Origin of the sequence: Pleurocapsa sp. PCC 7319 (genome assembly GCF_000332195.1) — a bacterium.
Lineage (GTDB): Bacteria > Cyanobacteriota > Cyanobacteriia > Cyanobacteriales > Xenococcaceae > Waterburya.
The window spans coordinates 5,698,161-5,813,503 of record NZ_KB235922.1 but is presented as its reverse complement, the minus strand read 5'-3'; the positions used below and the strand labels follow the sequence as shown (position 1 = coordinate 5,813,503).

The window sequence follows — 115,343 nt, the reverse complement described above, 5'->3', positions numbered from 1 at the left end:
ACTCAATTATATGCAGCAGTACATCAACATCGAGCTTTAAAGGCGATCGCTCCGGCAATGGTAGCTTACGATCTCTATACAGATTGGGCTTATGAAAATAATGCTTTTTGTTTATATGCTAATTTAGCTTGGGCTATTCAACTGGCAGGGGAAACTGCTCGTCTCCAAGGCAATGAAGAGGCTTATCTAGAGTTTTATGCTGCTGCTCGTAATTTACCGCTTCACGATCCGATTCCTGCCAATCCTAAGATTATGCAGCAGTTAGCCCCTGATTCTTTTTACCATCAATGGTTAAATAATCCTGAGCCGACGGCAGAATATTGGCAAAAGCGATCGCCAAAGTATTTGCTTCAAGATATAGATATTCCTATGTTGCACGTCGGTGGCTGGTTCGATCCTTATTTAAGGGGTACATTAAATTTGTATCGAGCAATGGCAGCCCGAAGTAAACAAGCACAACATCTTGTAGTGGGTCCTTGGGCGCATCTCCCTTGGGGAAGAAAACTAGGTGCAATTGATTATGGTCTAGAAGCGCAAAACCCAATTGATGAAATTCAGCTACGCTGGTTCGATCATTTTCTTAAGGGTAAAGATACTGGAGTGCTTAGTGAATCGCCGATATGTTTATTTGAAATGGGAAGTAATCAATGGCGAGAATTTGAGCGTTTTCCCGATTGCAGTACCACTTACTACCTAGCTAGCGATGGTTTAGCCAGTATTCGAGAAGATAGCGGAATGCTTTTGGAATACGAAGCAGAGAAGGAAAAAGAAGAAACAGAATCTATATCTACTAAAAACTTATTAGAAACTGATTTAAGCCAACAAGTAGCTGAATTCGCTAATAATTGCGATATTTTAGTTCATGACCCCTGGCGACCAGTTCCTGCTTTGGGGGGACACGCCAACTATCCTGGTGGTTCATTTGATCGTTCTACTTTAGATTATCGTTCCGATATTCTGACCTATACTTCTGCATCTCTAGACTCAGCCTTACAAATCACTGGCGCAATAACTGTAGAAGTTTACTGTACAGCAGATCGACCCAGTTTTGATTTATGTGCAGTCTTGTCTGAAGTTCATCCTGATGGCAAAGTTTTCAATTTCACTCAAGGATATAGCCGATTTTTTGTTCCTGAACGGAGCGGAATAGAAAATAGTCCTACACTAGTCAAAATTCCTCTGCAAGCAACTTGTATGTGTATCTCCAAAGGAAATAGCTTACGTCTCAGTCTCAGTGCTGCCTGTTTTCCTGCCTATCCTGTTAATTCTGGTAATGGCAAGTTACCTTCCGAATCTAGATTAATAGAAATGCAGATCATTACCTTATCAATTTATTCTGGTGCAGATTATCCATCAAATATTCAGCTAGCAGTAACTTAAAACTCTAGAAGACCAATGGAAATAGTTAGAGCAATTGAATTTGATATTGAACAAGATACTCACAATCAAATTTGGAATGTCGATACAGGAGAATGTATTCGAGTTTTGTCAGGTCACGACTATAAAACTAGAGCGATCGCCTTAACACCAGATAAACAAACCCTAACTAACGGTAGTATGGATGGCACTATTCGACAGTGGGATCTAGCGACGAGATAGACTAAGGAATATGGATTAAATAAGATCCAGAAATTGACAGAGAAATGATAGGCTGAACTAAACCAGTGAGCAACTTCTGATGGTATGAATCCCTATCCGTTCCAAGTAGAGAAACAAATGCAACAGTTTTACCACTCGTTGTCAGAAAAGGATCGTCCTCGGTATGCCGGGATTGAAGCGGTGAAGCTCGGATGGGGAGGGATAACTGAGGATTGTAAAATACGCTAAGTTCTACTAGCTACAATTATTCAACAGCTTGCAATCAATATAATGGCAGAAAGTATGAGTAACGATATTATTGAATTGCTCGAGCGGCTTCCAACCGACAACATTACAGTTAAAATGCTTTATGCTTTGAAACGCATTGTTCCAGTCGACTGGGAAAACTTAACTGGAGCGGAGCAGAGTATTATGACAATTACTGGAGAGACGAATCCTAGTCGAGTTGCAGCTATTGGAGATCGTTGTCGAGAAATATATAATGATAATAGTAATGGATACCAAGATGCAGTTTGGCTCTATCAAACAATTGACAAGATTGATGTCGCAATTGGAACAGCAGCTTTAGCCAACAAAGTAGGTGAAAAAATAGGGATATTGAGCTTCCTTAATAACCTAATACCAAAAGCAGATCAGCTTCAGGCTGTCGATCTTTGCTTAAAGCTTGTGGTTGAGTTGATTGCCTACTCCAAGATGAAAAGATTGTCCCTTCTAAGTCCTCAAGAGTTCGTTACAGAGCTGCGCGCTCATTACACTGGAGCAGCCATGATGAGGATGGCTGCTTTAATATGCTTAGATGGTCTACTGCCATTAGGACTAGATTTTGTCCAAAAAGTAACATCATTTCTCAACAGGGAAGGAAGGCAGGCAATTGAAGCAAGCCCTGCCTTTGAGACTGTAGCTGGGATGATTCCAAGCAGTGATAAGTTTGGTTTGATCAAAAATACGTTTGACACTGTTTCTGATTGGATGAGTAATTTTGTTAGTTCAACAGGTGTTACACCTCAATCTATTTCATCGCAGATCGGTAACATCGTAGAGTTGGCAGATGACAGCTTTGATTTGGTTGCTGCATTTGTCGATCAAAGTACGAACTTTTTTGCCCATACAGGCATTCAAAGTGTAGCTCGACAGGTTATTTTACAAGCGAATGAAGATGTTCCCCATTCTGGATTTGAGCAAAAGGTTAGTTCTCAAAATGATGATTATCTTAATTCTTCCAACACAAAAAAAGAGTCAGGATATGAATCTAACAAAGAGTATCTAAAACGAGAGAAAGAACTTGAGCGAGAGGAACGGAAGCGAGAAAAAAAGCAGGCAAAAGAGGAACGGAAGCGAGAAAAAAAGCAGGCAAAAAAGGAACGGAAGCAAGAAAAAAAGCAGGCAAAAAAGGAACGGAAGCGAACAAGGTAATTGAAACGAGGTGACTGTAAAGTAATTCGTCCTAAAGAACATTGTGCCCTTGCCCTAAAGGATACACCTTCGGATATGGTATTCTGCTTGGCATATGTCAAAAATTATAAAAGATCGGATGAACTAATTAACAGGATCCAAATATAATGTGTCAGGCAGCCAGGCTAAAAGCTAAAAGCTTTTTTGATAAACTGCTATAAGCTGATAAATATAGCCGTACAAAGTTACGTTAGGACAAGTTTATTTGATTGCTCGTAAGTAATGAGTAACGAGTAACGAGTAACGAGTAACGAGTGTCCTAATATAAGTTCGTATTGCTATATTACCTCTCACCCTCCAGCTTTTTAGAGAAAAATTAAAGATATGGAAACGCGATCGCTCGGAACATCGGATATCCAAATTACTCCCATACTCATGGGTACTTGGCAAGCGGGTAAAAAAATGTGGGTCGGCATTGAAGACGAGGAAAGCATCAAAGCAATTCGGGCTGCTTACGAAACTGGCATAACTACCATCGATACCGCAGAAGTTTATGGTGAAGGACATTCAGAACAAATTGTTGCCAAAGCTTTATCTGATGTGCGCGATCGAGTTGTTTATGCTTCTAAAGTATTTGCCAATCACCTCCAATATGACCAAGTAATCGAGGCTTGCGATCGCTCTTTAACCAATCTCAAAACTGACTATATTGACCTATATCAAATTCACTGGCCCTCTGGTTCATTTAATAGTGAAATAGTTCCAGTTGCCGAGACAATGAAAGCTTTAAATAAACTAAAAGAAGAAGGCAAAATTAGAGCGATCGGAGTTTCCAATTTTTCTCGCGCTCAATTAGAAGAAGCAGCAGGCTACGGCAGAATTGATAGTCTGCAACCACCTTACTCACTTTTTTGGCGACAAGTAGAAAATGATGCGGCTCCCTACTGCATTGCCAATAATATTTCTATTTTGGCTTATTCTTCCCTGGCTCAGGGATTACTCACCGGTAAATTTGGTTTAGATCATCAGTTTGCCGAAGGCGATCATCGAGCCAAAAATAAACTGTTTCAAGGGGAAAACTACCAACGTGCCCAAAATGCTCTAGAACAACTACGCCCCATCGCTAAGAGCCATAATTGTAACTTAGCTCAACTTTCTTTAGCTTGGTTAATCGCCCAACCTCAGACTAATGCGATCGCTGGAGCTAGGAATGCCGCTCAAGCACAAGATAATGCGATCGCTGCCTCAGTTAATCTATCTCCTGATGAGTTACAGGCGATCGATCAAATTGGAAAACAGGTAACGGATCATCTCGATCACAATCCTGTAATGTGGAATTGGTAACAGTAGGGTTTTTCAAGGAATATACTTTGACATATAGCCGTACAAAGTTACGTTAGGACAAGTTTATTTGATTGCTCGTAAGTAATGAGTAACGAGTAAAAAGTAACGAGTAACGGCAATTAAGCTGCTACTCGTTGATGATAAAATTGAGTTACTACGATCAATTTTTCATCATGAATAATAATAACATTTCAATACAAGATAGAAGTAAGTTATTTGCTATTAGAGCTATTAAAGCCTACACAGAATTAAACAAGAGACACTTTGATGATGCAGGTAAAGTGTTGGCAAAACAATTTCTAAGAGCGAGTACAAGCATTGGAGCGAATCTTGCAGAAGGGGAGTTTGCACAGTCAAGAGCTGACTTTGTCTCGAAGTATTCTATAGCTTTAAAAGAAGCCAGTGAAACCCGATATTGGATTGATATAATGATTCAATCGGGAATTATATCATCAAAGAAGTTCAGCTCGATGATTGATGAAATCAATAGCATAATTCGGATACTAATTAGTACTATTAAAAAGCTTAAAAATAAATAATCGTTACTCGTTACTTTTTACTCGTTACTTTTTACTCGTTACTTTTTACTCAAACAACGCGAAAATTGATTTTTGCCACCGCAAATTCCGCTCACCCTGCTTTTCAGTGATATATTCATTGGCATCCAACTAAATTGTGACAAAGCTATGGAAACCAATGGGAAACAAGCTGGGATAGATTATGATTCTCTATTTAACAAAATCCAGGAATTAGTTCTTTATCATTCTCCCAGTGGAGTAGAAACCGAGATTGATCGGGCTTTACTAGAGCAGTTTACAGCTTTAAAAGTTGAAAATTGGCAGGATCGAGCAGGAAATGTGATTGCCAAAATTCCCGGTCAAAACTCTGATCGAGCGATTGACAAAGCCACCGCCCAAGGTGCAATCGCAATTACTGCCCATAAAGATGAGATTGGCATGATTGTTAAATCTGTTGATGCTGATGGTTGTTTGCAAGTACGTCGTTTAGGTGGATCTTTTCCCTGGGTATATGGGGAAGGGGTAGTTGATATCTTGGGCGATCAAGAAGTTATTAGCGGTATCTTGTCTTTTGGTTCGCGCCATGTTTCTCATGAATCTCCACAGAAAGCACAACAACTAGATACTCCTTTAATGTGGGAGGATGCATGGGTAGAAACTAAATGTAGTATAGAAGAATTAACTGCTTCAGGAGTGCGCCCAGGTACTAGAGTTGTAGTCGGAAAACATCGTAAAAAACCTTTTCGCCTTAACGATTATATTGCTAGTTATACTTTAGATAATAAAGCTTCGGTAGCTATTTTATTGGCACTAGCTTCTAAAATAACTAATCCACCTGTAGATATCTATCTAGTGGCTTCGGCGAAAGAAGAAGTAGGAGCAATTGGCGCCCTATATTTTACACAGAACCAGGCTTTAGATGCCTTAATTGCTTTAGAAATTTGCCCCTTAGCCGATGAATATCCCATCGAATCGGGAATAGCCCCCGTGTTGCTCTCTCAAGATAACTACGGTATGTATGATGAATTTTTAAATGCTGAGATTCGTTCAGCAGCTAGCAAAGCAGATATTCCCCTTCAGTTAGCTGTTCTCGATGGTTTTGGTAGTGATGCTTCGATCGCTATGAAATTCGGTCATGTCTCTAGAGGAGCTTGTTTAAGTTTTCCGACTCAAAATACTCACGGTTATGAAATTGCCCACCTGGGTGCGATCGCCAATTGCATCGGAATTTTAACTACCTACAGTATGACTCTAACTCCGTAAGCACTACTTTTTTAATCGAGCTTTAAGTCCAAATAAGTTCATCTACTTTGCTATTGCTTTGGCTTGCGCGATCGCAGGATAAATTTTTGCCAATCCTTGAGGTTCATTGAAATATCTACCGCTACGGAGAGGTCGATAAGTCTCATTAAACACGGCGATCGCTTTTTGATCTGTGGCAATAATCTCCATCATGTTTTTCATCATCCGGCGATGTAGAGGACTATGAAAAAACTCTATTAAACTCACTTGATCTTGCCAATAGCTGATAATCACTACTTCTTTAGGACTACAAATGCTCAGTTTTGTCTCTACACATCCCCGCACTGATTTGACACTAGTCATTTTGGCGGTCAATATTTGTTGCCATAGCCAAAAAAAGCCTTTAAGATTCAACGCTTTTATACCATTGAGAAATACTACAACATTGGTATCTTGAGGTAAATCGATCTGATAAGAAGCGTGATTCATGATAATCTCCAGAACTGTATGTTGTCAATGTCCACATTTTAAAAAAGTATGTTGTCAGTGTCAACAAGCTTGAGATTTAAAAAAGCTAATGATCTGTAAAATAAAACCATGACAGCAAAAGAGAATTATCATCACGGCGATTTACGTCAAACAATAATTGAAGAGGCTTTAGCTTGGATCGACAAAGAAAATATTTTTAGTTTGTCGTTACGGGGAATTGCGCGACGTATTGGCGTTTCTCATAATGCTCCCTATCGTCACTTTCCAGATAAGGAAAGTTTGTTAGTTGCGATCGCTGAAATCGGATTTACCCAATTACATCAAGCTCTACAAAAAGCACTCGTTGATAGCCCAGATGATGTCCAAAAGAGATTAGAAATACTTGGTGTTGCGTATGTAAAGTATGCAATAAATAATCAGGCATACTATCGCGTAATGTTTAGTGATTGTCAAAGAAACTACGAACAATATCCTCAGCTTGATCAAGTATCAAATGATTCTTTTAACGTTCTACTCAATGCAATTAAAGCAGGTCAAGAGGCGAAAGTATTTAATACAGAAGATTCTCTACAATTAGCTCGTGTTTGTTGGTCACTAGTACATGGTGTATCGATGTTAGCAATAGATAGTCAGCTGATGATATCCGATTCTGCTTCAATAGTAGAATTGGCTCAAAAAGCCACTAGAATTATGTCTAAAGGAATAAAAAAATCCTAACTTACGTTCAACAGCACTCTATTTCGAGCTCTGCTGCAATTTTCTCGCTTTGTCGGATGAGAAGATATTCTCTAAATATTGGTTGTTGAGTAAAACCTGTTGCCGTATTTTCAATCAACGATCGCCTAATCAAAGATTTAACGGCTTCGATTAGTTTCTTTGGGGGGAAAGATGATAATAAATCCTGTTGTAATTTTTGCAGAGATATTGGTTCTCTGACAATCGCCAGCCAATACATGATTTCTTGTTCTAACCGAGATAGCCGAACAAATTGCTCCTCCAGCAAATCTGCCAGATCATCAAAAAAGATGATCTCCTGTTGCAGAAATTGATTAACATCACCATCAAATAAATCTTTAATTGTGGCAGCTACAATCTTCAATGCCAAAGGATTGCCACTATAGTTATCCGTTAGAGTTTGCCAATCTTGTTCCAAACCGCGAAACTCCCCCTTAAGTTGACAGATGTTACGACTTACTTCGGCTCCCAGTCCTTTTATTTGTAGCGAACGAACTGATGTTGCGTTTCCTTCGAGGGAACTAAATTCTTGGAGTTTTTCTCGACTGGTTAAAATTACACAACTCTCAACGGAAATTGCTCCCAAAAGTTGGAAAAGTTTTCGGTAGTCTTGATACTCTTCGCGATAATTACCGCAGATAATACCACTTTGTAAAATTGTCTCTCCGTTATCTAATATTATTAGGCAGCGATAAGATCGTAAGTATTCAATCAGTAAAGAAATCCTACTGCCAATATCTGGAGGCCAACTTATTTCTATCCCCACCTGTTGAGCGATAAAATCCACAATACTAGTAAGCAGTTTTTCAAGAGATGTTTCATTACGTAGCGATCGCCAGATAATAAAATCAAATTCTGAGGCAATCTGTTGGGCTAATTTTGCCGCTAGTGAAGTTTTGCCCATCCCCCCCATACCAAAAATACCTATCATCCTACAGCGATGCCTTCGGCTTGTGCCGCATAGTTTGGTGCTAGCTTCGCGATCGCCAATTATCCATTTTTGAAGTAGTTCTAACTCTTGCTCTCGTCCGTAGAAAAAAGAGACATCAATTGCTTCTTCCCAATCTTGATTATTATTACTAGTGACAATCTTTTGTTGTCGTAGATGTCTTTCAATAACAGATTTAAAGTTAGTTTTATTAATTTTTTCGTTAAATATTCTTGATAGTAATTGCCAAAGTTGAGCACCATTATCTCTGATATAGTCATCGCTATAGGCATATTTGGCAGCAATTTCTTGATAAGTCATATGCTGCCAAGATTGAAGAAAAATAAGTTCTTGCAGATTATTTAGTTTTTCTGAGCCTAGAAGGCGATCGACTATTGCCAGAGCTTCATCAGCATTCATGTGGCTTATTATGAATGTTTACTAAAAGAGTTCAATATGATCCTATAAGTTACTTAGTTACCACAGTTATTTTTTATGCAGAAATTTTAATTATTTGATGAAACTTATTGGAAATTTACAGCTAAACTCCGTTCCTAGAACACCGATTCAGTAATCGAAAACTAGGCAGTGCCTGATTCAGAAGCAAATAGCTCTGGGTCATCTTTCAAAAGTCTTACCAGTACATGAAGATTATGAACAACCCCTGTGCGACGTAGGTCAAATAAGTTTTTTCGCAGAGGACAATTGAGACAGGTAGCTTCAGGAAATTGCACTTTGCCTCCTTCACGTGCATGGTAAACTGACCTGATTGGGACAGGTAATTGTCCCCGATTCCCAATTTAAGACGAAAGCAGATTTATCAAATTTACTGCCGTTAGATACCCGCCAAGCTTTACAATAATTCGCAAGCAACAATCGCGAATTGTCTTCAGTCTTTTTACAAGTTATTTAAGTTGCTCAACAGTAAACCAGCCTTAGTTTTTGATTACTGAATCGGTGTTCTAGGGCAAAGCCCTTTATTTCAGAACTTGCTCTCTTAGTCAATTTTACTTTCAATCATCATTTTAAAAGAGGCTGGAGGGGCAATAGTTAAACCACGGCGCACTGGTAACATAGGGCGATGCCTTCGGCTAGCTCCGCGATCGCTTATTAACCTTAATTGGAAGCGCGATAAAATTGTAGCCGTTACTAATTTCATTTCTAGTAATGCTAAAGCCGAACCAATACAACGGCGATTGCCTCCCCCAAAAGGAATATACTCATAACTAGAATAAGTTTTCTGCAAAAATCTTTGCGGCTCAAATTGTTTAGAATTAGGATATAAATCTTCTCGATGGTGCAGAGAATAAATAGAAATCATCAACCAAGTATCAGGTTCAAAATCGTATCCCATAATTGACATTGGTTGGGTAAGTAGGCGAGCAAAAGTTCCCGCAGCAATGGGATAAATTCGTAGAGTTTCAGAAATTACTGCATTTAAATAAGTTAAGTTATTGATTGATTGATAGTTTGAGCTTTGATCCCAAGAATTCAATTCAAAGCGCAACTTGTCTTGTACCTCTGGAAGATAATGAACCCAATAAAAAAGCCAAGCTAAAGCTGAGGCAGTAGTTTCATGTCCAGCAAACAATAAAGTTATCAACTCATCATGTAATTCTTCATCTGTCATTCCTGCGCCATTTTCATCTTTGGCTAATAGCAACAAACTAAAAATATCTTTATTTTCTAATTGATTGGCAGCTAATAATTCACGTCTTTCTGCTATTTCGGCGTAAATTAAAGTTTTAATTTCTTGTTTTAACAGTAGAAACCGACCCCAAGGACTAAATTTTCCCCAATCTTGTTGTAAAAAAGGAAAAAATATCAAACTTGAGTTTAATGGAGTATTAAAAGTTTCCAAAAGTGTAGTTAATAATTCTCGCAAGCGTTCAGATCTTGCTCCAGAATCAATCCCAAATACCACACTCAAAATTACTCGTAGCGTAATTTCTTGCGTTAGGGAACGAACTTTAAACGGCTTCCCTGTCTCTAGGCGATTACTAACTTTATTAGTTATCTCAACGATTTGCTCACTACACTTTTGCAGAGACTCACCGTGAAAAGGGGGCATCAACAAACGTCGGCGATTTTTATGTTCTTTACCATCTAATAAAAGTAGAGAATTGTCTCCCACCAAGAAATTTAAACCTTTATTGCCCCTACCAACTTCAAATTTATCTGGGGAAGCGGTAAAAATATCCTCGATCGCTTGAGGATTACTAGTTATAACAGTTGGTGGTGATTTTTTAAATGTTACCTGATAAAAATCTCCATGTTTTCGGCTACGTTGTTCCATAAACTCTAGAGGACGCAAGATAGCATTTATCTGGCGGATGGTTCTCAGCCAACCAGAAGTACTTTTAACTGTTGGTATTTGCTTCATCGTGGCGCTCAATTAAATAGTGTCAATATTGCTCTTCAATTGATTCTAACGAAAATGAAAAAAGACAATTGTTCCCAGAACTGGTTATATACACGACTTCGAAGTTTAAGGTGATTGCGCGAAGCGCACTGGCAGAGCCAATCGCTAGAAAAAAAGTATTTGATAAGACTTGGAAATTGAAAGGGAAAGTATGAAACTGAGAAGAGATATCTGCTCCGCGCACAGTAAATTTATTTGATTGAGAGATCTCTTACTGCAATATAGCTATTTAAAGACTGTTCGTAAATTATTGTAAAACTAATTCTGCTCCTTTTTACTAGCAAAATTTTTCTCCAACAATATTTGTTGTTGAGGAGCAGATATGGGAATTCCTGCTTGGTCAAAAGCAATTTTAACCCGACGGCGGAATTCTCTGGCTACTTCCCACTGTTTCAGAGGTTCAGTTTTAATCCAGACGCGAATTAAAATACCGCGATCGCTAAAATTATCTACGCCCAAAATATTGGGAAACTCCCAGATGCGCTCTTGCCAATCGGGATCTTCGCTTATAGCTTCGGCTACCTGATGAATCAGATTTAAGGCGCGATCAATATCTGTTTGATAGGCAACGGGAATATTCAAATCAGCTCTAGACCATTGACTGGAACGATTAGCCACAATATCTACGGCACTGTTCGGCACTGTAATCAACCTTCCTTCAGCATCTCTCAATTGAGTAATCCGGAGGTTAATATTTTCTACTAAACCACTCACTGTCCCAATATCAACAATATCTCCTACAGCATAGCGATCATCCCAAATAATTATAAAACCGTTGATCGCATCTTTAATCAGATTTTGTGAAGCTAAAGATAAACCGAGACCAAAAATACCTGCCCCAGCCAAAATCGGCGCAATATTAACTCCATTAACCCAAAAACCAAATAAAACGCCAATTCCAGTCCAAATAATCGTCACACTACTGCGTAAAATTCTGGTTGTCGTATTTATCCGCAATTTTCCCCTTTGATTGACTCTCAAGTCGTCGGGCTGACTTTCAATCGCCACGGCACTCAATTTAGCAATCAGAAAGAATGTCAAACGAATCAATATGTAGGTCATTAATGCTACTATACCGACGCGAAAAGGAATTCTTAAAGCTGCAATCAGCAAAAAAGGGATAATTCGCGTTTGAGGCCATAAATTCAGCAAAAATAAAAATCCACCACCCCAAAGCAATACCTGAACTAACTGTAATAGGCGATATTTGACTTCAGTTAAATTCCATTTTTGACGGCGGGCTAACTGATCGGCGATCGGCAAAGTTTTTGAAGCGATTGAAGGAGCAAGCCCTTTGGTAGATCTTCGTAGTTGTCTGATCCACCAGGTAAGAGGAAAATTTACCAACAAAATTAGGATCAAACTACATAGTCCGAAAATAAGTTGTTTTCTTAAGTATTGGGGCGAGCGCTCTTGTTTAGCTACTTGTAAACCTTGCTCAATTTGCAATTTTAGCTGTTCCGCTCTAATTAAAACGCTGACATCGTTAGCTCTAGCATCAGGAGTGGTAACGGTAAACAAACGCTCTTCTTGCCCATCAAGAACAAGATATATATCCTGCAGATTACCGATTTTTCTAATAGTTATTTTTACTGGAGAATCCTCATTAGATAAATACTCTGTTGTTACTTCACCAAAACGTTTTTGTACCTCATTAATTCTGTCGGATAGTAACTCAGAATCTGTAGCTGCCAGCTTGAATAAACAACGTCCATCTAGACGAATACAAGCAGAATTAAGAGAATCTGCTTGTACTTGCCTTATGAATCGAGAATAAATCGCTAAATCTTGAATGAAAGGTAATTGTGCTGAAGCAGTAGGCGAAATCCCGATGATTATAGTTGCAACTATGATAAATAAAGTAACCAAAAACTTTTTTCTGAGCATAGGATTCGTGGCAGTCTTCTCGAATTCATAAACTAGATAGCAGATTTTATCACCTAAAAGTTTAGATTCAAGAAGTAGCTCATCAAGTTGCAACCCTATTAAATTTCTTCTAATTTAGAAACCTTCCAAGTCGTGTTTTTAAACGATTTTTCAAGCTGATTAGCGCAGAAACATGAAGGAAATCCCCCCTAGTGATAGCAAAACACCTAATACCGCCCGTAGGCTAATTTTTTCTCCTTGCAACGCGACTATGGGTAATATAAATAATGGGCTTGTAGCCAGCAAGGTTTGAGCAATTCCTGTAGGGGAAAATTTGAGAGCTGTTTGTTGTAACCAGATGCCAAGATAAGTACTACCAAAAGCAGCGATCGCAATTATCCCTAAACTACGTGCTGTTAGTTGCCATTTAATTTGCATCTGTCTGTTATTAGTGGGCAAAAATAATAAGCCAAAGACAATTAAAGTTCCACCCAGTAAACGAATTAAGGTACTTTCTAGTGGGCTAATATTCGATTGTATAAGAGCAAAACGAGAGACAACCGAACCAATTGCTTGAGCGATCGCAGCTAATATTCCCCAAATAATTCCGTTTCTGGAAACAGTAAAATTATTCACAGGGCTTCGCTCGTTAATTACCCAGGCGATACCTAGAATAGTCAATAATATACCGCACCAAGCACCATAGCTGAGTTGTTCGCCGATGAATGCTAGAGCTAGTAACGCTCCCATCGCTGGAGAAGAAGTTTCTAACAATAAGGTTCTTCTCGCACCTATACTATTTAACGCTGCAAAATAGGCTGTATCTCCTAAGCCAATGCCGATAATACCACTCAGAAATAATAATGCGATGGTATTGAGGGATAGATTGGTCAACGCTGCATTTTGAATAGTTAAGGTAATTAAAATGAAAGCGATCGCAATTATGCCTTTATAGAAATTAAGCTTTAGTGGGGGAATTTTTAACCCCAAACGACTATAGATAATTGAAGAAATAGCCCAAAGAAGAGCCGCACTGAGGGCAGCTATTTCACCGATAAAATCATCAACTTGAAAAATCATCTATTTGCTTGAGATTAGATATCGCATCTTTAATTAAATACTTGATACGTATTCCACTAATGTAGCGATATCTTAGCTTCTTCGATCTTTCATCCCATGTCTGAATCCCTCATTTTTTTGTTTGAAAAATTATCCACTCGTCTACTTTTTCTTATTCTAGACTATTGACGATCTTGGCAATTGTCCAAAGGGCAGTGGCTAAGTACTTCGGACTTGCTCCGCGAACGCCTAATTTTGTAGCCGTAGCAAGTTCGTCTAAAATTTAATCTCAAATTCCGAGTTCTGAACTCATTAATGTTAGGTAAAAGACTGAGGGATCAAAGTAAAGCGCTGATTAACTCCTAAGCAAATTAAAGATTTAGTTAGTTTATTGTTTTACGATTTTATTCAAAAGTTTTATAGTTAATCTACAAGAAAAAGTTAACTTATGTATCATTTTGAATTTCTTGAAAAAGAAAGTGATACATTAGTAATTGAAGTTTAAAAGACTTCCCTGACAGAGATTACAGGTTTATCCATATATAATTAAGGAGGCTAAAAATCTGTTTTATATAATATCTGTCTCGTTAAATAACAACAGTAACACTCAACTAAAAAGCTGATATTTTCTCAATTGGAAATAAGGGAGATGCTCTACTGGGAAACTTTGTTCAGTAGAACTCCAAATTGAATTCACTATAAGAGAAAATCTCTCGGTTGGTTTAGCTTGGGTGTTGTTGTTTTGAGAGAACTATTTGATCGCTTCAATTTAAACTCGCACTCGAATCATCATCCATAGTGCAACTACCCACAACAGCAAATCCCCCACATCATCTCAGTCTTGAGTTTGGAGTCATTACTTTTACTCGGCTTGCTAGTCATATTTACGATCTATCACTGCCGACTCGCGATGGTAAATGTCGCTTTCTAGGTCGTATTGAACAAAAAAGCGATCGCCTTTGGGCGGTGACTTATATTGATTGCCAATCCTGTATGCCGGAATATTTCGATAACTGGCAGCAAGCTACTTTATTTTTGGTTAAGCTCGGCTCTTATAGCTGAGCCAACAGCAGATACACAAAAATAGCTGAACTCTTGACTCAGTAATGAATTGAGTTTTTTGAAATCAAAAATTGTGATTGATGCTGAAAAATTGGGAGATGCATTATGTTTACGACTGAACACCAGAGAATTATAAAAATCATACTTTATATAGCCTTTGCAATAGCACTTGTTTCGACCATCATCTACATTATTCAATTTGATTGGTCGGTTTGTTCTTGGGGTGACTGGTACATTCCTTCGGGTGGTGGGCTCGGTAGATTTATTAACTGCCCAGGGTATTAACTCATCTGGTTTTCTGGTAAAGCGGCAGAGCCGCAGCTATAAGCTGTAAGCTGTAAGCTGTAAGCCAATTAGAAGAGGCTTTAACCTCTCCTAATTGTAGACCACCAAACTTCGTTTGCTGGGGGCATTAAACCCGATAGCTATAAGCCCTTCGGGTACTCTTCGAGAAGGCTCCGCCAACGACAGTTTCTTCTTGATGAAGTTGTTCATGGGGGAAACCCCCGCCCTTATGCGAAGCGGTATCCTTTAGGGCGACAGTTCCTTCAAGCGGGACAAAGGCCAGGCGTATGGCCGCATCGTACCCCGCCAACGGACTGTCTCGCAAGACCACACTTCATCGCTTTAAGCGGGACAAAGGCCAGGCGTATGGCCGCATCGTACCCCCTAAAGGGTTCAGCAGTGGCTTCAAGCGGGGGAACCCCGCCAACGCCCTGCTTCACCGCCAACGAACTGTCTCACTGTAAGCCGTTTACCAAGCGTAAACTTTAGAGCTTAAAGCTTAAGGCTTAGAGCTTAAAGCTTTTTAAGGTAAATAATACTCGGAATTCATTTCTCGGTCTACTTCAAAATCATCAAATTTGGCTTTTATATATCCCATTCCGGTTCCGGCAATTTCTCTTTGTCGGTCTTTATTTTCCAGTTCCACAATGATGTCTTTGATCTTGTTGGCACGTTTAACATCTTCTTCCAGAAGATAAAATCTCAGTTTTTCCAAATTTATTAAAGTTGACCATGCTTGATCCGATTCAAAGACTTTTGATGAGTCAGCATATTGCTCCAGTTCATCTAGTAGCTGTTCAATCCAAACACGAGGTATTCGTCTTTTGGAAGTAGGATACAAATCAACATAGCCATCTTCTGACACAATGAGAGCCAGGCAATTAATATTACGACTCAATTCTCCATCGATATAACGAATAGCAGAATTATATCTTGCCCCTCTGGTTGAGTCACCATTTTTAGAAGCCTTACCGTCCAGTATTACCCCAAATGAATGTAAGATACCATCGGGTGAAATTAAAATTGCGCCATCAACGCTTGATAGATGAGAAATAATACCTTTAGAAACGATAATTGGCTCAATGGGAGTGCTTTGAGCAGCTAACCTTACCGTCTCTCGTTCCGCTTTGGGTGTAATCACCAAAATTGTACCGTGGCGTTGCTTGATAGCTGCTTCCACTGCTTCTAGTAAAATGTTAGCCGTTGTTTCATTGACTTGGAACAGTCTATGGACGTGATCGTAAAATAATTCTTTGTCAAAACGCGCTCTTGGTAATCTAGGTTGTTTGTATTTAACCCGGAGCATAATATTTTCAGCATGAACTAATTCCCATGTATAGTGTTCAGTAAATCTAATTTCAAACAAATTTTCCAAGCTGGGTTTATAAGTATCTAAGGGAACTCCAAAGCCCCAAACACTCTCTCCGTCACAGAGCAAAGCCATCTTAGTACTGGAAACTTCTAGCAATTTTCGGATTCCTCGATAATCATAAATCTTGATTGGAACTTTTAATTTAACTTTGGCTAGGATATCTGGATGATTAGTTTGAGAGATTATTAATCTACCTTTGCTTCCTGAACCTTCATAGCGTTCTGCTGCTATGGCATTGGCGAAGGATAGTAAATCTACTTTATTCCACTTGTTGACATGAACCTCGATGGATTTGAGTAAACTTGATGCAGCATCTTCAACAACTCTTACCGGATTAGCTAAAGACGAAATATTCCCCTCTGATGGTCTTTGAAGTTCCAGTTCGCTTTCTTCCAATACTCGATAAATTACGGCTTCCAAAAAACAACGATCAATTCGGTACTTACGCATAGAATGTATTTCATGTATTTTTCTGGTTAATCGATATTGACTATCAAAATCTTGCCGATTAAGCTGAACAACTGTCATAATCCAATGTTTATTTTTTTGAACGGGAAAACTGCAAAAAGAGACTTGTTCTCGTTCAAGATCCCGCTCTTTCAAAATAGATTGAACAGCTTTTTTGAGTGCTTTGGGATATAGAGATGCTCGATGAGCTTTATTTAGATGTGCATCACCCATAAAAAAGAATTGTTCGGGGTCGTTGTGAAAGTTATCTTTAGCTAGTTCAAAAACTTGCTTAAATTCATAGGGAGTAAATCCACAATCTTCTTTCTGAAAAAAAATCTTTTCCACATTTTGAGTAGAAATAGGAACTCCGATCACGAATGTATTTGATGTTATTGGTAGTTCAAGAATTCTGAATACACTCTCAAACAGATCTGCAACTGCATTCTGAAAAATATGTTGCCACTTCCATATGAACATTCGTATCTGCATTTTGTTATTTCTTTAATCAAAAAATTGCTCACTTTACTAATCGTGGCGTATTAGTCGGATAAATTTGAGTAATTCTTGGTGGTACAGCCAATTTTTTTGCTTTCATTTGTAATTAACAATGCTTCTCTTTAAATAACAATCTTCAGATATTCGATATAGTAGAAATCTAAGATAATTGCCTAGCGCGATAGGAGAAATTGAGTTTTGACTCTTGCTTTTGACAATCCCATTGATTCCGATCTACTTAAACCAGCGAGATATCTGGGTAACGAGCTGGGGGCAATTCATAAACCCTGGACAGAAGCCCAGGTTCGTTGGGTATTGACCTATCCAGAGGTCTATGAGGTAGGAGCATCTAATTTAGGTCATATTATTCTCTACAATATAATTAACGCTCAACCACAACAGTTGTGCGATCGCACCTATCTACCCGCGCCAGACTTAGCAGCAAAATTGCGCTCAACAAATACCCCTCTATTTGCACTTGAGTCTAAGCGATCGCTACAAGAATTTGATATTTTGGGTTTTAGTCTCAGCTACGAGTTAGGGGCAACCAATATTTTGGAAATGTTAAGTTTGGCAAATATCCCACTCACTTGGAAGGAGAGGAATACAAAAGATTATCCCTTGATTTTTGCGGGGGGGCAAACAGCCACTTCTAATCCTGAACCCTATGCCGATTTCTTTGACTTTATTGCCTTGGGAGACGGAGAAGAATTATTGCCAGAGATTGGTTTAGTAATTCGGGAAGGTAAGGCAGCAGGATTGAATAAAGAAGATCTGTTATTGGACTTAGCCCAAGTTCCTGGGGTCTATGTTCCTAGGTTCTATGAGATGGCAGAAGATGGCTCGGTTCATCCGATTAACTCTGATGTTCCGAAACAAATCTTACGCCGAGTTGCTACTCCCATTCCTGCCTATTCCATTGGTTTAGTCCCCTACGTGGAAACTGTTCACGATCGCCTCACAGTAGAAATTAGACGCGGTTGTACTCGTGGTTGTCGCTTCTGTCAGCCAGGAATGTTAACTCGTCCCGCAACAGATGTAGAACCAGAGAAGGTGGTTGACGCAATTGAAAAGGGAATGCGAGCGACTGGCTACAATGAGTTTTCTTTGTTGTCCTTGAGTTGTTCAGATTATCTTGCTCTGCCAGCAGTGGGGATGGAAATCAAAAACCGTCTGCAAAATGAAAATATATCTTTATCCCTTCCCAGTCAAAGGGTAGATCGCTTTGATGACAACATCGCCAATATCATTGGTGGTTTAAGAAAGTCAGGGTTAACTTTTGCTCCTGAAGCAGGTACACAGAGAATGCGGGATGTGGTAAATAAAGGATTGACCAACGACGAGTTACTGCGAGGTATTCAAACCGCAGTTAAACAGGGCTGGAACAAGGTTAAACTCTATTTTATGATTGGTTTGCCTGGGGAAACAGATGTCGATGTAATTGGGATTGCTGATACGGTGCGTTGGTTACGTCGAGAATGTAGTCAGTTAAGTAATAAACGCCTTAACTTCAATATCACAGTTTCCAATTTTACGCCTAAACCTCATACCCCCTTTCAATGGCACTCTGTCTCAACTAGTGAGTTTAGACGAAAGCAAGACCTCTTACGGGAAGAGTTTCGCCGGATCAAAGGAGTCAAGATCAACTACACCGATGTTCGCATCTCTGCGATGGAAGATTTTGTGGGACGGGGCGATCGCCGTCTGGCGACCGTAGTTAAACGAGCCTGGGAATTAGGAGCAGGCATGGATTCCTGGTGGGAGAACTTAGACAAGGCTTATGGGGCTTGGGAACAAGCGATCGCCGAGGCTGATTTAACCTGGAAATATCGTCAGATAGAAAATGGAGAATGGAATCTTTTCGGACATTCTGAAGGGAAAACTTCAATCTCAGATGCCACTGATATTCCTTTACCCTGGGATCATCTTAATACAGGTATTGATAAAGCTTGGCTCAAAGAAGACCTACAAAAAGCTTTAGACGCGGCTACTGTTCCTGACTGTGCCTTTGATGGATGTTCCCATTGTGGTGTGTGTGGTACTGATTTTGGACATAACATTGTCGTTAAACCACCTGAGATTCCCAAGTTTGAGGGACATTTCCAACCTAATCAACATAAAGAACAAAAAATCAGAATGTGGTTTGGGAAAGTGGGCGAAATGAGTCTCATTAGTCATCTCGATTTAGTCCGTCTATTTGATCGGGCGATCCGTCGTGCTGCTTTGCCGATCTCTTTTACAGGAGGATATCACCCAGGACCAAAGATTTCCATTGCCAATGCCCTATCTTTGGGGATTACTAGTAACGGTGAAATTGTTGATTTTGAATTAACGAAAGACATTGACTTAGAAGAATTTCGCACCAGATTAGCAGCTCAGTTACCAGAGAACATCCCGATTTACAAAGTGGAAGATGTTGAGCTTAAATCCCTAAATGCTAGCCGTCTTATGGATCGTGCAGAATATCTTATTACAGTAAAAGTAACAGGAGAACACAATCCTGATAATTTTACTTGGCATAACTGGGTAGAGACTATCAACAATAGTCAAGAAATTCTCTGGGAAAAATTTACTAAGTCGGGTAATAAGAAAGTAATTAATTTACGCGATCGCTTGTTTGCTCTAACTTTAGAATCTATTTCAGATATGACAACTAATTCAGCGATTCTACGCTTTACTGGTAGCTGTCGCAATGACGGTACCAATTTATCACCAGATAATCTGATTTATATGTTAGAGAAAGTGACAAATTTGGAATTTCAATTACTCCAAGTCCATCGTCAACAACTAATTTTAAACAGCCAAACTTAATGACTTTATCTTGAAAAAGCTCAATTTGGCTTTGGTGATTTGAGAATGCTATTCAGAAAATCGTGGTATTTAATTATTTATTTTTTCGTTGATACTCGCTATCGAAAACATTACCAAAGCCCTGTTTAAATCAGACATAAAATCATGTGGCGATAATGGCACTTTGAGTGAACTTAAAAAAAAAATCAATTAAGGATTGCCTACCATGCCAAAAAACTTAGCTGCACCACCCAAAATCACCACAATCAGTCCTACTAACACGCCACGATTAGTAAACTCTTGATTACCTACTCTTTTGTCTAGTTGATCTACTTTAGTATCCAACGCCTTAATTTGACCTGATAGTCTTTCGTCAATGGCTTTGAGATCTCCTTCAATTCTTGCCTGTCCTACCTTTAACTCGGTTACATCTTCACTTAATTTGTCTAGTTTAGTGTCGATGCGGGTCAGAATTTCTTTGAGGTCTGATTCTACTTGTATGTTGCTCATTGCTATACTTTTATCAGATCTAATTTGTATTGAGAAGCTTCTAGATTTGCTGTCGGCAAGCTTCCTTTTAAGTCTATCTCTATTTTTTCCTCTTATCTCTCTAGGTCTAAAGATAACAAGGTTGAATATGCTGCTTTAGATAAGTTTAATTTAACCGACGTTGATTTAAGTGGGTCTAATCTAACAAGAGCTTGTTTGTCTGGTGCTAAATTTCAAAAAACCAACATGAGAAGAGTTGATTTTTTATATGCTGATATCAGTCAAACTCCTTTCTTTTCGGCATTTAATTATTGAGCTTTCAGACTCTCAACTTGGGAGATTAACTCCTCTAGTGTCTGAATTTGGTTTAATTCTGACTTGGAGATCATGGGACTCAAATTTTGATCCTGTTTGAGAATTACTGGATACTCAAATTGGCGACCGTATTTTTGCTCAAATTCGTCTCTATGCAAAAATTCCATCTCTGTATTTGATTCTTCTCTAAATTTCCGCCATTGTTGATTCTCACTAAATAACCCATACGTTAGATCGCAGAGATTGCATTGATAAGTTTGAGGACTAATTGCTTTGTGACCTATATCCATTAGGGTATTCATTAATCCGCTATCGGCATTGTAGACAAATATTAGTTTCATAGTAATTAAAATTTCCCATCCTGATTTAAGCTAAAGGGCTGGATCAAATCCTCTAAATTTCAATAGGGATAGATAATTTCTCTTTCTCCCTGACAAGATAGCTCTGGTTGATATCAGTCCAGGGCTATCATAATATTTATTAGAACCCATTGGGGAGCTTTTCCTTGAAAAATAGACTTGTGTAGCAGCTAGTTTATCTAACAAGTTAATAGCAAAATAGCTATTTAAGAAATTAGGGACTCCATAGTTTGGCTTTAAATCTCAGATTCTGATAAGCACAAAATTTCGTCATCGAATTTACTATCCGCTTACATTAGCTGTATCGGGCAAAGGAGCATAGCCAAAAGTAACATTAAACTGTTGGCACCAAATAGCTACTGAGGAATATGTGTCTAAATCTGAATTATTGGGGATTAGATAGCGTTGCATACCATTAATACTTTGTAATGGAGCTAGAGTAATGTAGCTGCCTTCCTCAATACCAGCACCTACAGAACTATCACGGTGTAACACTACTTTTAAATCTGGACCATTGTCTGTTGCAAAAGTAGAATCAAATTCTAAATATTTTTGTCCATTTGCACTAATAATTTTGACTTGACCGGTGGTTTTGTGTCCTCCTACAGAAACAAAACTATTGGTACTAGTCTTTTTAACTGCAACAGATTGAGTGGACTCTCCTAAAGAGTTAGCTTTGACTTCTGGTACAATCAAAGCGCTGCCAACAGTAGTTAGTATTAGAGCAGAGGTCAAACCAATAGTCTGTAAATTCATCAATTTCATAACTGTAACTTTCATCCTTTAGTTGTTTATTTGACTGTTAACTAAGATAGAAGTCATATCTAAAGACAACATGACGAGCTTATGAGATTTTTCTGGGAAAATGTTGAATCTAGCTCAGAGAATTTTCATCTTTTCTTTGGCGCTGAAACCCACAATCAAAAAAATTGAAAGCTTACTCCATAAAAATTGATTTTTCCAAAGCAGACTGTAAATCTTGAGTTAAATCAGCAACCGCTTGGCGACGATTAGTTTGATACTGTTCCCAATAATCAGTAATAAAAAATGCAGGCATAGCTGTAAGCTGTACAGTTTTCTGACCCAAGTATGGCATTTTAGGGTTGGATTCTCCTTTGAGTCGAGCGATCATCTTCCAGATTAGTAAGATTGTATCGGCAAATCTCTCCACAGAAGGTTTTTCTGCCACGTAATTCCCTGTGACACTGACAAAATTCTCTACTAGGCGCATATGCCATAGACGCAACTCAGCTTCTGATGCAACTAAATCAGCTAATCCTCTAGCTGCGGGGGCGAGAGTTTCTGGTTCTGATAAATCATCACGATAAATACGATTCCATCCTGCTTGTTCTACTCGACGACAGCGATCGCTGATATTACCATTAGGTTTAACCCCAAAGGACTGCTCGGCAACTTTTAAAGCAGCATCCAATAAAGCCTCAAGGCGATTGGCAAATTCTTGATTCTGTGAATCTAATTTTTGCTGATAATATTTACTATAAAATTGCTCCATCGACGATAAAAGATATTCTGCCAGAGCATAAAGCCGTTTATAGAGATTAGCTTCCTGGCTTTCGGTTAGGGAGACTCCATTAACTAATCCGATCGCCTTTCTTTCAGTCTTTTTAAACCCACTATCAATTTCTAGTTGAGAGAGTAACTTCTCTAAATATTTCCATGGTGCTTTTTGATAGTAATATCTAATCCCTAAAGGTGCGATCGCCACTTTTTCTCCACGTTTGGCTTTAAGGAGATCTTCCTGACACCAAAAACCAAACTGAGCAATACCAGGCTCTAAGGGGCTGACTATTTCATTGTGACCATTAGTAGCTCCTTCTGGAGCAGCAGCCATGGGAAACTGACCATTGATAAATAAATCTCGAACTGAACGTAAGCCAATCCGGTCTAATGTACCCCGACGAATGGGAGTTCCTCCCAACTGAGAAATTCCCCAGCCAGCATACTTCCCTGCCCAGAGAGGAATACCACGATCGTAAATAAAATGGGCATGAACAGGCGATCGCAAAGAAACTCCTAACTGACCTGCTATTTTAGGTAGCTGATTCCAAAGTAATTGAGCAATACAGGGAGGATCGGTAACAGCAGGATGGCGAAATGCCAACATAAACCTGATTTTTTCGGCTTGAAACTGACGATATAAATTAACTAACTCCGAAGCATTATTAATCTCGACATGGCTAATATTCTGTCCATAGCGTAACCAAATTGGTAATATTCCTTTTGCTAAGCTCCAAACTAGGGGATTATAAGCTGGGGGAATGAATTCCAGTGAAGGCTGGGCTTGAGTCATTATTGTTAATTTAATATTTTAATCAAAAGACTATATGCTTTTTTGCTAGCCTAATCATCCTTATTCATAGCACCAATACCTTGAAACAGCATCAATAACCCACTAATTACAATTAATAGAGCAATTACGCCAAATATTACATCAAGCCAATTAGCATTTTCCATTTGCTTTTTTAAATTCTCTATAGAATACTAAAAATATTATCTATTAGTTTTACACTTAACTTAATCAGAATGTTTAGAGTTATAACTCCTGGTTTTGAAGCAGAGTTCACACGCTGGACAGATGCCCTGAATAGAGCTAATTCTCTAATTCCTAACTGCAAAAGTCTTTTTAAAGATATTCGGATCTATTATGGAGATAATTTGATTTGGATTTATAGTCGTTCTCATAAATATCCCCAATATATCGGTGCAGGAGTTTATGATCGGCTAGCCAAACTATTCATTCAAGAAGCTATGGAAGAAGCAGCATCAAAACAAGACCAATCAACAGAAGAAGATTGATCAGTTATGGATATAGTGTAAGTATTATTTTGCTTTTAATATATTGCTTTTAATAAAATAATAGAAAATCTAAAATAAGAAATCACAAGTGCTGTTACATAACAAAATAATAAAATACTTATACGTTTTCTAGTTGTTTTTATGTAATATTTTTTTTTAGTTTGACGATATATTTTTTTAACGGATTTACCTACCACATCTTTTTTGAGAATAATATTGTAGTAAAGATAGAGAAGATTATAAATTAGAAATAGTAAGTTAATGAGATTGAGAGGATGATGTATTAAATAAATATTATTGTGAAAAAATAAGCATGACTCATCTAGAGAATTAGTAACACATTCAGTCGGACTTGATTTAAGCAATTGGTTGCTAAAAAGCAAAGCAAAAATAAAAATAGGACTATAACAAACAAAAGGATTGCAGAGTATTTTTTTTATTCTTGAGACCATTGCCAAATTCTAATTATAAATACTTTTATCGATATTAAAATCTTGACATGATTTTCAAGAGTTTTTCTTATAGTTTGCATTAAGAAATCTAAGCTTTATATGTCTAATGTTTGTCGGAAATAAGTAGCTCCACCTAATAAAACGTCTAATAGAACAGTAAAAAAATTGAAGATGATTCTCCCTAATCCCTAACCCCTATCACCTAACCCCGATCTTAACCATTCCATGTTTAATAAAGTGGATCTACTGAATAGGTTGAAACCTTACTGGTTTCGAGGAAGCAGCTATCTTAAAATTGGTTGGACATGGGTTAAAAATGCTCTAACTCAGGGGTGTGAGTTGTTTCAGACTCTCTTCTTAAATGGTAAACGTGACCCAGAACCAGCGATCAGCTTTGCTGGTGCGCTCCGCGCAATCGCTTCTCGTCAACACGATGAGCAAAAAAAGTATCGTTTGGAGTTTACAGTCAGTCAACCAGTCACTCTATCTCTAACTTCGCGATCAAGTTAATAGTCTCAGCTTTTATCTCTTCTGATTGAAATAGTATGTAGCTACAGATAGTAATTTTCTGTTCAAAGTTAAGCTAGAATGCCAGCAATAAAATAATTAGGCGTAGCTAGAATCAAAAAGTTGAATGATGGAATTTGCTAATGTCGAACCCCTTGTCGGTGTAATTATTCCTACTTACAATTGCGATCGCTATATTGAACAGGCTATTGAAAGTGTCTTACAGCAAGAGGGTTGTACTTATGAGATCATTGTTATTGACGATGGTTCAACAGATTCCACAGAGAAAATTCTCGCACCATATACAGAACGATACAGCGATCGCTTTCGCTATATTCGACAAAAAAATCAGGGAGTAGCTGCGGCTCGTAATCATGGAATAGCAGTGGCTAGAGCTGACTTAATTGCTTTCCTAGATGCCGATGATTACTTTTTACCAGGCAAACTGGCGCGTCAAGCGGAAATTCTCACCAAGAGACCCGATCTGGGAATTGTCCATAGTGGCTGGCAACGGGTAGATATGCAGGGAAATAAATTGCTAGATGTATGTCCCTGGGAACAAATCCCCGAACTGGATTTAGAAAATTGGCTGAGGTGGAAACCTGTCTTGCCCAGTGCAATGATGTTTCGTCGTGAATGGCTTCAGTATGTAGGGGGGTTCGATAAACGTTTTCCTCCTGCCGAAGACACCGATCTGGTTCTAAAACTAGCTTTGCACGGTTGTAAAACCACTTGGCTACGTCAAATTACAGTTGGCTATCGTCAGCATGGGGAAAGTGCGATGCATAAAGGTCTCCCTCAGGCTCGCTCTTTATGTGCTGTGACTGATAATTTTTTTGCTCAACCAAATTTACCGGGTAATGTAAGGCTGATGGAGCAATCTGTGCGCTACGGTACATTGGTATGGATTGCTTGGTATCTGCACCATACAGGACATCACCAAGAAACAACAGAATATCTCCAACAGGCTTGGGAATATCGTCCTCATTCTGGGATGGAAACTGTAATCAATTGGATTGAAAGTTTTGCTGAATTTGCCCGTAATTGGGGAGTTGAATTTGATGTCAATAATTTAACTAGCTCTGAAGAATGGCAGGAGCTAATTCAATGGATTATTCAAACGACCAGTATCGGTGGACAGAACACAGAACTTATTATATAGAACTAAGAAGCTAAAAGCCTTTAAAATAAAGCTTGATAACATTTGGAATCGATGTTTTTTACGTTCACATTTATTAGTAAAGATTGACCAAATGATGATCAATAATCGATGATCAATAATTATTTTCTTTATGACTATTGCTCGGACAATTTGTATAGGGTTTCTGACACTAATTGTGATTGGAACACTACTATTAATGATGCCCTTTGCCACTGTTTCCGGAACCTGGAACAGTTTTATAGTGGCTTTGTTTACCTCGACTTCCGCTGTCTGTGTAACAGGTTTAGCGGTAGTAGATACAGGGAGTGATTTTTCTTTCTGGGGACAGCTAACTATTCTCTTGTTGATTCAGATTGGTGGTTTAGGATACATGATGACCACCACTTTTTTGATGTTACTTTTGGGCAGAAAATTTGACCTGAGACAAAAGTTTGCGATTCAAGAGTCATTTGATCGTCCTTTTTTGCAGGGTAGTAATAACCTCGTGCGTTCAATTATTGCCACCACGATGATTTTTGAAATTACTGGCATCTTTTTATTACTACGTACCTTTGTTCCCCAATACGGTTGGTCAAAAGGTCTATGGTATTCAATTTTTCACAGTATCAGTGCTTGGAACAATGCTGGCTTTAGCCTTTACTCCGATAGTTTGGTTGGTTATCGTTCTTCTTGGATAATTAATCTAATTATTCCTGGCTTAGTTATTTTCGGTGGTATTGGCTATCAAGTAATTATTGAAATGTATTTATGGTTAAAAAATGTAATTCAACGTAAGTCAGAAAGATTTTGCTTTTCCCTTAACTTCAAGGTAGTTGTTAGTACCACTATCCTATTACTAATCCTCGGAACGATCGCTTTTTTCCTAACCGAGTTAAATAATCCGGCAACGTTAGAATCTTTGAGTTTCAAAGATAAATTCTTGGCTGCTTGGTTTCAATCAATGACTACCAGAACAGCGGGATTTAATAGTATTGATCTGGGTAAGATGACCACTGCGGGTTTATTTATTACGATGGGATTTATGTTTATTGGTGCTAGTCCTAGTGGTACAGGGGGTGGGATCAAAACAACAACTTTTAGAATTTTATATAACAGTACCAAGTCAGTACTACAGGGAAAAAACGATGTGGTTTTGTATCAAAGAGAAGTCCCTAGTACTTTAATTTTAAAAGCAGTAGCGGTAGTATTTGGAACTGCTGCATCAATTGTCTTAGTAACAATTCTGATAACTTCGATTGAACATCATTTTGATTTATTACCCGTCTTATTTGAAGTTATCTCTGCTTTCGCTACTGTAGGATTGTCTACAGGCATTACCAGTAGTTTTGCCGTCGCTTCCAAGGTGCTTTTAGTATTAGCAATGTATTTTGGTAGAGTAAGCATTTTAATTGTAATTGCTGCCATCATTGGCGATCCCAGCCCTAGTAGTCTGCATTATCCAGAGGAAAATCTGCTGGTTGGTTAATAGATTGTTAGTCTGCCATAGGTAATCTTCCTTCATCTTGACCAAAAGTTAGAAAATGAGTCAAAGGGTCAATTCCTGCTGATGCTACATCTAAGTTTTGGCTGAGATAGTAATTAGGATCGAAGTTGGGGCTAGGGTTAATTCCTGCTGATGAACCGAATAAAACATAATGTTCTAAAGGATTTAATCCTGCTTCTGTTATCCCAGAATTTTGCTCTAAATAGTAATCAGAATCAAAATAAGGATTAGGATCGCGTCCTTCAAAAGCACCTGTTTGTACGTAGTGCAGCAGAGGATCTCCACTAAAATTACCGCCTGCCAAGGCTGATGCTACATCTGGGTTTTGCTCTAGATAGTATTGAGTATCAAACAGAGGACTAGGATCGCGTCCTTCTGAAGCACCATTAGCAACGTAATGCTCTATGGAACCGCCATAGTCAATCAAAGATTCGGTATTATTATTGACATTTAACAGATTTACTTCAGTAAGATCGATAGAAACATTCGCATCTTCATATCTGTCGTCAATATCTTCAGCTACATCGGGATTATTATTTAGATAGTATTGCGAATCAAAAATGTTGAGTACGGCTTGAGGTCGTTCAAAACTGAATGTTTCGGTTCCATCCTCGTCTTCATAAGTAAAAGTTATATTATTGAGAGCCTCTGCATCGGAAATGATTATCTCAGGACTTGAGTTATTATTACCATCGTTTCCGATATCGTCTAGGTCTTCATCTAGGTCTTCTAGAGCTTCGTCTAGGTCTTCTAGGTCTTCATTAAGATTTTCTCCGATATCGTCTAAGTTGTCTAGATCTTCTAGGTCTTCATTAAGATTTTCTCCGATGTCGTCTAAGTTGTCTAGATCTTCTAGGTCTTCATTAAGATTGCTTAGGTCGAAAATTATGCTCATGACACTTTTTATTTATAAATTTCGTGAATAGTTAGATATTGGCTATAAAGCGATTACGCTCCGCGTAGCCTATGGATCGCTATTTGAATTTTGGTATTAAAAGAAAATAGATAGCCTTCCCAAAACAAAAGAGAAATATTCAGTAGTAATTGCTTGGTATCATGCTAAATTTAGTTCAGACCGCAGCTTGGCGATCGGTTTCGTCCAATGATCTTCAAAACGATAATTGAGTAAAAACTTAGATCTCTTTGCCATTTGTTTACCTTGGCGAAGATTGGCGAACATGGCTTTTAATTGGGTTGGCGCAACAACAGAGTAAATTAAAATAGCGGGAAACAAACTTAATTTAAGCGTACGACTATAGTTTTGTTCCGCAGCGAAAGCCAACACTCCAATTTCTCCAGCGTAACTGGTATCAAATCCTAGTAAAATATGAAAGATATCGTGCGTTACGGCATATCTGAGAGCAAAGACATTACGCTCGGCAAGTTCGCTCATTTCTGGACTAACTTTTAACGGGGTTAATTGATTTTCTTCCATATATCGAGCATATTCATAACCCAAAGTTCCTGATGATAGTTGTTTGAGTTCTTCGAGATCGATTTCTGGATAGTATCCTTGCACCTGCATCATTTTTGCTTCTATTTCAGGATTAGCTTGTGCGCCAAAAGCATCCGCTTTTAACAAGACAAAATCTCCTACTCGTTCGTGATTTTTGGATATTTGATAAGCAAGATATAGTTTTTTAAAATTGATTTTCATAATTTATTTGATGACTTCGATTGAACAGTTCGATGTTAATATTTATCTTTATGAGGAGATATGAGGCAGAAGGCAAGGAAATTGCCGATCGCGATCGCCGAAGAGGAGTCTGCCCTAATCGCGCTTCAGTCAAAAATAAAAACAACTTATCATCAGTATTTAATCTCAATTAAGTTGGGAAAATTGTTTAAGTCCGATTAAGAATTCACAGACAGTTAGATTTGTACCATCGGTAATTTGGGACATAACTTCTGGTAGCCATTGCTCTAAAGTGTCATCTAAACTAAGTATTCCTTCTTTCTGTAGCTTGAGAATAATAGCGGAAGTATCGGATTTACTGATGCTACTAATGTTAAATAAATCGTCTGGTTGAATTGCTTTCTGAGTCATAATGTGATTCCTCGATAATCTGAAAGCTAGAGAAAACATTTAGCTATCTGAGGCTGATTATCACTCAACTTAAAAGCGAAAAAATACCTGCTTTCAGGTTCATCCAGTTGGACTCACCCGATCAGGTGATAATAAAAACAAAGTACTGGCTGAAAAATTTACTTCCTGATTGCAATGCGATTATTCTCATTCCTCAAGGTCAGTCAAAAATTTCTGCACAAACAAGTTAGACAGCCTATTCAATGTTGGTGGAAACAGATTAAAGCTGACTCAGTTTCTCCTGAGTACGAAAGATGGAGACATCGCTTCATCTTAAAGCGACTGCATCTAATGATTTGGGTTGCTATTGTTACTTGCTTGATGAGTCACTGGGTCAGTTGGACTATTATTTTTCCCTCTTACGACCCCAGTAGTCGTGAATATGAGTTTGTGCAACAGAATCATACCCTGATAAACGCGACAACCATAATTTCTCTCTTGGGATTGTTGTTGACCTTTGTCTTGCTCAAAGTTGCCCTCGTACGCCGATATCCAACTTTAATTTTATTGTGGCTGACCTTTATTTTGCTCTTAGTACCCCAAGTCATGAATGTAATTTTTTTCGGTCAAATTGGATTATATGGCTATAGCTGGATTACTGTTTTTTCTGCTGGACCAATTCTCATGCCTGTCAAATGGCGGTCGCATTGTCTCTGTCAAGGGATTGTTTTAGGGCACTTTGGAATTAGTTACTTTGTGTTTGGCTTGAGAAATTCCTTTGTCGAGAATGAGATAGACTATTTTGAAGCTGTTTACGTTACAGTAGTTGTTTGTGCGATCGTCAATCTGGGCGTTTTTGTTTATGAGAGATTCCTAAAGCAAGAATTTGAACTAAACCGACAGTTACGATTATTTGTGCATACTGTTTCACATGACTTGCGAAATCCAGTTTTAAGCACAGCCTTTTTACTCAAATCTCTACGCATTTCTTCTACTGAGGAAACGATAGTTAAAAACGAAACTTTAGATCGAATAATTGAAAGTAGCGATCGCCAATTGAAATTAATTGATTCTTTATTAGAAGCTTATACAGTTGAAAACAAAGGGATTGTGCTTCACCTTAGTTCAGTTTGTCTAGATACTCTCATTGAGTCGGTAATTACACAAATGCAACCTTTTCTAGAGCGACAAAAAGCCACAGTAACTCAAGAAATACCAGTCAAACTTCCTCTTGTTAAGATCGATCCATTACAAGTTAGACGAGTTTACGAAAATCTGATTGCTAATGCCATAGAACATAATCCACCAGGATTGCATTTAACTCTTAAAGTCGAATTGGGGGATTATATTTTGTCAAATAGCCCACAAAAAACCGTCTCAGACTATTGGCTTTACTGCACTGTCAGCGATAATGGGGAAGGGATTGCACCACAACAAAGCTCTAAATTATTTGACCTATATACTTGCAAATCTGGTATTAAACAGTCTCTCAATGTTGGTTTAGGACTCTATATCTGTCGGCAGATCGTTACCGCTCACCGAGGACAAATTGGCGTGAATAATACCTCAACAGGAGCTTGTTTCTGGTTTACTCTACCAATCGCTGCGAAAAACAGTAAATCAATCGATGAGATAACTAGAAGTTAGATAATTTACTGCACTCATCATCACTTTTCAGCGATGCTTGATTTTAGTAGGCTAATTTGCTCTTTGCTAAGCCACTCTACGGGCTTATAAGTTTTGAAAACACGATCCCACCAATCTACAGCTAAGCCAAAGTTACTATCCCATTGATTGTTCTGATGATGAACATAGTGAACGGGCATTTCCATCCAGAAGCATTTAGTTGGATTATGGTGCTGTATTTGATGGGCATAAGAAGCAAATGCAGCAAATGCTACTGTACCCAAAACCATAATAATTCCGAACGATATGGAAACAATAAAAGCTGGTAATACTAATAAAGATACCAAACTAAAATCGAGGAAATCGCCGAAAAATCCTTTGGTGGTATTGCTGCGATGATGACCAAAGTGAGCTGTAATTTCGTTGCCAAATATGGGGTAGATGTGCATTAAACGATGAACCCAATATTCGAGGAAGCTACCAAAAATAAAAGCAAATATAAAATAGGCGATGAATTGCATAATTTTTAAATCTATTTTTTGCGGGAAAATTTAAGCAGAAAGCTGGCGAAAACTATTAAATCTGTGACTAATTGCATAATTTTTGCTTAGATGGTCGGAGAAAAAATACCTGCTTTTGGTTACGTTCATTTGGACTCATCCAGCCGGGTGATAAATGCAAACCCTAACTTAACTTACTGGACTAATCCATTGCGTAAGGCGATGACTGCTGCTTGCACGCGATCGCTAACCATTAATTTGTTCATGATACTTCGCACGTAGCTTTTAATTGTGTTCGGACTTAAGTTAAGTCGCTTGCCAATTTCAGGGTTACTACAGCCCTCGACAATCAACTCTAGTACCTCCAACTCTCGTTTTGAAAGTTGCTCTCCTAGATGATGGTTTCGTTTTTTTGCTGGATTGGTTTGGAGATGATTGACAATTTTTTGCGCAATTTGTGCATCAAGATAGGTTGCCCCCTCTTCTACCGTAGCGATCGCCGTAAGTAATTTTTCTAGACTTACTCCTTTTACACAATAGGCATCAGCACCACTAGACAGAGAAGCGATAATTTCGGTCTCTGCGGTATGGGAAGTTAACATGACTACCTTTATATCTGGCAAAGCTGCCTTAATCTGTTGAGTTGCTGCAATCCCATCAAGATGAGGCATTCCCACGTCGATAATTGCCAAGTTAGGTTTTAAAGATAATGCTGCTTCTACTCCACGATAGCCATCTTCTGCCATTCCCACAATTGATTTTTGAGGTTGGGATGAAAGTAGTTGTTTTAATCCTGCCCGCATTATGGGGTCATCTTCAACGATTAAAATTCGCAGAGGTAAAGATTTTACTTTGGCAGTCACGACTTTAACTGGATATAGTTAGCAATACCGACTAAAATCAATCTAGCAGAGCAATAGAAAAATTGCTGATAGTGATTATTCAATTCAATTTGCCAACCGACTATTTTTTATGACCTACGGTTAGGCTTGGCGATCGCCATAAGTCTAGTAAAGGTTGATGTTTTTTGAACCATTGGTAAATATCAATCGCAGAATAGGGTAAATATTGAGTAGTGAGGGCTTTGGCAAAAATAAACCTAAAAATATTGTGGAATAAAATATTATCGTAATCAATTGCCATCGATTAAAATGCCAATAGCGAGGATTATTTGAGTAAGGGGTAAATTTGAAAACTATCAATTTCTTGACTAACTCACGTCCCAAAAATCTCCAGTTTGCAGTGATTGGTTTAGGACGTTTTGGTAGAGCAGTTTGCACTTCTCTACATAAGATGGGTTATGAAGTTTTGGGGACAGATATCGATGAGAAATTAGTCACCCAAGCTTTGACACAAAAAATTGCTTCTCATGCCATTCAATTAGATTCGACTGAGCCTGAATCCCTCAAAGAAGCTGGTATCTTTGAAATGGATACGGTCATAGTCGCGATCGGTAATTATCTTCAAGAAAGTATTATTACTACCCTTAATGTGAAGGAGGCTGGTGTTGAACTCGTGGTAGCCAAAGCTTCCTCCGAAATTCATGGTAAAGTGTTGCGACGTGTTGGTGCAGATCGAGTAGTCTTTCCCGAAAACGAAGCTGGTTGCGCCTTGGCTAGTACCTTGACCCAACCAGCTTTTTTAGAACGTTTTGAATTAGATACCGAAAACAGTATTGTTGAAGTTTTAGTTCCTAAAGCTTTCCATAATCAAACACTCGCTCAATTAGATCTACGTAAACGCTATGGTGTTAATGTCCTGGCACTTAGCAATGGCGATAAATTTATCACTAATCTCAATCCTGGACAAGTACTAACAGAAGGATTAGTAATGGTAGTAATCGGTAGCAACAAAAACCTTCAGCGTTTGCCGATTTGAAATTTAATTTTCCATATAGCACTACAAGAAAATATTAAGACATTTTCTGTTCCCTGTTCCCTTCTTACGAAGTTTGCTTATGCTTGCGGTATCCCTTTGGGACAACGGGGGGACCCCCCGCAACCCTAAACAAAGGCGTATAGTTTGCCGCATGTACTCGCTTCGCATCGCGCAACTTCGCGCTGTTCCCTGTTCCCTGTTCCCTGTTCCCTGTTCCCTTTGAAATAATATTTTATGTTTTAAGCTTAAAGCGAAATGCTATAGCTAAATTTTTCTCAATAAATTATAGTTTAAAAGCAATTTTGGAAAACATTATGACTCTACCAGAAGCCAATACCCCTTTATACAATCACACATTACCAACTATTGAAAACTGGCTACAAAGTAAAGGCTGTAATCAAGATCGGGAAAACCTTCACTGTTGGTATCTCAAAAATTCTGCCTGGAAAGCCGAAATTTGTTTAGATATCGAAGAATTGACGGTACGCTACTATGATACTCAACAAGAAAGCCAGAATAATCTTTGCCGTTCTTTTAAGTATTCTCTAAGTCGTCAGGATATCGAAGCAGCAGTTTTTTCTGGACCTTAAATATTGCTCAAATTAGCATCAGTGCTAATTATTAATTATCAGGGTATTTATTGTCCAAACTCAATTCGTGCTTGTTCGACGATCTCAGCAGTAACTTCTTCTAACTCCGCGGCACGAGCTAATTGTTCAACTTTTTGTCGTGCTTGGGGACGAGCAAAGAAAGGAATCATTCTTAGTTTGGCTTGAGCCTGAGGTGTCCAATATAGGTCATCGGTTAAATTAAAGTTCCTCATCCTTAACCCCTTGTTTGGTTATTTAGTCTATAAGTTTACTTTAATTGTAGGCTCAGATATTTAGTAAATTTCACCTGCCTTAGATAAAATTAATCATTTCTTTAAACTAAGGAATTTAAGCATCAGTCTGAGCTTCAGAAGCTGAATTTTGCGCCTTTTCCCATCTTTCCTCGGCGTTGGACATTACTTGTTCTAGTTTTTCGATATTTTCTCCAGGATATTCTTCTAAAGCTTTAATCGAAAGAGACATCCGATTTTGATATTCATCAATTTGTTTAATTACCACTTTAATTTCTTGTCCAACTTCAAAGAGGCGATTTAAGGATTCAATACGAGCGTTACTAATTTCTTTTATATGTAGTAATCCCGTCGCTCCTTGTAAATCGACAAAAACACCATAGGGCTTGATGTTAACTATTTTGCCTGCCATCAATGCTCCTTCAGTGATGTTGTCCATTGCTACGGCACGCATAGCATCTCTTTGGGATAGCACTAATTTTTTAGTTTCTTGGTTTACTTCCAAAAAGGTAGCGGTTAAAAGTTGACCCGCAAGAGATTCCAGATTATCTCTTTGTTGTAGATGCGATCGCGGAATAAAGGCTCGTAATCCAGCTACCTCTCCCGTTACTCCTCCCTTATTCGCTCCTGTTACTCTCATCTGAGTTGATTTGCCAGTTTCCGCCATTTCTTTGATATCTGCCCAAGCCTGATTCAATGCCATCTGACGAATGGAGAGAGTCACCTGTCCCTCGGAATCTTGTTCGCGAATAATTAGAAATTCTCTGGTTTCACCCACGGGTAAAATTGTTTCCAGGTCATCAACAAAACCCAAAGCTGCTTCATTAGTAGGAACAAAACCGGGAGATTTACCTCCAATATCAATATATGCTCCGTCAGAGGTAATCTGAACTATCGTTCCCTGTACTTTTTGCCCTTTAACAAACTCATAATTGTATTCTTGCAGGGCATTCTCAAAGTCTTCCATGGAGAAAGCTTGAGCCGACTTGGGGGAGGATGTTGAATCAGACATAATTAGTGTGAACTGGTAAATGTTAAATAGTAATGGATAGGGCGCAACGGTAAGATACTGTTGGATTATCCTCGTGATAGCTTTTGGCTAAATAAGTCTAGCACTTTTATCCAGGCATCTTTGGCTGCATCTGGATTATAGCTATCACGATGATCGCACATAAATCCATGAGTCGCCCCCTGGTACCGAAAAATCTGATGAGGAATACTATGTTTAATTAATTCGGCTTCTATTTGCTCTGTTTGTTCATTAGGAATTAACGGATCTTTGGTTCCGAAAAAGGCATATATTGTTCCCTTAATCTCTTTTGTATGTTTAATAGTGGGTTCACCATCTCCAGGAGACCAAGTAGCAATCTGGGCTCCATAAAAAGAGGCTGTTGCCGCAATATCTGGGAGAGTAGCAGCTAGATACACCACATGACCCCCAAAGCAGAAACCAATTGTACCAACACTGCCATGCTCGACTTGGGGCAGACTGTGGAGATAGTTAATGGTTGCTTGAATATCGCTAATTAGTTCGCTGGCTTGAGTTTGAGTTTTATATTTTCTACCAATTTGAGTTGCTTCATTGGTATAACCCGTTTCAAAACCAGGTGCTTGACGTTGATAAATTGCCGGAGCGATCGCGACATATCCTTCTTGGGCTAATCTCTCGGTAATATTCCGAATATGTTCATTGACCCCAAAGATTTCTTGAATTACCACAATAGCGGGATAAGTTCCTGCTGTGCTTGGCATTGCTAGATAAGCATCTATTGCCAAATCTTGATTATGGACTTTTGTCCACTGGCTAGATATTGCCACTCCCATACTTCAAATATTTAGATGTTGCCACCTAAATTGTACTGATAAATTTGATTTACAAAACTCCTTTAGAACTAGGAATTTGACTAGCACGACGGGGATCGATTTCTATTGCCATCCGCATTGCCCGAGCAAAAGCTTTAAAAGTTGCCTCAATAATGTGGTGCGAATTAATGCCATCTAATTGACGAATATGAAGTGTCATTTGGGAATGATTGACCACCGCCACAAAAAATTCCCTAACTAATTGAGTGTCATAATTACCAACCCTTTGGGTGGGAATCTCTAATCCATAGCTCAGATGAGGTCTACCTGAAAAATCGAGTGCTACCTGCACTAAAGATTCATCCAAAGGAGCAACAAAATGACCAAAGCGCACAATGCCTTTGCGATCGCCCAAAGCTTTCGCCAATGCCATCCCTAAAGTAATTCCCACATCTTCATTGGTATGGTGGTCATCAATCTCGATGTCTCCTGTAGCTTTGACATTCAAATCGATCAAGCCATGGGAAGAAATTTGGTTGAGCATATGATCGAGAAAGGGAATACCAGTATCAGCATGACATTTACCAGTCCCATCTAGATTGAGCTCAACTTGTACATCTGTTTCTCCTGTAGTTCGGCTAACAGATGCAGTCCTAGATAGACTTAGAGAGATATTATTTACTGAGGTCGCTTGGTAATTACCTTTCGCCTGCGCTTCGCGATCGCTAATTTGCATTGTTACTCCTAAATATATAAGTTAATTTTAATAGCTAATTCAAACTGGCTTAGAGTTTAAAGCTTAGAGCTAATAGCTAAATAAAATACTACATCCCCATAATCTCATATCCAGAATCAACATAAATTACCTGACCCGTAATGCCACTAGCAAGATCACTTCCCAAAAAGGCTGCGGTGTTACCGACTTCAGTTTGAGTTACAGTACGTCGCAAAGGGGCAGTTTCTTCTACGTGGCGAATCATATCAAGAATACCTCCTACTGCTGAAGAAGCCAGAGTACGAATTGGTCCTGCGGAAATAGCATTAACTCGAATATTTTGTGGACCAAGTTCGGCGGCTAAATAGCGCACACTCATTTCTAAAGCCGATTTAGCTACTCCCATAACGTTGTAGTTAGGAATAACTTTAACTCCTCCTAGATAGGAAAGAGTAACAATGCTCCCCCCGTCAGTCATTAAAGGTTTAGCTCTCTTAGCAAGACAATTGAGAGAAAAACTACTAATATCCAAAGCTTTGGCAAAACCATCTCTAGAAGTAGCCGAAAAATCTCCCGTTAAATCTGCTCTGTCGGCAAAAGCCAAACAATGAACTAGAATGTCTAACTTATTCCATTTGTCAGCAATAGTTTCAAACATAGAATCTAGTAGTTCATCGTTTTGGACATCACAGGGAACGATAATACTAGGATTAAGTGGTTCAACCAATTCTCGGACTTTTTTTTCCATGCGTCCTCGTTCGTCGGGGAGATAATTAACCCCAATGTTGGCACCAGCCTTATGTAGCTGCTGGGCAATCCCCCAGGCAATAGAACGATTATTGGCTATTCCTGTAACGAAAGCATTTTTTCCGGTTAAATCTAGCACGGTCTTTTTCCTATTTCAGTTGCAATTATCTATCCTACAACTGCCTGGGTTACTAAGTTTATTCTTCATCGTGAAAGCAAATACACGAATTGATGTTGTTAGTGTGAGAATATGTAATAACTTATTTAGTAACCTTTCAATATAATATCTCTAGCTGAGCTGTAAGTTATATGGAACTACCTTTGAGACAAAATCAGTCCCTTGCATCGGTATTTCGTAAACTCGGTCGTGGTTCTTTTCCTCCAATTGTCGAAAGTTTTGAACGTGGTAAAACGATTTTTTTTCCAGGAGATCCTGCCGAAAGAGTTTATTTTTTACTAAAAGGAGCAGTTAAACTATCTCGTGTTTATGAAGCGGGAGAAGAGATTACAGTGGCTCTCCTGCGGGAAAACACCGTGTTTGGCGTACTGTCTTTGATCACTGGGCAAAAGAGCGATCGCTTTTATCATGCAGTAGCTTTTACCCCGGTTGAACTTTTATCAGCACCAATCGAACAGGTTGAAAAAGCTCTCCAAGAAAATCCCGAATTGTCTATGCTGATGTTACGAGGATTATCATCTCGTATTTTACAAACAGAAATGATGATTGAAACTTTAGCTCACCGGGATATGGGATCGCGCTTAGTTAGTTTCCTATTGATTCTATGTCGTGATTTTGGGATCCCCACAGATGAAGGAATTAGAATTGATTTAAAATTATCTCATCAGGCGATCGCCGAGGCTATAGGCTCGACTAGAGTAACTGTAACTAGGCTTTTAGGAGATTTACGAGATAAGGAAATGATCGCAATTCATAAGAAAAAGATTACCGTGCATAATCCTGTAGCATTAAGTCAACAATTTGCCTAAGATAATGATTAATCTTGACTATAGAGGTTAAGTTATTACCCAAAGACCTATTATTAATCATTTCTAATGACCAGCGCTTATATCCTGATTGCAGCAATTTTTCTTTTAGGTGGTATTGTTGCAGTATTAGGTGATCGCTTGGGCACTAAGATCGGCAAAGCGAGACTGAGACTATTTAATCTTCGTCCTCGCCAAACAGCGATGATCATTACTGTAATTACAGGAATGTTGATTTCATCTCTTACTTTGGGAATTTTATTTGGTACAAGCGGCTCATTACGACGAGGAATCTTTCAGCTAGACGATATTCTCAAGGAAAAACGTCAACTTGAGGGAGAATTAGCTCAGGTTAGACAAGAAAAACAACAAGTAGAACAACAGATAATTGAAGCTAGAGATGAGCAAATCAAAACTGTCGAAAATCTGAAGGCGACTAATCTTGATTTTGAGCAGTCAAAACAACAATTAAAAGAAATTTCTGGTCAAGCAAAAACATTGAAACAAGAGCTAGATAGTCTCTTGTCAGAGCGATCTAAGAGACGACAACAACTCAATCAATTACAGCAGCAAAGCCAAGAATTACAAAGTCAATTACAGCAGCGCGAACAAAAAATTTCGGAGCAGGATAGAATTCTGGCAGAGAGAGAAACTCGTCTCCGTGATTTAGAACAACAACAGCAAGTCTTGCAATCTCAAGTTCAAAAAAGAGATCAGGCAATTATTAAATTAGATGAGGAAATTTCCGCTGCCGAAAACAGCTTGAAATTAAGAACTCAAAGACTAGAGCAACTAGAATCCCAATTGAAGTTCTTATCGCGGAATGTGGCAACCTTAGAACAGTCTTATCAGGAACTAAGAGAGAAAAAAATTGCCATTGTCAGAGGTCAGGTATTATCTTCGGCAGTAGTGAGAATTGTCGATCCTAATGCCGCTAAATCAGCGATTGATAGCTTACTCAGACAAGCTAATAATAATGCTTTGAGAGCAACTCAATTTAGTGGAGCCACATCTCAACAGAGAATTGTCAATATTACCAGATCTCAAGTAGAACAGTTAGAATCGCAGATCAAAGATGGTCAAGATTATGTTCTCAGGATTCTCTCGGCAGGTAATTATGTCCAAGGAGAAGAAGAAGTTAGAGTCTTTGCCGATCTAGCTCTTAACAAGCAGGTTTTTCAAACAGGAGAAGAAATAGCTACCGTATCTATTGATTCTCGAAATATAACTCGTAATGAAGTACAAGAAAGATTAAATTGGTTGTTAGCAGTTTCTAAATTTCGTGCTCAACGGGCAGGAATTTTAGGTGATATTGAAATAGGAGATAATCAAGTAGAAACCATAGTTAATTTTATCAATCAAATTACTCAAGCAGAAGAGCCAGTAAACGAAATCAAGGCTGTTGTAGTAGAAAATACTTATACCTCAGGTCCTTTGAAACTGAATTTTGTCGTCATGCGTAATGGTAAAGTTGTCTTTAGCACTTAGGTAAAGCGGCAGAGCCGCAGCTATAAGCTGTAAGCTGTAAGCTGTAAGCCAATTAGAAGAGGCTTTAACCTCTCCTAATTGTAGACCACCAAACTTCGTTTGCTGGGGGCATTAAACCCGATAGCTATAAGCCCTTCGGGTTCGACAGTTTCTTTAAGCGGGACAAAGGCCAGGCGTATGGCCGCATCGTACCCCCTAAAGGGTTCAGCAGTGGCTTCAAGCGGGGGAACCCCGCCAACGCCCTGCTTCACCGCCAACGAACTGTCTCACTGTTAGCCGTTTACAAAGCGTAAACTTTAGAGCTTAAAGCTTAAGGCTTAGAGCTTAAAGCTTTTTAAGGTAATTAATAATTAATAGTTAATAATTAACAATTAACCAATTTGTGGAAGATTCAATATTTTCTGAGTCTACAATACTCGGTTTAGATCCAGGTAGAGATAAATGTGGTGTTGCGGTTATTGATAGTGATAACCAAGTAGTTTATCAGCAGGTGATCGATTCAACTGAGGCGATCGCTGTTATGAAACAATTATGGCAGCAATTTAATGTCCATCTGATCGTGATGGGAGATGGTACTACTTCTGATAGTTGGCGTAAACAAATTGAGGCTGATGTATCTACAGAGTTGGCGATAGTAACGGTGGATGAAACAAATAGTACCTTAGAAGCTCGCGATCGCTATTGGCAAATGTATCCACCCCGGGGTTGGCAATACTTTATTCCTAAGGGGTTACGTGTCCCGCCTCGTCCAGTTGATGATATTGTGGCTATTTTATTGATAGAAAGATATAAGAATACTCAAAGAAATTCGACCAGTGCAATTTGACCAATAAAATTACATTTTAGTTCTAACTTTGAATGTATAGTCGCTTCCTGGTTCTAACTGATAATCAGAACGTTCTAAGAATCTTTCTAGAGGTTCTTGAATTAAAGCTCTACCCAAAGAAGGCTCAACAGATAGTCTTCGTTGACGAAAACGCCACCGAAATTGCCATTCATATTGAGCCGCTTTAACTTCTCCTTCAATTTTGCCCATAGGCAAAGATTGTTGAGTGATACGGACGTAGGCGAGAGTTTCTGGTAAATAACGTCGATTCACAATTTGTGGCAGAAAAATTTTAGTCGGTGAACGTAATAGCTTTTTTTATTTAATAACATCCAACAATATCTAACAACTTTATCATCAGGCTATTTCAAAAAGCTATTGACTATTTAACAATGTGTGTGTGAATTCTCCCTCTAAATTTAAAGGATGGGAATTTAAGAACTAACAATCCAAAAGGCTAAACCGACAAATAAAACGATTATTTGGCAAAAGAGCATTAAATAGAGCTTAAACTCAATTTTTCTGGCAAAAGTAAGAAGCTCATTGTACCTCCTTTTTAAACTGTGTAGTTTTAGTTCTAGCTGATGGTCAAACCGCTCTTCAGCCTTTGATAATTCATTTTTAACTAATTGAACGATTTGTTTGTTGGTATCTTGTTTCAACTTTTTGAGGTCAATAATCAGCTTGTCTTCTAGAGATTTAGAACTAACTTCGGTAGCATTACTCATGGAAATAACTAATTTTTCCATCAATCCAGGGCCAAGTTGAAAATAGCCTTGATTCACACTGCGAATAGCGTTGGCTAGCTCTCCCGCAGGGGTGGCTTTGGTTAAATATCCCTTTGCTCCTGCTTTGATCGCCTGATTAATGTTTTCTCGATCGTCGTAGCTACTCAAAACCAAAATTTTTACTTGGCTAAAGCGATCGCGGATAACTTGAATAGTAGTCAATCCGTCCATGTCAGGCATTTCTAAATCCATCATGACTACATCAGGATTCAGTTCTTCGATCTGTTTTATGGCTGCTGTGCCGTTTTCTGCATAGCCGATAACTTCTAGATCCGATTCTTGTTCCAAGTACATTTGAATGGTTTGTCGAATTAGACTTTGATCGTCAACTACGAGAATGCGAATAGTGCTGGAATTAGTTTTGACAGTAGGCATAGTCATAAATCAGTTTAACTGCTTGTCCCAGAAATTCTGGTAAATTGCAATTGATAGCGATCCTCGAAATAGTGAAGCTACGCTACGGAATTTGAGGAATTTGGTACTTGACCTATTCGAGAAAGGCTAGATAGAGTTCATGCCACAATTTAACTCGAAAAAAAGCGATCTTGTTTAAAGATTTAGTAAGGATATTTTACCAGTCATAATCGAGAAAAAAATTAATATACTTAGTTTCGTATTTACTGCTATTTTTCCGATAATAGAAAATAGAATTAGCATTCTTGGCTAATGATCACAAACATAAATTTTAAAAATACGCCACACTATAAACTACCAGCCAATCAACGAACTCTACATTCATTAAGAGGTATTCTGTGTTGTCAAGAGAAGAAGCTGAAAATCAAGCAGAATTAGAACAAACACTTTTTAGCTTTGAAGAAATTACTGCCGAACTAAATTATCGCAAAGCGCAAAACTCTTTACGAGATTTGATTAGCAATATCGATCTTACTGCCCAAGAACAAGTTGGATTGGAGTCAGAAATAGAGCGCTTAACTCAAATGCTGGATAAACTGGAGCAGTCGATAGTGCAAATTGCTGCTTTTGGCATGGTAGGTAGAGGAAAATCATCGGTACTTAACGCCCTGGTTGGACAAGATATTTTTCCTACTGGTGCACTTCACGGTGTTACCCGCACCATCGACACTACTAACTGGAAGCTAAACCTTGAACAAATTGCTCAGACTCCAGAAAACATCCAACGCCTTACCATTAGTGGAGAACAAGGAAGTGAAATTCAATTAATTGACACCCCAGGTATTGATGAAGTGAATGGCAAAGCCAGAGAAGCTTTAGCCTGTGATTTAGCCAGAAGAGTCGATCTAATTTTGTTTATAGTTTCGGGGGATATTACCCAAGTTGAATACAGGGCTTTGTCTAAATTGCGAGAAGCAGGCAAGCCAATGTTGTTAGTATTTAACAAAATTGACCAGTACCCCGAAGCGGATAGGGTAGCCATATATCAAAAAATTAAAGAGGAAAGGGTAAAGGAGTTGATTTCCCCCGAGGAAATCATTATGGTTGCTGCTTCTCCCATTGAAATCAGGGGGATCAAAGATGCAACTGGCAGATTAAAGGTGCAACGGCTAAAGGTCGCACCCCAGGTAGAATTCCTGAAACTCAAGATTTTAGAATTATTACACTCCGAGGGTAAATCTCTCATCGCCCTGAACAGTATGTTATTTGCTGACGAAGTGAATCAACAGCTTGTGCAGCGTAAATTGGCAATTCGCGATCAGGCTGCCAATGAATTAATCAATCAAGGAATGATGTTGAAAGCAATGGCGATCGCGCTAAATCCGGTGACGGCGATCGATCTATTTTCTGGGGCGATTTTTGACGTGGGCATGATTATCTCCCTATCTCGTCTTTATGGCATTACCATGACTCAATCAGGGGCAATACAGCTACTGAAAAATATCGCTCTAAGTATGGGGGGGATTAGTGCTAGCGAACTTTTAGCAACCTTAGGTCTTAGCTCTCTCAAGGGTATTTTAGGGTTGACTATTCCCGCAACAGGCGGTTTATCCCTAGCTCCCTATTTATCAGTAGCGATCGCTCAAGGTGGAGTTGCAGGGGTGTCTTCTTACGCTATCGGACAAGTGACTAAAACTTATCTGGCAAACGGCGCATCTTGGGGAGAACAGAGTCCGAAAGTGGTAGTACAAAAAATTCTGGATTCTCTAGATGAACGTTCGATTCTAAATCGAATTAAATCTGAGTTAAAAGCTAAGTTAACTAAAGGTTACGGTAATTTCTCTCGTTTAACTACAGAGTAACTTTAACTATCAATTTCCCAAAGACAATCAATATTAAATCCTATTAATCGCTTTAAGTATTCATTTCCACAATATTAATTTACGGTATGTGTCTATTGAAAACACGCTTGTTGTACAAGAGTTACGTTATCTTAGTAGATAAGAAATATTCTATGAAGAGTAGCCATGAAAAAACTAGTGCTGCTGTGCTTATTCATTTTGGGAATTGGATTTGCCCTATTCAATTTCAAAGGACTGGCACAACAAGGGGAATTCGACTCCATTATTTTAGATTTTAAACAGGAAGTGCCGATCGCCAAGATTAGTGAAGAGATTCAAGGGCTATCTCAGAAATATAATCAGCAAGTTAATTTAAACAGTATTTTTTCTATTAACGATCGTATTTATATCGTCGAAGGGGATCGAGAAACACTCCAAGAGTTAAAGCGATCGCCCTTAAAGCAAGATACAGAATATATTGAAGCTAACTATCTATATCATGCTTTAGAAGTTCCCAACGATCCTGAATATAGCAAACAGTGGAACTTTCGTAATATTAATGTTGAACAAGCTTGGGACGAAACCAAAGGAGACGGAATTACTGTAGCGGTAATTGATACCGGGGTAAGTAAAGTACCCGATTTGAAATTAACCAATTTTGTCAAGGGCTATGATTTTGTTAACGACAAAGATGATGCCAGTGACGACAATGGACATGGTACCCACGTAGCAGGAACAATTGCTCAGTCTACCAACAACGGTTATGGTGTCGCTGGAATTGCTTACAAGGCAAATATTATGCCCCTCAAAGTTCTCAGTGGTAGTGGCGGTGGGACGATTGCCGATATTGCCGAAGCGATCAAATTTGCGGCTGATAACGATGCCGATGTCATTAACATGAGTTTAGGTGGTGGTGGTGCTAGCCATATGATCGAAGAAGCGATTAAATATGCTCACAGCAAAGGAGTAGTAATTATTGCTGCGGCTGGTAACGAAGGACGTAATTCCTCTTCTTATCCCGCTCGCTATCCCGATGTAATGAGTGTTTCGGCAACTGATGCTGCGGGAGACAAAGCATCCTATTCTAATTTCGGTGCAGGGGTTGATATTTCTGCCCCTGGCGGTAGTGAAACCGGCAAGATTATTCAAAATACTGTCGATCCTAGTAGTGGCGAGTCAGTGTTTGTGGGTTTTCAAGGAACTAGTATGGCTGCACCTCATGTGGCTGGCGTAGCTGCTCTGGTTAGAGCTACTGGTGTTGAAGATCCCACTGAAGTCGTAAATATCCTGAAACAATCTTCTCGCAGAGTCCAAGAAGATCATCTTAACCACTTCGGTTCAGGACATTTAGATGCTGGAGCAGCAGTCAAATTAGCTCTCAAAGGAAAAATCACCTTTAACGATTTTTTCCGTTGGTTACGTAAGAGTGGTTATTTGAACCTTGGTTTCTGGCTTGATGGTGGTGCCGTAGCTCTGTTACCCAAGCTTGGCATGGTTATTGGCTCCTATTTATTAGCGTGGTTCTTACGAAACTATTTACCTTTTACCCTTGGTTTGAATGGCGGTCTAATTTTCGGTAGTTCTGGTTTGTTTGTACTTCAGGGACTATATATCTTCGATTTACCCCAATGGCCAATGCGTCTGTTTGGTAGTTCCATTCCCGAATTAGGTAACGTTGTCATGGGTCATTCTAGCCTCAACCCCATATTTGCTAGTGTACTCATTCCCTTTATCTTGACTGCCCTGCTGTTAGCACATCCTACTCTCAAATGGTTTGCCATTGGTTCTAGTATTGGTGTGGCTGCTTGCTTAGGAGTTAGTGCAATTTTTGACCCTCAATTGTGGCTTTTGGGCGATGGCGCGATCGCCAGTACTTATTTGATGGTCAATACTGTACTTTGTTTCGGCTTAGCATATTTGGCTAGCCAGAGAGAAAGGCAAAGAGCTTAAACAAGAGCTTAAACAAATGTTGCGTTTTAAATGTTAAATACTGAGTTCTAAGTTGTTAGGATAATTTGGAACTCAGTTTTTTATTGGCAAGGTAGCTAACAATGAAAGTAACTGGCAAGATTGAAAAAAAAGGATTCGGCTTTGGAGTTTGGGCATTAGTCACAGCAGATGGAACTACCTATGAGCTAAAAGATCCCGCAGCAGAATTAAAACAAGAAGGAATCAAAGTCGAGATTGAAGGAAAAATCCGCGAGGATGTGATGACGATGGCAATGATCGGTGCTGTTTTGGAAGTTGAATCTTATAAGTTGAAAACTTAAGATAATCCGCTTGATATTGTTCTCGCATCGAAAGCATGAACCAAAATTACAGGCATGATTTTAATTAATGATGCTTATTATTTTTTTCGTCTAAGTGGTTGTTGACAAAGGACGGGTAGTTAATATTTGATTAGCTTGTAGGGGTTGAATTGTGGATTTAGGGACAGTAACCACAGCAATAGATTCACCAACCGCATTGAAAACTTCAAGGATACAACCATCTTCTTTACCTTGAGGATGAGGGATAAAATCAATTAAAGTAGCAATATCCCCAAGCTTGAGATTATACTCATCAATATTTTGAGTCAGAGTAACTTCTGAGAAAAGTTTTAAAGTCATGTAAATTATCTATCTCCTGGTTTTAAAGTTACAAATTGGAATCGATTATCTTGTTGGCGTAGTAACCAAACAGTAACCACAGATAAATTAAAACCATTAACTCCTTTTAGTTTTCCATTAACATTATAAAAAGTTCCGTACTCATTGGTTCGCTCGGGGAAAGCCTCGGCAGAAAGATTTAGTTCACGAATTGCAGCTTCTAAAGCTTGCCAGTTATCAAGATTAAACCCAGCTTGAGCTAAAAACTGAGACTTATCATTTCGAGGTTTGAAGACAAGTAAATATTGAGTTAACTTCGGTTGTGAAATGATCGCATCAACAGGAACTCTCATGATCTTAGTTTCAGAAGTAAAGTCCCCGAACTGTTACAGTCAGTAAAAACAAATACTTCAGTCATAGTCTAGACTTCAGTAATCAACCCAAAATTTTGTTAATAAATTTCAAAGTCATCGTAATCGCTAATTTATAAAGCTCTTACTTTCAATCCCTGTTAAAACTAATTTACCGATGGTTTTACCAGATTCTAGTTTTTTATGAGCGATCGCTAAATTAGCAGCATTTAAAACCCCTAGATTTTCCTTAAAAGTGGTTTTAATAATTCCTTGTTCAACTAATTGGGAAACTCGATTTAATAGTTCTCCTTGAGATTGAATATCATCAGTGTGGTACTGAGATTTGGTGAACATAAATTCCCAGGCAAAAGTAACACTTTTACTTTTAAGTAGATTTAAATCTAAAGGTGATTGATTGCCAACAATAGAGCATATTTTTCCCTGAGGTTTAATTACCTCTGCCATATTTTGCCAGTGCTGATCGGTACTGTTTAGGCAAAGAATATAATCGACACCAGACAAGTCCATCTTTTCTAAACCATTGAGCAGCTTTTCGTGGTGATTAATACAGTTATCTGCACCTAATTGTCGACACCATCTTACTGTGTCACCCCTGGAAGCAGTAGCAATTACCTGTAAACCCGCTACTTGTTTGGCTAACTGGATCGCAATTGAACCAACACCTCCCGCCCCATTAATAATCAGCAGAGTGCTTTTTTGGTTATTTGCTGTCTTAGAAGGTTCAACTTCCAGTCTTTCAAATAGAGCTTCCCAGGCGGTAATAGTAGTTAAAGGTAGAGCCGTAGCCTCTTCAAAAGATAGATTACTCGGTTTGTTACCGACAATTCTCTCGTCAACTAATTGATATTCGCTATTAGAACCAGGACGAGTAATACTACCTGCATAATAAACTTCATCACCAACTTGAAATAATGAAGTCTTCTCTCCTACCTCTTCTACAATTCCCGCAGCATCCCAACCCAAAATTTTTGGGGTGGGTAGTTTTTCTTTGATCGAAGCTCTGACTTTATAATCAACAGGATTGACACCCACAGCCTTGACTCTTACAAGTAAATCCCGTCCTTGTGCCTGAGGTTTATCCAGTTCAATTTCTGCAAAACAGTTGGGATGATCTGTAGCTAAATGTTGATAAACAGCGATCGCTTTCATCAATAATCTTCTAAATCCATCTATCAGTAATTATCCTATTTCTCTAACATTAACAGTTAATTGACAAGAGGAACCGTGCATCTAGTAGACGAATTTTTTACTCTCTTCATCACATTTAGAGTTAAGCTCGATTACATTCTTGTGCTAACTTAGTAAAAGTCTGTTCTGCTTCCATTAAGCGAAAGTGTATTTCTCTAGCGACTTCCTTTGTTTTCGTCTTAACGATTGAATAAACTACCCGATCTAGTTGCTTTTTTTGACGAGCAAAATAGGCAGGTATCTGATCGCTAAAATTTTGTTGCTTAAATTTTTCAATCTTGAAGTTTCTGATAGCTGATGCTAAAAACTCTTCTTTGTTTACAGAGGAAGTTTTTGATTTATTTTGTTGATGTTGCCATAACCCAGAAGCGATTACGCTACGCGTAGCCTTCGGCTCGCTATTTCTTGGGGAGTGCATTCAATCTGGGAGATCGCTCGATCAATGATATCTTCATAAGCCAACCGTGACAGCATCCCGCATTTATTTAATAGAGGAATAATCTCTTCGGCAGTAATAACGCGATCGATACTTCTAATAATTGTCTTCATAGTTGCTCTACTCACTATTCACTAATCCTGTACAGGCGAGCGGCCGTTCGCCCCTACCAAACTTACCTACTAATCTCGATCCCGCGAAGACGGGACTACTCACTACTTCTTAAACCAAGTCTCAAGCAGTCGTATTAGGATTCAAGTCCCAACCAATCACATCAAAAGCAAGAAAATCGGGTTCCTTAACAAACAGGAATTCTCCAGGAGCACCATGGGAATCGAGGATGCCTATTCCGAGACCATCTCTCCAGTGAGAAAGCTGACCGCCATCGCCTGTATTTTCCCCCGTAGAAAGAGATGCGATTGGAGTTTGACCTCCATCAATAGAGAAATATTTATAGTCAAGGCTACCTGTCGTAAAATCTCTGGCACCCTGGACAAAGCTCTCAGGAGAAAAGCGGAATAAATCTAGCGACGAGGGAATATATTTATTTTCCGAAATAAATTGATCGGCGATGTCTTCTCCATCATCAAGACCTTCAATACCTTCTTCGTTTGCATCAGCAATTAATGTAGGGACGTCTATACCTAATTCGCTTAACTCATTTAAACTTTTACTCGCAGCCAAATCTAGTTGATCAGCAGAACTGTCAAATCCCAAAGCGTGACCAATTTCATGAACTGCTACGCCAAAAAAATCATATTCGTCAGAAGCAATGCCGTCACTAACATCAAAATCCCAAGCAGTATTGCTGCTAAAGTTGATGTTTGCATCTACAACTTCCTCTGGAGTAACTCCTAAAAACTCCGCAATATATTCTGAACTAAAACCCAAAGCTTTAGCATTAGCTGTAGTTAACTTAATAGTTGAATTGTTCAAACCACCATCATTATCCAGATAAGGAGTATCGCTGCCGTTATTTTTACTAGTATTGTTAATTAAAAAAGGTACACTACCTTCTGGAAGATTCATAACTGCGGTTTCGTCATCAGATGAGGTAATGTCGTCAGCTAAAGCCTGATTTACCTCAGTGTAGGGGAGTCCCACAGAAGTCGACATAGCTCCTCCTAAATAGTCTGGTTCAAGTGGTGTAAAGGTAAAGTTGAACTGCAGATCTACATCATCTAATAAAAATGATGACCAATGTAACGCAGCGGCTGTGACTCCTATAATAGCTTCTTGGGGGGTATCTTCGGCATAATTAAAAGTAAACTGAGTTCCCTCAGGATTGCCTACCGTGATTAGACCTCTTGCAAAAATAATTCGTGGTACAATAGGGGATTGTCCAAAAATTATGACAACTCTTGGTAGCAAATCTTTTCCAAGTCAATTTTGAAAGAATTTAGCGATCGCCAACAAAGACATTGCTGAAAAAACTATAGTCCTTCATTATATCATAAAAGACTTTTGCAAGAGGTCTATTGTATTGGTTAAAGGTATTTCAGCTTCTGCTGTCTGTAATATTGGTTCACTGTTTTCAGCATTTAGAGCCGACGACTCCGAGTATAGTGAGCCTGTTGCTATTTCTAAGTCGTCAAACAAATTAAAATCTTTGAGTCCTTGATGTTGTTTATTCATGGTTACTTTTGTCCTAATAATTCAAGTTGACTTTAGTTATCTACTCGTCTACTGAAAAACGTCTCAAATCTCTTCAACCCTAGGATGATTATCAAACCTAGATCAACCAGAAATGTTGACTTTGAGGAGAGAACAATTGAAATTTATTTATGTTGGGAGTATCCCGAATGTGTAACCAAGTAACTCATCGTTCGCGTACTAGGTGATGAGAAGTAATTGTATTTATTGCTGAAAGAGTGTTTCTGTAGTTTAGACTAAAAAAAATATTTAGTGTCATCTAAATCTTTCAAACACTGTCTTCATCTTAGGGATTGAAAGAAGAACAAACATCTGCAAAACGTCTCGAACTATCCTCAACGAAAGATAGAAATACTCTCTAACTTTCGCTTAGTCAATAAGTATATTTTCCTATCAAGGACTTCAGGCGTTGTATAATACTTTTGTATGCGACACAAGCTGAGATTGCTGGACTGCATACAGAACCTAGAAAATAAAATAAACATGGGTTGTAACCAAAAGTCTCAGATAAATTCGTTGGAAGCGTAAAAGTTTATTACGAACCTGGGTGAGTAAATTAATTTTTTCAACATTGAATTACAAGAAGTCGGCGGTAGGGCATATCGTGGTCTTTAACATAAAATGCTTGCAGAGACGGTCTGACGGGGATGCATTTTAGGGTGCATCTAGTTAAGAGTCGATGAATCAAGAATCGTGCGTTAAAATCTTTGATTTAGCGCGCGAGTGTCAATTTCTGTTCAAGGCGATCGCCCTTATCGAGCAATAAAGATGAAAATTGTAGATCTTAGAATGCACTTATGCGATTGAATTAATAGTTCGGCTAGCACACATGAGGAAGGCTAAATAGCTAAAGACATCGCTTGAGAACAAAGAAGAATGCTTGAGGTGAATTTTTATAATCCATGATTCCTAATACCGTATTGTCATCTACTTTCCTAAAAGAATCATTAATCGGCAAATAATCATAAATCATCGTAGCACTGACTTTTCCACGATACTCCATCATCCGCAGTCTAGCTTGACTTTTCTCGGTTTTCAGTAAAGAATTAATCAACATCAGCAACGGCTTAATTGAATCATTTTTAGGGAGCGGAAACTTTAAAACCCAGTTCATCGCAGTAGGATTAGGTGCTACCTTAAAAACTTGTCCCTGACTATCTAGAAATAACAACGGGTGAACATTTTCAGAATCAACAAATTCTTTTCCATACCAGTTAGAACTTTCTAATAAACCATCCATAGGGTGAGCTGTATGTAGTCCAGAACCCTGCCAACGTCCCAACATAAAGTCTAAATTCACCGATTCAAGAGCATCAAACAACTGTAAAGCTTTTTCGGTCGTAGTTTGACCCGATTCTAGAATTAACTGATAGTTTTCCAACATTTCCATCGTTAGTTTCTTGGGCTTGATCGTACTCTGGCTGTTTATTAAGCCTTGCTACAGCCATATTAGATATACTAACGCATAGGATTTTTGGGGTGACAATTGCTCTGGCGATCACTTAATCAATTAAGAGTTTTCTGCTGTTGATTTTCAGGCAATTTAGATAATGCAACATTTAACCACGAATAGCTTAAAATGAAGGTTATTAATGATACTGTATAATAGTCACTATTTGAGCTTTAAGTTCTGGGTTTTGAGATAGGTTTTTCAAGAAGTATTTAAAGGGGAAAATCATGGAAATTGAAGCAACTGCCATTGAGCAAGTTTTGACCAATTTAGCATCACAACCTGACCCTCGTTGGAAAACCTTGGCTTCTGACAAACAGAGAAAACAGATTCAAACTGAATTAAACTCTTCTGCACCTAAGGATGGCATGATGCGCGTCATGACCAGGATGCAGTTTCAAAAAGCACCAGCTTTAGGAGAGATTGATTGGGAATCAGAATTAGCCACTTTTGAACCAATAGAATATCCTCAATACTATCTTCAACCTTTTCATAGTGTTTTGGGAGGATGGTTGTCGGAACTGGCTGCGGTTGGTAATCGGGTAGCAATGGAGGCAGTTTTAGAAAATGCCCATCCACAGAAATCACTTGGAGTAAGAGAAGAAATCGCCCAATTATTTCCCGAAAATGCTCGCCATATTTTAGACTTGGGAGCAGGTATAGGAGACGATGCGGCAGCTATTGCTCGCCGTCTTCAGAGTGCTACGGTAACGGCGTGGGAAGCTTCTCCGTTCATGATTGTAGTCGGTCGCCTTTACCATCAAGCTCTTCCCAATCTACGTTGGAAACATGGTTTAGCAGAAAAAACTGAATTGCCAGATAATTCAGTTGATGCGATCAATATGACTTATCTTCTCCACGAATGTCCTGATGAAGTTAAGCAATTAATCCTAGCAGAATGCTGGCGAATTCTTGCTCCAGGCGGTCGGCTAGTAGTCACAGATTCACTCCCTGGAGACCTATATTCCTACAGAGGATTTTTTGAGCCATATAAAGAGCAATGGCTTAAAATTGACCCAGATAAATTACTAACAGAAGCAGGTTTTATTAAGGTCAAAGCTTATCAATTTGCCTATTCTACTTGGACTCGTGTTGGGTTTAAACCAGCTACTACCTAGAAAATCGACCTGATGAACTATATTCTCGTATTCAAGTCAATCAAAAATTGTCATATTACACGCAGTAAGCTTAGTAGTATCAGGGCGATCGCTTTCATAACTAATCTTCTTACTCTAGTTAATATCCCCTATTGATTAATTTTATAGTTGATAAATTATCTATTTATCCTTAATTCTGCGAACTTTTTGAAGATCATCAGACGACAAAGGCTGATTATCTGGGTCAGAGAGAGCATTCGCTTCAATTTCTGACTCACTCATAGAATCAATTCGTTCTGAATCGGTCAAATCTTCCAATTTCTTAGCTTTGTCAAGAGTTATCCGAGTAATAAATGTTTCGCTCATATCTAGTTGCCTTACGCGCACTGATTAATCTAATTGCATCACCTCGATAAGTGTAAACGACAGTTAAAATTTGTCCTTGGATTTCGCCAATAGCAATATATCTGTCCTCACCATAATCATAACGGTTATCTTCAAACTCCACTGTAAAACCGCCAAAAATCTGACAAGCTCTAATAAAATCTATCCCATGCTTTTGCAGATTAGATAGTCGTTTCTGTTCATCCCATTCAAACTCGATACTCAAAATTGCTCCAACTATTCATGAAGAAGAAAGCTCTAAATATTATAGAAGGCGATCGCTTTCATAACTAATCTTCTGACTCTGGTTAATTTCCCCTATTGATTAATTTTAAAGTTTTGGTCATCATGGCGAAGGTCTTGATTGACCGAGAATTTTATTCAGAAATTTTAAAGCGATCGCATAAGTGGGTTTGACTCCAGTTTGTCCTAAGCTCCCAGAAGCTAGGGTGCTGCCTGTCATCAAGGGATTATCAGAAGCATAGTAAACATAACGCAAGATAATGTTTTCATTGATACTCTTACGGATTTTGGCTGCTGCTTGAATCGCCTTTTGCAAATGCGCTCCTTCCATTTCCAAGCCAATCACATTCCAAGAGGAACTTCTAAAATATTCCAAAACATCCGCATTTTGCAGAGAAGTTCCTAATACTGTTAATAAGGCTCCTTCGTGAACGGGAATTTCCAACCCTTGAAAATCTTGTGTGGTTATTTCATTTTCAAAAGGATAATTGTCTGCTGTTCCTTCAAATATATGAGCTGTCGGCAATAGTAAATCTCCTCTATTACCCACTAAGGTTCCAGCTTTCCCCATCACTGAAATTGAGTGCAGATTAAGTTTTTTTGACTGTCCTTCAGTTTTATAGGGCTTGAGTAACTCATCAAACAGTTCAAAAGCTTGCTCGCCAAAAGCATAATCCATAACCAATATGACTGGTTTCTCTTCTTCCACCAAAGCTCGATTAACCTTTAACTCAGGAGCAAGCAGGTCTAAAGGTAATAAAGATGTATCAAAAATCTGAACTTGAATATTTGTCCCCGCTCGATCTTCGAGATAATACATTCCCTGCTGAAGAGCAAATTCGCGAACTTCTTGATTAAGAGTGGCATTTTCGGGCAAACTCAGTTCGCGAGCAATTTTTTCGATGGTCTCTCCTGCTTCCATTTGCTGTTTTAATGCAGGAAAGGCATAAAGGCAATTTAAAATGCTGTGTAGATTAGCACTAATAATATGGAGTGGACGTTGCCACAAATGATGCGACCAGAGAAATTGTTTGACTTCAGTTGCCCATTTTTCCCCATGAATATGATGACCAAGCCGTTCTCTTAATGCTGAACTAAAGGTGATTTGGCGATCGGCTTTCCTAGTAAGAGAAGTCCGATCTTGCTGCATCTCTTCAATTGCAACTCGACCCAACCAATAAACTATCTGAAATAGACTGTTATTATAAGGTTCTCCTTCCCGAAACCGACGTTCTGCTACTACAGTTTCTTCAAAGGTTCGTCCTAACAGCGTACTGGTATAGGAAATAGCTTGTTCCCTAACTTCAATCTCCTCTAGAGAAGAAGAACTCGCCGTAGATGTTTGCTCAAGAACAATTTTTTCTAACTTTAACCACTCTTGGGTGGGATGACCTTCATCTAAAGCGTGGGCTCTAATTTTATCTGCTTCAATGTAGATAAAAGTAAGATGGGTCAGGATATCATAAATCTCGCTACGTCCTCTAGTGACCTCGATCAGCATTGTTTCTTCATCAATTCGATAACAATGGCGACGACGTTTAGCGGGAACAATTTTTTCAAATCCCGAATTATTGTAGCCTTCAGCAGCAATCAGTTTGACAAAGCGACACCGTTCAATTCCTTTTGGTAGACGAGCCGTTACATAAGCCAGTCCGTTCAATTCTACTTTCTCAGAATCAGCCATCGAACCGTAAATTTCGGGCTGTAATGTAAGTAAGGCTTCGCTCAATGCCGAACCCGAAACACCACCTGGTTTGTAATGACCGCGCACGAAAAAATGGCGCATAATTACATAAATGCGCTCGATCGCAGCTCTGGATTCTTGGGCACGAGAGCGGTCAGGAACAGTTATTGCCATCGGTATTTTGTTTGATAGCTCAAGTCGATTGCTCGCAAAATTAAACTTTATTCTAACCACTCCCCCATTTAAAGTAGTTAGGGGGAGATGAATCAACTAGTATGTTAACTGAATAAACCCAAGTCGGTGACTGCCCCTAGACTACTAGAAGAAACTAGTTTGGCATATTTTGCCAGAACACCTCTAGTGTAGTTTGGTTGACGAGCTTGCCATTGACTCCGACGTTGAGCTAGCTCCGCTTCATCCACATTAAGTTGCAATAATCTCTTACGAGCATCAATAGTAATACTATCTCCCTCTTTAACCAGGGCAATTGTTCCGCCTACGGCAGCTTCGGGAGCAACATGACCTACTACCATCCCATAGGTTCCACCAGAAAACCGACCGTCAGTAATTAACCCTACAGAATCTCCTAGTCCCGCACCAATAATTGCCGAAGTTGGGGCGAGCATTTCTCGCATTCCCGGACCACCTTTAGGACCTTCGTAACGGACAACTACTATATCTCCTGCTTTGATTTTGCCATCTAAAATTGCTGACAAGCACTCTTCTTCTGATTCAAAAACTCTGGCAGGACCTGTAATTTGGGGATTTTTAACTCCACTAATTTTGGCTACCGAACCTTCACTAGCTAAGTTTCCTTTCAATACTGCTAAGTGTCCTTCTGCATAGACGGGATCATCCCACTGACGAATCACATCCTGGTTGGTAGGTGGATTTTCAGGGATATCAGCTACAACTTCGGCAATGGTTTGTCCAGTAACGGTTAAAGCATCTCCATGTAATAAACCATGAACTAGTAGCATTTTCATTACTTGAGGAATGCCACCAGCTTTGTGTAAATCTACGGTCACGTATTTACCAGATGGTTTGAGATTACAAATTACGGGAACTCGCTTCCGGATCGTTTCAAAGTCATCTAAGGTAAGTTCTACCCCTATAGTATTGGCGATCGCCAGCAAGTGTAGGACTGCATTGGTTGAGCCTCCCACTGCCATAATTACAGTAATGGCATTTTCAAAAGCTTGGCGAGTGAGAATTTGACTCGGTAGAATTTGTTTTTTGATTGCTTCAACCAGCGCAAAAGCTGATTTTTCAGTACTTTCGGCTTTTTCCTCATCTTCTGCTGCCATTGTCGAAGAATAGGGTAAACTCATCCCCATTGCTTCAAATGCTGAAGACATGGTATTAGCGGTAAACATTCCTCCACAGGAGCCAGCACCAGGACAAGCTTTATGTTCAATGGCATCTAACTCGGCTTTATCGATTTTACCGGCACTATATTTGCCCACAGCTTCAAAAGCACTGACTACGGTTAAATCTTCGCCGTTGTGTTTTCCTGGTTTAATGGTGCCACCGTAGACAAAAATACTGGGAATATTCATGCGCGCGATCGCCAGCATCGCTCCAGGCATATTTTTATCACAACCACCGATCGCCAGCACCGCATCCATACTCTGTCCGTTACAGGCAGTCTCAATTGAGTCCGCAATGACATCCCGGGATACTAGAGAATATTTCATTCCTTCTGTTCCCATCGAAATTCCATCACTGATCGTAATAGTGCCGAACATTTGGGGCATTGCTCCTGCATCTTTTAATGCCGATTCTGCTCGTAGTGCTAGGGTATTAATTCCCATGTTACAGGGTGTAATAGTGCTATACCCGTTAGCTAAACCAACGATGGGCTTATTAAAATCATTATCGCCAAAACCCACCGCCCTCAGCATCGCACGATTGGGCGATCGCTGATCTCCCTTGGTTACTTCTTGGCTTCTTCGATTGTCAGACATCAATATATTCTCCTTTTGATGGCAATCATTTCATAAACGTACAATACCTAAATATTTGACCTGATATCGATCTAATTTACTAATTCTTTTTATAGATAAAAGCTATTGACATTTGTTGATATCTTATCAATTAGCAAAATAGTCTTGAGCTACTTAGCTAAAATTAAAGGCTAAGAATCTGTATTATCAAAAAGTTGAGTTACTGCTTCATCTAAAATAGTATCTAATTCATACTGGTCATTACTAACAATGTAGAGAGATTGTTGTAATTTAGAGGTGATTCCAGTTAACTTCTTAATAATAATTTGAATTAACTTCGTATCCTTTCTGGTTTGTAGAGAAGAAGTTTGATTAATTAAATTAAGTTCTCGTTCCAGTAACTTATTAAGATTATTAATTTCTACAATAATCTGCGAAGTATTTTGAATTGGTTTCTGAACTTGCTGTATTTTAGATTTAGCTATAGAAATAGTTTTTTTAATGTTATTTAACTCGGTAGTTCCAGTTTTGATCGATTGTAATTGGTCTTTTAATTTCGCTTTTGATAAAGATAAACCTGTGTGGAAAGCAATTTGCTTAAAATATTCAATTTCACTCTTCTGCCAGTCTTTGAAGCTAAAGCAGTGATGGGCTACTAGTAATCCATATAATTTTCCGTTATCCCAAATGATTGGTGCTACTAAATTGGCTCTAACCCCTATTTTGGCTAAATTTTCTGTATAACAGAGTGTCATTCCTGCCTCATAGATATTAGGTATTGCTCTTACTCTCCCTTGCTGATATTGATCGTGATAACGATATTCAAAACAGGGATCTTTGATCACACTACCTAAAATTGAGGCTAATGCTGGAATTGTTGCTTCAGCGACGATTTCTCCCATGCTGTCAGCTTGCAGACCATAAACTATCACGCGATCGCAATTTAGTAATTCTTTGGCCTTGACGACTGCTAAATTTAATACTTCTTGAGAGGTCTCCACACCATGCATTTGTGTGACGATATTTTTCACTATCTGCTGGGCTGCTTGGCTATTTTTTACTTGATTTTCTAACTCCAAGTATGCCAGTTGCTGGAATACGCGTTCCATAGTCCATTCAGCTACCCTCAGGGCAAATTCCACCTCTGGCTGTTCCCATTTGCGAGTTCCGGAACATTGGTGCATTACCAAGAGTCCATAGAGAGAATTATCATGACGAGTCAACGGAACTACTAAATTAGATTTGACATCAATTTTTTCCAAATTCTCTACATAGCAAGGAGTCATTCCTGCGTCGTAAATATTAGTAATTGCCCTCACTCTGCCCTTCTGGTATTTATCAATGTACCTTGCTTCAAAACAGGGATCTTTGATGGTTGTTCCCAAAATTTGAGCAAAGCCAGGAGTTACAGCCTCTGCCACGATTTTACAGAGTGATTCTGATTGCATACTATAGACCACAACGCGATCGCATTTTAGGGATTGATATACAATTCCGACGCTGGCTTGGAGTAAATCCTCTTCTGTATTGATTTTACACAGTTTACTAAAAAATTCAGTGGGCAAACTATTTATTTGATTACCATTAGACGAAATTCCTGAGAGTGAAAGTGAAGACTCGATATTCATAAAGGTGTCAAGAATTAATAGATTTTTAGTATGAGTTTATTTATTTTTTTGTTAACTAAAATTTAAGGTAATAGTGTATGGCAAAAACCGCTAAAATTGCTCGACTAGAACTTTAGCTAATGTTGATTACCCTTTGCGGCTGACTGAGGGATAAATCTCTTAGATTCATTGATAAATTCCTAAATTAGTGTTGCTTCTCTTAACAACACTAGAGGTTTGGTTCGATGGAAGACTTAAAAATAAACTTTTAAGTAAGAAAACGTAAAAACCAATTATTATAAGGCATTGAAACACATGTATCTATTAGTCAGCCGTTGCCGTAATATCTATGTATAATTACTGAGTATTCTATCGTATTTATGCCAATAATTTTGACTGACTTGCTTATTTTATATGATTTAAACGCTCATTGTAATCTATTTAACATTGGTGGTTTAGACTGCTGATTTTGAAATTTAAGCTTTAATTGTTCTTGAAAAACCAATTTATCAGGTTAGCAAGTTCTACTGGCTGTTCAAAATGAACATTATGACCGCTACCGTGAACTATTCTGAGTTTAGATTGACAGCAGAAACTAAGAATTTTTTGATTAATAGTAATGAATTTTTGGTCAAATTCTCCGACTACGAGTAAAAGTTGGACATTATTCGCCGAAAGCTGATGCCATAATGAAGGTTGCATACCTGTTCCCATCTGACGTAGTGACTGAGCGAGCTTAAGGGGATTATTTTTTAATTTCTTGGCGATTGCATGAAGGTAATTTGGGTGTTGGCGAAAAGAACTAAATAGAGGATTGCAATACCATTGATTAAGAAATATTCTATAATCCTGTGATTCTAATTTTTCTGCCAGTTTTAAGTCTTGTTTAATTCGGCGATCGCGCTCTGTTTTAGTTGCTAATCCTGGAGAAGTAGATTCTAAGATAACCTTTTTAAAATAATGAGGAAAATAAATAGTTAAATACAGAGCAATTCTTCCTCCCATTGAATAACCAAATAAAAAACATTGATTAATTTTTAATGTTTTTAGTAGTTCAATTATTGCTTGAGCAAGGTTCGGCATGGCATAATCTCGATCCTGTTTTACTTCTGTATTTCCATGACCGGGTAGATCGATTAGTAAACAACAAAATTGTTCCGAGATTAGAGCAGCCACTTCCTGAAAATCATGTAGATTTCCCATGAAGCCATGCAAAAATAGAATAATAGTTTTTTTTCTATCTCCGACAAAAATATAATTAAACTGATAGTTAGCTAACACCTTTAAATCCCACATTCGGCAGCCCTATAGATGAAGCACAAAAGAGACATAGATTCAGGAGCATGAGCATTGCTCAGAAGTAGCTAATTATCCAGAATCTAGAGCAGCAAATAAATACAATTGAATTCCTACAGAACTTTGACTCTCTATGTGAGTAGAAATGTTAACAGGAATAGAAATTACAAACATCAACCATTTAGGAATAGTCGCAGGAATAATTGATGAACTATAAATAGTAGATCTTATCAACCAAAAATTAGTCATAGATGAACAAGAAATAGTTAATTCAGGAGAAATAGTCAAGGCAATTATTCTAAATGGATTAGGTTTTGTTTCCCAAGTTTTTTGAAGAAAACTCCTGTTTTCAATGTGGATGGGGTTTAGCGATCAAATTATAAATTAACGTGAGCGTCCAACGAATTTGGATTCGTTAAGTCTGAAAGAAACAATTTGTTCCCTAAGAGTTCGACAGATTTTATTTGGGGTTTAATTCTTCATTAATAGAAACGAAAGAATAAGCTGTTCGATGATTCTCGATTGCCTATTCTCTCTCTCAAAACTAGTCAATTTTGGACTCAGCAAACTCACGTTAAATTAGGACATTACATCCTCTAATAACCTATTTGGCTACAACAAAATTAACCAGCTTATTAGGTACAACAATTACCTTTCTGATTTCCTTACCTTCTAGATAACGCTGGGCAATGTCTGATTCTGTAGCATATTTCTCCAGAGCTGACTTATCAGAACTGGCAGGGACTTGAATCGTACCGCGAGTTTTACCCATAATTTGCACTACCAGGGTGATTTCGTCTACCACTAACGCCGAGGAATCGACTTCTCGCCATTGCTGATGATGAACTGATTCCGCATTACCCAAATGACTCCATAATTCTTCGGCAATATGGGGAGCAAAAGGAGCAAGTAACAGAACTAAAGTTTCAATTCCTTCTTTATAAACAGGGGATTTAACACATTTAGAATCTTTGAGGGCATTGCTCAACTTCATTAATTCTGAGACAGCAGTATTGAACTGATAATCTCCATTTAAATCTTCAGAAATTTCTTTTATTGCTGTGTGAATTGCCCTACGTAAATCTTTTTCGGCTTTAGAAAGTTCTTCAGAAGACTTGGTAACTTGATTAGCATCATAACTAGTTACTAAAGCCCAAACCCGATTTAAAAAACGGAATTGCCCTTCAACGTCAGCATCATCCCATTCTAAATCCTTCTCAGGTGGTGCTTTAAACAGAATAAACATTCTCGCTGTATCTACACCATATTTACTTAAACCTTGTTCCAGACTGACACCGTTATATTTAGATTTAGACATTTTCTCAAAGAAAACATCTAATTTATCTCCTGTTTCAGGGTCTTTTGGATCATCAGGATTGATATCTGCTGCGGGAATATATTTGTTAGTTTTGGGATTTTTATAAGTTATTCCCTGTACCATCCCTTGAGTCAACAGTCTTTCAAAAGGCTCATCAAAATTAAGCAAACCGCGATCGCGCAATACTTTAGTAAAGAAACGAGAATAAAGCAGGTGCAAAATGGCATGTTCAATCCCACCTACGTACTGATCCACAGGCATCCAGTTATTGACTTTATCTTTGTCAAAAACGATATCAGTATTATTGGCATCGCTGTAGCGCAGAAAATACCAAGAAGAATCAATAAAGGTGTCCATAGTATCGGTTTCCCTTTTAGCAGCTTTACCACAACAAGGACAATCCACATTGATCCAGTCTTCTAACTGAGCTAAAGGAGAACCACCACGCCTTGATAATTCTACAGATTCAGGTAATTCCACAGGAAGATCCTTATCTGGTACAGGAATAGTACCACAATCAGAACAGTGAATTACAGGTATAGGACATCCCCAATATCTTTGACGAGAAATTAACCAATCTCTCAAGCGATATTGAACTCTGGCTTTACCGTAGCCTTGTCGTTCGGCATATTCAATAACTTTGGTTTTGCCCTCTACTGAAGATGTACCATCAAACTGCCCCGAATTGACCATAATCCCCGGCTCAGTATAAGCATTTGGTAAGGGCGATTGGTCAATCGCCCCTACATCGGCATCATTGGGAATAATTACGGTTTTAATCGGCAAACCTTTTTCAGTCGCAAATTTAAAATCTCTGACATCGTGAGCGGGAACACCCATGACCGCTCCTGTGCCATATTCATAGAGAACATAGTCAGCAATCAAAATGGGCACTTCTTCGCCGTTAAAAGGATTAATTGCTTTGCCCCCAGTTAGAATTCCTCGTTTGGGTTTATCTTCAGCAGTTCGTTCTATTTCACTTTGTCCTTTAATTTCTTCAATAAAGGCTGACACTGCTTCTTTTTGCTCGGCAGTCGTTACTTCAGGAGTCAAAGGATGCTCGGGAGCAAGAACTACATAAGTTACGCCATATACAGTATCTGGACGAGTAGTAAATACGGCTATCTTGTCATCTCGACCCACGATGGGGAATTCTAAATAAGCACCAACGGATTTACCGATCCAGTTGGCCTGCATGGTTTTTACTCTTTCAGGCCAACCTTCTAACTGCTCTAAATCTTGTAATAATTTTTCCGCATAGTCCGTAATCTTGAAGAACCATTGTTTAAGCAGTTTTCGTTCGACGATCGCCCCAGAACGCCAAGAACGTCCCTCATTATCTACTTGCTCATTTGCCAATACAGTTTGGTCAATGGGATCCCAATTAACCGCAGCTTCTTTTTGATAGGCTAACCCTGCATCCAGAAATTGTAAAAATAGCCATTGCGTCCACTTGTAATAGTCGGCAGAACAAGTAGCCACTTCCCGATCCCAGTCAATGGAAAGTCCTAACTGCTTTAGTTGCGATCGCATTTGAGCGATATTTTGGTATGTCCATTTTGCGGGAGGAACACCGCGATCGATCGCTGCATTTTCTGCGGGTAAACCAAAAGCATCCCAACCCATAGGATGTAATACCCGATAACCCTGCATTCTTTTGAGACGAGCAATTACGTCAGTGATTACGTAGTTACGGACATGACCCATGTGTAAGTTTCCTGAAGGGTAGGGAAACATCGAGAGGGCATAAAATTTTGGCTGGTCATTTTTTTCAGGAGTTTGATCAATTCCTGATTCTTGCCATTGCTGTTGCCATTTTTGTTCTATCTCTGCTGCGTTATATCGTGACTCCACGACTGGGTTTACTCCTAAACTAGATTGCTATAGTGAAATTTGATAACTCTTCAATAGTACATTTTACAGTTTAAAAATGACCCTAATATATTTAGGGGTAGACCAGGAAAAGCAAGATTATGACTCGATTGAGAATAAGTCTGACTCCCAAAAAAATTGTCAAGAAAGCTGCTGCTGCTGCTGGATTAATGGTATCAATTACAGGAGTGGCGATCGCCCTCAATTGGACTTTTTTACGTCGTATCATTACTTATCCCGACAATCCGATTACTAAGGTGGATTGGTATCAGCCTTTAGAAACTGTCAAAGGCAACCCTTCCAAGCTACCCAAAGGAACTTCTACTTCAATTCCTCAAGAAAGTCTCAAAGAAATTACCGCCTATGCTGAAGCTGCTAATTCCTCTGCTTTATTAGTAATGCACCGAGGAAAACTTATTTGGGAACGCTATTGGAGAGGATTTACTCCAACTTCCACCTTTAATTCTATGTCAATGTCAAAAACCATTATGGCACTGCTAATTGGCGTGGCGATCGCAGAAGGACATATTGAGTCAGAACTGGAACCAGTCGCCAACTATATTTCAGAATGGTCTAAAGATGAGCGAAGTAAGATTACGCTGCAAGACTTATTATATATGCATTCTGGTCTACGAAATAGTGATAATACAGAGAACTTAGGCTCTGATTTAGTGCAAATGTTTGCTAGTACTGATGCTAATGCCGTAGCTATTAAAATTCCTACTGTTCAATCTCCCAAACAGGTTTTTGATTACAACAATGCCAATACCCAAATATTAGGTGAAGTTTTAGAAAGAGCGACAGGAGAAAGATACGCTGACTATCTCTCAACTCGTCTGTGGCAACCTCTAGAAGCTAATAATGCCAAAATATGGCTCGATCGCCCTCAAGGAAATCCGAAACCTTTTTGTTGTCTATTCGCAACTCCTAGAGATTGGGCTAGAGTCGGTCAACTATTACTTACCAAAGGTCAAGTCAAGGGTAAGCAAATTATTGCCTCAGATTGGCTAGACAAAATGATTCAAGCATCTCCTCTAGAGCCTAAGTATGGCTATCATGTCTGGCTCAAAGCGCGAACAAAAGGAAAAACTGAGGTTTATGATCGCACTGCTTCCCAACCTTTTTTGGCTCAAGATACTATTTACTTGGATGGTAAGTCACGCCAACGAGTCTATGTTATTCCTTCTTATGATCTAGTTATCGTTCGTATTGGCGAACAACCAGAGCAATGGGATGATGCGGTGATTCCGAATACCCTAGTTGGTAGTCTATTAAATAATCAAGAATAGGTGATATTTTTGGTAATCAGTACAAAATATTATTTTGGTAATGGTAGAAAATAAGAGCAAAACAATCAAGGTAGTTGATCGACAGGCAGCTTTAAATGCGATCAAAAACGCCACCGAAAATACATCAGTAATCATCGATTTTGATGAAACGCTCTTGCTCAGAAATTCCACGGCTGAATATATAAATAGTATCCGTCCTCGTTTAGTAGGATTTATTTTAATAATTATTTTGAAAGTTTTTCGACCTTGGGCTTGGCTACCTAAGCCATTTCGTGGGGATAAAATTAGGGACTGGTTTTTGGTTGTCATTCCCACAATATTATTACCGTGGACAATTTTCTTGTGGCGAAAGAAAGTTATCAAATTAGCTCAAGACCATGGTAATTCCGAAATAATTAAAGCAGTAAATAATAATTCTAATTCTCCAATCATTGTTGCTAGTTTAGGATTTAACTTCATCATCAACCCCATACTGCAGCATTTACCAATTAGACATGACCGCTTGATTGGCTGTGGGTTTTGGCAGGGGATGCGCGATCGCCGTAAGGGTAAATTATTAATGATGCAAGAAGCATTATCAGAGTCGGAAATCAAATCAGCGATTCTAGTTACTGATTCGAAAGACGATCTACCCTTATTACAAGTTGTAGACCAACCTTATCTAGTTATTTGGTCACTAGCAAAATATATCGACCCCTTTAGTGATTTTTGGTTGTTTTCTTGGATAAAGAGAATTAGAAATAAATAGGTTGAGCGATCGCACAATTAACTATTAACCATTAACCATCAACAAAAATGCTAGATTTAGCCAAAATAGCCGGACAAATTCCAGGTATCAGCCAGCATATGCATAAGGAGGCGATCGCGTCTCGTCAGAGATTAGAGTCTGCTCAAAAGTTACAACAGCAAGCTGCTAATAGACAGGCAAAATTGATTCAAGAACAAACTGATTTCCGCGATCGCTTATTATTTGCAGCAGCTACTCCCATCGAACCTTTAGATCGCTGTTTTGAGATTCAACCAGCTCCTTACAGTCACAGTGTTTTTGCTACAGATGGTTCACAAATTTCCCCTTCCCATCATGAAATCGCTTATTGTTATCTAATTAACATTGGTCAAATAATGCTCCACTACGGGCAGAGTTTACATCCTTTGTTAGATAGCGTGCCAGAGGTATTTTATAAAACTGAAGATCTTTATGTATCAAAGCAATGGAACATTCGTTTGGAAGAATGGATGGGTTATCGGCGTACGGTTTCAGAAGCTGAAACTTTAGCGGAGATGGCTTGTAATTGGGTACTACCACCAGGGGAACATCATGAGATTCCTAATCTGGCTTTAGTTGATGGTTCGTTAATTTATTGGTTTTTAGATGGTTTACCGATTGAAGCGAGAGATAAAATCCTCCTGCCAATTTTAGCTGCTGGCGAACGACTCAGAAAAACAAATATCCCCATGATGGGCTATGTCAGCGCTTCTCGCAGTACCGAAGGACTCAACTTCTTGCGTTTTCAGACTTGTGAATACGAACATCCTAACTGTGTAGTTAATTGTGGTGATTTAGATGATAAATACCCTTGTCAGAAAATTGACGGTCTACGAGACTCAACTTTTTGGGGGAATCAACTACAACCAGGACAAAGAAGCCCTCTATATCGCAGTAATTTACGCATTCTCGATCTCTATGAAGAATCCCAAAGAGTTTATTTTTGCTATGTCAATATGGGTGTAGAAATAGCTCGCCTGGAAGTTCCTGCTTGGGTAGTAGAAGATCAGACTTTATTTGAGCAGTCTTTAAGCATCGTGATGACACAGGTACAAAAGGGTTATGGTTATCCCGTAGCACTGGCAGAAGCACATAATCAAGCAGTAGTTCGAGGAGGCGATCGCGCCCGTTTTTTTGCTTTGTTAGAACAACAGCTGATTAGGGCTGGTTTACGCAATGTCGGCACATCTTACAAAGAAGCTCGCAAACGTGGCAGTATTGCCTAATATCGCTTTGCTCAAGTGAAAAAGCAAGTATAGCACTACATATAGCACTACGGAAAAATATCAATTACCCAAAGAGCACAATAATAATCGGATTTAGTATTTATAGCTTATAGCTTATAGCTTGTAGCCTATAAATTATAGATAAAGATTTACCAACAGCTATCGCCTTAGATGACTGACATTTGTTACAATTACGGCGTTAAAATAAGATCTAAACTATTCATTCATTGAGCCAACAACCATTAGATACTACAACCCTTAGTGATCCCAGCCTCGATACATTAACTCAAGAGCTAGCAGCTATTCAGCAAACTAGTTCTAAAAGAATCGCTCTACTCGGTTCTCGTCATGTACCAATCATGCACCAACAGCTAATTGAAATGATGAGCTACGCGCTAGTTTTGGGGGGGAATCGGCTGGTTACTTCGGGGGCTATTGGAACAAATTCGGCAGCTATCAAAGGTGCGATGCGTGCTGATTCTAACTTGCTAACGGTCATTTTGCCTCAGAGTTTGTCTCGCCAACCCCAAGAGTCAAAAAAGCAATTAGAGACAGTTGTTCACTTAATTGAAAACTCCAAAAATGATAGTTTGTCTTTGGGTGAAGCCAGTGCGATGTGTAATAGAGAGATTATTGCCCGTTGTCAGCAGTTAATTTGCTTCGCCTTTCATGATAGCAACACGCTTTTGAAAACCTGCCAAGAGGCGGAAGAACAACGTAAAATAGTTACTCTATTTTATTTTGATTAAATAATTTTGATTAATTTGTTAAATTTCTGATATATGAATTTATCTGTCAGTGCAATTCTGCTCTACTCCATAGTTGGGGCAGTCATCTTGGTGTATGTACCTTTTTTAGTTGTTGGCTGGGGTCGATTACAAGCAGGATACGATCAGTCAGCACCCCGAGCCATGTTTGATAAATTGCCGCCCTATGCTCAAAGAGCCACTTGGGCACATCAAAATGGTTTTGAAGCTCTGACGATTTATGGTCTAGCTGCTTTAATGGCTTATGCTACTGGAGTTGATTCCGACTGGGCAAAAATTGCCGCGATTGCCTTTTTGGTAGCTCGTTCGTTATATCCTGTATTTTATATTCTCAATATTCCTATCGGGCGATCGCTCATGTTTGCGATTGGCTCTCTTTCTGGCTGGACTTTATTCGCTTTAAGCATTTTGCAAGTAAGCAATTAATCAATAAATTAATAATTATTAATTGGCAACAGTCTATCGTTTAACTATCGTTTAACTTTTGTTTTAGGTGGCTTTTTTTGGAGGCGATGTTTATGGTGGGAACTAATCAAATCGCTAATAACATGGCTCATTGCACCTAATTCTAGACCTAGGAACAAAGCAATAGTTTCCTCTAAATACTGATGAGTTACTAGGTACAATCTTTGTCGCGCGAAGTCTTGCCAATTCCACGTAAAACCGAAACATAATTGGGCGATCGCCACTCCAAAAATACTGATCGACGCCACAATTAAGAATAAATATAATACTCGAATACAAGTACCAATGATTAGACCATGGGAAAATATAGAGCGATGGCGGAGAAAATTACGGTAGGGGAGCCAGATACCCTTTAAAAGTCCCCAGCGTTTATATTGGATGGAATGAATATCTAAATCAGGTCCAAACATCAAACCACTAAATAAAAATCCTCCAGAGAGAATCAAAGTGACTTCTCCGTTGCGAGTAAAACCATAAGTAATTCCCACTATCCAGGGAAGGGTCCAAAGAGTAATGCGATCGTGTGTGATACCAGAAGGCATATTTTACAGAGGCTTTAGGATTTAAGTCTTTTGCTAGGGTAATGGAATTTTAGGGCAATGAACAGTGAATAATATACAAAATTGTAATTCCTAGATTAAATACAGATAGTCTGATACTTTATTAGTCTGACTGTAATATAGACTGCAAACCGAAATTTAATCTTGTCGAACGGATAATTGGCAATGTCTTCTTTAGATTCAAGTAATAATAATTTAGATTGGTTACAGAGGGGAACAAGTGAGATCTTTCCAGATCGCCAAGACTCTGCCGATCCCGATGAGAATTTGACTCAACGCCTAGCTCAAAGCGATCGCCCGTTACGAGTTAAGCTAGGCATCGATCCCACAGGTACGGATATTCATCTGGGTCATAGTATTCCTTTCCGTAAATTACGCGCTTTCCAGGATGCAGGTCATACAGCAGTAGTAATTATTGGTGATTTTACCGCTCAAATTGGCGATCCCACAGGTAAATCTGAGGTTCGTCGTCAATTAACCGCAGAGGAAGTAAAAGCTAATGCTCAAAGTTACTTAGATCAATTACGTCCTATTTTAGATTTTGATACTCCAGGACGTTTAGAAATTCGCTATAACTCTGAGTGGTTAAGTAAATTAGACTTAGCCCAAATTCAAAACTTGCTGGCGACGATGACCGTGGGGCAAATGTTAGCTAAAGAAGGCTTTGCTGAACGCTACAAACAGGAAAAACCGATTTTTCTCCATGAGTTTTTGTATCCTTTGATGCAGGGTTACGATTCTGTAGCTGTGGAAGCAGATGTAGAGTTAGGAGGAACTGACCAGAAGTTTAATATTGCAGTTGGCAGAGATTTACAAAGACGCTTTGGTAAACAGACTCAGTTCGGTTTGTTACTGCCAATTTTGTTGGGTACTGATGGAGTACAAAAAATGTCTAAATCTTTAGATAATTATGTTGGACTCCAAGAAGATGCTCTTTCTATGTATTCTAAGTTAGAGAAAACTCCAGATAGTCTACTTAAAGATTATTTTGAATTACTTACCAATATTGATCTGTCAGATTTGCCTGATAATCCTAGAGAAGCACAGAAACTACTAGCGATTGAGGTAGCATCACAGTTTCATGGTCAGGACGCAGCTTTAAAAGCCAAACAAACTGCGGAGCAAATTGTGCTTCAAGGGAATACCGCAGGTGGCGAAAACATTCTCGAATATTCTTTATCGTCGGTGCAGTTTCCTGCCAAGCTATTTTACATCTTGGGTGCTAGTGGCTTATGTAAAAGTAGTGGTGAAGGTAGAAGACAAATACAGGGAGGGGCAGTTCGTTTAGAAGGCGATCGCCTTACTGATGTTAATCTTACTTTTGATTCGGCTGATGATTTAGCCGGAAAAGTGTTACAAGTAGGCAAGAAAAAGTTTATTCGCTTAGTTTCCTGAGAAATAATTAGTAATTAATAGTGAGAATTGGTTTTTTGCAGTTGTGGCAATCAAGTATGCTGGCGATAATGGTCATTTTTATAATGCCAATTGAACTAGTTAGCAGTGAAGTTAACCATTCATCAGAAGATAGTTTTGTATGTCCTGACAATCTTCAACAATTAACTTCTTTATTGCTCCAAGATTTACCTAGCTATAGTAATAGAGTAATTCAAAGAACTCAACCAAAAAACAGACAAGCAGGAATTAGAAACTATATTATCACTGCTAGCCAAGCGGAATTTGAACCTCTAAATTTACCTCATATCCAATACAATTCTATTAATGCCCAAAAACCAGAACAAGTCTTTTTTACAGTTTTAGAGAGACAATATAACAACAACAAAATAACTAAAATTCGAACCTATTATTGGCTATTTTTAACTCAAACTAGTGATGGTTGGCGCATGGTAATGATGTTTTCTCGTTTTGGTAATTCTAATACCAATAACCCTCCTACACCACCAATAGAAACTAGCAACGGTATTATTGGTCGCGGAGTTCAACTGTGGTTAAAGGATTGTCGTGCAGGAACAATTAGAGCCTCAAATTAAAACCTTAAATTAATCATCAGGGCTTACTTGTTGTTTCTGCCGATTGTTAATCTTCCATAGTGAGCTAGAAACTAGATTAGTAATAACATGAGCAATTACCGGAACAACTAAATTACCAGTAACTAAAGCACAATATCCTAGAGCAAAACCAACAACAGTAGCCCAAATAACATAGGGCCATTGCCCTGAGCCACTAAGATGTAGAATCCCGAATAACACGCTAGAAACAATTACCGCAGCCATATTTAAACCTAAGGCTGGTAACATTACCCCGCGAAATAGTAATTCTTCACTCAATCCTGGTAACAGCCCTAGCCAAATCAGATCAGTCCAAATTAAAGGTTTGATTACTAGCTCTAAATACACTTCGGCACTACGGCGATAAGCTGGCCACAAGCGGTAAACAATACCACTGGTAACTGAGATTCCCAATGCCAAACCGAAGCTCCACAACAGGGCTTGAGAATTAAACTCTACGGATAATAGTTTAACTCCTCCCAACTTTTGCCAAATTTTGGCAACCATCAACAGGAAAATAGCAGTTATACCCATGAAAACTAAAATCTGGGTACGACTGAGGGGTTCAAATTCGGAATTATTAGGATTTGCCACTGTTTTCTGATAAACGACGAAGGGAAGATAGGTCAGGATTTAAAACTCGAAAATCGATGCCAGCCCTCTGAGCTACTAACACACCTAGTGCTTCTAAGTAGGAATTGACTGTAATTACTTTAATACCTAAAGGCTCTGGAGGAACATATATTTCAGTCGAGTTGTTTGTCACTGCAATAATTTGTGTTGAAGAGTTACTAAGGCTCAAAATACCGCTACCACCACAAGCACTATAGGGCACGATCGCTACATTAACTGAATCTGCCCACATGACCTCTGGAATTGACGATTTAGTCTCTGTTATGAATTGTGGCGCGCGACTTAAGCCAACGATAACACAGGGTAAAAACGTATATCCTAGTTCTTCTGCCGCTGCACGGGGAGATATATCAGAATCAACGGCTAAAGGTTTCAGTGCGGGAGCATGAGCAGCGGGAATTTGAAAATTACGCACAATTAAGTGTGAAATTACTGCTTCTGCCCCTGCTAGGTGATCTACTCCTTCGCCATGACGATAGTTTTGTAATTCTGGACTATCCTCGTCATCGGGGAAACGAGCTACTACAGCGATCGCTTCTGCTCCTGCCTGACTAATTAGCTTCTCTGCTGCTCTAAGTAAACTTCCAGGATTACCGATAGTCCCCCAGCTGGCACCAGAATCGGCGGTACGTAATTCAACTGCTAATGGAGCATCAGTAATTACATAATCAGTTAAATTTAGCCCTAAGGTTGCCCTAGTAGCATCGGCGGCTTGGATATGTCGTAGTCGCAATTCAGGTTCGATACCTCGATCAAGTAGCAAACCGACCTTATTTTGCCTTACGGGACGCAAGCCCCATTGGTTGGCAGCAAACCGATCTAAGCCATAACCTTCGACATAGTAAGTATTATCTAACGGCCAATAAAGTTGCGCTCCATTAAGGACATTGGGATGAGTAATCAAACGATCACCCATATGGGCGATCGCGCGGGCGACGGGGAGAGCATCTCCCGCATAGCCACCGATTGCCGCTCCTACTCCTGTGGGAACAATCAGAACTACAGTAAACGGGGACATATAGTAACAATTAGTCTGGGACTAATAAAATCAACTTTCGCGCGTAACAATCGCTTCTACTGTCGCTTTCTGTTTTTCCTTGTCTACCTGAGTAACAGCCCAGCGTAGAGGTTCACCCTCTTTTTCCAGTTGTGATTCAATTTCTTGTTGCAGTTTTATCGGAGTTTCCTGTAGGTCAATTTCGGCAGTAATAAAGTGGGTAGTCATTGATTCTCTAGTTAGCTATCAGTTATGTATCTTCTAATCTAAAATGTGCAGATTGTAAAATATAAGGTAATAGTTAATATTTTTTGATTATTTATTAAGTGTTTGTCAGTTTTCTCAACAAACCCAAATAACGACCTACTATTTAACTACAGTTGTAATTAAAATTATAGCTGACATCTAATTTGATGGGTGTCTGGGGAGTTTGTTGAACTTCTATCAAAGGAATGATCAACATAATAATACTCTAAAATTATGAGGCGTTTTTATGAAATCTCTACATCTATGCTTAATATTTTTAAATATTTGGACTATTCCTAGTCTAGCCATAGGAGAACAATTATCTGTTAGTACGAATATTAAAATTAATGATCGAGCTAATCACATTTACTCTTTAGCAGCAGAGTCAGAAGAAACTGTTGATCGAGAAATTAAGGTAAATTCAGACTCTGAAACTGAAGAAAATTCTGAATCAGAACCAGCAGAAACAACAAATGAAGATGATTCTGAATCCGAAAAGCAAGAGAATTCTAAATCCGAAACTACAGAACAAGTTAAAGAAGCAACGCCAGAAGAAATTGCTCGCTTAGAAAAATTTGCAACAGCAGATCGACTATATCTAGCAGGAGATAAAGCTGGTGCTGCCAAATTATATCGAGAGGTTAAAGAAGTATGGCCAATTGAACAGGAAAAGGCTACTGAAAAAGACGAAGAGACTCCTCAAGTCTTTGATAATCCTGCTGAACTTAGCCCGGCAGGAAAAGTATTTTGGCGCAACTATCAACAGGGAAAAAAACAACAGCTTGAAACTAAAATTCTTAGTTCCTTAAAGTTATTAACCACTAAAGAGCCTCAGTTTATTCCTGGTCATATTCACTATGCAGAAATGCTCAAAATGTATGAACGACCAGCAGAGTCGACAAAAGTTTTAAATAGAGCAGTCAATCGATATCCCAATGAACCAAAATTGCTTCAAGCTAAGATCGATGCCGATATCGCCGATGAGAAATGGCTTGATGCTTCTATCTCGGCACGTCAGTTTGCTTTATTTAACCCTGATTCGCCCGAAGCAGAAAAATTTGAGCAGTTAGCTGATGAATACCTAGCACAGTATCAAAGTAATTTGCGTTCCAAACTAACTTGGAACGCTATCGGTAATGCGATCGCCGGAACAGTTGGTTTTGCTTTAACGGGAAATTTATTTGGACCAATTTCAGCCATAGACACCACTGCTACTTTACTTCGAGGAGAGTCTGCTGTGGGAGAAGCTACCGTTAAGCGAGCAAAGAAACAATTGCCACTGATTGAATCAGAAGAGATCGTAAAATACGTTGAGCAAATTGGTCAAAAAGTCGCTACTGCATCAGGAAGAGATGAATTTGATTATGAATTTTATATAGTAATGGACGATCGACTAAATGCCTTTGCTCTTCCAGGGGGAAAAGTGTTTGTCAATGCTGGTGCAATTATGAAGACGGATTCTGAAGCCGAGTTAGCAGGACTATTAGCTCATGAAGTTGCACATGCAGCCTTATCCCATGGTTTTCAGTTAGTTACTCAAGGTAATCTGACCGCTAATGTCGTTAGCTATATTCCATATGTAGGGAGCACAGCTACCAGTTTGATCGTTCTAAACTATAGTCGCGGGATGGAAAAACAGGCAGATACTTTTGGCACCAAAATTTTAGTTAATGCTGGCTATGCTGCGGATGGAGTCCGTAATTTGATGGTTAAGCTCCATGAATCCCATGCAGATGAAGATAATCCTGAGCCACCCGCCTGGCTATCCACCCATCCTAATAGCAAGCAGAGAGTAAGCTACATGGAGAATTTAATTGTGGAGAATAATCTTAACCGCTATGCATACGAGGGAGTAATTCGACACCAAGAAATCAAAAAGCTAGTAACGGCACAGTGGAAAGAGTACGAAAAGTGTGTTGAGGAAGTAGATGATATCGAGGGAGCTAAAGAATGTGCTGGTAATAAAAATCAAGAAGAGAAGTTAGAAGAAAATGATTCCCAAAATGAAGAAATTGAAATCAATGAATCTCAAAAAGAGCAAAGCTCTTAGCCGTTAGCTCTTGGCTATATTTTTTGGTGATAATCTAAGGAATAATCCGATAACGTTACTCAAGATTGGCATTTTCCTATCTTGAGCTTCATCTTAGTTCGTAATTGATCGTGCAAACTGGGCCGAGAAAAAGGCGATCGCCAATCTCAAATTTAAAAAGAGCGATCGCGATCTCCAGTATCTGAGAAACAAATCTTAGATATGTTTACCCTGGGCGATCGCAGGTTGCTCCCAATGTTCTAAGAGTAGCTTGTTGCGCTTGAGTGATGCCAGTGATGCCAGTGATGTTCATCCCTTCATAAGGTCGTTTTGCCCTCAGCGTCTTTAGGCACTTACCCGTCTTGACATCCCAAATCTTAATCGTCTCATCAGCACCACAACTAGCCAGAGTTTTTCTATCTGGACACCAAGATACAGACCAGATTACAGTTTGATGACCCCTGAAGATATTGAGACACTCTCCACTAATCGAATCCCATAGCCTCACTGTTTGGTCACCAGAACCACTGGCTAAGGTTTGTCCATCGGGACTCCATGCCACAACCGAAACATAATTGTTGTGTCCAGACAAGATCTTCAAACATTCCCCATTACGGGGATTCCAAAGCCTCACTGTCTGATCATGAGCTCCACTGGCTAGGGTTCGTCCATCGGGACTCCATGTAACGGCTGGGACTCTATGGTCATGTCCTAGTAATATCTTTAGGCACTGACCGCTAAGAGAATCCCAAAGCCTTACCGTTTGGTCACCAGACCCACTGGCTAGAGTCTGCCCATCAGGACTCCATGCTAACGACCAAACGCAATCGCCGTGTCCCGACAAAGTTTGGAGACATTGACCAGTGTTAGGATTCCAAAGTCGAACTGTTTGGTCATTAGACCCACTGGCTAGAGTTTGCCCATTAGGACTCCATGCTACTGACCAGACCCAATCATCATGTCCCGACAGAGTTTGGAGACATTGACCGCTAAGAGAATCCCAAAGTCGAACTGTTTGGTCACCAGACCCACTGGCAAGAATTTGCCCATCAGGACTCCATGCTACTGAGCAGACCCAATCATCATGTCCCGACAAAGTTTTGAAGCATTGACCAGTGTTAGGATTCCACAGCCGAATCATTCGGTCGGAGGAGCCACTTGCCAGGGTCTGCTCTTCTGAACTCCACGCCACTGACCTCATTGAATTGGTGTATCCTTGCCAAGTTCTTAGACATTGACCAGTGCTGGAATTCCATAGCCGAACCGTTTGGTCATCACTACTACTAACAATGATTTGGTTATCTGGACTCCATGCTACTGATATAACCCAACCGCTGTGTCCCGACAAAGTTTTGAGGCATCGGCCACTGAGAGGATTCCACAACCGAATCATTCGGTCGTAGGAGCCAGTTGCTAAAGTCTGGCCGTCTGGACTCCACGCTACTGACAGAACCCAATCGCTATGTCCCAGTAAAGTTTTGAGGCATCGACCAGTGCTAGGGTCCCACAGCTTCACTGTTTGGTCTTCACTGCTACTGGCAAGGATTTGCCCATCGAGACTCCATGCCACTGACCAGATCCAATCGCTATGTCCCAGTAAAGTTTTGAGGCATCGACTAGTGCTAGGGTCCCACAGTTTCACCTTTTGGTCAGCAGACCCACTAGCTAGGGTTTGTCCATCGGGACTCCACGCTACTGACTTCACTGAATTACTGTGCCCCAGTAAAGTTTTCCGGCATTGACCGGTACTAGGGTTCCACAGCTTCACTGTTTGGTCAGCAGACCCACTAGCTAGGGTCTGACCATCGGGACTCCATGCCACTGACCAGACCCAATTGTCATGCTCATCCAAGGTTTTGAGACATCGACCAGTGCTAGAGTCCCACAGCTTCACTGTTTGGTCATGAGACCCACTGGCTAAGGTTTGTCCATCGGGACTCCACGCTACTGAAAAGAGCCAACTGCTATGTACTTGACAAGTCCAATGGGGTTGACCATCTGCGACTTGCCACAGGCGAATCTCGCCCTTATTATCTCCTGTTGCTAGGAGTTTGCCATCGGGACTGAAGGCTACACATAAAACAGTGCCAAACGTTGCTGTGAAAATGGAGTTAGTGAGATCGGCATGGGCAAAATTAATTCCCTGTAGTTCGACTTGTTGCAGGCAAGCGTGCCAGATACTCAAACCAGAAAAATCCAAGTCAGTCAAATCTAATCCCAGGTGTAGACAGAGGTTAATCAGATTGCCACCACCATAGTTAGATAAAGGATTGTCGATTTGTCGCAAGGTTTGTAGGAGGTTCGACACTTGCTGTTTGAGAGCAGTTACCGCTCTAAACGTTTTTTCCCATTCCCTAGCAATCGGGTCGAGAATGAGTCGCACTTGAGCGTCACGCACGTATTCTTTGACAGTAGTTTTAAGCAAAGCATGGCGGGTAAACAGATCGAGTTCACCAGTGGTTAATTCATTGACGATTTGTTCAATTAGGCGATCGCCGACATACTCCATCACTACAGGCTGCTGAGTATAGCAACCTTCTTGCTGCTCAATCAGGTTTCGCCAGCACAAGGCTTCTAATCCTTCCAATAAACGGCTTCGCGGCACTGGAGGCATTAGATCTTCTCGCAATTCTTCTACCGTCGTCCATTCGCGATTTATCGCTAACCAATACATCAGAGTTTGTTCTAAGAGAGAGAGGCGAACAAATTGTTGATCGAGAAGTTGGCGCACCCCGTTGAATAGCACCGTTCCTTGAGCCAGGAAAGTAGAAACATTGCTGTCAAATAAGTCTTGGATAGAGGTGGCAGCAATCTTGAGTGCCAGAGGGTTGCCTCCATAGATATCGATTAGAGTTATTCTTTCTTCAGCAGAACCAAATAAACCTTTTGCGGTTAGTAAAGCATCGGCTTCTGCTTGCAAGCCAGATAAACAGAGCGATCGCACGGGTAATTCTATCCCTTCCTGACTGGCGATTACTCCAGGTTTTTCGCGACTGGTAATCATCAGGCAACTTCGATGGGACATTTCTCCCACTAGTCGAAGTAATTGACCGTAGTCTTCATAGCCCGCTCGAAATTGACCTGGCTGCTGAGGCTGCAAAATTGCTTCGAGGTTATCGAGAATTAGTAGGAATTTTGAAGCACGCAGATAATCTAGCAGGTATTTTAGCTCTGGGCGAATTTCTTGTTGGTTAGATATCAGAGGCAGGATTTGAGTTAATAACTCTTCTAATGATGGAGCGTTGCGGAGGCTGCGCCAGATAACACAATCAAATTGTTCTTGAATCTGCTGGGCTAATTTCACTCCTAAAGCGGTTTTGCCAATGCCACCGATGCCTAATAGTGCCACAAGACGGCAATTATCTCCTAAAATCCACTGGGTCAAAGTCTGGAGTTCGTCAGTCCGTCCCAAAAAGAAAGAGACATCGGGAGCTTCTCCCCAGTCGGTGAGATTTTGAATTGGCAGCAATGAGTGCTGACGAGCTTGATACCGTTCTAAGGCTTGTCGAAAGTTAGTTTTACTGACTTTTTCCCCTAATGCTTTCGAGAGTGACCGCCAGAGTTTTGGACCCACATCCCGCTTAACATAGCTCACCGAGTAGCCAGATTGCTCGGCAATTTGTTCGTAGGTATAATCGGCGATCGCACCTGTAACGATAGCAGTTTCTACGTCACTGAGATATCGGTTAGCCATAGCAAAAATGGCTGCATTAGCAGTATCAAATATCTCCTCTGATTCCAACACGATCCTTCTTCGAACATTCTGATACTACAATCCTACCTGAACTTTCCAGAACTAAATGCTTAAACTCCATAACTTTCCTGCAACGACAACTACAAAAATCCTCATTATCTTGGAAATAGGCAGAAAATAAGTAGTTTATTACATTAGGTACATCCAAATTAACCAGCTTTACGTATTAACTATAGACAGTAAAAATCGCTTATCGCTTTGCAGCTAATAACTGAGCAGGTAATTGGTTTTTCGTCAGTTAAGAGCTACTGAAGTAAAAGTATTCCTATTTTTAGCTCTTAGAAAAAGCGATTGGCTTCGCCACCTCCCTTTGGGAGGTCGCATCAAGTCTTCTGTCAAAACTTTGTTTATTCTTTTTACATTTCGAGAGGTAATTATCATGCTTCAACTCAGCAATACAGTACCAAATTTTACCCAGCAATCTACTCAAGGTAAGATCGATTTCTATGATTGGGCGGGAGATAGTTGGGTAGTATTCTTCTCTCATCCAGCAGATTATACTCCTGTTTGCACCACCGAGCTTGGCAGCGTCGCCAAACTCAAGCCCGAATTTGATAAGCGTGGTGTTAAGGTCATTGCCCTAAGCGTGGATGATGTTGAATCTCATCAGGGCTGGATTAATGACATTAACGAGACTCAAAACACCGCTGTTAACTACCCCATAGTTGCGGATGTAGATAAGTCAGTTTCTAACCTTTATGGCATGATTCATCCCGATGCCAATGCGAAAGTGACAGTTAGAACTGTCTTTATCATCGATCCACAGAAGAAGTTACGTTTAACTATCACCTATCCACCCAGCACGGGACGCAATTTCCTGGAAATTCTGCGAGTTATTGACTCACTGCAGTTAACGGACAACTATAGCGTGGCTACCCCCGTGGATTGGCAGGATGGAGAAGATGTGGTGGTAGCTCCTTCTATTCCTACTGAGACAGCTAAACAGAAGTTTCCCAAAGGTGTGACGGAAATCAAGTCTTATCTACGTATGACTCCTCAACCTAATAGATAGATAAATTCCTGCGGAATATTGGAGATACATCAAGGCAATCGCCTTGAGCATTAATGGCTCGATCTAATACAAGATTTACTCTGCTGCTCTAAAGTTTTTAACTTTACTCATCACCTTAAGATTCAAGAGATACCAGTCATGCGAATTGCTCAGGATATTACTCAATTAATCGGTCACACACCGCTGGTGCAACTCAACCGAATTCCCCAAGCTGAGGGATGTGTAGGACGGATTGTGGTTAAGCTAGAAGGGATGAACCCCGCAGCCTCAATCAAAGATCGAATTGGGATTGCAATGATTCAGGCAGCAGAAAATGCCGGACAGATTCAGCCTGGAAAAACGATCCTGGTAGAGGCAACTGGAGGTAACACGGGTATCGCTCTAGCGATGGTGGCAGCGGTTAAAGGCTATCGATTGATCGTAACCATGCCAGAGACGATGAGCTGGGAAAGGCGTATTCTGCTGCAAGCCTATGGCGCAGAGTTAGTTCTAACGCCTAAAAGAGAGGGGATGAAAGGGGCTATTATCCGTGCAGCAGAAATCCTGCGAGAGTTGTCAAATGGTTTTATGCCCAATCAATTTCAAAATCCTGCTAATCCTAACATTCATCGCGAAACCACCGCTCAGGAACTTTGGGCAGATACAGACGGACAAGTAGATATTTTGGTAGCGGGCGTGGGTACAGGCGGCACTATTACGGGTATAGCTGAATTTATCAAGCAACGAAAGCCAGAGTTTAAAGCCATTGCAGTCGAGCCTCAAAATAGTTCTGTGCTATCTGGCGGTGAACCTAGTCTTCATAAGATTCAGGGGCTGGGTGCAGGATTTGTACCTCCCGTACTGCGAACTGACTTACTAGATGAGGTCATCTCGGTGACAGATGACGACGCGATCGCCTACAGTCGTCGTCTTGCCAGAGAAGAAGGCTTGCTGTCTGGTATCTCCACTGGTGCAGCACTCTGGGCTGCGATTCAGGTAGCCAAGCGTACCGAAAATGCCAACAAGCTAATTGTCATGATTCAGCCTAGCTTTGGAGAGCGTTATCTGAGTACCGTTCTGTTTCAAGATTTATTGCAGTCTGAAGGCGCAATTGAAAGTGATGGATTCAGGCGATTGAGCTTCGCCCAGGCTTCGTGATTGGGCTTTGCCCACCGCTAAAAGCGATTGGACTCCGTCCAGGCTTCGCGATTGGGCTCCGCCGACCGCCAAAGGCGATTACCCGCAGGGTACGCTTCGCGATCGCTTGTCCGGGGTTGTGTAGATGTAAATAAACCAACAACTTTGAAGAATCTTTATTTAAACGAATTCTCTAGAGAGCTAACGATCAATATGACATCAATTAACCAAAAACACAAATATATGACTAAGGAGAACCAACGATGGAAGTTACTAACGACGCACAAACTAATAATTTAACTACTCCAACCGCAGCCTTACAAACCAGTCAAGTTTCTGATTTTGACACTAAGTTGCCGATACATGATGCCTTGGCAGTATTAGAGCGAAATGAAGATGGGGTTGAATTAACTTTAGATACAGAACTCACCCCAGGAGCTTATACCGTTTGGTGGGTGGTTTTTAATAATCCCGAATTCTGCGTAGACGGTTGCGGTAGTGATGATTTGGAGCGACCAGAAGTTAATGCCTCTTCTTTTTGGGCGACAGGAGAAATCGTCGACGATGAAGGCACGGAAAACTTTAGCGTACAACTTTTAGAAGGAGAACTTCCTACTGGTTCAGACCAAGTTACTTTGGGAGATGGACTAGTGGATTCTTTCTCGGCTGAGATACATCCCATTATTCGTTCTCATGGTTCGGTTATTCCCGGACTAGAAGAGGTACAAACCACTACCTTGAACGGCGGTTGCCCTCCTAATGAATGTGAAAATCTTCAATTTGCTGTCTTTCCAGCAGTTTCGGATGCTACCCAAACAAATAATAGACAAATTGTTATCGCCAATCGTGCTTCGGGCAACATTTCTATTCTAGACGCTCAAACAGGAGAGGAGCTAAGAACGGTAGACTTGCCTTTTGGAGAAGGAGAAAAGCCTCCAGAACCCATGTACGTTTATCACCTACTCAGCACAAATGAAATTATTGTAGACGATCGCGCCAATAATCGAGTTGTTTTCTTTGACCAAACCACTTACGAAGTCACTCGTACTGTCGAAACAGGGGCAGGCAACTTCCATATGTGGGTAGATCCCCAAGAGAAGCAACTGTGGGTAGTTAATGACCTTGACGTTGCCTTAACCGTTGTCGAGATAGAAACAAACGAAACCACCAAAGTTCAGTTGCCCGAAGCAGCGATCGGGACAAATGCCATACCTCATGATGTTATCCTCGATCCTTCTGGACTTTATTCTTACGCCACGATTCTCCGTGAGGATAACCCCGATTCCGACCTATTGGTAAAAATTGATACCGCAACCTTTGAGATTCTCGATACCGCTGAGGTAGGTAAAGATCCCCACCTCTCCCTAGCACCAGAAAGTAATTTACTGTACGTCCCTACTCAGAATAGCAATCGCATTGATGTCTTTGACAGGAGAGGCACGGAGTTAGTTAAAGTTGACTCCCTCGAACAACCTGGCGTTCATGGTATTGATTTCAGTCTCGATGGCAGATACCTCTACACTACCAATTTACCTGGTGGTGGTCCCAATGGGTTATTTGCGATCGATGCCCGCACCAATGAAATTGTTGGTGATCTCGACGGTGTTGACACCCCGTTTCCTACACCCCATAATGTCTGGTTGACTGGAGATGGACAGAGGCTATTTATGACTCATTCTGGTTCAGAAGCCAGTCAAGTTAGCTTCTACTCTCTTGAAGATCCTACCCGTCCTGTTTTGCTCGACTCGGTTAACGTTAACGGTCTCAATCCCTTTAGTTTAGCTTTTGCTGCCCCCATGCAAGACGATTTGATTGTGGGTGACAACGATAACGATCGTCTCCGAGGAGGCAACGGTAACGACCGAATATTCGGCGAAGATGGCGATGACATTCTCCGAGGAGGCAACGGCAATGATAAGCTTTTTGGTCAAGAAGGTTATGACTCTCTCTTTGGCGGATACGACAATGATGTCTTGATTGCCGGTGAAGATGATGACCTGCTCAACGGCGGACACGGCAATGATGTCCTGATTGGGGTTGGGGTCGAATCCTTTACCCCTGGAAAAGGTGAATTTGATGTCTTTAAAGGCAGCAAAGGGAGCGACACCTTCGTCCTGGGAGATGCTCTAGAAGTCTACTACGATGACGGCTTTGCCCAGACGATGGGCTTGAAGGATATGGCATTGATTAAGGACTTTAACCTCGATGAATCCGATGTAATTCGGCTGCATGGGAGTGCTGATGACTATCAATTAAAACAAATAGAAACGTTTCGCTTGGGAACTGGGATCCTTTACACGGTTGAAGGTCAAGCTCCTGAACTGGTTGGCTTTGTCCAAGACGTAACCGAGCTGGATTTGTCTAGTAATGCCTTTGAATTCGCAGTTTTTGCATAGAGTTCACAGAGCGATCAATCAAGGGAATGATATAGCATTACGCTTTAAGCTTAGGACATAAGATATTGGTTCAAAGGGAACAGGGAACAGGGAACAGGGAACAGGGAATAGAAAATATCCTAATATTTTCTCGTAGTGCTATACCTACTAGTCTGCCAATTTTGTTTTGATGGATGCGGAAAAAGTAATGATGAAATTCCGCACGGCTAATGCAAATGATATTGAAACGCTGTCAGCGATCGCTATCTCTGCAAAGGCTCATTGGGGTTATCCTTTCTCGTGGTTAAAGCTGTGGGAGGAGTTCCTAACGGTTACGCTTGAGCAAGTCGAGAACAACACCATCTTCGTATGCGAGCTACAAGGGAAAACTGTTGGATTTATTGGAATCTCTGCTCAGACTAACCGAGCTGAAATTGAACACTTATGGGTCTTGCCTGAGTTTATGGGCAGAGGCATTGGACGAGCCTTATTCCAACATGCCTTGGAATGGTGTCGAGCTAATGCTATTGACAAACTGAAAGTTGTTTCAGATCCAAATGCTCTGGGATTTTACCAGACTTTGGGGGGCAACGTTGTTGGGGAGGAATCTTCGATTCCCCAGTCACGAGTTTTACCCGTGCTTCAGTTTTCTATTGATAGCTCAGAAGAGATCTAGAAACCTACATTTCGCACGTTACAAATGAAGCACAATAGATTATCGTAAAAATCGCTAATTTTGCCAAATTTTCATTGTCACATCTTGAACTATTCTTGATTTTTCGCGATGACATGATTTTGTCTCAAATCACTAAAACTATTTCAAGGCAATGGTTTTGAATGAAATTTATTAGAAGTATAATGCAACTCGCGAAATGTGGGTAGAAATTAGAAAGTTGCGAAATATTTAAGCTTTATCCACCTCGTTGAACTCAAATATGGCGAAGATCAGTACAGTCAAAAATTAAGTCTATTTGCTTTGATACAAATTACGAGGGTCTAAAGCATCTCGAAGTCCATCTCCTAGCAAATTAAACGCTAATACAGTCAAAATAATTAATAAAGCTGGCGGAATAATTAACCAGGGTTGCAATACTAAAATCGAGGCATTGGTAGCCGAAGATAATAAATTCCCCCAGCTAGGATCTTTGATGGGGATGCCTAATCCAATTAGGCTTAGAGTTGCTTCTGCAATAATAAAACCTGGAACAGCCAAGGTTGCAGAAATGATAATATAAGTAGCCGTTTGAGGTAGGATATGACGCACAATAATATATAGAGGGTTGGCTCCCATTGCTTTGGCAGCTTGCACAAATTCCTGTTCTTTAAGCGATAAAACTTGACCTCGAATAACCCGTGCCAAACCAGACCAACTAATAAGTGAAGTGATCAAAACAATTAATAAAAAAGTTTGAGCACCACTTAAACCAGGAGGTAAAACTGAAGCCAAAGCTATCAAGAGATAGATGCCTGGTATGGTCATCAAAACTTCCACCACCCGCATTAACACCGCATCAATCCAACCGCCAAAATAACCAGAAATACCCCCGATCAGCATTCCTAGGGGAAAAGAGATAGTAATTCCTGCTAGCCCGATAAAGAGACTAATCCTGCCTCCAAATAACAAACGACTGAATAAGTCTCTACCCTGTTCGTCAGTTCCTAAAATATTAATTTTAGCTGCTCCCAAAGTACCAAATAAATGCCGTTTCAAAGGAATTCCAGGCAAGATAGTGACTGATTTAAATTGGGGAGGTAAAGGTAAGGAGATTTCAAATAGATTGTAGGGTGTGCCCTGAACCAAAAAGCCAAGAGGAGCAGGATTTTCTCGATCGACGATTAACAGGCGATCGCCTGTATTAATATCAGTAATTCCTTGAGTGGTAGGAAAAACATAGGGGGCAGTTAATTTACCATCAGCATTACGCCAGTGAATTGCCGTGGGAGGCAATAAAGAACCGTCACTTTGAGAATCATAGGGGGAGTAAGGCGCGATAAAATCAGCGAAGATAACCGAAAAATAAAAGACAATTAAAATAGTTGCTCCCAAACGAGCGAGAGCATTTTTTTTCAGTTTCTGCCACCAGTTCATAAGTTATGTCTCAGGTAAATTAGCTTCGTTATGATAATTTGTTTTGAGCTGTCAAGGATTTGAAGTCTCTACAGGACTGACTTTTGCTTTATACAATAATTTCTGATCTTGTTTATAGCCCACATAACGTACTTGTACCAGATCTCCCAATTGGGCTGTCCCCTTAATTAATTGATGATACTGAGGATCGTAAGCTATTTTATCTCCCACAGCAGCAATGGCTTGGACATTCCAGTGCTTCAAAAGTTGTTCTAGAGGTTGTAATAAGGGTAATAATCTTGCCGCTGGTAGTTGAGGATTTCTACAGACGGCAGCAACAGCAGTTGGCCATTGTAATAACCAAGATTCAATAGTTTCTAAACTTGCTTTCTGGAACTCTGCTTCCAAAAATTCTTGTTGCACCAGCATTTCATGCTGGAGTTTCTGATACTCTTGTTGACAACTAGCAAGAGCATCATCAGCTTTGTGTTCTTCATGTTTAATCTTAGCGGTCGATTGTTCGACAAAAGTCTCTACCAAACTATCAATCGAAATATTCAGAGCTCGAGCAATTTTGGCGATCGCACCAACAGATAAATTGAGAATTAAACCCCGTTGGATTCTAATCAACTGTAGTCGGGCAACCTGAGCTACGCTACTGAGTTCGTCAATATCAGAAATATTTACCTGCCTCATCAAATCTTGAAGCAGTTGCTTATTTGTTTCGTATGAATAGTGATTCATCTTAATTTTTAGCTAGAAAACCGTCAGAGAACAATCAATAAAGATTGAGAAATAGTTTTTTAGTCTTGGCCGATCAATGTTTATTGTAGGGTGATTTTTCCTGTGTTAACATTGTGGCGAAAAAATAGATTTACCTCCAAATCGAGCTCAAAAAATAGGAATGGAGATGCAACAAGAATGACCGCTGAGTTGACTCCTAATCAAATATCAGTTAATCAATTTACCGCTTCAAAACAAATTCAACTATTCAAAGATCTCAAACAAGGTCTTTTTAGTGGTCAAGTAATTATTAAAGACTACCAAGCTAATGTTTGGACATTTTTTCTCTACTTTGGCAGAATTCTTTACGTAACAGGGGGAACTCATCCAGTTAGAAGATGGCGTCGAAATCTTGCTGTTTTTTTTCCTCAAATAACGGCTCAGTTATCACAAGAACTGGCATCTACGATAATTACAATTAGTCAAAAGCAAATTATTAGTTGGGATTACCAACTACTTTACTTGTGGGTCGAACAAGGAAAAGCTAATCGCGAACAAGCAACTAAAATGATTCGCTCCATAGTCACAGAAGTCCTGTTTGACATTACTCAAGCCCAAGATATTGTTTATTCCTTCATATCTGAATCGGAATCAACAGAATTTAGAATTGCGATGATCGATTCAGAACAACAAGTTATTGAAGCTTGGAAAATTTGGCAACAATGGCAACAAACTAAAATTGCTGATAGTTCTCCTAATCTGGCTCCCATAATTAAACAACTGGAAACTCTACCAGAGAAAGTAGGTGAAAAAACTTATCAAACATTGAGTAGATTTATGAATGGTAAACAAACTTTAAGGGATTTAGCCATTCGTAAACAAACTGATTTAATATTAGCAACCCGCTCCATCATTCCTTATATCCAACTAGGTTTAATCGAATTAATTGAGATTGACGATTTACCTTTACCAATCAAAATTCTGACGACACCAAATAAACAAGCATCACCATCCCAACCGGGTGAAGTAGATAATATTGAAATATCTTTTGCTACTGGGGAAAATGATTTAAATCAGGAGATTAAACCAGAAAAAAATAAATTATTAGTTGCTTGTATTGATAAAAACGCCATAATCTGCCAAATAATCAAGAAAATTATTACTAATGCCGGATATGCTTATGTCAGCTACAACGATCCTTTACAGGCGATCGCTGCTGTTCTTGATAGTAAGCCGGATTTAGTATTTATTAATGTTGAGCTTACAGAAATTAGTGGTTATGATGTTTGCAACGAGTTACGACAACTCGAATATTTTCATAAAACTCCCATAATTTTATTTAGCAAAAATATTAACCTGGTAGATCGGATGAAAGCGAAAATGGCTGGTTGTTCTGAACTATTTAATCAGCCTCTTGACGCTAAATCTCTACTTAGTACAATCGACAGATATGCCAAGATATAAATCTCTCCAGAAGAGAATAACTTAACAACTTAAATATTTTGGTTTTTCACCTTTCTCTATCAAGCGATCGCGAACAGATTTATGACACGATCATTTTATAGAGACTACCAGAGTTTTGTCATGGCGAAAAATGAACAAACTATACACCTCAATCATCCTATTTGCTAACATAAATCATCTGGATTAAATATATGTGAATTTATTGGCTCGAAAGAGTAAAAATAATGATCAGCAGTAATGACTCAAAGAGGTCAAAATTACCAAGAGGGGGATACCCGATATTGCTGTTGTTAACTTTAATCAGTTTCTATTTAATCTCTAGAGAAAATAATTTAGTAGTAGAATTGCATAATCGAATTGGAGAAATACCTTTTTTAGTATTTTCTTTAGCGGTAGCTCTAGTATTTTGTCTATGGTTAATTCCTGGTAGTACTAATTTGATGACTAATTCGGCGGCGGGATTAGCAGAAAAATTACTGGGAACAAAACAGCGTACTCTAGTGATTAATTCTACGACTAATTTACCTGAATTATTCTTGATGTTGAGCTCATTTGGGCTAGAAAAATTGGGAGGAGTAGCCACTCCTCTGGGGTCGAATTTTGCCAATATATATTTAATGTTTGCGATGGCGCCAATAATGGTGATGAGTAAATGGTTATTATTAGGTCAATTTGCTCGAATAAGGAATTTTATCGAGCTGCTTAAAAAAGAAAGAAAGCTGGTCATTTGGCATTTAATAATCTCATTGACGATGTTGACCTTTTCGAGTGGAGCTTGTTGGTCAATAACTGGCATATTGCCGCTTATGACTTGGCCCCAAAATACATTAATACGGACAGGTAATTTTCTCTTAATAGGAGGATGTATCTGTTTGATGGGCATTGTAGTTTATTTCTTATTGGAAGAAAGATTAAAAAGAAAGCGTCCAGAAATTTTTGAAGAGATAGAAAGCGAAGATTTTACACCTAGTTGGCTCAAGTTTTTCTTGGGGACTGTTGGAGTTATTTTATGTTGCTATCTTCTGAATTTATTTTTTATCGCCTGTACTGAACTTTATGAGCCATTATTGAAATCATTCTTTGGAGCAGCAATTTTTGCGTATCTACATTACTTTATAGGAAGTTTGATCTCCTCTTTGCCAGAGACAACTATAGCTGTAAAAAACTATGAACGTCTAAATTCTTCCGATCTGAATACAGCATTATCTTCAGCTAGCATTTCAAATATGAGTAATCTTGGGATTGCATTTTTGGGAAGTATTTTAGCTAGCTTATTGGTCTCATTAGGCTGGATTTCAGAATTGTAAATAAGCAACAATTGTTCGTTTGCAAGAGTTCTATTCTCGCTAGAATATTCCTCAAAGCTGAAATCAAAAATCATGAGCCAAAAAACTAATCGACGTAACTTCCTTATAGGTAGCGTAGCAGCAGCAACAGTTATTGGCAGTCAAGCTCTAACGAAAAAATCAACCCCAGCCTCTTCTTCAACAGTTAAATCCATGCCAGAAAGAGTATTAGGCTCCACTCAGGTAAGCCTACCAATTTTGGGCTTGGGTGGAGCGGGGCGAACTCCCATTTCTCATGAAGGTCAAGAAGCCGAAGCCATTGCTTTGATTGAGAAGGCGTTAGAATTAGGCATCAAATATTACGATACCGCAGCCAGCTATGGACCTTCAGAAGAACGCTTTGGTAAAGTTTTACCGACGTACCGCGAGCGCATTTATCTTAACAGTAAAACCGCAGCCAGAGATTACGATGGTGCTTGGCGAGAATTAGAGCGGTCATTAGAACGTCTCCAGACAAATTATCTCGATTCTTGGCAGTTACATCACGTTTCCTTTACTGATGAATTAGATACCATTTTTAGCAATCGAGGGGCAATCAAAGCGGTTGAAGAAGCTAAAGAGCAAGGATTAATTAAATTTTCGGGAATTACAGGACATCACGAACCAGAAGTTATTGCCGAGGGGTTGCGTCGCTATGATTTTGACACAACTTTGATCTCTCTCAACGCTGCTGATGTTCATCATCCTCGCCCGTTTTCCCGTATCGTCTTACCAGTAGCACGAGAGAAACAGGTCGGTGTAATCGCGATGAAAGTCCCCGCCTACGGTAGATTGCTCCAACCCGCTCTTTTATCTAGTATGGAACAGGCTATGGGGTACAGTCTCTCTTTACCTGGAGTAGATTGTTGCATCATAGCTGCTGAAAACCCCGAACAACTAGAATCGAATGTTACCGTAGCACGCAATTATACTCCTTTAGACACAGCGCAGATGACCCAAATAGAACAATTAACTATCGACGCTGGAGAAGACGGGGCGTTCTTTCGTCGATGGACTTAAAACACGCTATGGGAATCATAAAAGCTTTAATTATTTATGGTAGAGATATTTTGACTAATTTAAGTTCGGCGATCGCTAGTTCAAGTTCGATAGTCAAAAAAACTACCAACAGGATATCAGTTTGAACAGCAATAATAAGTAAAGCGAGAAAAACCGTTAAGCACGTTTTCCACTTTCTCCATTGAGCACAGCAGAAGTAATTAGATGGGCTATTCTTAGAGCTTCTGGCACATTTCCCTTATCTGTTAAACGTTGCAATATTCGAGCTGTCAAGACTGCACTCAGCCCACAAACCTGAAAATAGAAAGGTGGCTGAACCTGAATTTCTCCTGCTTGGGCTAAGATTTGTAATCTTTTTTCAGGCTCAGGTAAAAGAGAAATTGCTGCTTTCATTTTCGACAACTTAGGGAATTTTCTCATCACAGCGACACAGGGTAATTGTATTTGTTGAGCTAAATTAGGTAGCTCGATTAAATTCAAACCTCCCATGCTAATCCCGTCTAACAAGACCAGATGAAGTTGAGCATGAAATTTACTTGAGAGCAGCATTTGGGCTAGTTGCTCGGTGCTATCCCATCCGTCAGCTTGTATATGTCCCCACAACATTCCTTCAAAACGAGTTAAGCTACAAACCACTCCCGCAACAGCAACCGGCTTGCTTGTATGACGCTCAAAAGGAGCATCATCAAAACCAATCACTCTAATTTGGCGATTATGGCGTAGAAGAAAGTCCAGTTTTTTTTCATTCACGGCAAACAGGTTAGATATATTTCGGTTTCAGGGGCTGAGTAGCAATCGATACTGTTGATTAACTTAACATTGAAACCAAGAGTAAATATATTCCTAAGAGAATACGTAGTAATCTCTGATTACTCCGCCGTACAACGACGGAGCCTGCTCTGACCGTTGGTCAAATATCTTCATCTGTAAGCGAGGTTCAATATGCCCAAATTGTCACCCTGGAAAGAAATTAGTGGTGATGAGATGTTAGTTCTTGAGGATTTTCGGGAACTATAAATATAGTTTAAATTGTAATTTTAGCTAATTAGTATTTAGCCTCTAAGTAATTAGACTCGGGATTGATATCAAAAATATCGATCAAAACATCAACTAAAGTGACATAATCCAATCAATCAGAATATTAAATCATTTATCTGGCTTATTTTTATCTTTAAACAAATATAATTGCTGATTTTTACTATTTTTATCTTTATTTATAGCTAACATTTTTTTATTCTAACTAATACATCTAGATACTTGAAAGTTGTTTTAAGTTGTATAAATTAATTCGATTATGAATCAATCATCCTCCAGTAGTCTAGTAACAAATACTGATAATAATATTTATCCGATTGAAGTTTTAACGCAATTATCAGAACAACAACTAAGTGGTTGTTTAGAATTAACAGCTAATTCTGTAGTTTACTATTTCTATCTTTACAGAGGAGTAATTGCCTATGCCACCAATTCTATTAAACCCTTTGAAAGATTAGAAAGACATTTACGCCGTTTAAGTCATCAGATTCCCAATTTAAAAGGCGATTTTCGTAACTCTGTTAGTTTAGTTTTTGATGTTGAAGCTGAGAATTATGTTGACAACCCAACTGATTATAAAGCTATCTCATGGATGGCTACTGCGGGACATATTACTAAAGAACAGGCAAATATATTAATCATAAGTCTAGCTGAAGAAATACTAGATTCTTATTTAATTTTATCTAAAAACTATCAATATCAGTATTTAAAAAATGCTCAAATTAAAGAACCTTTGGCAAAATTAGACATAATTAATCTAATTCAAAAATGCCAAACTAGATTAAAATTATGGCATTCATTTTTACCACAAATATCTTCTGCTTATCAACGTCCATACTTCTTTACTAAACCCGATGCCTCAGCAGAGCAAAAAAAAATAGCTAAAATTTTGAAAGGATTTAGTTTTCGACAGTTAGCTGCTATTCTAAATCAAAATGAGTTAGTAATAGTTCAAAAGTTTTATGCTTTAATTATCAACAAAACTATTGTTATTCGTGCTCCGCAGAGTCCTTTTGACTTACTTCCTACGTATTCAGCCGAAACTGCCAAAATTTTAGAGTCAACTGTTTCTCAAGCGACCAATACAGAAGTCAAAGCTGAGACTAAATCTAGTGAACTAAATTTTGACGATCTACCAGGACAAAAAGAAACAAAAAAACAATGGAAAATAGTTTGTATTGATGATAGTCCGTCAATTTTAAAAGAAATTGGTCGCTTTTTAGAGGGTGATGAATTTTCTGTATTTCCAATTACCGAACCTCTAAAAGCTCTGATGAAAATTATTAGAATCAAGCCAGATCTTATTTTACTTGATGTTGGTATGCCCAATATAGATGGATATAAATTATGTTCTTTAGTCAGAAAATATTCTGCCTTTCAATCAACACCTATTGTTATGGTAACAGGAAATAAAGGCATTATTGATCGTGCTAAAGCTAGACTCGTAGGAGCTACCGACTATATGACTAAACCATTTACTCAATCAGATTTACTCAATATAGTTTTTAAGTATTTGAGTTAGAGGTTATAAAAATTACGATTTATCAACCAATACAAACTGAGGAATAATTAAAATCATGGTAAAAATTTTAGTCGTTGATGATACTCCTTCAACCAGACAATTAATTTCGGGATACTTGCAAGAAAATGGTCATCAAGTAATTGAAGCTGAGGATGGCAAAGAAGCGTTGGCTAAAGCTATTGATAATAGTCCTGATGTAATTATTACTGATGTAGTAATGCCCGAGATGAATGGTTTTGAATTATGTCGCAGTCTGAAAAAAAAGCCTGAAACTCAGGGAGCAAGAATTGTTGTTTGTACCTCTAAAAATCAAGATATAGATCGTCTTTGGGGTATGAAACAAGGTGCAGATGTATATCTTACTAAACCTTTTACTAGAGAAGATATTATGAAAGCAATAACCTCTCTAAATCTTTAGCTTCTGAGGGTAGGTAGAGAGTGAGAAAAATGATAATTAGTTATACAACTGTTTTACTAGTTTTAAACTAATTAATATTTTTTTACGGTGACTGATTCCAGCAATCTCAAATAGAAAGATATGTCAGAAAATCAAGTACAAAGTGAAAAAAGTAAATTTTTGTTGAACAATAAAATTAGTCTTCAGTACTATTTATTTTTTACTATTGTTCCTACCTTACTCATACCCTTATTAATTGCTTGTATTGTTAGTTATCAGATTATTCGTGACAACTCAGTTAAACAATTGAGACAAAAAGTAGAACAAGAAGCTTTATTAGCGCAAAAAAGTTTCAGTTTGGCAATTGATAGTGCTGTTGATATTTCGGTTTCTGTTGCCTCTAATCCTGCTGTTTTATCGGCTATTCAAAAGGGTATTCAAAAAGTAGAAACAGAGCAATTGAATTCCTTGGCGATCGCCGAAGCGGAAAAAAAATATGCCACAACTAAGACACTGATCAATGATACTGCTCTCAATAATTATCTGAAGCAAACTGCTGAAAGTTCGGGGTTGGCAGAAATATTTATTACGGAAAAAAACGGTTTTAATATTGCCTATTCTCAACTAACTTCCGACATGATTCAAAGCGATGAATCCTGGTGGCAACAAGGCAAACAAGTTGTAAATTATATTGACCAACCCAGTCTAGATCAATCAAGCAACAGCTTTAGTATTCCTCTGATTAGACAGATCAAAGATCCGCAATCTGGAGAATTTTTGGGAGTTATTAAGTCTGTTCTGCCCGTTAGTACTTTAGTAGCACTTGAAAGTGACAACTTAAAAAATATTAGTATCTCTGGCTCACAAAGTGTTCAGTCCATTGATATTAAACAAAAACAGGTTTTAAATACTTTTACTAGTCAAGGAAGTACTGAAAATTCAGCCATTATTGGCGGAGATGCGATCGCTGTAATTGGTGAATTTATTGCTCTTACCCCTCAGCCTGAGAATATCACTGAAGATCAACTTAATGACCTATTACCCGAAGACTCCTCTTTAAAAAACCTGAGGGTTAATCAATTTGAGTCAGTTTTAGACCAAGATGTTGTTACTATTTCCTTTATTTATCAGAATAAAGAATATACCCTTTCTCCTATTGCCAATACTACTTTAATTATTAGTGCTTCTATTGACCGCTCAGAGATATTGATCTTAGGAGCAAGAAGAATAATTATATTGCCATTATTAATCATTTTATCAATACTTTCTGCCATAGTGGCGATCACCATTTTGGCACGAAAAATAGCCAATCCCTTACAAGATTTAGCAGCTAAGGCAGAGCTAGTGGCATCAGGTGATCTAAACGTTATAGTCACTCCTTCAGGTAGCAGGGAAACAATAACTTTAGCCAACAGCTTTAACAATTTGGTGCAAAAAGTAAAACAACTTCTCCAAGAACAAAGTGTTTCCCTCGCAGAATTACAACAAGCTCGTAGCGAAGCAGAAACTATTGTCCAAGAACAAAAGCAAAAAAACCAAACGATTCAACTGCAACTATTAGGATTTTTAGATGATGTAGAAGGTGCTTCAGGTGGCGATTTGACGGTGCGATCGCAAATCAATGAGGGTGAAATTGGGATTGTGGCTGACTTCTTTAATTCGATTATCGAAAATCTTCGGGATATCGTTACTCAAGTAAAACAAGCTGCCGATCAAGTTAATAAGTCAGTAACTAACAATCAAGGGACAGTCAATCAACTAAGTCATGAAGCTCGTCAACAAGCTGAACAAATTAGTCAAATTCTCTCATCTGTAGAGCAAATGACACGTTCAATTCAAGAAGTAGCCCAAACTGCTCAAACTGCAGCTAAAGTTGCTCGCATTTCCTACGTGAAAGCTGAAGATGGCGGCAAAAGTATGGAACGTACAGTAAATAGTATTTTACAATTGCAGTCAACTATTGGCGAAACCTCGGATAAAGTCCAGAGTTTGGGGACAGCTTCGCAACAAATTTCCCGAGTCATTTCTCTTATCAATCAAATTGCCATGCAAACTAATCTGCTAGCAATCAATGCTTCAATAGAAGCAGCTCGGGCGGGAGACGAAGGTCGAGGTTTTGCCGTAGTAGCAGAAGAGGTTGGAGATTTAGCAACTCAATCAGCAGCAGCTACCAAAGAGGTGGAAAGTATTATTTCCAAAATTCAAGCAGAAATTGTGCAAGTAATGGAAGCGATAGAAGTTGGGAATAGCCGAGCAGCAGAAGGAACTCGATTAATAGAAGATACTAAACAAAGTTTGCAGCAAATCGTAGGAGTATCACGTCAGATCGATAGCTTAGTAGAATCTATCTCTCAAACAACTATTTCTCAGGCACAGACTTCGGAGACAGTAACTCAACTAATCGGTCAAATCGCTAATATTTCGGAACGCACTTCTGATACTTCTCAAGAAATATCTCATTCCCTCACATCAACAGTAGCGATCGCGCAACAACTGCAATCATCTGTAGACACTTTTATCGTAGAAAATTAAGGTTCTCTCTGAGGCTATTCACTATCACAATTACCCAACTTAACCTAACCTGAACTACTATAGACGATTATGTCCGAGGATAAAGAACTTCAAGTACGACTGCAATTTCTCGAAGAAGCCAGAGAATATATCGATGATATGGAGTCTGGATTATTAGGGTTAGGCTCTGGTCAAGTTAATCCCCAGCAGATTGATAGCGTTTTGCGGGCTGCTCACTCTATCAAAGGAGGTGCCGCCATGATGAGATTTCCCCATCTATCTCATCTAGCTCACCGTCTGGAGGATTTTTTTAAAGTACTGAAAGTTGGCAAAACCGATGCAGTTGACAGTCAACTTGAGACTTGGTTATTGTCTGGAGCCGATTTTCTACGGCAAGTTATTGCTTTTAATCGTCAGCAAATACCTGTCGATCAGCAGTGGTTAGAGGAAACAGTCAATCCACTATTTGATCGACTTCATGAACGTCTAGGAGATCCGCAACCAGAAGATGCGGCGGCTTTGCTATCGGCAGAAGTTGGGGAAGATATGAGTACCCTAATTTTTGAGACTGAAGTAGAAGAAACACTATCTCAATTAGAATCGATTGTAGGGGATGCAGATGTAAATAGTCTCAATCAAGAACTACTGAATGCAGCACAGGAATTAAGTGGTTTGGGAGAAATGCTGGAACTTCCTGCTTTTGCCGAATTATGTCAATCTACCATTGACCATTTAGAGGCTACCCCAGACAAATCTCGTTTAATTGCCACAGCAGCGCTCCAAGCTTGGAGGCGATCGCAAGCACTAATTTTAGTTGGACAAGCGGAGGTTATTCCCCATACTCTGCAACTAGAAGCGGAGGAACACGATGCCGATGTCAGAGAAACCTCTCCTCAATTAGAGCTTCTGGCTGAGGAAGCGGAAGAAGATTTAGATTTTTCGGAACTTGACCGCATCATTGAAACCGAGAATATCGAAGACGAAACTCTAGATTTATTTACCTCTCTTGACGATTTGGTTGCTACTCCTAAAAACTTAATCAACGCTGTAGCTAGCACTCCAATCGCCAGCCAAGAGCAGCCAGAAGTCGAACAAAATGTTATACCTCCTGCACAATTAGATGCTGTAGCTGTAGTTAGCGAGGAAAGAACTCAAACCATTCGCGTCGATGTTAAACAGCTAGAACAATTAAGTGATTTATTTGGGGAAATTGCGATAGAACGTAACGGTTTAAACTTACGCATCAATAGTTTGAACAATTTAGTTGATTTACTACGTCAAAGAATCAAAACTCTAGAACAATCTAACTTTAAGCTGCGTATTGCTTACGATAAAGTAGCAACTGATAACATTAATCTTCAATCCAACTCAGCCCAAGCTGGTAATAAAGCTATTAATGCAACGGTAGTTAATCAGGGCAATGTCATAACTGCTCAACCAACACTAGCCAAAATATCTCTTCTGCATCAGCCTCGGCAATATTTCGATAGTTTGGAAATGGATAGCTATAGTGATATTCATTTACTTTCCCAAGAAGTAATGGAAACTGTGGTTCAGCTTCAGGAAGTAGCTCAAGATATTAAACTGAGCTTAGAAGATACTGATAAAAATGCCAAACAGTTAGATCGGGCAAGTAAGCAGATGCAGAATACGATTACTCGTGTTCGGATGCGCCCCATATCCGACGTGCTAAATCGTTTCCCTCGTGCCTTGAGAGACTTAGAAATAAAGCATGGTAAAAAGGTACAACTCAAAATTCGTGGTGGTTCTACTCTAGTAGAACGCTCAGTCTTGGAAGTACTAAATGATCCCTTGCTACATTTATTTCGTAATGCTTTCGATCATGGTATTGAATCTCCTGAGGTCAGATTAGCAGCTAATAAGCCAGCCCAAGGCTCAATTAATATTAGTGCAGTTCATCGTGGTAATCAGACCATAATTACCATCAGCGATGACGGTGGTGGTATCGATATTAATAAAGTCAAAGCCAAAGCGATCGCTATGGGTATTGATGAAGCAGACTTGGCAAATGCTAGCAAATTAGAAATCTTAGATTTAATTTTTGAACCAGGTTTTAGTACCGCAGAACAGGTTACAGACCTTTCAGGACGAGGGGTGGGGATGGACGTTGTGCGAACTAATATTGAGCAAATCAAAGGTACAATCCAAGTAAATACTCAGTTGGGAATAGGTACCAGCTTCATTATTAAAGTTCCTTTCAGTCTCTCGGTAGAGCGAGTTTTGTTAGTGGAAAGTAATGGCATCTTAATGGCTTTTCCGACTAGCTTGATTGAAGAGATGCTGATACTAGATTCTCAGATGGTCAGCCACAATGAACAGGGTCAAGAAATCCTTATTTCCGAAGAAATAGAAATTAGGCTAATTCGCTTAAATCAATGGTTACACTTATCTAGTTTTGCTTACAATTCCGGCACTGAACTAGAAACTGAACCAACCATTGAAGAACCAACGGTGCTAATCATTGCGGTGGATGATGAGCGTTTAGTGGGAATTCAAATTGATCGCTATTGGCAAGAAGAAGAAGTTACGGTGCGTTCGGTGGAGGGTAATATTGCTTTTCCCCCAGGATTTTCAGGATGTATTGTTTTGGGAGATGGTCGAGTTGTACCTTTGGTAGATGCAATTGGTTTAATTAACTGGATTGAAACAGAACCCGATATTTCAACTTCTAGATTATCTGCTGTCGATCTCGAAGCAAGCAAAGTAACCCGAACTCCATTAGCTCTTCCTCGTCCTACGATCATGATTATCGATGACTCGATCAATGTGCGTCGTTTCTTAGCTCTAACCTTAGAAAAAGCTGATTATCAAGTGGAACAAGCTAAAGATGGTCAAGATGCTCTCGACAAAATTAAGGCAGGTGTATCTCCTCGAGCGATAGTTTGCGATATTGAGATGCCACGCCTCGATGGTTTTGGCTTTTTAGGTCGTCTGAAAGCTGAACCGCAGTATAAAAATCTGCCTGTAATTATGTTAACTTCTCGTAGTGGTGAAAAACATCGCCAACTAGCCATGAATTTAGGAGCAACAGATTATTTTAGTAAACCATTTAAAGAAAAGACTTTAATCTCTACCCTCAAAAAAATTACTAAGTAAACCCGTAAATTGTCAAAGTTATTCGTTTAGTTTTTGCTTCATGAACACCACTATTACTCCACCCCCCGATTCGCCAGAGGTTCAGGTAACAGCCCCTTATTTACAAATTCAACTAGACTCAGTTACCCCAGCTTTAATTCCCATGCAATACGCCCAGGAAGTTCTAACTCTACCCTCCAGGCGCATTACTCCCATGCCTAATTTACCTGATTGTCTCTTGGGTTTACTCAATCAACGTAGTCGTATTATTTGGGTAGCCGACTTGGGGCAAATGTTGGGGAAAAAGCCGATTAACCGCAATCTTCAGCAATATAATCTGGCAATTATTCGCTGGCAGAATATTCCTTTAGGACTAGTTGTGGCTCAAGTTAAAGGAGTAATCCGTCTGGTACCAGAATTAATTGAATCCCCTGCGGGCAATGTAGCAAAGAGTTTAGTCCCCTATCTCCACGGTGTTTATCAACGAGCTGACACTAACTGGTTGGTTTTGACCACGGAGGCAATTATTAATTCTCCTCTGCTTCATTCTCGTTGAAACATCAGTTAAGCAAATTATTATTGTCTAAAAATTATCTTATTTTAAACTTTATATTTACAATGGCTATTAACAATAAGGCACCTGAACTAGATCTCCAAACTGATTCCCTGAAATCAGATCCTACGCATCCAGAAGATAAGTCTGACTCTGACCCTGCCCCAAAACAAATAGTAGACACCAATCCCTTCTTTAATTTAAAAACAAAAGCCATTTTACTAGCGATCGCGATTGGTGTAATTCCCCTGGGAACAACGGGATTGCTAGCCTATGGTATTTTAAACCAATCCCGAACCAAGTCAATTAGTCAGGAACAGATTGCAGGCACTGAATTAACAGCAGATCGGATAAACAGATTAATTGATGACCGCCTGGGAAAATCTGTCAGACAACTGGGTTGGATACTACTGCTGGGAACAGCTACCACAGCAACCTTAGTGGGGGTGACTGCTTATTACCTCGCAAATCGGGCAATTCGTCCCTTGCTGGAGATTGATCGAGCAGTACAAAAAATTGGTCAAGGAGAATTTAAAACCAAGATAGCCATTGAAGGACAAGATGAATTGGCTCAACTGGGGTCGAACATTAACCAGATGGTCAACAAAATTACTCAACTGCTGCAAGCACAGACGCAAACTGCTCAACGACAAATGCAAGATCAAACTGCACTGGTGGAACGAGAACGTCAGCAAAATCAAAGCATACAGCAAGAACTCTTACAATTTTTGATGAGCATTGAGGAAGCTGCTAGCGGCAACTTAACCGTCCGAGCGGAGATTACCGATGGTTCCATTGGGATTGTGGCAGATTTTTTCAATTCCATTATTGAAAGCTTGCGGGACATTATCACCCAAGTACAAAACACCACTTCTCAGGTGAATACTTCTGTTAGTGCTAATGAAGGCGCAATTCGTCAAGTAGCTGATGCCGCTATTCAACAGACCACTCAAATCAGTCAGACTCTCAATGCAGTAGAGGAGATGACTAATTCTATTCAGCAAGTAGCTAAAAATGCTCAGACCGCCGCTGAAGTATCCCGTACCGCTTTTTCCACAGCCGAAACTGGGGGTGAAGCAATGGAGCAGACGGTTAATAGTATTTTACAACTCCGAGAAACCGTAGCTTCGACTGCTAAAAAGGTCAAACGTCTCGGGGAGTCTTCGCAAGAAATTTCTAAGGTGGTTTCCTTAATTAATCAAATCGCTATGCAAACCAATCTATTAGCAATTAATGCCAGCATCGAGGCATCTCGCGCAGGAGAAGAAGGACGAGGTTTTGCTGTAGTAGCAGAGGAAGTTGGCGAACTAGCGATTAGATCTGCCGAAGCCACCCAAGAAATTGAGGAAATTATTGACAATATTCAAGAAGAAACTCAAGAAGTAGTAGTGGCGATGGAAGTTGGTACAGCCCAGGTAGTCGAAGGAACACAATTAGTCGAGCATACCAAGCAAAGCTTGGATCAAATTGTATTAGTCTCTCGTCAAATCGACCAATTACTCCAGTCTATTTCCGACTCTACCATTGACCAAGCACAAACCTCTCAAACAGTTAAGCAATTAATGCAGGACATTTCACAGGTATCAATTAAAACTTCAGATTCTTCCCGCCAAGTATCTAATTCCTTGTCGGAAACAGTCAAAATTGCCCGTAATTTAGAAACTTCAGTAGGTACTTTTAAAGTTTAGAGTAGTTTTATTTTATGTTTAATCATTCTAGTTTGCGATCGCTTTTAGCGGTGGGCGGAGCCCAATCGCGAAGCCTGGACGGAGTCCAATCGCCTTTGGTGGTGGGCGGAGCCCAATCGCGAAGATCGGCAAGGCGTAAAAACAAAGCCGAGCAACCAATAATTGCTTTCCAGCTAGGTAGAGAATGGTTTGCTTTACCAATTTTGGCAATTCAGAAAGTTATTCCCGTCAGTCAAATTAATTATATTACGGGGGATTCTCAAAATAATCTTTATCAATTCAAAGATAAAAAACTAACAATTATTGATGTTGAGCAACATATTTTTGCTAATTCATCACCATCTAAATCATCAGTAACTACAGATTCAAGTTTATTGAAACAACCAGAATTAACTAGTCCAGTCTCATTTTCTTATGTAGCAATACTTCAACAAGAAGCAGAAATTTTAGCTGGATTACCTCTCAATTCTCAACCAGTAATTTATAAAGTCCCACCAACTGACTTTCAGGCTATAACTTCGACTGAAATAGGTAGCTACGATAGGCAATATATAGAAAGTAAAGTGACTAATATAGATGAAATTTCCCGTCTATTTATCTTAAATTTGCAGCAATTACTACAATTAATCAATTGAACTAGCAAAAATATTAAATTAGCTCTAGATAACCCATTTTTTAAAAATTGCTATCTGTTAATATCATCGACTTTTAGGGAACTATAAAGATTGAGGTTGATTTGTCAACTTGTATCGCAGCATCATGTTTTTTGCCGTTAATTAACAAAGATGAAAGATACCTATTCTTAATTAGTCTCTAACTCAACTTATGCAAGTTGAGCAGTAGCTTATTTAAAAACTGCGCTTGTTTTATAATAGGAAGTTTGTCATGACGACTGCCAAAAATGGAATTAGTCATCTTCGGACTCATATTCAACAATTTACTGCCACCAAACAACTTGAGCTTTTTGAATCTTTAAAAGAAGCTCGGTTTAGTGGTCAGCTCGTTATCTCCGATACCCAAAATCACACCTGGATACTCTATATGTATTTAGGGCGTATTATGTATGCTAGTGGAGGAGTGCATCCTGTCAGAAGATGGAGAAGACATATTGTTGCTTATTGTCCTGAAAGACTATCTCAGATTGAAGAAATCCAGTTGACTCTAGCTAACATTGCTCAAGAAGAATCGAGAATATCTTGGGAATACCAGCTATTATCGCTGTGGATCGATCAAAATAAAATTAGTTCCGAACAAGCTACCAAAGTAATCAGGGCTACCATAGTCGAAGTTTTGTTTGATGTTACCCAAGCAATGGAAGTTACTTATGAACCAATCAAAGATAATTTATTATCCACTCGACTAATTTTAATTGATGCTGAACAGGCAATAGTCGAGGCAAATAAGCTTTACTCTGATTGGCAAGAAGCAAAAGTTGCCGATCGCTCTCCTGATATGTCGCCAATTATTCGTCAACCAGAGGCTTTACAGCAAAAAACCTCAGCTCAAGTTTATCAAAATCTTCGTCAGTTGTTAGATGGTAAGCAGACTTTACGCGACTTAAGTGTACGAATGAAGCGAGATGTGGTGACTGTAACTCGCTCTTTATTGCCATACATACAATTGGGTTTAGTACAGTTAATCTCCATTGGTGATATTGCGCCGCCCGCATCAACTCCTATTGCAAAAAAACTAACTACTACTAAAGCTCTTAATCGTTCAACTATTGCTTGCATTGATGATAGTCCGATTATTTGTCAGACAATGGAGAGCATTATTACTGGAGCTGGATATCAATTTGTCGCCGAAATGGATGGTTTAAGAGCGATCGCGATTCTGCTAAGTCGCAAACCGGATCTAATTTTTTTAGATCTAGTGATGCCAAACACCAACGGGTACGAAATTTGTTCACAATTACGTAAGCTCTCTTTTTTTAAAACTACTCCGATTGTAATTCTGACAGGGAACGATGGCATTGTTGACCGTGTGCGGGCAAAAATGGTTGGTTCGACCGATTTTTTGGCTAAACCTGCTAAACCAGAGCAAGTTTTGGCCACAATCAATAAATATATAACTCAAACAAAAAAAATATAGTTATTCAAAATTTAAATAATTACTACCTAAACCGCATCTAGTTTGAGCGTGGGGGATGCTGAATTTAGTTCAGCATATCCAACCACGCTGTTGAAACCTGTAGTTTTTAATGTAATTGTTCGAGAAAGTAACAAGTAGCAAGTAAAAAGTAAAAAGTTGTTCTTGATCCTTCTAACTCAAACTTCATTTAACCAGCAAAACTCCAGTTTTCAATATGGAAGGGGTTTAAAGCGACTAACAGTATAAAACTTATTAGTTCAATTGTGACTTTGGCGCTGTTAAAGGGAACTATAAATACTATCAGACTAGTGAGTAATTTTAATTGGAAATATGAAAAACAATAGCTTAAAGTTCGAACCAATTTATAGACTGAGGTGACAATTGTTATGGGATACACTCTGATTGTTGATGATTCTGCCACGGAAAGATCGATTATTACTGGCTGTTTAAAGGAAGTCGGGATTAATGTATCGGTTGCCTTAAGTGGCGAAGAAGCGTTAAAAAAAATTGAGCAAAAGTTTCCTGATTTAATCGTTTTAGATGTGGTGTTACCAGGTCGTAGTGGTTTTGAGATTTGTCGCGAACTCAAAGGTGCTGCCAATACCAGTAAAATTCCGATTATTCTTTGTTCGACCAAAGGGACTGAAATGGATAAATTTTGGGGCATGAAGCAGGGAGCAGATGCTTATATTCCTAAACCAATCGATCAAGAGGAATTAGTGCGTAAAGTAAAAGAATTGATCTCTTGAAGTTGACTGTAATTCTCACATTTTGACCTTGAAAGCAGCTGGCAAAAAAAAATACTAAAGGTACTCGATTATTGTGTCCGATCAATCTTTAAAGTCAAGCTTATTAACCGCAGGTGAAGAGCTTAGCAGTCAGACAGAAGAGGAGCAGTTTTTAAAATTTCGTCTGCATCCTAATTCCCAGGTAATGTTGCCAATCAAACAAATTACTGAAGTTTTAAAAATTCAGTTTGGTCAGATTGTCCCCATTCCTCAAATGCCTTCTTGGGTGATGGGTGTCTATAATTGGCGCGGCGATATTCTCTGGATGGTAGATTTGGGAAATCTAATTGGTTTTCCTGCTTGGCATCAAAATGAAATCAATTCCTCAAACCAAACAGCAATTGTTTTGTCTCCTAATAAGGAAAATAATCGCTCCCATGTTGAGTCCAATATTGATCTGGGTTTAGTTGTTGCTCATGTCGAGGACATAGAATTGTGCGATCTAGCTAAAATTCAACCTTCACCAAGCTCGATGCTCACGCCACAGCTGGAACCATTTTTGCAGGGATATTGGCTAAAAGAAGATGAGATCATTCTGGTTCTGGATGGGCGAGCAATTATTACCGCTATGCCCAAAACCTCAGTTAGTTAGTCTATCTATTTTATTTTTTGTAATTTTATTCTCTGGCTCAATTCATTAATATTCAAAATTCTATTGGAAAATTTTTAGCGGTTTATTAATAGTTGAACTTATTACCTAGCCTATCTATTTTAGTTTTTATGAATAATTTGCCTCAATATAATAATCTTGGAGATGTTCCAGTTCAGATTAATACCAATATAAATTCTGCAGAAGCAAAATCTCCCTTATTACAGCAACTATATAATCTGCCAATTAGCTATAAAACAGGTCTTATTCCTTGGTTTAGTTTTGGTGCGTTAGTTCTGGTTTTGGGAGCTGGAGGCTTGATTCTCTCTGGAACTTTAAAAAGTCAATTATTCAAACAGGCTGAATCTAGATTAGCAGTAAAAAGCCAGATCATTGAGATGTTGTTGGCTGGTGATAGTCCCGATGCTAAGTTACCAATAGTAGAGAAAACAATTGCTGCATTCACTGGCAGGCAGAGTTATAGCGCGATTTATTCACGTCAGTCAAGTGGGGAATTTACGTTGACTTCATCCTCAACCAATGTTGATGGGCAAATAAACCTCGATCTTCCTTTGTTAGACAACAAAATTATTGATTTAGCAGTTGATAGTAACGGCGAAATAGTTGAACAAATAGGCAAAGTAGCTGACAAAAAATATGTCTTAGCCGCACAAACAATCACAGATACTGCCGGGCAACCTGTGAGTGTTTTAATACACGGTAGTTCTCTGGGTTCTATTAATAGCGTAATCCGCAGTAACTTGCTCGCTCAGAGTATTTTATCGCTAGTTATTTTGGTCGCGATCATTGCTCTAAGTAAAATTTTAGAACAAGCGATCGCCGAACCGATTCAAACTCTTCAAAAAGTGGCTCAAGATTTTACTGAAGGTAATTTGCAAGCGCGGGCAACAGTCAGCACTACGGATGAAGTAGGGTTATTGGGCAGCACCTTTAATATTTTGGCAGATTCAATTGTAATTAATGAAGCTAAATTAAAACAGGATCTAGAACGCTCCCGCTCACTAAAGGAAATAACTCTGGCTATTTCTGAGGCGGTGAATCTAACTGAAATTTTGCAAACTGCCGTAGACAATAGTAGAACGGTACTCAATGCAGATCGAGTGATCTATTTCCGGTTTGATGATGATTGGCAAGGAAAAGTCATTGCTGAATCGGTAGATACCAAATTTCCAGTTACTTTAGATGCCGAAATTAACGATCCTTGTTTTGCTGAGGGATATGCCGACAGTTATCGACAAGGACGAGTTAAAGCGATCGCCAATATCCATCAGGCAGGCTTGAACGAGTGTCATCTCAAAATGTTAGCGCCTTTTGCAGTAATTGCTAGCTTGATTACGCCTGTAGTTATTAATGAGCAATTAGTCGGTCTATTAATTGCCCATCAATGTGAGGAACCCAGAACTTGGACCGAAGATGAAATTGATTTACTAACTCAAATCGCATCTCAGGTAGGTAATGCCCTAGAAAAAGTTGCATTGTTAGATAAACAAAAACTAGCAGAGCAGCAAGAAAGAGCAGCTAAAGAAAATCTTCAACGTCGGGCATTTGAGTTATTGATGGAGGTCGATCCCGTTAGCCAAGGTGATTTAACTGTGCGGGTGAAGGTGGCAGAGGATGAAATTGGTACGATCGCTGATTCCTACAATGCCACGATTGAAAGCCTCAGGAAATTGGTAGCTCAGGTCAAAACTGCCGCCGCCTTGGTATCTACCACCACGAGCGATAAAGATTTATCAATTCAAGAGCTATCTAATGATGCCGCAGCACAAACTAAGGAAATCACCACTGCTTTAGAGCGGATTCAAGGAATTACCAACTCAATTCAGGCTGTAGCTAGTAACGCCAAAGAAGCAGAAGCAGCGGTATTGAAAGCGGCAGAAACAGTAAAAGCAGGAGACGATGCTATGAATCAGACGGTCATCGGTTTCCAAGAAATACGCAATACGGTGGCGGAAACTGCTAAGAAAGTCAAGCGTTTGGGCGAGTCTTCCCAAAAAATTTCCAAAGTGGTCAACGTAATTAGTAATTTTGCCGATCAAACTAATTTATTAGCTTTAAACGCTTCGATTGAGGCAGCTCATGCTGGTGAAGAAGGACGGGGTTTTGCCGTCGTTGCCGATGAAGTACGATCGCTGGCTCGACAATCTGCCGAAGCAACAGCTGAAATTGAGGCTTTAGTTGCAGATATTCAAGCGGAAACTAATGAAGTAGTTGCCGCCATGGAATCGGGTACAGAGCAAGTGGTTGCAGGAACCAAACTAGTAGATACTACTCGTAATTCTTTATTCCAAATTGCTGATGCTAGCCAAGAAATCAATCAATTAGTTTCGGCGATCGCTGCTGCTACAGTTGAGCAGTCTCAAGATTCGGCAGTAGTAAGTCAAACGATGGTACAAGTTGCTGCCATCTCTAATAAAACTGCTACTGAAGCTGATGAAGTATCAACATCCTTCAAGGATTTATTAGCGGTGGCACAACAGTTACAAAACAGCGTAGCTCAGTTTAAAGTCAGCTAGTTAAATAATCAGATTTGAGATTCAAACTGTTTTACACATAAATTTACTCATAATTGTAATGAGACTCTTTCCATGACGAAGACTTCTGCTCCCGAACGCTACTTTGAATCACTTGCAAATCCTACCAACTCTGGTCAGGGGAAATTAACCTTCTCTACATCATGGTGGCAACAAACAAGTATTCGGATTAAGACTACATTTTTGGCGATCGCCATTGGGACAATTCCCGCTTTGGCATTGGGTTCTCTGGCTTACCATTTTGCTAATAAATCAATTGTCCGCGAAATTGTAGCTGCCAAGCAAGAAACGGCAACAGAAGTAGCGGATAAGGTCGCATTTTATATGCGGGAACGCTATGGAGATATTCAGATTATGGCGAATCTGAGTATTTTGACTAATCCTCAGTTGCGATCGCAAACTACTACTGAAGATAAACAACTAGCTTTAGATCAATTCATTCAAGCTTATACAATCTATGATAGTATTGCTGCCTTTGATCTGCAGGGGAATGTAATCGCCCAATCCACAGGAAAGCCTCTACCCAACCATAGAGACCGAAGTTATTTTCAGGCAGCTCTAAAAACCAATTCACCTATTCTCAGCCAGCCTATAGTTTCCAAAAGTTCGAGAATTTCTGCTGTTTATCTTGCGGCTCCCATCAAAGATAATCCTACTGGTAAAGTCATTGGTATCCTTAGGGCAAGAATGCCAGTTAAGTATCTGCGAGATGTCATTTTAGCTGGTGGTACTGAGAAAAATTATTTGTTGGATAATCAAGGAGCAATTTTCGCTGCTTCCGATCAACAAGAATACGAAACTATCTCAAGTTCAGCTAATAAAGTGCAACCTGCTAGCGATCGCTTTGATATTTTCCCAACACTACAAAGATCTCAGCAAAAAGATACTCAGATTGTTGAAAACCTATTAGTTTCCTATGTGCCATTTGGTGATTTTCAAGATGAATTTCGCTCTCAACTACCCAACTTAGGTTGGAGTACAATCACTACTCACAACAAGCAGATTGTGTTTGCGCCCCAAAGACAACTACGTAAAGTATTCATCTTAGGAACAGGAATTATCGCTGTGGGAGTGGGATTAATTTCTTTTACTTTGGCTGAGCGCTTACTTCAGCCGATTTTAGCGGCTGCTAATGCCGTGGAAGAAATTGGTCTAGGTAATTTGGATACTCGCCTCCAAATATCCGGAGCAGATGAAATTGCCGAGCTGGGAGAAAACATCAATCGGATGGCAGTTCAGTTATCTGATTTTGTGCAAGTCCAAACTTTGTCAGCTCAACATTCAGAATCAATTAAAAATTTGACCTTGCAATTGGCATCGGTAGCAGATCAACCCAAAATTCTCGATCTGGCAGTAACAGAAAGCTTCAAAATTTTGACCGCTAATCGGGTTATTTACTATCAGTTAGAGAGTAATACAGCAGGCAAGGTTGTAGCTGAATCAGTTGCTCCGGGATTTAGGTCCACCCTAAATACTGATATTTACAACGCCGAAATCATTACAGAATATTGCACCAGACATCAGCAAGGTAATACTCAAGTCCAAGTAATTAACGACTTCAAGTCACCAGATCTCATACCATCTCATCAAGAAAAGTTGAGCGCTTTAGAGGTTAAAACTAGCTTGATTGCTCAAGTTACCGTAGAAAACCAACTAGATGGACTACTGATCGCCCATTATTTTTCTGATGACCAACCTTGGCTTGATGAAGAAGTAGAATTCATCACTCAGATTGCCAATCAAATTGGTTTTGCTATTACTCGTTTAAAGTTTCTTCAACAACAACAAATAGCGGAAATCAGAGAAAAAGAAGCGAAAGAAGCAATTCAAAGTCGAGCTTTAAGTTTATTGCAAGAGGTATATGAAGTTGGGTCAGGTGATTTAACTGTTCGGGCAAAAGTTACTGAAGGTGAGATCGGGACAATTGCTGATTCTTACAATTCAACTATTGAAAGCTTACAAAAACTGGTCAATCAGACTAAGACAGCAGCGACGGAAGTTCAACAAAATACTTTGACTAATGATGTTGCAGTTCAAGAATTGGCACAAGAGGCTGTCGCTCAATCCGAACAAATTTCTCGAATGTTAGAGCAAGTGAATGCTATGGAGCAATCGATAGACCTAGTTTCAAATCAGGCGATTCAGGCAGAGAATTTTGTTAAGCAGGCTAATTTCCAGATTGATAGCGGAGACAAGGCAATGAAACAAACCGTAGCCGAAATTAATGCGGTTCAAACGACTGTCATGGAAACCGCTACGAAAGCCCAAAAGTTAGGAACATCTTCCCAAGAAATTTCTCAGGCAGTCAATCTCATTAGTCGCTTTGCTGCTCAAACTCACTTACTGGCTCTTAAAGCCTCCATTGAAGCGGCAAGGGCAGGGGAACAAGGTAAAGGTTTTGCGGTAATTGCTGACGAGGTTCGATCTTTAGCAACTCAATCGGCAGAAGCAACAGGAGAAATTGAAACTTTGGTTAACAAAATTCAACTAGAAACTAACGACGTAGTTAAAGCAATGAATAAGGGGACAGAGCAAATAGCTTTCGGCAACGAATTAGTGCAACAGACGCGTCAAAATTTGACTCAAGTTAGCCAAGTCAGTCATGAAATTAGTAACTTAGTTGGCTCAATTACTCAAGCTGCCAAACTTCAGTCCGAAACTTCTACCCAAGTAAGCCAAACTATGGTGGATGTAGCGGCGATCGCCGAAAATAACTCCCAATTCGCATCTGAAGTATCGGCTTCGATTAAACAATTATCCACAATCGCTACCAAACTTCAGTCAGACATCGGCAAATTTAAAACTTAGTTTAATCTCCTTTCCTAAATTGCAAGCCATACCTAAATCATGTCACTCAATCCCGATATCCGCGACCAAGCGTATCAATTTTTTATCGAAGAAGCTCAAGAACTCTTACAGGTTCTAGAAACAGGTTTGCTTTCGCTTCGTCAAGATCACAGTACCCCCAAGGTACATGAGTTGATGCGAGCTGCTCACTCCATCAAAGGTGGCGCGGCTAGTGTTGAATTGAGTGCCATTGAGCTATTGGCTCATCGCTTAGAAGATTTTTTCAAAGCTCTTTATAGTGATGATGTTGAGTTTGATGAGGAATTAGAAGGCTTATTGTTACAGGGATATGATTGTCTCCGTAATCCACTGACAGAACAAATTGAACAAGGCTCTTTTGACGAAGAATCAGCTCTTTTGACCGCCGAACCAGTCTTTTCTGCTTTAGAAATATGTCTCGAAGATGCGCTGAAAAATTCCGACAACTATATTCCCAGTGCAACAGATTTAGGAGTTGATATTGTCTCGTCCATTTTTGAAGTAGATGTAGCACAAGCTTTAGAGCATTTACAGAAAGTTGCCAGCAATCCCCAAAATTATGATCCAGCGGCAGAATTAGAAACTCAGCTAGAGGTATTTGCCGGTTTTGCTGAGTTATTTAACCTACCGGGCTTTAGCGATATTATTCAAACAGCTCAAAAAGCTTTGGCTGAAAATCCCGATCGCGTATTGGCGATCATCGAAGCGACAGTAGCTGACTGTACTATCGCCAAAGATCTAGTCTTGGCAGGCGATCGCCAACAAGGGGGTCAAGTATCTCCTGCTTTGAGAGAGTTAGCTCAAGGAACAGTTACATCTTCAACTACAGAAAAACAACTTGCTAGTAATACAAAGATCAATACAGAGACAAATATTGCTGGTAATGAGAATGTTTTAGATAGTCAAGACAATTTATGGTCTTCGGAGGCAGCTACAGAAGCACTTGCAGAAGATATCTTCGGTACACTTCCCGATGCCGAACCTGTTCTGACTGAAGCAATTACTGAAACCGCTGAGTCAACTGATGCCGATATTAACGACATCTTCGGTTCAATCCCTGACTCTGATGCTGGTTTAAGTAAATCTATTGCTGAAAGTGCTGAGTCAACCGATGCCGATATCAATGACATCTTCGGTTCAATACCCGATGCTGAAACTATTGTAAAGCAAACTAATGCTGAACCGGCTGAGTCGACTGAAGCTGACATTAACGACATTTTCGGTTCGATTCCTGAAGCTGAAACTACTGTTGAGCAAGTTGCGGGAGAAACTCTTGAATCATCTGAAGCTGATATTAATGAGATCTTCGGTACGCTTCCTGATGATGAATCTGCGATCGCCGAATCTTTAGCGAACGATGATGAGGAACTTACCCTAAGCGAGATCTTTGGTAAGATTCCCGATACCGAACAACCTGTGAATGCTGAAGTTGTGGATAGTTTAACAACTGAGATTACGGCCAAGGACGAAGCATTAAGTGAAGATAATCAGCAATCTCCACCTAAAAATATAGAAACGGCAGTGGAATCAATTGCAGAAATATACGATAGTCTTCCTAGCATTGATACCGTTCCTGATGCTCTCCCATTACCAGACTCTCGCTCTCCCGCTCAAAAATTTCAGCCCGAAGTATCCTCTGTAGCAGAATCAAAAACTGCCAAACCTAAGTCCAAAGCTGCTCCTAAATTGTCTGTTCGGGTTGATTTAGACCGCTTGGAAAGAATGAATAACTTAGTTGGGGAGTTGACAATTAACCGTAATAGCCTGGCTCTGCAAAATCAACAGCTACAGGAAAATGTATCAGAACTAGGACAGAAATTTTTTCGCTTTCGAGAAGTTACTAAAAAACTGAGAGAAATATCTGACACGATGCTTATCGAGCAACTAAGCAATAACTTTGATAGTTCGATAGCAACAGAAACTAAATCGGATGGTCAGAATTTTCACTCCCAAGAAAATTTTACTGATGAATCAACAGAATTTGATTCCCTAGAGATGGATAGCTACAGTACACTCTATTCCTCTTTACAAGAGGTATTGGAAGAGATAGTACAGTTAGAGGAAAGCGTAGATGATATAACTATTTTTGCTCAACAATCTGATCGCACCATTAATGTGCAACGCCAAATGTTAGGTCAAATGCGCGATGAGCTAATGTGGGTCAGAATGTTACCACTAGAGCAAATTTTGCAGCGTTTTCCCCGCACTCTACGAGATTTATCTACTAAATATCAAAAACCAGTAGAGCTTAAGTTGACTGGTACTGGAGTTTTAGTCGATAGAGCAGTTTTAGAAAAATTATCCGATCCCTTACTCCATCTATTACGTAACGGTTTCGATCATGGTATTGAAGATACAGCAATTCGGACAAATCAGGGGAAACCGGCAACAGGATTAATTGAAATTAATGCTTACTATCAAGGTAATCAAACGGTAATTGAGGTTAAAGATGATGGCAAAGGTTTAGATATAGATAAGATTACCCGTAAGGCAATGGAGAAAGGTCTGATTTCTCCCCAAGAAGCAGCATCTGCAACTAAGGAAAAATTGTTTGAGTTGATTTTTGAACCAGGATTTTCTACGGCTAATCAAGTTAGCGAGATTTCAGGTCGAGGCGTAGGCATGAATATTGTGCGATCGCAAATTGAAACTCTCAAGGGGAAAATTACCGTTACCTCTTCTCCTGGATTAGGTTCGACTTTTACGCTGCGCTTGCCTTTAACTTTAACGATCGCCAAATTATTAGTCTGTTCTCTGGGGCAAACTACTTTCGCTATTCCTTCAGATAGTATCGAAGAGATTATTATTCCCACCGACAAACAAATTAGACTATCTGGTAATCAGAAATTTTTGTCTTTACAACAAAAGCTAGTGCCAATTTATTCTCTAAGGGAAATATTGGAGTACAATTGCCCGATTTTCGAGTTTGATTCTTCTAGCCCCGCTTTTAAAACAATTGCGCCTCCTGATGATTGGTTGGCTCCATTATTGCTGTTGCGCCGGGGGCAACAGTTATTTGCCTTGGAAGTTGTGAACTTGATTAGCGAGCAGGAATTAGTCATTAAACCCTATGGAAAAGCGATCGCCGCTCCACGATATTCCTATGGCTGTACGATTCTCAGTGATGGTAGCCTGATTCCTGCTTTTGATGGTGCAGCTTTAATCAGTACCATTTTAGGAGAAGAGACTGAGCAATCTGTACTGCTAGCTAATGTTCCTGCCGAGTTGGAAAAGTTAAGCAATTCTGATTTAGAATCAACTTTAGATACAGATGCGATCGCTACGGAGCAATTAATTGATGAAGCCTCGGGTAGCAACCAAGCTACTAAGCAGAAGACAATTATGCTCGTTGATGATTCTACTGCATTACGACGAACTATGGCATTAACCCTAGAAAAGGAAGGTTATCGAGTCATTCAGAAAAAAGACGGCAAAGATGCTCTCGATGGATTTCGGCAAACTCCGGCTCTAGACTTAATTATTTGCGATATCGAAATGCCCACGATGAATGGGTTTGAGTTTTTGGGGATGCGCCGTCGCGATTCTGCCTTAGCAAAAATCCCCATAGTTATGCTAACTTCTCGTAGCGGAGCTAAACATCGCAATTTGGCTAACCAATTAGGAGCCAATGGCTATTTTACTAAACCCTATATTGAGCAAGAGTTTCTGGCAGAAGTTAAAAAAATATTTGAGTATAACGATAGTTTTGTCAGTCAAACTCATTCTAATCAACCAGCTATAGAAACCAAAACTATTCTAGTGATTGATGATTCTTCCGCCTTAAGAAGGACTTTAGCTCTGAGCTTAGAACAAAAAGGTTATCGCGTATTACAGGGAAGAGATGGCGTTGAAGGTTTAGATTTACTCAAAAATAATTTACAAACTACTTTAGTTATTTGCGATGTCGAAATGCCCAATATGAATGGCTGGGAATTTTTAACTGCTTGTCGAGAAGACTCACAACTTACCAAAATACCAGTGGTGATGCTTACCTCTCGTGACAGCGAAAAACATCGTAATTTAGCTACAGGTCTAGGAGTTAATGGGTATTTTACTAAACCTTATATCGAGCATAAATTTTTACAAGATATTGATAATTTGATTGCCAAATATAGTAATTTAAAATAGCTTTAATTAGCCAATATAAATGAATAATTTAGTAACTAATTCCCCGACAACAAAAATATCAAATTCTAGTTCTACTTCATTAATCAAACTATTGGTATTTGAAGTTGGTAAGTTAACTTTGGCTTTACCAATTCTTCAGGTAAAAAAAGTGGTCAGGCAACATGCTGTTCACGGTAGTGGATTGAGTCACGTTAATTTAGCTCATTTAGAAGAACAAGAAGTAGCAGTAGTCGATCTACACCAAAAGCTATTTAAAGTTAGCCAGACCGAAGTATTTCCCCATAAAGGCTATTTTATTATTACCAAAAACATCACCGGGGAACCATTAGGAATTTTTGTAGTTCATCCTCCTAGTATTATTGATGTTCCTTCAGGGCAAATTCGCCTCATTCCTGATTCTTATCGCCGCGCCGATACTTTAGAAATTGCTAGCCATGTTGTGGTCATTCCTGAAGAAAATGCTAAATCCTTGACTATTTTTATGCTTGATCTGGAACGATTAGTCTAATACTAAATCCGTTTTGTGTAGGTTACCTAAAAAATCAAGTAACGAGTAACAAGTAACAAGTAACAAGTAACAAGTAACGAGTAATGAGTAATGAGTTGAAACGACTTTAGTTAGAGAAACTAAACACTACTTTTACCAAGCGGATTTTAGATAACATATAAGCTGAGATTCTCCAACAAGTAAAATCAGCTATGGCACTAGCTAATATTCAACAACTTCAGCACGCCTTAAAAGAATGGGCGATCGCAGTTGACGCTTTGACCGCAGGCAAAACTATTGTTCTACTTCGTAAAGGTGGTATTCGCGAACGAGGTTTTCAGGTAAAACACCGTTTGGTTTGGCTATACCCCACTTTTGAACATCAAAAACCCCATTTACTAAAACCAGAATATACTTCCGAAGTTGCCTTAGTCGAGTCTGGTTGGCATCCTGAAATGGTCAATATTAAAAGTTGTGCCCAAGTCACTGATGTTTGGGAAATAAGCAATCGCAGTCACATAGAAGCGTTGCAACCTTATCATATTTGGAATTCAGAGATGATTGACGAGCGTCTTCAATGGAAACCTGAGCAACCTTTGATGGTTTTACTCTTGAAAGTCTATCGCCTGGATCAACCCCAAGTAATTCCCTATAACGATCAGTATCGAGGCTGTAAATCCTGGATTGATCTAGTTAAACCGATTGCTACTGAGCAATTAATTCCCGTAATGGAAGATAAAATATATAATCAAATATCTCAAGAAATCAAGGCGTTGCTAATTTAGGCGTTGCTAATTTAAAGGTGTAAAAACGAAAGTAATACTGTTATTAGCTTTCAGCTCTCAGCTCTTAGCTCCTAGGCTTTAGACAACTATAATTTCCTAAATTTTCAAGCCATCAATACTCCGAACTCCAAACTCCGAACTCCGAACTCCGAACTCCGAACTCCGAACTCCGAACTCCGAACTCAAATTAGTAAAGTTTTGCGTCAGCAGCCCGCTCAGATAGAGATAATAAGTTTATTGTGGGACTATGGGAAGCTTTATTGATTTTTGTCTGCGATAATTTTAATAGGGATCAAACCTGGCATCAGCTCTTAAATAATATGAAATTTATAATTAATAAGCTTAGTGCATATATAAGTATTCTGGCACTTGGTGGTGGCATAGGATTTTTTGGCAGTCGATATATTAATCAGCAACCTAAGGTAATTAAGCAATCTCAAGTTTATCCTACGGCAATTCCTGCTCTATCTAATCCTCCTCGCAGCCAAAATAATAATGAAAACATTAACTTTATTGCGACTGCTGTACAGAAGGTTGGTCCGGCAGTAGTCAGAATTGATGCTTCTCGCCAGCTCTCCTCGACATTACCGGACAATTTCAAACACCCTTTATTTAAACGTTTTTTTGGTAGTGATAATGATAATAATGCTCTAGAGTCTGTACCTGACAAAGTTGAACGGGGAACTGGTTCTGGTTTTATTATTGGTTCTGATGGACGTTTAATTACTAATGCTCATGTAGTTGCTGGTGCAGAAAAAGTTCAAATCACTCTTAAAGATGGAAAATCCTATGAAGGTAAAGTTTTAGGGACAGACTCTTTTACTGATGTGGCTGTGGTTAAAATTGACGCCAACGACTTACCCACCGTAAACATTGGTAATGCAGAAAATCTCACTCCAGGAGAATGGGCGATCGCCATCGGTAATCCCTTAGGGTTAGATAATACCGTCACCGTAGGTATTATTAGTGCTTTGGGTCGTTCTAGTTCTCAGGTCGGTGTTCCTGATAAGCGAGTCAGATTTATTCAAACAGATGCGGCAATTAATCCAGGTAACTCTGGAGGTCCACTATTAAATTCGGAAGGCGAAGTCATCGGGATCAATACGGCAATTCGTGCCGATGCTCAAGGACTAGGTTTTGCGATTCCGATTGAAACGGCTCAACGAATAGCTAATCAATTATTTGCTAAGGGTCAGGCGGATCATCCCTACTTGGGAATCCACATGGTTAATCTCAGCCAAGAAACCAAAGCGGAAATTAATTCCA

Annotated in this window: 105 protein-coding genes and 2 pseudogenes (2 of these 107 cut by a window edge); 58 read left to right on the top strand and 49 right to left on the bottom strand. The window is 39.3% G+C overall.

Annotation, left to right across the window (positions count from 1 at the left end; genetic code table 11):
• The 6 genes from PLEUR7319_RS0130480 to PLEUR7319_RS0130450 form a co-directional block, all read left to right on the top strand.
• A protein-coding gene (locus tag PLEUR7319_RS0130480) for a CocE/NonD family hydrolase (protein ID WP_019509028.1) crosses the window boundary here: on the top strand, positions 1-1,380 show its 3' portion. The gene continues 348 nt to the left of window position 1, outside the view; 1,380 of the gene's 1,728 nt are visible here — the last part of the coding sequence; its start codon lies beyond the left edge, outside the window; the stop codon is at positions 1,378-1,380.
• 15 nt (positions 1,381-1,395) lie between these two features.
• Positions 1,396-1,599, top strand: coding sequence for a WD40 repeat domain-containing protein (locus tag PLEUR7319_RS0130475; protein WP_019509027.1), 204 nt, complete (start codon positions 1,396-1,398; stop codon positions 1,597-1,599).
• 270 nt (positions 1,600-1,869) lie between these two features.
• Entirely contained in the window at positions 1,870-3,012 is a 1,143-nt protein-coding gene (locus PLEUR7319_RS37250; RefSeq protein ID WP_019509025.1) for a hypothetical protein, read from the top strand.
• 363 nt (positions 3,013-3,375) lie between these two features.
• The gene (locus tag PLEUR7319_RS0130460; RefSeq protein ID WP_026102885.1) at positions 3,376-4,335 is read left to right on the top strand and encodes an aldo/keto reductase; all 960 of its coding nucleotides are present in this window, start codon (positions 3,376-3,378) and stop codon (positions 4,333-4,335) included.
• Positions 4,336-4,508: 173 nt separating this feature from the next.
• Positions 4,509-4,874, top strand: coding sequence for a four helix bundle protein (locus tag PLEUR7319_RS0130455; RefSeq protein WP_026102884.1), 366 nt, complete (start codon positions 4,509-4,511; stop codon positions 4,872-4,874).
• Positions 4,875-5,021: 147 nt separating this feature from the next.
• Positions 5,022-6,116 (top strand): M42 family metallopeptidase, encoded by a 1,095-nt coding sequence (locus PLEUR7319_RS0130450; RefSeq protein ID WP_019509022.1) that lies wholly within the window; start codon positions 5,022-5,024, stop codon positions 6,114-6,116.
• A gap of 42 nt (positions 6,117-6,158) precedes the next feature.
• Here PLEUR7319_RS0130450 and PLEUR7319_RS0130445 read toward each other — a convergent pair whose 3' ends face one another.
• Entirely contained in the window at positions 6,159-6,584 is a 426-nt protein-coding gene (locus PLEUR7319_RS0130445) for a monooxygenase family protein (RefSeq protein ID WP_019509021.1), read from the bottom strand.
• Positions 6,585-6,692: 108 nt separating this feature from the next.
• Between PLEUR7319_RS0130445 and PLEUR7319_RS0130440 the strand changes: the two genes are divergently transcribed.
• Entirely contained in the window at positions 6,693-7,301 is a 609-nt protein-coding gene (locus PLEUR7319_RS0130440) for a TetR/AcrR family transcriptional regulator (protein ID WP_019509020.1), read from the top strand.
• A 7-nt stretch (positions 7,302-7,308) separates the two neighbouring features.
• Here the strand turns inward: PLEUR7319_RS0130440 and PLEUR7319_RS37245 are convergent, their stop codons facing one another.
• The 5 genes and pseudogenes from PLEUR7319_RS37245 to PLEUR7319_RS0130420 form a co-directional block, all read right to left on the bottom strand.
• Positions 7,309-8,667: an NB-ARC domain-containing protein gene (locus PLEUR7319_RS37245; protein WP_019509019.1), complete on the bottom strand. Its 1,359-nt coding sequence runs from the start codon at positions 8,665-8,667 to the stop codon at positions 7,309-7,311.
• Positions 8,668-8,828: 161 nt separating this feature from the next.
• A pseudogene (locus PLEUR7319_RS42970) lies at positions 8,829-9,108 on the bottom strand (IS5/IS1182 family transposase); the annotation flags it as partial.
• Positions 9,109-9,244: 136 nt separating this feature from the next.
• The gene (locus PLEUR7319_RS0130430; RefSeq protein ID WP_019509018.1) at positions 9,245-10,630 is read right to left on the bottom strand and encodes a cytochrome P450; all 1,386 of its coding nucleotides are present in this window, start codon (positions 10,628-10,630) and stop codon (positions 9,245-9,247) included.
• Between the two features lie 297 nt (positions 10,631-10,927).
• On the bottom strand, positions 10,928-12,556 hold the full coding sequence (locus tag PLEUR7319_RS0130425) for a mechanosensitive ion channel family protein (protein ID WP_036801134.1): 1,629 nt from the start codon (positions 12,554-12,556) through the stop codon (positions 10,928-10,930).
• 159 nt (positions 12,557-12,715) lie between these two features.
• A complete protein-coding gene (locus PLEUR7319_RS0130420) occupies positions 12,716-13,615 on the bottom strand; it encodes a DMT family transporter (protein ID WP_019509016.1) in 900 nt (299 codons plus the stop codon).
• A gap of 777 nt (positions 13,616-14,392) precedes the next feature.
• Here PLEUR7319_RS0130420 and PLEUR7319_RS0130415 point away from each other — a divergent pair.
• On the top strand, positions 14,393-14,656 hold the full coding sequence (locus PLEUR7319_RS0130415) for a hypothetical protein (protein ID WP_019509015.1): 264 nt from the start codon (positions 14,393-14,395) through the stop codon (positions 14,654-14,656).
• A gap of 808 nt (positions 14,657-15,464) precedes the next feature.
• Here the strand turns inward: PLEUR7319_RS0130415 and PLEUR7319_RS38690 are convergent.
• A complete protein-coding gene (locus tag PLEUR7319_RS38690; RefSeq protein WP_158441895.1) occupies positions 15,465-17,240 on the bottom strand; it encodes a diadenylate cyclase in 1,776 nt (591 codons plus the stop codon).
• Between the two features lie 216 nt (positions 17,241-17,456).
• On the opposite strand from PLEUR7319_RS38690, the gene PLEUR7319_RS0130400 reads away from it, so the two are divergent.
• The gene (locus PLEUR7319_RS0130400) at positions 17,457-20,069 is read left to right on the top strand and encodes a TIGR03960 family B12-binding radical SAM protein (protein ID WP_019509012.1); all 2,613 of its coding nucleotides are present in this window, start codon (positions 17,457-17,459) and stop codon (positions 20,067-20,069) included.
• A gap of 189 nt (positions 20,070-20,258) precedes the next feature.
• Here the strand turns inward: PLEUR7319_RS0130400 and PLEUR7319_RS0130395 are convergent, their stop codons facing one another.
• Positions 20,259-20,558 (bottom strand): hypothetical protein, encoded by a 300-nt coding sequence (locus PLEUR7319_RS0130395; protein ID WP_019509011.1) that lies wholly within the window; start codon positions 20,556-20,558, stop codon positions 20,259-20,261.
• Positions 20,559-20,633: 75 nt separating this feature from the next.
• Between PLEUR7319_RS0130395 and PLEUR7319_RS43730 the strand changes: the two genes are divergently transcribed.
• A complete protein-coding gene (locus PLEUR7319_RS43730) occupies positions 20,634-20,852 on the top strand; it encodes a pentapeptide repeat-containing protein (RefSeq protein ID WP_083892537.1) in 219 nt (72 codons plus the stop codon).
• On the opposite strand, the gene PLEUR7319_RS0130390 is transcribed toward PLEUR7319_RS43730, so the two are convergent.
• The 3 genes from PLEUR7319_RS0130390 to PLEUR7319_RS0130380 all read right to left on the bottom strand — a co-directional run bounded on the left by PLEUR7319_RS0130390 (position 20,846) and on the right by PLEUR7319_RS0130380 (position 23,522).
• Positions 20,846-21,193, bottom strand: a complete 348-nt coding sequence (locus tag PLEUR7319_RS0130390; RefSeq protein ID WP_019509010.1) for a hypothetical protein — start codon at positions 21,191-21,193, stop codon at positions 20,846-20,848. The two genes, PLEUR7319_RS43730 and PLEUR7319_RS0130390, sit on opposite strands and share 7 nt — an antisense overlap.
• Before the next feature lie 300 nt (positions 21,194-21,493).
• Entirely contained in the window at positions 21,494-21,991 is a 498-nt protein-coding gene (locus PLEUR7319_RS0130385; RefSeq protein ID WP_019509009.1) for a DM13 domain-containing protein, read from the bottom strand.
• Between the two features lie 157 nt (positions 21,992-22,148).
• Positions 22,149-23,522 carry a hypothetical protein gene (locus tag PLEUR7319_RS0130380; RefSeq protein WP_019509008.1) on the bottom strand — a complete coding sequence of 458 codons (1,374 nt, stop codon included), beginning with the start codon at positions 23,520-23,522 and terminating at the stop codon, positions 22,149-22,151.
• A gap of 233 nt (positions 23,523-23,755) precedes the next feature.
• Between PLEUR7319_RS0130380 and PLEUR7319_RS0130370 the strand changes: the two genes are divergently transcribed.
• From PLEUR7319_RS0130370 to PLEUR7319_RS0130355, 4 genes are all read left to right on the top strand, one after another.
• The gene (locus PLEUR7319_RS0130370) at positions 23,756-24,028 is read left to right on the top strand and encodes a hypothetical protein (protein ID WP_019509006.1); all 273 of its coding nucleotides are present in this window, start codon (positions 23,756-23,758) and stop codon (positions 24,026-24,028) included.
• A 677-nt stretch (positions 24,029-24,705) separates the two neighbouring features.
• A complete protein-coding gene (locus PLEUR7319_RS37230; protein ID WP_019509005.1) occupies positions 24,706-24,990 on the top strand; it encodes a hypothetical protein in 285 nt (94 codons plus the stop codon).
• Between the two features lie 127 nt (positions 24,991-25,117).
• Positions 25,118-26,149, top strand: a complete 1,032-nt coding sequence (locus PLEUR7319_RS0130360; protein WP_019509004.1) for a glycosyltransferase — start codon at positions 25,118-25,120, stop codon at positions 26,147-26,149.
• A 130-nt stretch (positions 26,150-26,279) separates the two neighbouring features.
• Entirely contained in the window at positions 26,280-27,614 is a 1,335-nt protein-coding gene (locus PLEUR7319_RS0130355) for a TrkH family potassium uptake protein (protein ID WP_019509003.1), read from the top strand.
• A gap of 7 nt (positions 27,615-27,621) precedes the next feature.
• Here PLEUR7319_RS0130355 and PLEUR7319_RS0130350 read toward each other — a convergent pair whose 3' ends face one another.
• Positions 27,622-28,527 carry a hypothetical protein gene (locus PLEUR7319_RS0130350; protein ID WP_019509002.1) on the bottom strand — a complete coding sequence of 302 codons (906 nt, stop codon included), beginning with the start codon at positions 28,525-28,527 and terminating at the stop codon, positions 27,622-27,624.
• 159 nt (positions 28,528-28,686) lie between these two features.
• Positions 28,687-29,289, bottom strand: coding sequence for a Coq4 family protein (locus PLEUR7319_RS0130345; protein WP_019509001.1), 603 nt, complete (start codon positions 29,287-29,289; stop codon positions 28,687-28,689).
• A 32-nt stretch (positions 29,290-29,321) separates the two neighbouring features.
• Here PLEUR7319_RS0130345 and PLEUR7319_RS41510 point away from each other — a divergent pair, with 32 nt between their 5' ends.
• Complete coding sequence (locus PLEUR7319_RS41510) at positions 29,322-29,462, top strand: hypothetical protein (protein ID WP_158441894.1); 141 nt, start codon at positions 29,322-29,324, stop codon at positions 29,460-29,462.
• On the opposite strand, the gene PLEUR7319_RS0130335 is transcribed toward PLEUR7319_RS41510, so the two are convergent.
• Complete coding sequence (locus PLEUR7319_RS0130335) at positions 29,455-29,679, bottom strand: serine hydrolase (RefSeq protein ID WP_019508999.1); 225 nt, start codon at positions 29,677-29,679, stop codon at positions 29,455-29,457. The two genes, PLEUR7319_RS41510 and PLEUR7319_RS0130335, sit on opposite strands and share 8 nt — an antisense overlap.
• Positions 29,680-29,853: 174 nt before the next feature.
• Here PLEUR7319_RS0130335 and PLEUR7319_RS38685 point away from each other — a divergent pair, with 174 nt between their 5' ends.
• Positions 29,854-31,305, top strand: a complete 1,452-nt coding sequence (locus PLEUR7319_RS38685; RefSeq protein WP_026102881.1) for a sensor histidine kinase KdpD — start codon at positions 29,854-29,856, stop codon at positions 31,303-31,305.
• Between the two features lie 20 nt (positions 31,306-31,325).
• Here the strand turns inward: PLEUR7319_RS38685 and PLEUR7319_RS0130325 are convergent, their stop codons facing one another.
• From PLEUR7319_RS0130325 to PLEUR7319_RS0130315, 3 genes are all read right to left on the bottom strand, one after another.
• Entirely contained in the window at positions 31,326-31,805 is a 480-nt protein-coding gene (locus PLEUR7319_RS0130325; protein ID WP_019508997.1) for a sterol desaturase family protein, read from the bottom strand.
• Between the two features lie 173 nt (positions 31,806-31,978).
• Positions 31,979-32,587: a LuxR C-terminal-related transcriptional regulator gene (locus PLEUR7319_RS0130320; protein ID WP_371265406.1), complete on the bottom strand. Its 609-nt coding sequence runs from the start codon at positions 32,585-32,587 to the stop codon at positions 31,979-31,981.
• Between the two features lie 160 nt (positions 32,588-32,747).
• Positions 32,748-32,927 carry a hypothetical protein gene (locus PLEUR7319_RS0130315; protein WP_019508995.1) on the bottom strand — a complete coding sequence of 60 codons (180 nt, stop codon included), beginning with the start codon at positions 32,925-32,927 and terminating at the stop codon, positions 32,748-32,750.
• Between the two features lie 45 nt (positions 32,928-32,972).
• Here PLEUR7319_RS0130315 and PLEUR7319_RS0130310 point away from each other — a divergent pair, with 45 nt between their 5' ends.
• Together PLEUR7319_RS0130310 and PLEUR7319_RS0130305 are read left to right on the top strand one after the other, a co-directional pair.
• Positions 32,973-33,662: an NAD-binding protein gene (locus PLEUR7319_RS0130310; RefSeq protein ID WP_019508994.1), complete on the top strand. Its 690-nt coding sequence runs from the start codon at positions 32,973-32,975 to the stop codon at positions 33,660-33,662.
• 314 nt (positions 33,663-33,976) lie between these two features.
• Positions 33,977-34,252, top strand: coding sequence for a DUF3143 domain-containing protein (locus tag PLEUR7319_RS0130305; RefSeq protein WP_019508993.1), 276 nt, complete (start codon positions 33,977-33,979; stop codon positions 34,250-34,252).
• A 47-nt stretch (positions 34,253-34,299) separates the two neighbouring features.
• On the opposite strand, the gene PLEUR7319_RS0130300 is transcribed toward PLEUR7319_RS0130305, so the two are convergent.
• The 5 genes from PLEUR7319_RS0130300 to fabI form a co-directional block, all read right to left on the bottom strand.
• On the bottom strand, positions 34,300-34,485 hold the full coding sequence (locus PLEUR7319_RS0130300; RefSeq protein ID WP_019508992.1) for a PCP reductase family protein: 186 nt from the start codon (positions 34,483-34,485) through the stop codon (positions 34,300-34,302).
• 115 nt (positions 34,486-34,600) lie between these two features.
• The gene (locus PLEUR7319_RS0130295) at positions 34,601-35,515 is read right to left on the bottom strand and encodes a S1 RNA-binding domain-containing protein (protein WP_026102879.1); all 915 of its coding nucleotides are present in this window, start codon (positions 35,513-35,515) and stop codon (positions 34,601-34,603) included.
• A gap of 65 nt (positions 35,516-35,580) precedes the next feature.
• Entirely contained in the window at positions 35,581-36,327 is a 747-nt protein-coding gene (locus PLEUR7319_RS0130290) for a dienelactone hydrolase family protein (protein ID WP_019508990.1), read from the bottom strand.
• Positions 36,328-36,376: 49 nt separating this feature from the next.
• Positions 36,377-37,042, bottom strand: a complete 666-nt coding sequence (gene hisB / locus PLEUR7319_RS0130285) for an imidazoleglycerol-phosphate dehydratase HisB (protein ID WP_019508989.1) — start codon at positions 37,040-37,042, stop codon at positions 36,377-36,379.
• An 88-nt stretch (positions 37,043-37,130) separates the two neighbouring features.
• Positions 37,131-37,907 (bottom strand): enoyl-ACP reductase FabI, encoded by a 777-nt coding sequence (gene fabI, locus PLEUR7319_RS0130280; protein WP_019508988.1) that lies wholly within the window; start codon positions 37,905-37,907, stop codon positions 37,131-37,133.
• A 170-nt stretch (positions 37,908-38,077) separates the two neighbouring features.
• Here fabI and ntcA point away from each other — a divergent pair, with 170 nt between their 5' ends.
• Entirely contained in the window at positions 38,078-38,755 is a 678-nt protein-coding gene (ntcA, locus tag PLEUR7319_RS0130275; protein WP_019508987.1) for a global nitrogen regulator NtcA, read from the top strand.
• A 66-nt stretch (positions 38,756-38,821) separates the two neighbouring features.
• Positions 38,822-40,240 (top strand): DUF3084 domain-containing protein, encoded by a 1,419-nt coding sequence (locus PLEUR7319_RS0130270; protein ID WP_019508986.1) that lies wholly within the window; start codon positions 38,822-38,824, stop codon positions 40,238-40,240.
• A gap of 74 nt (positions 40,241-40,314) precedes the next feature.
• Here PLEUR7319_RS0130270 and PLEUR7319_RS43725 read toward each other — a convergent pair whose 3' ends face one another.
• Complete coding sequence (locus tag PLEUR7319_RS43725) at positions 40,315-40,497, bottom strand: hypothetical protein (RefSeq protein ID WP_019507903.1); 183 nt, start codon at positions 40,495-40,497, stop codon at positions 40,315-40,317.
• A 125-nt stretch (positions 40,498-40,622) separates the two neighbouring features.
• On the opposite strand from PLEUR7319_RS43725, the gene PLEUR7319_RS0130260 reads away from it, so the two are divergent.
• Entirely contained in the window at positions 40,623-41,066 is a 444-nt protein-coding gene (locus PLEUR7319_RS0130260) for a pre-16S rRNA-processing nuclease YqgF (RefSeq protein WP_019508985.1), read from the top strand.
• Positions 41,067-41,075: 9 nt separating this feature from the next.
• On the opposite strand, the gene PLEUR7319_RS0130255 is transcribed toward PLEUR7319_RS0130260, so the two are convergent.
• Together PLEUR7319_RS0130255 and PLEUR7319_RS38680 are read right to left on the bottom strand one after the other, a co-directional pair.
• Positions 41,076-41,339: a DUF3146 family protein gene (locus PLEUR7319_RS0130255; RefSeq protein WP_019508984.1), complete on the bottom strand. Its 264-nt coding sequence runs from the start codon at positions 41,337-41,339 to the stop codon at positions 41,076-41,078.
• 161 nt (positions 41,340-41,500) lie between these two features.
• A complete protein-coding gene (locus PLEUR7319_RS38680; RefSeq protein ID WP_083892535.1) occupies positions 41,501-42,235 on the bottom strand; it encodes a response regulator transcription factor in 735 nt (244 codons plus the stop codon).
• A gap of 371 nt (positions 42,236-42,606) precedes the next feature.
• On the opposite strand from PLEUR7319_RS38680, the gene PLEUR7319_RS0130245 reads away from it, so the two are divergent.
• The 3 genes from PLEUR7319_RS0130245 (at position 42,607) to PLEUR7319_RS0130235 (ending at position 46,319) form a co-directional block, all read left to right on the top strand.
• Positions 42,607-44,070, top strand: coding sequence for a GTP-binding protein (locus PLEUR7319_RS0130245; RefSeq protein ID WP_019508982.1), 1,464 nt, complete (start codon positions 42,607-42,609; stop codon positions 44,068-44,070).
• Between the two features lie 165 nt (positions 44,071-44,235).
• A complete protein-coding gene (locus PLEUR7319_RS0130240; RefSeq protein ID WP_019508981.1) occupies positions 44,236-45,999 on the top strand; it encodes a S8 family peptidase in 1,764 nt (587 codons plus the stop codon).
• A gap of 101 nt (positions 46,000-46,100) precedes the next feature.
• The gene (locus PLEUR7319_RS0130235) at positions 46,101-46,319 is read left to right on the top strand and encodes a DUF5818 domain-containing protein (protein WP_019508980.1); all 219 of its coding nucleotides are present in this window, start codon (positions 46,101-46,103) and stop codon (positions 46,317-46,319) included.
• Positions 46,320-46,409: 90 nt separating this feature from the next.
• Here the strand turns inward: PLEUR7319_RS0130235 and PLEUR7319_RS0130230 are convergent, their stop codons facing one another.
• From PLEUR7319_RS0130230 to PLEUR7319_RS0130200, 8 genes are all read right to left on the bottom strand, one after another.
• On the bottom strand, positions 46,410-46,658 hold the full coding sequence (locus tag PLEUR7319_RS0130230) for a DUF4926 domain-containing protein (RefSeq protein WP_019508979.1): 249 nt from the start codon (positions 46,656-46,658) through the stop codon (positions 46,410-46,412).
• A gap of 5 nt (positions 46,659-46,663) precedes the next feature.
• Entirely contained in the window at positions 46,664-46,990 is a 327-nt protein-coding gene (locus PLEUR7319_RS0130225) for a DUF6883 domain-containing protein (RefSeq protein WP_019508978.1), read from the bottom strand.
• A gap of 126 nt (positions 46,991-47,116) precedes the next feature.
• The gene (locus PLEUR7319_RS0130220) at positions 47,117-48,160 is read right to left on the bottom strand and encodes a zinc-binding alcohol dehydrogenase family protein (RefSeq protein ID WP_019508977.1); all 1,044 of its coding nucleotides are present in this window, start codon (positions 48,158-48,160) and stop codon (positions 47,117-47,119) included.
• A gap of 121 nt (positions 48,161-48,281) precedes the next feature.
• Entirely contained in the window at positions 48,282-48,617 is a 336-nt protein-coding gene (locus tag PLEUR7319_RS37215) for a hypothetical protein (protein WP_019508976.1), read from the bottom strand.
• Entirely contained in the window at positions 48,572-48,748 is a 177-nt protein-coding gene (locus PLEUR7319_RS41020) for a hypothetical protein (protein ID WP_158441893.1), read from the bottom strand. The genes PLEUR7319_RS37215 and PLEUR7319_RS41020 overlap by 46 nt, the downstream gene beginning before the upstream one ends.
• Positions 48,749-48,869: 121 nt before the next feature.
• Entirely contained in the window at positions 48,870-50,006 is a 1,137-nt protein-coding gene (locus tag PLEUR7319_RS37210; protein WP_019508975.1) for an NF038122 family metalloprotease, read from the bottom strand.
• 75 nt (positions 50,007-50,081) lie between these two features.
• The gene (locus PLEUR7319_RS0130205) at positions 50,082-50,270 is read right to left on the bottom strand and encodes a hypothetical protein (protein WP_019508974.1); all 189 of its coding nucleotides are present in this window, start codon (positions 50,268-50,270) and stop codon (positions 50,082-50,084) included.
• A gap of 865 nt (positions 50,271-51,135) precedes the next feature.
• On the bottom strand, positions 51,136-51,678 hold the full coding sequence (locus tag PLEUR7319_RS0130200; protein ID WP_019508973.1) for a DUF4334 domain-containing protein: 543 nt from the start codon (positions 51,676-51,678) through the stop codon (positions 51,136-51,138).
• 287 nt (positions 51,679-51,965) lie between these two features.
• On the opposite strand from PLEUR7319_RS0130200, the gene PLEUR7319_RS0130195 reads away from it, so the two are divergent.
• Positions 51,966-52,856: a class I SAM-dependent methyltransferase gene (locus tag PLEUR7319_RS0130195; RefSeq protein ID WP_019508972.1), complete on the top strand. Its 891-nt coding sequence runs from the start codon at positions 51,966-51,968 to the stop codon at positions 52,854-52,856.
• A 159-nt stretch (positions 52,857-53,015) separates the two neighbouring features.
• Here PLEUR7319_RS0130195 and PLEUR7319_RS42960 read toward each other — a convergent pair whose 3' ends face one another.
• The 6 genes from PLEUR7319_RS42960 to menH form a co-directional block, all read right to left on the bottom strand.
• Positions 53,016-53,201: a hypothetical protein gene (locus tag PLEUR7319_RS42960; protein WP_019508971.1), complete on the bottom strand. Its 186-nt coding sequence runs from the start codon at positions 53,199-53,201 to the stop codon at positions 53,016-53,018.
• Positions 53,167-53,445 carry a BrnT family toxin gene (locus PLEUR7319_RS0130185; RefSeq protein ID WP_019508970.1) on the bottom strand — a complete coding sequence of 93 codons (279 nt, stop codon included), beginning with the start codon at positions 53,443-53,445 and terminating at the stop codon, positions 53,167-53,169. Before PLEUR7319_RS0130185 ends, PLEUR7319_RS42960 begins: the two co-directional genes overlap by 35 nt.
• A 120-nt stretch (positions 53,446-53,565) precedes the next feature.
• Complete coding sequence (locus PLEUR7319_RS0130180; RefSeq protein ID WP_019508969.1) at positions 53,566-55,320, bottom strand: hypothetical protein; 1,755 nt, start codon at positions 55,318-55,320, stop codon at positions 53,566-53,568.
• Positions 55,321-55,424: 104 nt separating this feature from the next.
• Entirely contained in the window at positions 55,425-57,113 is a 1,689-nt protein-coding gene (gene ilvD, locus PLEUR7319_RS0130175) for a dihydroxy-acid dehydratase (protein ID WP_019508968.1), read from the bottom strand.
• A gap of 170 nt (positions 57,114-57,283) precedes the next feature.
• A complete protein-coding gene (locus PLEUR7319_RS0130170) occupies positions 57,284-58,720 on the bottom strand; it encodes a GAF domain-containing protein (protein ID WP_019508967.1) in 1,437 nt (478 codons plus the stop codon).
• 462 nt (positions 58,721-59,182) lie between these two features.
• Positions 59,183-59,995, bottom strand: a complete 813-nt coding sequence (gene menH, locus PLEUR7319_RS0130165; protein WP_019508966.1) for a 2-succinyl-6-hydroxy-2,4-cyclohexadiene-1-carboxylate synthase — start codon at positions 59,993-59,995, stop codon at positions 59,183-59,185.
• Between the two features lie 145 nt (positions 59,996-60,140).
• Between menH and PLEUR7319_RS43720 the strand changes: the two are divergent.
• Positions 60,141-60,320, top strand: a pseudogene (locus PLEUR7319_RS43720) (DUF4277 domain-containing protein); the annotation flags it as partial.
• Between the two features lie 279 nt (positions 60,321-60,599).
• On the opposite strand, the gene leuS reads toward PLEUR7319_RS43720, so the two are convergent.
• Positions 60,600-63,167, bottom strand: a complete 2,568-nt coding sequence (leuS, locus tag PLEUR7319_RS0130155) for a leucine--tRNA ligase (RefSeq protein ID WP_019508964.1) — start codon at positions 63,165-63,167, stop codon at positions 60,600-60,602.
• A gap of 119 nt (positions 63,168-63,286) precedes the next feature.
• Between leuS and PLEUR7319_RS0130150 the strand changes: the two genes are divergently transcribed.
• The 5 genes from PLEUR7319_RS0130150 (at position 63,287) to PLEUR7319_RS0130130 (ending at position 67,659) form a co-directional block, all read left to right on the top strand.
• Entirely contained in the window at positions 63,287-64,474 is a 1,188-nt protein-coding gene (locus PLEUR7319_RS0130150; RefSeq protein ID WP_019508963.1) for a serine hydrolase, read from the top strand.
• Between the two features lie 40 nt (positions 64,475-64,514).
• A complete protein-coding gene (locus PLEUR7319_RS37205; RefSeq protein WP_019508962.1) occupies positions 64,515-65,222 on the top strand; it encodes a hypothetical protein in 708 nt (235 codons plus the stop codon).
• 47 nt (positions 65,223-65,269) lie between these two features.
• Positions 65,270-66,466 (top strand): DNA double-strand break repair nuclease NurA, encoded by a 1,197-nt coding sequence (locus tag PLEUR7319_RS0130140; protein WP_019508961.1) that lies wholly within the window; start codon positions 65,270-65,272, stop codon positions 66,464-66,466.
• Positions 66,467-66,693: 227 nt separating this feature from the next.
• Positions 66,694-67,215 (top strand): DNA-processing protein DprA, encoded by a 522-nt coding sequence (locus tag PLEUR7319_RS0130135; protein ID WP_019508960.1) that lies wholly within the window; start codon positions 66,694-66,696, stop codon positions 67,213-67,215.
• A gap of 33 nt (positions 67,216-67,248) precedes the next feature.
• On the top strand, positions 67,249-67,659 hold the full coding sequence (locus PLEUR7319_RS0130130) for an MAPEG family protein (RefSeq protein WP_019508959.1): 411 nt from the start codon (positions 67,249-67,251) through the stop codon (positions 67,657-67,659).
• 44 nt (positions 67,660-67,703) lie between these two features.
• Here the strand turns inward: PLEUR7319_RS0130130 and PLEUR7319_RS0130125 are convergent, their stop codons facing one another.
• The gene (locus tag PLEUR7319_RS0130125; protein WP_019508958.1) at positions 67,704-68,240 is read right to left on the bottom strand and encodes a metal-binding protein; all 537 of its coding nucleotides are present in this window, start codon (positions 68,238-68,240) and stop codon (positions 67,704-67,706) included.
• A gap of 183 nt (positions 68,241-68,423) precedes the next feature.
• Here PLEUR7319_RS0130125 and tyrS point away from each other — a divergent pair, with 183 nt between their 5' ends.
• Positions 68,424-69,653 (top strand): tyrosine--tRNA ligase, encoded by a 1,230-nt coding sequence (tyrS, locus tag PLEUR7319_RS0130120; RefSeq protein WP_019508957.1) that lies wholly within the window; start codon positions 68,424-68,426, stop codon positions 69,651-69,653.
• Positions 69,654-69,736: 83 nt separating this feature from the next.
• A complete protein-coding gene (locus PLEUR7319_RS0130115; RefSeq protein ID WP_019508956.1) occupies positions 69,737-70,246 on the top strand; it encodes a hypothetical protein in 510 nt (169 codons plus the stop codon).
• Positions 70,247-70,255: 9 nt separating this feature from the next.
• Here the strand turns inward: PLEUR7319_RS0130115 and PLEUR7319_RS0130110 are convergent, their stop codons facing one another.
• The 3 genes from PLEUR7319_RS0130110 to PLEUR7319_RS41725 are packed head-to-tail and all read right to left on the bottom strand — an operon-like array spanning position 70,256 to position 72,122.
• Positions 70,256-70,858, bottom strand: coding sequence for a CPBP family intramembrane glutamic endopeptidase (locus PLEUR7319_RS0130110; RefSeq protein WP_019508955.1), 603 nt, complete (start codon positions 70,856-70,858; stop codon positions 70,256-70,258).
• Positions 70,845-71,915: a DUF3326 domain-containing protein gene (locus PLEUR7319_RS0130105; RefSeq protein WP_019508954.1), complete on the bottom strand. Its 1,071-nt coding sequence runs from the start codon at positions 71,913-71,915 to the stop codon at positions 70,845-70,847. Before PLEUR7319_RS0130105 ends, PLEUR7319_RS0130110 begins: the two co-directional genes overlap by 14 nt.
• Positions 71,916-71,945: 30 nt before the next feature.
• The gene (locus PLEUR7319_RS41725) at positions 71,946-72,122 is read right to left on the bottom strand and encodes a hypothetical protein (protein ID WP_019508953.1); all 177 of its coding nucleotides are present in this window, start codon (positions 72,120-72,122) and stop codon (positions 71,946-71,948) included.
• Between the two features lie 265 nt (positions 72,123-72,387).
• Between PLEUR7319_RS41725 and PLEUR7319_RS0130095 the strand changes: the two genes are divergently transcribed.
• A complete protein-coding gene (locus PLEUR7319_RS0130095) occupies positions 72,388-74,190 on the top strand; it encodes a M48 family metallopeptidase (RefSeq protein ID WP_019508952.1) in 1,803 nt (600 codons plus the stop codon).
• A gap of 205 nt (positions 74,191-74,395) precedes the next feature.
• Here PLEUR7319_RS0130095 and PLEUR7319_RS0130090 read toward each other — a convergent pair whose 3' ends face one another.
• Positions 74,396-77,914: an NB-ARC domain-containing protein gene (locus PLEUR7319_RS0130090; RefSeq protein WP_019508951.1), complete on the bottom strand. Its 3,519-nt coding sequence runs from the start codon at positions 77,912-77,914 to the stop codon at positions 74,396-74,398.
• A gap of 385 nt (positions 77,915-78,299) precedes the next feature.
• Here PLEUR7319_RS0130090 and PLEUR7319_RS0130085 point away from each other — a divergent pair, with 385 nt between their 5' ends.
• The 4 genes from PLEUR7319_RS0130085 to PLEUR7319_RS37195 all read left to right on the top strand — a co-directional run bounded on the left by PLEUR7319_RS0130085 (position 78,300) and on the right by PLEUR7319_RS37195 (position 83,102).
• Complete coding sequence (locus PLEUR7319_RS0130085; protein ID WP_026102874.1) at positions 78,300-78,935, top strand: peroxiredoxin; 636 nt, start codon at positions 78,300-78,302, stop codon at positions 78,933-78,935.
• A 138-nt stretch (positions 78,936-79,073) separates the two neighbouring features.
• Positions 79,074-80,072 (top strand): cysteine synthase A, encoded by a 999-nt coding sequence (gene cysK, locus PLEUR7319_RS0130080; RefSeq protein WP_019508949.1) that lies wholly within the window; start codon positions 79,074-79,076, stop codon positions 80,070-80,072.
• Positions 80,073-80,314: 242 nt separating this feature from the next.
• On the top strand, positions 80,315-82,447 hold the full coding sequence (locus PLEUR7319_RS37200; protein WP_019508948.1) for a YncE family protein: 2,133 nt from the start codon (positions 80,315-80,317) through the stop codon (positions 82,445-82,447).
• Positions 82,448-82,616: 169 nt separating this feature from the next.
• Entirely contained in the window at positions 82,617-83,102 is a 486-nt protein-coding gene (locus tag PLEUR7319_RS37195; RefSeq protein WP_019508947.1) for a GNAT family N-acetyltransferase, read from the top strand.
• 291 nt (positions 83,103-83,393) lie between these two features.
• On the opposite strand, the gene PLEUR7319_RS0130065 is transcribed toward PLEUR7319_RS37195, so the two are convergent.
• Together PLEUR7319_RS0130065 and PLEUR7319_RS0130060 are read right to left on the bottom strand one after the other, a co-directional pair.
• Positions 83,394-84,515, bottom strand: coding sequence for an ABC transporter permease (locus tag PLEUR7319_RS0130065; RefSeq protein WP_019508946.1), 1,122 nt, complete (start codon positions 84,513-84,515; stop codon positions 83,394-83,396).
• A gap of 51 nt (positions 84,516-84,566) precedes the next feature.
• Positions 84,567-85,238, bottom strand: coding sequence for a hypothetical protein (locus tag PLEUR7319_RS0130060; protein ID WP_019508945.1), 672 nt, complete (start codon positions 85,236-85,238; stop codon positions 84,567-84,569).
• 177 nt (positions 85,239-85,415) lie between these two features.
• Between PLEUR7319_RS0130060 and PLEUR7319_RS0130055 the strand changes: the two genes are divergently transcribed.
• Positions 85,416-86,681, top strand: a complete 1,266-nt coding sequence (locus tag PLEUR7319_RS0130055) for a response regulator (protein ID WP_019508944.1) — start codon at positions 85,416-85,418, stop codon at positions 86,679-86,681.
• A 307-nt stretch (positions 86,682-86,988) separates the two neighbouring features.
• Here PLEUR7319_RS0130055 and PLEUR7319_RS42305 read toward each other — a convergent pair whose 3' ends face one another.
• Complete coding sequence (locus PLEUR7319_RS42305; RefSeq protein WP_202804269.1) at positions 86,989-87,288, bottom strand: hypothetical protein; 300 nt, start codon at positions 87,286-87,288, stop codon at positions 86,989-86,991.
• 37 nt (positions 87,289-87,325) lie between these two features.
• Here PLEUR7319_RS42305 and PLEUR7319_RS0130050 point away from each other — a divergent pair, with 37 nt between their 5' ends.
• The 3 genes from PLEUR7319_RS0130050 to PLEUR7319_RS43245 all read left to right on the top strand — a co-directional run bounded on the left by PLEUR7319_RS0130050 (position 87,326) and on the right by PLEUR7319_RS43245 (position 89,151).
• Positions 87,326-87,988, top strand: coding sequence for a hypothetical protein (locus PLEUR7319_RS0130050; protein WP_202804268.1), 663 nt, complete (start codon positions 87,326-87,328; stop codon positions 87,986-87,988).
• Between the two features lie 72 nt (positions 87,989-88,060).
• The gene (locus tag PLEUR7319_RS0130045; RefSeq protein ID WP_019508942.1) at positions 88,061-89,026 is read left to right on the top strand and encodes an aldo/keto reductase; all 966 of its coding nucleotides are present in this window, start codon (positions 88,061-88,063) and stop codon (positions 89,024-89,026) included.
• Positions 89,017-89,151, top strand: coding sequence for a hypothetical protein (locus tag PLEUR7319_RS43245; protein WP_019508941.1), 135 nt, complete (start codon positions 89,017-89,019; stop codon positions 89,149-89,151). Before PLEUR7319_RS0130045 ends, PLEUR7319_RS43245 begins: the two co-directional genes overlap by 10 nt.
• A gap of 31 nt (positions 89,152-89,182) precedes the next feature.
• On the opposite strand, the gene PLEUR7319_RS0130035 is transcribed toward PLEUR7319_RS43245, so the two are convergent.
• Positions 89,183-89,776, bottom strand: coding sequence for a DUF99 family protein (locus PLEUR7319_RS0130035; RefSeq protein WP_019508940.1), 594 nt, complete (start codon positions 89,774-89,776; stop codon positions 89,183-89,185).
• A gap of 544 nt (positions 89,777-90,320) precedes the next feature.
• Here PLEUR7319_RS0130035 and PLEUR7319_RS0130025 point away from each other — a divergent pair.
• The 16 genes from PLEUR7319_RS0130025 to PLEUR7319_RS0129950 form a co-directional block, all read left to right on the top strand.
• Entirely contained in the window at positions 90,321-91,583 is a 1,263-nt protein-coding gene (locus tag PLEUR7319_RS0130025; protein WP_019508939.1) for a response regulator, read from the top strand.
• Positions 91,584-91,638: 55 nt separating this feature from the next.
• Entirely contained in the window at positions 91,639-92,001 is a 363-nt protein-coding gene (locus PLEUR7319_RS0130020) for a PleD family two-component system response regulator (RefSeq protein ID WP_019508938.1), read from the top strand.
• Positions 92,002-92,121: 120 nt separating this feature from the next.
• A complete protein-coding gene (locus PLEUR7319_RS0130015) occupies positions 92,122-94,512 on the top strand; it encodes a methyl-accepting chemotaxis protein (protein WP_019508937.1) in 2,391 nt (796 codons plus the stop codon).
• A 69-nt stretch (positions 94,513-94,581) separates the two neighbouring features.
• Positions 94,582-97,608, top strand: a complete 3,027-nt coding sequence (locus PLEUR7319_RS0130010; RefSeq protein ID WP_019508936.1) for a response regulator — start codon at positions 94,582-94,584, stop codon at positions 97,606-97,608.
• Positions 97,609-97,648: 40 nt separating this feature from the next.
• The gene (locus PLEUR7319_RS0130005; RefSeq protein WP_019508935.1) at positions 97,649-98,143 is read left to right on the top strand and encodes a chemotaxis protein CheW; all 495 of its coding nucleotides are present in this window, start codon (positions 97,649-97,651) and stop codon (positions 98,141-98,143) included.
• Between the two features lie 62 nt (positions 98,144-98,205).
• Entirely contained in the window at positions 98,206-99,828 is a 1,623-nt protein-coding gene (locus tag PLEUR7319_RS37190; protein ID WP_083892600.1) for a methyl-accepting chemotaxis protein, read from the top strand.
• A gap of 14 nt (positions 99,829-99,842) precedes the next feature.
• Positions 99,843-100,463, top strand: coding sequence for a chemotaxis protein CheW (locus PLEUR7319_RS38675; RefSeq protein WP_019508933.1), 621 nt, complete (start codon positions 99,843-99,845; stop codon positions 100,461-100,463).
• Between the two features lie 250 nt (positions 100,464-100,713).
• Positions 100,714-101,919, top strand: coding sequence for a response regulator (locus PLEUR7319_RS0129990; protein ID WP_019508932.1), 1,206 nt, complete (start codon positions 100,714-100,716; stop codon positions 101,917-101,919).
• A gap of 386 nt (positions 101,920-102,305) precedes the next feature.
• Positions 102,306-102,668: a response regulator transcription factor gene (locus tag PLEUR7319_RS0129985; protein WP_019508931.1), complete on the top strand. Its 363-nt coding sequence runs from the start codon at positions 102,306-102,308 to the stop codon at positions 102,666-102,668.
• Positions 102,669-102,741: 73 nt separating this feature from the next.
• Positions 102,742-103,299, top strand: coding sequence for a chemotaxis protein CheW (locus PLEUR7319_RS0129980; RefSeq protein WP_019508930.1), 558 nt, complete (start codon positions 102,742-102,744; stop codon positions 103,297-103,299).
• A gap of 128 nt (positions 103,300-103,427) precedes the next feature.
• Entirely contained in the window at positions 103,428-105,833 is a 2,406-nt protein-coding gene (locus tag PLEUR7319_RS0129975) for a methyl-accepting chemotaxis protein (protein WP_019508929.1), read from the top strand.
• Positions 105,834-105,905: 72 nt separating this feature from the next.
• Entirely contained in the window at positions 105,906-108,659 is a 2,754-nt protein-coding gene (locus PLEUR7319_RS37180; RefSeq protein WP_019508928.1) for a methyl-accepting chemotaxis protein, read from the top strand.
• A 39-nt stretch (positions 108,660-108,698) separates the two neighbouring features.
• On the top strand, positions 108,699-112,805 hold the full coding sequence (locus PLEUR7319_RS0129965; protein WP_019508927.1) for a hybrid sensor histidine kinase/response regulator: 4,107 nt from the start codon (positions 108,699-108,701) through the stop codon (positions 112,803-112,805).
• Between the two features lie 19 nt (positions 112,806-112,824).
• Positions 112,825-113,313 carry a chemotaxis protein CheW gene (locus PLEUR7319_RS0129960; RefSeq protein ID WP_019508926.1) on the top strand — a complete coding sequence of 163 codons (489 nt, stop codon included), beginning with the start codon at positions 112,825-112,827 and terminating at the stop codon, positions 113,311-113,313.
• A gap of 191 nt (positions 113,314-113,504) precedes the next feature.
• Positions 113,505-114,077: a DUF1802 family protein gene (locus tag PLEUR7319_RS0129955; RefSeq protein WP_019508925.1), complete on the top strand. Its 573-nt coding sequence runs from the start codon at positions 113,505-113,507 to the stop codon at positions 114,075-114,077.
• Positions 114,078-114,397: 320 nt separating this feature from the next.
• A protein-coding gene (locus PLEUR7319_RS0129950; protein WP_026102872.1) for an HhoA/HhoB/HtrA family serine endopeptidase crosses the window boundary here: on the top strand, positions 114,398-115,343 show its 5' portion. The gene runs 269 nt beyond the window's last position; the window shows 946 of its 1,215 coding nt (coding positions 1-946); its start codon is at positions 114,398-114,400; its stop codon lies off the right edge, out of view.

Coding starts and splice junctions, on each gene's coding strand:
- PLEUR7319_RS0130395 (WP_019509011.1), bottom strand. CDS start 20,558: ATGAGCAACATACAAGTAGAATCAGACCTCAAAGAAATTCTGACCCGC.
- PLEUR7319_RS0130195 (WP_019508972.1), top strand. CDS start 51,966: ATGGAAATTGAAGCAACTGCCATTGAGCAAGTTTTGACCAATTTAGCA.
- PLEUR7319_RS41020 (WP_158441893.1), bottom strand. CDS start 48,748: ATGAAGACAATTATTAGAAGTATCGATCGCGTTATTACTGCCGAAGAG.
- PLEUR7319_RS0130380 (WP_019509008.1), bottom strand. CDS start 23,522: ATGACTCAAGCCCAGCCTTCACTGGAATTCATTCCCCCAGCTTATAAT.
- PLEUR7319_RS41510 (WP_158441894.1), top strand. CDS start 29,322: ATGTTAATATTTATCTTTATGAGGAGATATGAGGCAGAAGGCAAGGAA.
- PLEUR7319_RS42960 (WP_019508971.1), bottom strand. CDS start 53,201: ATGAGCGAAACATTTATTACTCGGATAACTCTTGACAAAGCTAAGAAA.
- PLEUR7319_RS0130290 (WP_019508990.1), bottom strand. CDS start 36,327: ATGGGAGTGGCAATATCTAGCCAGTGGACAAAAGTCCATAATCAAGAT.
- PLEUR7319_RS37215 (WP_019508976.1), bottom strand. CDS start 48,617: ATGCACTCCCCAAGAAATAGCGAGCCGAAGGCTACGCGTAGCGTAATC.
- PLEUR7319_RS0129955 (WP_019508925.1), top strand. CDS start 113,505: ATGGCACTAGCTAATATTCAACAACTTCAGCACGCCTTAAAAGAATGG.
- PLEUR7319_RS0130320 (WP_371265406.1), bottom strand. CDS start 32,587: ATGCGGGCAGGATTAAAACAACTACTTTCATCCCAACCTCAAAAATCA.
- PLEUR7319_RS0130390 (WP_019509010.1), bottom strand. CDS start 21,193: ATGAAACTAATATTTGTCTACAATGCCGATAGCGGATTAATGAATACC.
- PLEUR7319_RS0130430 (WP_019509018.1), bottom strand. CDS start 10,630: ATGAAGCAAATACCAACAGTTAAAAGTACTTCTGGTTGGCTGAGAACC.
- PLEUR7319_RS0130105 (WP_019508954.1), bottom strand. CDS start 71,915: ATGTCCCCGTTTACTGTAGTTCTGATTGTTCCCACAGGAGTAGGAGCG.
- PLEUR7319_RS38680 (WP_083892535.1), bottom strand. CDS start 42,235: ATGACTATGCCTACTGTCAAAACTAATTCCAGCACTATTCGCATTCTC.
- PLEUR7319_RS0130045 (WP_019508942.1), top strand. CDS start 88,061: ATGAGCCAAAAAACTAATCGACGTAACTTCCTTATAGGTAGCGTAGCA.
- PLEUR7319_RS0130200 (WP_019508973.1), bottom strand. CDS start 51,678: ATGGAAATGTTGGAAAACTATCAGTTAATTCTAGAATCGGGTCAAACT.
- PLEUR7319_RS38690 (WP_158441895.1), bottom strand. CDS start 17,240: ATGTTCATATGGAAGTGGCAACATATTTTTCAGAATGCAGTTGCAGAT.
- PLEUR7319_RS0130360 (WP_019509004.1), top strand. CDS start 25,118: ATGGAATTTGCTAATGTCGAACCCCTTGTCGGTGTAATTATTCCTACT.
- PLEUR7319_RS37230 (WP_019509005.1), top strand. CDS start 24,706: ATGTTTAATAAAGTGGATCTACTGAATAGGTTGAAACCTTACTGGTTT.
- PLEUR7319_RS0130015 (WP_019508937.1), top strand. CDS start 92,122: ATGTCAGAAAATCAAGTACAAAGTGAAAAAAGTAAATTTTTGTTGAAC.
- PLEUR7319_RS0130300 (WP_019508992.1), bottom strand. CDS start 34,485: ATGAGGAACTTTAATTTAACCGATGACCTATATTGGACACCTCAGGCT.
- PLEUR7319_RS0130445 (WP_019509021.1), bottom strand. CDS start 6,584: ATGAATCACGCTTCTTATCAGATCGATTTACCTCAAGATACCAATGTT.
- PLEUR7319_RS0129975 (WP_019508929.1), top strand. CDS start 103,428: ATGAATAATTTGCCTCAATATAATAATCTTGGAGATGTTCCAGTTCAG.
- PLEUR7319_RS0130240 (WP_019508981.1), top strand. CDS start 44,236: ATGAAAAAACTAGTGCTGCTGTGCTTATTCATTTTGGGAATTGGATTT.
- PLEUR7319_RS43245 (WP_019508941.1), top strand. CDS start 89,017: ATGGACTTAAAACACGCTATGGGAATCATAAAAGCTTTAATTATTTAT.
- PLEUR7319_RS0130025 (WP_019508939.1), top strand. CDS start 90,321: ATGAATCAATCATCCTCCAGTAGTCTAGTAACAAATACTGATAATAAT.
- menH (WP_019508966.1), bottom strand. CDS start 59,995: ATGTGGGATTTAAAGGTGTTAGCTAACTATCAGTTTAATTATATTTTT.
- PLEUR7319_RS0130460 (WP_026102885.1), top strand. CDS start 3,376: ATGGAAACGCGATCGCTCGGAACATCGGATATCCAAATTACTCCCATA.
- PLEUR7319_RS0130095 (WP_019508952.1), top strand. CDS start 72,388: ATGAAATCTCTACATCTATGCTTAATATTTTTAAATATTTGGACTATT.
- PLEUR7319_RS0130125 (WP_019508958.1), bottom strand. CDS start 68,240: ATGCCTTCTGGTATCACACACGATCGCATTACTCTTTGGACCCTTCCC.
- PLEUR7319_RS0130345 (WP_019509001.1), bottom strand. CDS start 29,289: ATGAAAATCAATTTTAAAAAACTATATCTTGCTTATCAAATATCCAAA.
- PLEUR7319_RS37250 (WP_019509025.1), top strand. CDS start 1,870: ATGGCAGAAAGTATGAGTAACGATATTATTGAATTGCTCGAGCGGCTT.
- PLEUR7319_RS0130450 (WP_019509022.1), top strand. CDS start 5,022: ATGGAAACCAATGGGAAACAAGCTGGGATAGATTATGATTCTCTATTT.
- PLEUR7319_RS0130220 (WP_019508977.1), bottom strand. CDS start 48,160: ATGAAAGCGATCGCTGTTTATCAACATTTAGCTACAGATCATCCCAAC.
- PLEUR7319_RS0130060 (WP_019508945.1), bottom strand. CDS start 85,238: ATGAATCACTATTCATACGAAACAAATAAGCAACTGCTTCAAGATTTG.
- PLEUR7319_RS0130385 (WP_019509009.1), bottom strand. CDS start 21,991: ATGAAAGTTACAGTTATGAAATTGATGAATTTACAGACTATTGGTTTG.
- ntcA (WP_019508987.1), top strand. CDS start 38,078: ATGGAACTACCTTTGAGACAAAATCAGTCCCTTGCATCGGTATTTCGT.
- PLEUR7319_RS37195 (WP_019508947.1), top strand. CDS start 82,617: ATGGATGCGGAAAAAGTAATGATGAAATTCCGCACGGCTAATGCAAAT.
- PLEUR7319_RS0130005 (WP_019508935.1), top strand. CDS start 97,649: ATGAACACCACTATTACTCCACCCCCCGATTCGCCAGAGGTTCAGGTA.
- PLEUR7319_RS0130020 (WP_019508938.1), top strand. CDS start 91,639: ATGGTAAAAATTTTAGTCGTTGATGATACTCCTTCAACCAGACAATTA.
- PLEUR7319_RS0130065 (WP_019508946.1), bottom strand. CDS start 84,515: ATGAACTGGTGGCAGAAACTGAAAAAAAATGCTCTCGCTCGTTTGGGA.
- PLEUR7319_RS0130355 (WP_019509003.1), top strand. CDS start 26,280: ATGACTATTGCTCGGACAATTTGTATAGGGTTTCTGACACTAATTGTG.
- PLEUR7319_RS0130335 (WP_019508999.1), bottom strand. CDS start 29,679: ATGACTCAGAAAGCAATTCAACCAGACGATTTATTTAACATTAGTAGC.
- PLEUR7319_RS0130270 (WP_019508986.1), top strand. CDS start 38,822: ATGACCAGCGCTTATATCCTGATTGCAGCAATTTTTCTTTTAGGTGGT.
- PLEUR7319_RS37245 (WP_019509019.1), bottom strand. CDS start 8,667: ATGAATGCTGATGAAGCTCTGGCAATAGTCGATCGCCTTCTAGGCTCA.
- PLEUR7319_RS0130295 (WP_026102879.1), bottom strand. CDS start 35,515: ATGTCTGATTCAACATCCTCCCCCAAGTCGGCTCAAGCTTTCTCCATG.
- PLEUR7319_RS41725 (WP_019508953.1), bottom strand. CDS start 72,122: ATGACTACCCACTTTATTACTGCCGAAATTGACCTACAGGAAACTCCG.
- hisB (WP_019508989.1), bottom strand. CDS start 37,042: ATGCAAATTAGCGATCGCGAAGCGCAGGCGAAAGGTAATTACCAAGCG.
- PLEUR7319_RS37190 (WP_083892600.1), top strand. CDS start 98,206: ATGGCTATTAACAATAAGGCACCTGAACTAGATCTCCAAACTGATTCC.
- PLEUR7319_RS37200 (WP_019508948.1), top strand. CDS start 80,315: ATGGAAGTTACTAACGACGCACAAACTAATAATTTAACTACTCCAACC.
- PLEUR7319_RS0130150 (WP_019508963.1), top strand. CDS start 63,287: ATGACTCGATTGAGAATAAGTCTGACTCCCAAAAAAATTGTCAAGAAA.
- PLEUR7319_RS0129985 (WP_019508931.1), top strand. CDS start 102,306: ATGGGATACACTCTGATTGTTGATGATTCTGCCACGGAAAGATCGATT.
- PLEUR7319_RS0130115 (WP_019508956.1), top strand. CDS start 69,737: ATGCCAATTGAACTAGTTAGCAGTGAAGTTAACCATTCATCAGAAGAT.
- PLEUR7319_RS0130315 (WP_019508995.1), bottom strand. CDS start 32,927: ATGGCAATTGATTACGATAATATTTTATTCCACAATATTTTTAGGTTT.
- PLEUR7319_RS0130425 (WP_036801134.1), bottom strand. CDS start 12,556: ATGCTCAGAAAAAAGTTTTTGGTTACTTTATTTATCATAGTTGCAACT.
- PLEUR7319_RS0130205 (WP_019508974.1), bottom strand. CDS start 50,270: ATGAATAAACAACATCAAGGACTCAAAGATTTTAATTTGTTTGACGAC.
- PLEUR7319_RS37180 (WP_019508928.1), top strand. CDS start 105,906: ATGACGAAGACTTCTGCTCCCGAACGCTACTTTGAATCACTTGCAAAT.
- PLEUR7319_RS0130010 (WP_019508936.1), top strand. CDS start 94,582: ATGTCCGAGGATAAAGAACTTCAAGTACGACTGCAATTTCTCGAAGAA.
- PLEUR7319_RS0130235 (WP_019508980.1), top strand. CDS start 46,101: ATGAAAGTAACTGGCAAGATTGAAAAAAAAGGATTCGGCTTTGGAGTT.
- tyrS (WP_019508957.1), top strand. CDS start 68,424: ATGTCTTCTTTAGATTCAAGTAATAATAATTTAGATTGGTTACAGAGG.
- cysK (WP_019508949.1), top strand. CDS start 79,074: ATGCGAATTGCTCAGGATATTACTCAATTAATCGGTCACACACCGCTG.
- PLEUR7319_RS0130230 (WP_019508979.1), bottom strand. CDS start 46,658: ATGACTTTAAAACTTTTCTCAGAAGTTACTCTGACTCAAAATATTGAT.
- PLEUR7319_RS0130325 (WP_019508997.1), bottom strand. CDS start 31,805: ATGCAATTCATCGCCTATTTTATATTTGCTTTTATTTTTGGTAGCTTC.
- PLEUR7319_RS0130475 (WP_019509027.1), top strand. CDS start 1,396: ATGGAAATAGTTAGAGCAATTGAATTTGATATTGAACAAGATACTCAC.
- PLEUR7319_RS37205 (WP_019508962.1), top strand. CDS start 64,515: ATGGTAGAAAATAAGAGCAAAACAATCAAGGTAGTTGATCGACAGGCA.
- PLEUR7319_RS0130055 (WP_019508944.1), top strand. CDS start 85,416: ATGACCGCTGAGTTGACTCCTAATCAAATATCAGTTAATCAATTTACC.
- PLEUR7319_RS0130370 (WP_019509006.1), top strand. CDS start 23,756: ATGTTTAGAGTTATAACTCCTGGTTTTGAAGCAGAGTTCACACGCTGG.
- PLEUR7319_RS0130130 (WP_019508959.1), top strand. CDS start 67,249: ATGAATTTATCTGTCAGTGCAATTCTGCTCTACTCCATAGTTGGGGCA.
- PLEUR7319_RS0130305 (WP_019508993.1), top strand. CDS start 33,977: ATGACTCTACCAGAAGCCAATACCCCTTTATACAATCACACATTACCA.
- PLEUR7319_RS0130180 (WP_019508969.1), bottom strand. CDS start 55,320: ATGGCAATAACTGTTCCTGACCGCTCTCGTGCCCAAGAATCCAGAGCT.
- PLEUR7319_RS0129960 (WP_019508926.1), top strand. CDS start 112,825: ATGAATAATTTAGTAACTAATTCCCCGACAACAAAAATATCAAATTCT.
- PLEUR7319_RS0130140 (WP_019508961.1), top strand. CDS start 65,270: ATGCTAGATTTAGCCAAAATAGCCGGACAAATTCCAGGTATCAGCCAG.
- PLEUR7319_RS38675 (WP_019508933.1), top strand. CDS start 99,843: ATGTTTAATCATTCTAGTTTGCGATCGCTTTTAGCGGTGGGCGGAGCC.
- PLEUR7319_RS0130350 (WP_019509002.1), bottom strand. CDS start 28,527: ATGAGCATAATTTTCGACCTAAGCAATCTTAATGAAGACCTAGAAGAT.
- PLEUR7319_RS38685 (WP_026102881.1), top strand. CDS start 29,854: ATGCGATTATTCTCATTCCTCAAGGTCAGTCAAAAATTTCTGCACAAA.
- PLEUR7319_RS0130455 (WP_026102884.1), top strand. CDS start 4,509: ATGAATAATAATAACATTTCAATACAAGATAGAAGTAAGTTATTTGCT.
- PLEUR7319_RS0130050 (WP_202804268.1), top strand. CDS start 87,326: ATGAGTAAATGGTTATTATTAGGTCAATTTGCTCGAATAAGGAATTTT.
- PLEUR7319_RS0130225 (WP_019508978.1), bottom strand. CDS start 46,990: ATGAGAGTTCCTGTTGATGCGATCATTTCACAACCGAAGTTAACTCAA.
- PLEUR7319_RS0130170 (WP_019508967.1), bottom strand. CDS start 58,720: ATGAATATCGAGTCTTCACTTTCACTCTCAGGAATTTCGTCTAATGGT.
- PLEUR7319_RS0130440 (WP_019509020.1), top strand. CDS start 6,693: ATGACAGCAAAAGAGAATTATCATCACGGCGATTTACGTCAAACAATA.
- PLEUR7319_RS0129965 (WP_019508927.1), top strand. CDS start 108,699: ATGTCACTCAATCCCGATATCCGCGACCAAGCGTATCAATTTTTTATC.
- ilvD (WP_019508968.1), bottom strand. CDS start 57,113: ATGTCTGACAATCGAAGAAGCCAAGAAGTAACCAAGGGAGATCAGCGA.
- PLEUR7319_RS0129990 (WP_019508932.1), top strand. CDS start 100,714: ATGACGACTGCCAAAAATGGAATTAGTCATCTTCGGACTCATATTCAA.
- PLEUR7319_RS0130420 (WP_019509016.1), bottom strand. CDS start 13,615: ATGATTTTTCAAGTTGATGATTTTATCGGTGAAATAGCTGCCCTCAGT.